We start from the raw sequence: 115,343 nt of genomic DNA, 5'->3' as shown, positions 1-115,343 counted from the left end.
GGCTTGCAGCTGTGCGCCGCGCAGCAGATAGGGAGCTAACTTCACCGGTGTCTCGGCGATAAATCGCAAGAGCCGTGCTTGTTTTTCGCGTAGCAGCTGGTGTTCGGGTTCATTATTGCATAGATTCCTTTAAGCACTGCTTTGCAGCGAGCAGATGATTTTTCTTATCTGCTAGCTGCTGCTGGTACGGTTTGCCAGGTTCTACTTTACCCACTCGAAAAACCTGACTGGATAGTCATCTCCAATTTTCGGTTGGTTACTATCATTTTTTTGGTCCTTGGGCTCGACCTCATGCGTCGCTGAGTGGTCTTCTTGTAGCAACTCCACCCTAATTTCAGAACCCTTAAGAAGGTGTTGTTCACCAGCATCTAGTGTTTGGTCAATTAATGATAATAAAAGTTCATCATCTGCTTCTACATCGTTTGCCTGTGCTGGTATTTCTTCTGGTGGTTCAACCGCTACAATCGCCTTATTAACGTTTTGTTTTTGCTGTGGTAACTCTATTTCCAGTGCCTGCTGTAGAAGATTCTGTTGTTTTCTTAGCCCCTCTGTGTGTTCGAGCATTATATCTATAGCATTTTTGCCCGGTACCGCAGAAAAAACGCCTGCGTCAAAATTGCCTTAATAATGGCATTATAGGCTTTAATCTCTTGAGCTTGATATACCGGCTGAAAAAGAGTCTCGTAAAGAATTCTTGGCTGAGCTGCTACAGATTTTTTCGCAAAAATCGGCAGCAAAGAGCATCGAAGAAAGACTCAAATTTGAATTTAAAATAGCAAAGCAAGTAGGGGATAAAATAGCCAGTACGAATATGGCCACACTTAAAGATTCTGATGCTATTGGCTTAATCACGATAATTAGTAGCTTACTAAAATATTATTGCATGCTGATGCCAAGACCCAGTGGTTGCCGAGAATGCCGCTTAGGAAATTCATGGCATACTCTGTGGTCGGGGACATCATTGCATACAGTTTATCTTGAACGGGTAGAAGCAACTCTAGCTAAGATTGATGAAATTCGTGGTTTAATTGAAAATAATGTGGCGATGGATGAGAGTGAAGAAGAGGCCCCCATTACTCTAATTTTAAATGAATGAAACTATCAGAAAGAAATCATCCTTTGGCTGTTAGGCTATCCCTTGTAATAAGGGGCGGGTAAATTGGTATGCTGGGCTTTGAGAGTGCCTGGTTGCTTGCAACCAGGCATTTTGAGTAGTTTTATCTAGGCGTTGTCTTTGGGGTCTTCATCTTTAGCCTTTTTCGCCTTAGGGGCTGTCTTTTTCTTAGGCTTCTTTTTGACTGCCGTTTCTTTTTTCGCTGTGTTTGTTTCTGGGGTTTCTTTTACACTCGCTTCTTGCGCAGTTGCTGCTCGTTGTTCTACTGTTTTGCGCGCGGAAGATAAGTCGATTACCTTAGCCGTTGCCAAATGTTCCTCTGCAGCAATATCAGCAGAATTAGCTGGAGGAGGGGGATCATCCATTACCTCTTCAATGACACTTTTTTGTTTGAATTTAACCTTAGATTCTGTGCCATCAATCAAACGAAGAATATTGTCTTTATGTTTGATCAAAATTAATACGGCCATAAAAAATATGGGAGGAAATATATTGATGCGACCAATAATCAGTATCGAATAGAACGGTGCCAAACCGATGGAAACAATTGAAGCCAGTGAGGAAAAGCGGGAGAATCTCACCACCAATAACCAGGTTGCTGTCACCATTATGCCCACAATAAATTGGAAGCCTAAAAGAGCCCCTATGGCAGTAGCCACACCTTTTCCGCCTTTAAAGCCGAAGAAAAAGGGGTACATGTGGCCAAGCACTGCAGCCAAGGCAACATAACTGATCAGGGTGGAATCTGCACCCAGTATTTTGGCGATTACAACAGGAACAGTACCTTTAAGTAGGTCCGTAACCAGAACGATGGTAGCGTATTTTTTTCCAGCGAGCCGCAATACATTAGTTGCGCCTGGGTTTTGAGAACCCTCAGAACGTGGATCAGGTAAAGCAAATGCTTTACATACTATCACTGCAGAACAAATTGACCCCATTAAATAGGCAAGTATGATCAAAAAAGCAGCTAAAATCACGGATTTACTCCTTTATTTAAACTATTAACATCAGTTTCGGGGATAAGAATTACCTAAAACATTTAATAAATCAATGCCTGTTTCGCTAAAAAATCCCCTGATTTCGAACTTTCAGAGTTTTCAGGCGTAAGAGAACTGACTCCTTATATTTTAGGCGATCCTGAGCTAAAATTCGTGCATTACTGTGCTTCCGGTAAAAAAAGTGCTTGCAAATTATTGGTGTATCTTCTACCAAACTCGGTAACTTGCCAATGTTTATCAGTTAAATGGACTAGTTTTTTTCCGGCCGCAACCTGTAATGGTCCCAACAATTCAGTGAGTGCTAATCCGGTGCGTTCCGTAAATAGCTCGAAAGGAATTGCTTGTTCCAGGCGCGTTGTATTCAGCATGAATTCAAAAATCAGCTCATCCCCCTCTACTTGTTGCCTATCCGCAAGAAAAGGTTTTTCCGGGTTTAGATAATCTTTAGGTTGACGATGTTTCCGTGTGCGTAAAACGCGAGCATCCGCAGTTATTTTTCCATGAGCTCCTGCGCCAATACCTAAATAGTCGCCGAATAACCAATAATTCAAATTATGGCGTGATTGCTTATTGGTTTTAGAGAACGCGGAAATCTCATAACGGGTAAATCCTGATTCTTTTAACAAGGCTAAACCTTGTTCCTCTAAGATGCAGGCCTCATCCTCAGAGGGAAGAGGGGGATTTTCTTTGTAAAAAACGGTATTCGGTTCTATGGTTAATTGGTACCAGGAAAAATGTTCGGGCTGATAGGATAAGGCGGTACGTAAATCTTCTATTCCCTGCGCGATGCTTTGTTGCGGTAATCCGTGCATAATGTCTAGGTTTAAATTATCAAAACCAGCATTGCGTGCAGCAGCAATAGCGCGATGTGCTTGTTGCTCATCATGAATTCGTCCCAGAACTTTTAAGTGCTCGGGATTAAAACTTTGAATGCCTAGAGACAGGCGGTTAATTCCGCTGTGTCGATAATCAGTAAAGCGCTGTTGTTCAACCGTTCCTGGATTTGCTTCCAAGGTGATTTCAATATCTGGAGCAAAAGGCAGTATTTTTTTTAATTCAGAAAATAAAATGTGATAGGCTTCAGCCGATAACAGGCTGGGAGTGCCTCCGCCGATAAAAATCGAACTGATTTCACGAGACTGAAACTCCATTAAATCAGTTTTTAAGTCGGAAAGAAGGGCCTGAATGTAACTTTGTTCTGGCAATACTTCCGGACTTTTATGGGAGTTAAAATCACAATAAGGGCATTTGCGAATACACCAAGGAATATGAATATACAACGATAAAGGAATCATTACGCTTTTAGACTGGCTTGTTTGGAAATGCAATAGTATCATGACATACGTTTTGTCACAAAAATGAATAAGAAAAAAGGGGATAACATGGCAAAGAGACGAGTTAGAGTAGCCGTTACAGGCGCTGCAGGGCAAATTGGATATGCATTACTATTCCGTATCGCTTCCGGACAAATGTTTGGTGCAGATACTGAGGTGGAATTAAACCTACTAGAGCTTGAGCCAGCACTGCAAGCATTAAATGGGGTTGCCATGGAGTTGGATGATTGCGCCTTCCCACTATTGAAGCGCATCGTTTGTACTTCTGATTTGAATAAGGCCATGGACGGAGTTAACTGGGCTTTATTAGTAGGTTCAGTACCACGCAAGCAAGGTATGGAGCGTTCAGACCTATTACAAATCAACGGCGGAATATTCACCAAACAAGGCATGGCGATTAATGATAATGCCAGTGATGACGTGCGGGTGTTTGTAGTGGGTAACCCATGCAACACTAACTGTTTAATTGCGATGCACCATGCACGTGATATTCCTAACGATCGTTTCTTTGCGATGACTACTTTAGATGAATTAAGAGCGCGTACGCAATTAGCACAAAAAGCGGGTGTTGATATTACTGCCGTAAGTCAAATGACTATTTGGGGTAACCATTCTGCAACTCAATATCCAGATTTTTATAACGCAAAAATCAATGGTAAGTCTGCTGCAGATGTAATTAATGATGAGGCTTGGTTGAAAGATACTTTTGTTTCTACAGTGCAACAACGTGGAGCGGCAATCATTAAAGCACGTGGTCTTTCTTCAGCGGCATCTGCTGCAAATGCAGTGATTACAGGGGTAAATCATCTTGTTTTCGATACTCCCGCTGGCGAGACGTTCTCTATGTGCCGTCATTCAGAAGGTGAGTATGGCGTTGATAAAGGGTTAATTTTCTCTGTTCCTTGCCGTCGCGAAAATGGTGAGTTAAAAGTTGTTGAAGGTTTAACAATGAATGACTACGGTCGTGAAATGTTTGATAAGACTTTAGATGAATTGAGACAGGAACGTGATACTGTTAAATCTTTAGAATTATTAGATTAATTCAACACTAAAATGATAGTTTAAACTCTCCTTCTTCTAATAAAGAGGGAGAGTTATCCGACACCGGATGACGATTTTGCCCCCCTTTCTTCGCCAATTCAGCGCTTTGATATCTTTGTATTAATTCAGAACTATCCAAAATAAATTTTGCTTCTGCATTACGTAATATGGTTGATATTGAACGACCATTAGACAACGTATCATTTAGTTTTTCTACCAGTTGTGCGGCTTTCGTAATCGGGTCGGGATTATTTTGTACAAAGTGAGGAATATGCTTAATTATTGCTTCTGCTAATTGTCGATCAGTTAAATAGAGGACCATGCGTGTCCGTACAATTTGCACAAAATTATGCTCTGAATCCATAATCAAGTCAGTTAAAAAATCCGGTTCTTTTTTCAGTTGAGCACTTAATCTTTGGCTAAAGCCAAAATGATCTCGGTATTCCAGTAACATGGTAATAATTGAGTTTGGGTTATCGTGTTTAATGGCAGTTCCTGATTTTTGAGTGAGCCAGGTTAGTAAGTCTGCCTCTTGGGATCGATGATTTAAGGCGCTGAATTGGAACTTGAGGGAAGCGTTAGAGTGAGACAGGTAATTATCCCATTTCATTGGCGGCAAATTAAGGGTCTTCGCCAAGCAATCAACTTGTGCTTTAATTACACCAAAGTCCAGATGCCATTTTTCCAGATGAGGAATAACCGCCTTCAGAAACTTTAATAACTCAATAAATTTTCTTTGGGGAATAGGATGGTAGTTATCCAAAGATTGCTTTAGTTGCTGAATCTCGGAGTACATAAAACGCTCATTTCTCATAGGTGCTCTATGAAACACTGGCTGCAAGGCATCTTTTAGTGCGGCAAAAGGATCTTTCATAAATCTATCCCCAAACAACCCCTATTTAATATTATAGTTTATTAAAACGCAAATGTACATAAATTGAGCTATATGTAGGCTTTTTGATTCCACTTGGCTCTATAGCCTTCGCCATCTATATGTGTTCTTATAGTTATCTGGATTTATAAAAAAACAAAAATCTGCTTTGGGTGGGACGCACGCAAAAGATTTTCTGTGAAAAAGAGCCTGACCCGGTTTATACTTTTGATTTTGCAGTCTTAATAGTGAGAGCGCTCATGGATTTGAGAATTGACAATACCCCATTCAAAGCCCTATTCCAGCCTTTAGACTTAGGCTTTACCCAATTAAAAAACCGTTTATTAATGGGCTCAATGCATACGGGCCTTGAAGAAGACAAGAGAAGTTTGAATCGCTTGGCGCAATTTTACCGTGAACGTGCGCTGGGGGGGGTTGGTTTAATTACCACAGGTGGTTTTGCTCCGGATAGAGCGGGGCGTTTAGCCCCTTTCTCTGCGAAATTGACTAATAGCAAAGAACAGCAGTTGCATGAGTTGGTAACGCAGACTGTTCATGATGCCGGCGGCAAAATTCTGCTGCAGGCCTTGCATGCAGGACGATATGGGTTTCATCCGTTTATCGTTGCTCCTAGCTCTATTAAGTCACCGATTAGTCCTTTTAAGCCTTGGGGGATGAGTAAATACCGCATAAAAAAAACCATCAGGCATTTTGCACGCTGTGCACGTCTGGCCCAATTAGCTGGTTATGATGGAATTGAAATCATGGGAAGTGAGGGCTATTTAATCAATCAATTCATTGTGACCCATACCAATCAGCGTACGGATGAGTGGGGTGGCAGTTATGAAAATCGCATGCGTTTTCCGGTGGAGGTGGTGCGCAGTGTGCGTGAGGCGGTTGGTGAGAAATTTATTATTGTTTACCGTTTATCCATGCTGGATTTAATCGCTGATGGCAGTAGCTGGGAAGAGGTGGTGCAATTGGCTAAAGCCGTTGAACAAGCCGGAGCGACCATCATTAACACCGGCATCGGCTGGCACGAAGCGCGTATTCCAACCATCGCCACGATGGTTCCTGAAGCCGCCTTTACTCCGATAACCAAACATTTAAAGCCTGAAATCAGTATTCCGGTGATTACCTCGAACCGTATTAATACACCTGAACTTGCCAATGAGCTGATTGAGTCGGGTGTTGCCGATATGGTTTCTATGGCAAGACCCTTTTTAGCCGATGCGCAATTTGCTGAAAAAGCGAAATTAGGTGAAAGTCGAGCGATTAATGTCTGCATTGCCTGTAATCAAGCCTGCTTGGATCGTATTTTTGTTAATAAAACCGCATCTTGCTTGGTCAATCCACGAGCATGTAATGAAAGCGAGTTAATTTATGAAGAAACTTCCGAACCTAAGTCGATTGCAGTGGTAGGATCTGGGCCTGCGGGTTTAGCCTTTGCAGCCGTAGCTGCTGAACGTGGCCATAAAGTCACCGTTTTTGAGAAAGCCGAGCAAATTGGTGGGCAGTTTAACTTAGCGAAAAGAATACCTGGTAAAGAAGAGTTTCAGCATACTTTGGATTATTTTAAGTATCAGCTCGAAAAATATGAAGTAAACGTACTTTTGCAAACCGAGGCTACGGTTGAGCAATTGAACGAGTATGATGAAATTGTGTTAGCAAGTGGCATTAAACCCCGCACTCCAGATATTCCCGGAATTGATCACCCCAAAGTTGTCAGCTACATCGAGGTAATTACCGGCCAAAAAGCGGTAGGGGAACGAGTAGCAATTATTGGGGCTGGTGGCATTGGTTTTGATGTAGCTGAATTTTTAACGCACGAACCTCATACGTCTGCAGCCGAATTTTATGATGAGTGGGGGATTGATGTAACTGGGCAACATCGTGGAGGCATTAAGCCTGCGCAAGTAGCCCCAAGCCCCCGAGAAGTTTATTTATTGCAGCGTAAAAAAGAAAAATTGGGCAAGCGTTTGGGTAAAACTACAGGTTGGGTTCATCGATTGAGCTTGAAACATAAGCAGGTAAAAATGCTTTCCGGTGTGACTTATGAACGTATTGATGATGACGGTTTACATGTGTTAATCAATGAAACGCCACAGCTTTTAGCCGTTGATAACGTGGTTCTTTGTGCCGGACAAGTGGAGTTTGCTGCACTGCAGGCACCCCTCAAAGAAGCTGGAAAAATAGTGCATTTAATTGGCGGTGCTTATAAAGCTTTAGAACTTGATGCGCGTCATGCTATTGATCAAGCTTGTCGTTTAGCCGCATTAATATAAACGGCTGTGTTAGACGTACCCTGGTGGCTTATAACCAGGGTACATATTTACTAATGGATAGTAAAACCAGAGATAGTACCGCTATTCAAATTAGCTACATAAACAAATGAGCCATTAGGAGTCACGATGACTGCTGTAGGCCCGTTTCCTGTTGCATAGGAGCCATTAGGTAGAGTACTTAATGCGCCTGTTGTCGAATTCACACTATCTGCATTGACGGTGTTCTGATTAAAATTCGTAACGTAAGCAAATTTATCATCAGGCGTTAAGGCAATACTTGAAGCACCTGTATCCGGGATGCCTGGGGTTACATCAGTTAAGGCTCCGGTGGTCGGATTAACAGAGTAGATCCAAATCGCAGTATCATAGGCGGTAGTTTTGAATCCAGACCCATTATTGGCCGCCACATAAACAAAGGTGCCCGTGGAGTTGATAATAATCTTTCCGGGATACAATCCTGTGAGGAAGGGGCTACCTGGCATCTCGGTTGGTTCCCCTGTAGTTTGGTTAATTGTATAGCCATAAATACGACCAAACAAATAATCAATTACATAGAGAAATTGGCCATTCGGTGATACGACGAGGCCTGTGGGCTGACTGCTCGCTCCAACAGAATAAGGACTTGCGGAAAGTTGTTCCAGTGTTCCGCTAGTAGGGCTCACTGTATACGCTGAAAGGTTAGCGCCATTTAGGTTGGCTACATAGGCAAATTGCCCATTGGGCGAGAAGCCAATAAAGACAGGGCTGACTCCGGCTTCATAGTTATCTACAGGACTTAAGACACCCGTAGATTGGTTGATAGTGAATTGAGCAACGGAGTTATTATTACTATCGGTAAAGTAAACGTATTGACCATTAGAACTTACCGCAACACCCCCATAGCTATTCCCTGGATTGTAAGGGCTTCCTGCAACAGGTGTTAAGACACCGGTAGTCGGCGCAATGGTATAACCACTACCACCCTCGCTAATGTTTGCAACATACAGAAATTGGCTATTGGGTGTTGCTGCAAGGTTGCTTGCGAAGTTGCCGCTTACAAACGGGCTTCCTGGAATAGGCACTAAAGCTCCGGTTTGAGGTGTGGAGCATTGCAGGGCATTAATATTAAAAAATGCGGCATTAGTATTGCTTCCCTGAACTACTACATTGGGAATATAAAACGCATTAGCATTAGTTGACGTGAATGAGATAGCGCAACTGGCTTTAGGTTTCAGTATGGATGGGCATCGGTTATTTTGCAGCACGTAACTTAAATAATTGGCATCAGTGGACGAGGCAGATATATTTCGTGCATTCACTATGGAGTTATTGGTAACAGTAATGAAACCTGGAGGGGTGACGCAACCTGTTGTACCAATATTTATGGTGCAGTTTTGAACAAAGTTGGAGCATACAACGGCGCTACGATCATTAACGGTTAGTGTTAACTCGGCAATCCCATTAGACGTATTTTTTTTTGAAGCATCTGATAGAGGAGGGGTTCCTGAAGCAGTTTGTTGTGCGAATAATAATATTAGTCCTAATAACCCTTTATGTATCATGATAAAAATCCCTAATTTTATTTGTTGACACTTTGGACTGTAACAAACGAATATGTAAAAGACAAAATATTAGTGCGAACTTCATGTTTTATATTAATAATCTATATTTAGACGAAGTCGTAATACCGGCAGGGTTGGTTTTTGTTAATCAATATTATAAGCGATGATTTAGTGGCTATTTCGGTTAACCACATAGACAAATACACCATTAGGCGTTACGATAATCGCATCTGCCCGTCATCCTGTTGCATAGGGACCATTAGGCGGATGGTTAAATGCGCCTGTTGTGGGATCAACATTATAAAGCTGTGAACTTTCAAACCAAAAAAATCGATAGGCAAATTATCCATTAGGGTGAATCCAATAACTACAGGGCCGAATTAGGCGTTAGAATTCCTGTGGCTTGGTGGCACTTCGGCAGAAACCTGTTGCCAAATAAATAACAATAATCTTATTAACCCTTTGTTAAACATAATAAAAGCCCATTATTTCATGTTGTTTGGGTGATGAAGGACTGTCACAAAGGAATAAAGTAAAGATAAAATATAATCATAAAGTGCATGAATATTAATGATTATTTCAATTTTTTATTAGTGGAATTTGAATTAAATGTAACAAATATCGTGCATCACACTGTTTATTTTGTTATTATACTGAGCAAATTTTATATAGCTTGGCCTTTTTAGGCTATGCATTACACGATTAGGAAGTTTATGATTCAAGATATACCAAACTTTGCCTCCTTTAATTTTTCAGATGCTATAAATAAGGCACTGGAGGATATGAAGTTTACTACACCATCACCCATTCAAGCTCAAACTATTCCACTTTTGTTGGAAGGAAAAGATATTATTGCCCTGGCGCAAACCGGGACAGGTAAGACAGCGGCTTTCGCATTACCAATTTTACAAAGCTTATCTCCAAGCACTCAAGGTACCCAAGCGTTAATTTTAGCGCCTACTCGCGAATTAGCGATTCAGGTTGCTGAACAATTCGAATTATTAAGTGCCAGACAACGTGGGGTGACTGTTGCTACCCTATGTGGTGGACAAGAGTATGGCCGTCAGTTAAAACAATTGCGTTCAGGTGCACAAGTGGTTGTTGGTACGCCAGGTCGTATTTTAGATCATATTGATAAAGGCACCTTGGTTTTAAATAACTTACGTACCTTCATCCTTGATGAAGCGGACGAAATGTTACGTATGGGATTCATTGAAGATATTGAAACCATTATGGCAAAACTCCCAGAGCAAAAACAAATTGGGTTGTTTTCTGCAACAATGCCACACCGCATTCGCCAAATTGCCAATACTTATTTGCAAAACTCTGTATCCGTTGAAATTCGTTCAGAAACTGCAACGGTAAAAAGCATCGAACAACGTTTCTTGTTTGCTGCGGGTTATCAAAAACCAGATGCATTATCCCGTATCCTGGCGGTTGAGGAATATCAAGGGGTAATTATCTTCGTGCGTACAAAAAGCAGCACTGAAGAAGTTGCCGAATTACTGCAGCAGCAAGGTTTACGCGCTATGGCTATTCATGGTGATATTACTCAAGCCTTACGTGAGCGTATTATTTCTCAGTTCCGTCAAGGTGCAATCGATATTTTAGTAGCTACTGACGTTGCTGCACGTGGTTTAGATGTTGAGCGTGTTACTCACGTAATTAACTACGATTTGCCGCATGATAACGAGACTTACGTTCACCGTATTGGTCGAACTGGCCGAGCAGGACGTTCTGGTGTTGCTATTTTGTTTGTTACACCAAAAGAATCACGTTTAATCAACAGTGTGGAACGACATACACGCCAGCGCATTACGAAAGTAACGGTGCCAAATGATCATATGATTCAAGTTGCACGACAACAGCGTTTTATGGCAAATATCACTGCGCGTTTAGAGAGTGAACATTTGCATGCATACAAAAAGATTGTTGAAGAGTACGTTAAAGAACACGATGTCTCTGCTGTTGATGTTGCCGCTACTTTAGCCTTGTTAATTCATAAAGATCAGTCATGGCATCAAAAAGAACAAACACCACCTAAAGCTGCTCGTCCTGAAAGAGAAGGGCGTGGAGAACGAGGATCTCGATTTGACCGTGAGCGTTCATCTTCACGTTCCGATGATCGACGCTCCAATGACCGCAAAGGTTTTGGTGATGCAGGTGGTCGCAAGAAGTTTAATGAGGAAGGCGGCGCTGAGCAGGATTTATTCCGCATTGACGTGGGTAAAGTCCACGGTGTAAAACCTGGCAATATTGTCGGTGCAATTGCGAATGAAGCAGGCTTACAAAGTCGTCATATTACAGGTCTTAAAATTCATGATGATCACTCTACTGTTCGCTTACCAAAAGGTATGTCTAAAGAAGTAGTGAGTGATTTAACCAAAGCATGGGTTTGTGGCCGTCAGTTAAAATTAACTTTAATTAGTAGTGGCGCCTAATTAGCTATAGAATGACTCTTCTCCTGTAACTAGGAGAAGAGTTTTTTCTATTTTGCTGCAAAATAAAGTGTTGCAGCCGCTGCCAGTGATGCAGTGAGAATAAAACCTGCCGTAGTAGTTTCAGGAGTAAAAAATTTATAGGGATGGGCTGTTGGTTTCTCTGTAACTGGATTACTGTCTTCCGTGCCAATCTTATCAAACTTTATTTGCGCAATCTGATTTTTAATCGAGCTAATTCTTTGCTTCGGGATACCATTAGATGTTATGAAGCTGAAATAGTCTTTTTCAAATAGAGCGATTGCCGCATCAATTTGTTGAGGATTTATGGTGGTATCTTGGCTAAAGGAACAGATAGTGAGGAATAGGCTTTCCGAATAGGCCGCACTCACTTGCAGTAATTCCTGCGCCTCCCAATGTTGCGCATCAGCGATTTTAGAGTTGAGTTGATAACGAGGATTATGTGGATCGTTTTGAGTAAATGCATGAATTGCATCAGTTAATTTAGTTTCACAAGAAAGAATCTTCTGGAGCAGATTGAGGGTTTTTTCGATGAACTCTTGTTCAAATAGGGTCATTTAAGATCTCCTTACCGTAAAAGAATTACTATAGGAATCTTTAGAAATTAGGGCAAGAAGAGAAGCATAGGGTATTTCCTTATGGATGAAGATGTGTTCTTATGTTGGGCTCAGAGGTATTGGGGATTGATAATGCAAATTAAATAAACAAAAAGATTATTTAATGATATAATTATCGATAAATTTTGTTTTTAAAAACAATCAATTATAATTAAGGGTATACATGAGACTGTTAGCAACTTTAGCTGCTTTTTTATTTTCTGGAATTGTTCTAGCAACACCTCTCCATAATATAGTTGTCTTTGGTGATAGCTTGTCGGATAACGGCAATCTCTATGAATTCATGAATCATCAATTGCCTCCATCTCCTCCTTATTTTAAGGGTCGTTTTTCTAATGGGCCTGTATGGATAGAACATTTAGCTGCTGCTTATTTTCCTAAGGATCCTGGAGCGCATTTATTAGATTATGCTTATGGTGGTGCAGGTGTTTCTTCAGATGAAGATGATGATGATGTATTGTTTACATTAAGAAGAGAAGTCAAAGATTATCTCGCAGCACATCAAAATAAGGCAAGTGTCGATAGTCTTTATGTGGTGTGGATTGGTTCCAATAATTATTTAGCATTGCCTACCGAGGTTGAGAAAACTTTACGTGATGTTAATGATGGAATTACCGAGAGCTTACAACGCCTGGCGGATCGTGGCGCAAAACATATTTTAGTTGTTAACATTCCTGACTTAGGAAGCACTCCGGCGGCTATTGAGTTTGAAGCGATTGATACTATGTCTTATTTCTCGCAAGAACATAACTCCTTATTAAATAACACCCTAGCGAATTTAAAACAGAAGTATCCAGATGTTGAATGGCTGTTTTTCGATATGAACCAATCCTTTAATGATGTTGTTGCTAATCCTCAAGTGTATGGATTTAATAATATTAATGGATCGTGTATTGATTTAATGAACGATAATTTCGCTAAAAAGTCAGTACTCAATCTGGTTCGAGCAGTGAAGCCGCAACAGATAAAAAGGGATGCGTGTGATGGTTATTTATTTTTTGACTTAGTACATCCAACGGCAGTGGCTCATGAATTGTTAGCTGATAAAGCTAAAAAAGCACTGGATGAAGCGGGTGTTACATTTAAAGAAGAATAGAACAAAAATGTAGCCACTATTAGTTGCTGCCTAATACCGGATCGCCCTTGAACTAGGCCCCGATCCCGTATTACGCTATGCTAATACGGGCTACACATTTTTTCAGGGACGATATGGATTACATTTTAAGAATAGTTTTAACATTTTTCCTCATTATATCCACTGCTCAAGCAGAGCCGTTGGAAGTAAAGCTTAATGGCAAGAGCATTAAGTTGCCTTATTGGTCCGCCTTAAAAGATCCGCATGGTGCCATTGTGGTTATTCATGGTGGTGAACAAGCACAGTGGTCCGATTTTTTAGAGTTCGCGGCAAAACATTTATCAGATTATGGCTGGTCAACGGTATTGTTGAACTGTGAGCAAGGCAACACCGAACCTTGGGTCAAAGCACTTCCAGAAGCAATCAATACCTTGCGTCAGCAAAAAAATAATCGCATTGTGGTGATTCATTACGGAGATCAAGTCGGGCAAACCCTCGCGGCTTTTGATAAACAGGGGGGAATTGAAGGTTTGGTTTTACTTTCTGCATATGATTTAACAAAAGCTGAGGCTAAAAAAGACGAGAAAAAAATTGAGATAAAAGTTCCGTTATTCGATATTGCTGGTCAGTTTGACTATGCGGAAGTCCTTGACCAAATGAAGGAACGTCAACGAGAGTTTGCACAAAATAAATATACCTCTATGCAAATACCTGGTGCCAATCATGACTATGAATACAATCAGCCTATGGTGGTATCATTTATCAGCGGTTGGATGCAAAAACTAAATGAAAATAAGCCTAAGCCACCACCAGTACTAGTCTCTTATGTCGCCTCCATATCAGCTCTCATTCCTAAAGAAGAGGTGGCTTTGCAGGAAGAATCTGAAGATTGGGCGGGTTACAATAATGATCCTCCTGCGCCCACACAAGAGATCATTATAGAGAAAAGTTACTAGGTGTAGCCTGATTGCTTACAATGACGAAACTTCCATACCCTGTAACCATCTTTCAAGGCAGGCCGTAGGAGGATATGCGGCCTAAGTCACCATCCCTTACTTTCACAAATCAACTCATAAGCCTTCACAATTTTCTGCGTCTTTTCATTTGCAACTTTAATCATCTCTTGAGGCAAGCCTTGAGCAATTAGTTTATCAGGGTGATTACGGCTTAATAAACGACGATAGGCCCGCTTAACCTCTTGTTTGCTGGCGCTAGGCGATACTTCCATCAAGGCATAAGCAGAGTCCAAATTTGATTTTGAAGGTTTATAGTTGTATCTGCTGTATGAGGAATAAGAGTCAGATGAAGACTGCTGGTTTTCTTGTTGCTTATGATTAGAGCCAAAATCTTCATAAAAGCGGTATTGCTGATGAAAAGGCATAAAACCCAAATGAGAGAAAATAATATCCAAGGTCTGGATTTTTCGAGTAGTCATACCATCAATTTGTGCGGCCTGATATTGAATGTCTATAAAGACTTTCAATAAATCACGATTATCATTGCAGGCTTGGCGTAGTCTTACCAGTACACTAATGAGATCAAAGTTAGGTCCTTTGCCCTCATTAAATAAACGCATGGCGAGTATTTTTTGTTGTTGGCCCAAATGCATTTCATTCATAATTGAACGGGCCATGTCCAGTTCTTCTTCGCTAACCCTGCCATCTGCTTTTGCCAGATAGCCCATAATGGAGAAGGTTGCCTCAAAAAACATGGTTTGCACATTGCCGCGCTTTTCCGTCAAATACAATAAGAGTGGATTAGAAAAATGACTCGCTAGTCCTCGGTCAAAGATATTTCCTACTAAAATACCAAAGATTGCCCCTGTGGGACCTGCGGATAAAAATCCAAAGAAGGCACCGAGGAGTTTTCCCCACCAAGTACTAATTGTAAAAAATTCCTTAAAATTCATTATAGAGAATTACCTTAAAATTAATGTCAGTTCTACTGTATATAAGGGTGCGGCGTTCATCTACAATAGTCTTATCGCTTTATACCACATTTTAAGTATATACTGTCGGCTTTTAGGTTTGGCTTTATATGCGATTTTTTTACTCTTTTTTAATGTATTTACTTACACCATTTATTGTAGCTCGTTTATGGTGGAAAGGGCGTCGCTTACCAGCCTATAGAGAACGTATTGCGGAGCGCTTTTGTTTCGGAGTCAAAGAACACCAACCAGTTGATGTGTGGGTACATGCTGTTTCTTTGGGGGAGGTAATCGCAGCGATTCCTTTGATTGATGCCCTGTTAGAAAGAAATTGGTCTGTATTCGTTACGACCATGACACCGACTGGTTCTGGTCGTGTGCAAAGTCATTATGGCAATCGGGTAGGGCATCAGTATGTGCCTTATGAATTGCCACGAATTCTTAAACGTTTTTTCAAACAAATTAAACCACGAGTTGGTTTGATTATGGAAACGGAGCTATGGCCCAATTTAATTTATGAAGCACGTGCGGCCAATATACCTTTATTACTTGCTAATGCACGTTTATCCGAGGGCTCAACCCAAGGCTATAAAAAGATTAAGTTTATTATAAAACCGCTGCTTAATCGCTTTTCGGCTATTTTGCCGCAGGGTGTAGAGGATGCTCAACGTTTTATTGCTTTAGGAGCACTACCTGAACGGGTGTGTGTTTTGGGGAATATAAAATATGATTTAAAAACGCATAGTACTGACCAACAAAAATTTAATGAGTTAAAGAGTCATTGGGGAGCCGAACGAATAGCGGTTATTGCCGCCAGCACCCATGATAATGAAGAGTCACAGATTATTGCCCAGCTACGACGTTTGCAAGTAGCGATCCCTGGGATAGTGCTCTTGATTGCACCACGACATCCAGAGCGCTTTCAAGAAGTGTATCAACAATGTGTTCATGCAGGATTTAACACTGGCTTACGCTCAAAGCTTGCATCTTTAAGTACGGACAATGAAATTGTGGTACTGGATAGCTTAGGCGAGCTTTTAGGCATGTATCAGATTAGTGATTATGCATTCGTAGGGGGCAGCCTTGTTCCGGTTGGTGGTCATAATGTACTTGAGCCAATCGCAATGAATGTTCCGGTTATTAGCGGTTCTCATGTCCATAATTTTAAGTTAATTTGCCATGAATTAGAAAAGGCAAAGGCAATTGTCTTGGTGCAACAGGCTAATGAAGTGATCGATGTATTGATTAAGTTGCATAGTGATCCTTCTTACCGCCAACAACTGATTAATAATGCCAGCACAGTGTTTGAAAAAAACAAGGGTGCAGTACTGCGTCATATGCAACAAATAGAAAGCTTATTATAAATACCCATGAAGCAGCCCATATGAGCTGCAACTAACATGGGCTCTGTGAATCTTTTAAAAATTCAGCCCCTGCCATTGCGGGGTTCAAGTGCTAACAGCACTTGCAGCGCCTCGTTTTCAGCAGACTCCGCATCGTCTTCAATTGTGTTGTCTGTATTATAGTCAGAGCTCAGCTGAATGGTTAATAACGCATTGGGGGATTCAGGAACATTAAAACCGATTGCTGTCGATTCATCAAAGGGCCAGGATTTTTCGAACTATTGATGTGCAATAAGTTCATGAATGAAATAATATGTGGGATATAGTCCAGATTTTTTAATGGATTCATAAGATATTCTTATTTATGTTTCATCGTTGGTAAGCCTAGACAAAAAGAGAGGGTTATAGGTTTTCTTAATTTAAGTAAATATTAATATAACATGAACTTTTGATGACTTTAGACATATAGCTAGTATGCAAAGAAATCGTAATCAGGGATAAGGAGCACAAAATAATCATACTAGGGTGAACTAATATGAGTTAGCTAAGGATGATGATAATTACAATACTTGGGTGGGGCAGTCCGCGACATGGTTCGCGGACGCTTGGAATGAAACGGGATTAAGAACCCTGATTTTGCCTTTCTTTGATTTCAGACAAGGTTTTGCAGTCGATGCATAGTGTAGCGGTTGGTCTCGCCTCTAAGCGCTTAAGGCCTATTTCTATACCACATGCTTCGCAATAACCGAAATCATCATTTCTTAAACGTTCCAACGCATCTTCAATTTTCTTAATGAGTTTGCGCTCGCGGTCACGAGTACGTAATTCAATGCTGAACTCTTCTTCTTGACTCGCTCTGTCAGATGGATCTGGGAAGTTAGCAGCCTCATCTTTCATATGAGTAACCGTACGATCTACTTCTTCCATTAATGATTGACGCCACGCTAGCAAAATCTTTTCAAGATGGGCTAGCTGCTTTTCATTCATATACTCTTCGCCCTCACTTTCAATGTAAGGAGAAATTCCCATGCTACCTATCGTGTCATTTTTCACGTTGTATAGTCTCTCATTATTTTTATCAATTAATTGTTCGGTCATATTTGCCTCCATTCCACTGTCCACTGGTTTTATTAATAATAGCAAACCAACAGAGACGATTTTTATTTGTTGGGCTCTTTTCAGAAGGCGGTAGGTATACCAAAAAACTGTTGTATCATCAACAACATTTATCGCCAACCGCCACTTACTCTGTCATGACCCTGTAAATCTTTCCAGCACTGTACGTTTTTGTAGCCTAGTTCATTAAGTATAGCTCTAACTTTTAACTTTTGATCATACCCATGTTCCAGTAAAATCAGGCCATTAGGTAAAAGATAATCATAACCTTGCTCAATAATCAAGTGTAGATCCGCTAATCCATCTCGACCACTCGCTAAAGCACTGCGGGGTTCAAAGCGTAAATCACCTTCTTGTAGGTGTGGATCTTGCTCAGCAATATAGGGTGGGTTAGAAATAATGGCATGATATTGTCGCTTGGGAAGGGCGCTGTACCAATTTGAATGATAGAAGCTTATATTGCGCACATGATTAAGTTGTGCATTTTCTTGAGCAACTTGCAAAGCTTCCTGGCTAAAATCACAAGCAACAACATTCCAGTTTGGCCTTTCTTTCGCCATAGCAATGGCGATGGCTCCGCTTCCTGTTCCTAGTTCAAGGATACATGCTTCGCTATCTTGGGGTATTTTTTCTAAAGCTAATTCAACTAATAATTCGGTTTCATGGCGCGGGATCAACGTATGCGCATTAACTTTTAAATGCAGTGACCAAAACTCGCGTTCACCCGTAATGTAGGCAATAGGAATACCTTGAGCGCGCTGCACCAAGAAGCTTTGATACCGTTCATAGTGCTCTGTACTCAGTAATTCTTCCGGATGAGCAAACAAATACGCTCTGTTTTTACCTAAGACATAACAGAGTAAAATCTCAGCCTCTAACTCTGGGTTATTACCCAAAGCTGTGCGTATGCTAATCATTGCGTCCCAACTCAGCGAGGAGCTCTGCATGATATTCACGTTGTAATGCATCAATAACTAAAGATAAATTTCCTTCCATTACATCGCCCAGTTGATAAATGGTCAGATTAATACGGTGATCCGTCAGGCGGCCTTGAGGGTAATTGTAGGTGCGAATGCGCTCGGAGCGATCGCCAGTACCAACAAGTGATTTGCGTGTTTGTGCCTGTTCTTGTCGTTGTTTGCTTTGCTCGGCATCTAATAGGCGTGTTTTTAACAAAGACATCGCTTTAGCTCGGTTCTTATGTTGTGAGCGCTCATCCTGACATTCAACAACAACACCTGTAGGAATATGGGTAATACGGATGGCGGAATCAGTTTTGTTAACGTGCTGACCTCCAGCTCCTGATGAGCGGTAGGTATCAATGCGTAAATCATCGGCATTGATTTGGATTTCATCAATTTCGTCCACTTCCGGCATAACCGCTACCGTACATGCAGATGTATGCACACGACCTTGGGACTCCGTTTCCGGAACTCGTTGTACACGGTGGGCTCCTGATTCGAATTTAAGTTGAGAGTAAACGGCTGTACCGCTGATGCGGGCAATAATTTCTTTGTAGCCCCCATGTTCTCCATGACTGGCACTGATTAGTTCCAGTTGCCAACCGCGATTTTCAGCATAGCGGCTGTACATACGATAGAGATCACCGGCAAAGATTGCGGCTTCATCACCCCCTGTCCCCGCCCGTACTTCAAGGTAAATATTACGCTCATCATCAGGGTCTTTAGGAATCAAATGCCATTGCAGTTGCTCATCCAATTCTTCAATTTGCCTTTTGGCATCATCAAGTTCTTCTTCAGCCATCGCCGCAAGCTCTTGATCTCCTCCATCCAGCATTTCCTGTAAAGAGGCCCAATTATCTTGGGCCGCAATATAGGTTTCGTAGCAATTGGCTACAGGCTCTAACTGGGCATATTCTTTGGATAAGGCTTTAAACTGATTCTGATCTGCAATCACGGAGGCTTCAGATAATAATCGTTCCACTTCTTGGAAGCGTTCCAGCATTTGTTGCAGTTTTAACTCAAGAGATTTCTTCATAAGATGATTGATAAGTTGTTGTATTAAAGAGGTATTGCGCTAGAACAAACAAATCTTCACGCCCGTCACGAGCTATTTGTTTTAAGCCGGTAGTAGGGGTATGCGTTAATTTATTAACTAGGCGCTCGCTAAATTCATTTAAAACGGTCTGGTGGCACTGTCCTGCAGAAAGTTTTTTTAAGGCACGCTGTAATTCTTTTTGAGCCAGGTGTTGCATGTGCAAACGATAATCACAAATCACTTTTTTGGCTTTAAGAGAGCGTTGCTTGCGTAAGTAATTATTTAATTCTTCTTCGATTAACTGCTCTGCATGCAAGGCTGCTTGGCGTCGCTCTTCCATGCCTTGTTCGATTTTATTTTTTAAGTCGTCAACATTATACAAATATACCTGCTCGAGCTCAGTAATATTGGCTTCAATATTACGGGGTACGGCCAAGTCTAAAAAGAACGTGGGGGAGGATGCTTTTTGTTGCAAGGCATGTGCAACCAAATCTTTGTTAATAAATGGAATAGGGCAAGCCGTTGCGGTGATAACTACATCAACTTCAGGCAAATGTTGCGCCAGGTTACTGATGGGAATCGTTTTGCCCCCAAAGGTCTGGGCCAGTTTCTCAGCATTTTCCTGAGTACGGTTGGCAATTAGAAAATGATGTACGCCTTGTTGATGTAAATATTTAGCAACGAGGGCTGCAGTGTCTCCAGAGCCAATGAGTAAAATACGTAATGATTTGTATTCGGCGAAAAATTGGCCGATTTGCTGCACCGCTGCATAGGCTACAGAAACCGGATTAATGCCGACACCACTTAAGGTTCTAATTCGTTTTGAAGCATTAAAAATATATTCAAAAATAGAGCGCAATTGCGATTTTATCGCACCCAGTTGATTGGCATGTTGATAGGCTTGTTTCATTTGCCCAAAAATTTGCGGCTCACCGATCATCATGGAATCTAAGCCAATGGCTACTCGCAACGCATGTTTAATGCCCTGTTTGCCTTTATGAATATACAAATAAGGAGTTAATTCTTCAGGAGTGAGCTGATGCTCGCGGGCTAACCACTCAGTAAGTACGTGGGGATCTTGGGTCTCGCAGTAAATTTCAGTACGATTACAGGTCGATAAGATCGTTGCCTCACTTACTTCAGGAAGCCTGATTAAGCTGTTCAGTAATGAATCTTGGGTAGCCGGAGATAGCGCAACTTTTTCACGCACGTTTATTGGAGCAGTTTTATGATTGAGTCCGCAAGCAACAAACACCATAGAAATATGAATTAGTCTATATTTAAAGTAATCGGGGGATTGTAAACGATTAGTCACTAAATTTGTAGGGTTTAACAACAATTCTGCTGTAAAGGCTGCAATTAATTGTGTTTCATTCGAGCAACCGGTTGCGATAAAAAGGATATTAGAAAATGCTTTGTAAAATTAAAGTACAAAATTATTTGGCCGCTAACATACAGTAGAATGCTTTTGCACTAAAGGTGCTAACTGATGGGGAGATTGGTCATGGATATAATCCTTCAAGGTGAACATAGCGGCGATGAGGCAGCACAAAGTTTAGAGCGCGTTTTGCAACTCTTTAAAGAGCGCTATCATATTGCTGGCTTTCGCGAAATTCATCTAACGGTAACATTAATCGATGAGCAGGGTGATGATGTGGAGTTGGTGGATAGTGAATCCAATCAGGCTTACCGTGTTTTTGAGGTGTTTCGTCAAGGATATGAATTGGGTAAGAAAGGAACGCCCATGTTGCAATTAGTGGTTGATAATACAAATAAAGACTTAGGCGAAGGCCAGCATTAGAAACGAAGCGCCCATCATGGAGAACCTTCTGTTCGTAATGGCGGGCGCTTGTGGCTGTTTTGAATCTGAGAAGATACTTAGGTCCTCTGAAATTAATCTGGAATAGGAGTTAATTATGTTTTTGGCGATTATTGCCATAATCCTTACCTTACTTTTAGTCATAGGTATTCATGAGGCGGGGCACGCCTTAGTTGCTCGTTATTTTCAGGTTAAAATTAAAAAAATTTCCATTGGCTTTGGTAAACCCTTATTGCGTTGGCAAAGTGGTAGCGGATGTGAATGGGTTTGGGCCATGTTTCCTTTAGGTGGTTATGTGCAATTAGAAAACACGCGCATTAGCCCTGTGGAGCCCTCCGAATATTCAGGTTGTTTTGATAAAAAACCAGTTTGGCAACGAGTTCTTATTTTATTGGCCGGAGCCGTAGCGAATCTAATTACCGCATGGATTGCGCTGGTCTTGGTTTATAGCATTGGCCTTACTTATACTTTGCCACAAGTTAAAACCGTACAACCGAATAGCATAGCTGCTCAAGCAGGAGTTGCGGTTGGCGATCAATTTGTCTCGATTGCCAATAAGCCAACACCTACATGGAATGATGTTGGCATGCACATGGTTATCCTGTGGGGACAAACAGATATCCCTATGGTTTTAAGACATGGCAATGAATTAAAAAATGTAACCATCAATTTAAGTCAGGTAAGTTTTCGTGGCCCTAAGTTGAATTTGTTAAGTCAGTTGGGTATAGAGGCTAATCTTTCTGCACCTCGCGATACCTTGCGTGCTCCTTCTTTGGGGGCGGCAATGCAGCAAGCAAATGCAGTAATAGCAAGTATGTTGTATTTTTTCTTAATGATTTTCAAACAGCTCTTTACCGGCGTCATTCCCTTCTCAATGCTGCTTGGACCTTTGAGTGTTTTTGCTGCGTCAGTTGCGTCATTAACGCAAGGAATAGTGGTCTTTATGTACTTCATTGCTACGTTAAGCTTAGCCGTTGCCTTAGTTAATCTCTTTCCTATTCCTGGTTTGGATGGTGGCTCTATTGTTTATGCCCTGCTGGAGAAAATTCGCGGCAAGTCAATCTCGGTGGCCATGGAGTTGCTAGTGCATCGCTTGGTATTTATTGTGTTTTGCGTAATGCTGGTGCATTTGTTGATGAATGATTTACAAAGAATTTAACCTCAGGAACCGTAGCCCGTATTTGCATCGCATAATACGGGTGCAACGCTGTGTTTCCGGCACGAAGTTTAGACGACCTCTATCCATAAGTTTTTTGGCAAATAATTCAGCCTCCTCTGCGACGCGAAGATTACTGTTGATTTCCATTAGCCACCGTCCGCGCACAACACCATAAATCCACCCGTTCCACTCCGGCCTTTTTAAGCGTTAACGCCAGTTCATTAGCAGTGGAGCCCGTCGTAAGTAAGTCATCAATTAAAGCAACATGCTGAAAGGGCAGCTTCTTGCTAATAAACGCATTGCGTAAGTTCTTCTGCCTTTGCTCTTTATCTAGACTAGCCTGCGGTGCCGTATTAAGCACTTTCTGACAACTGGCAAAATCGTAGGGAAGCCCCAATTTTTTCGCTAGGTCACGTGCCAAAATTGCTGCATGATTGAATCCTCGCTGTCTTATTTTCCGTGCATGCATTGGGACGGGAATGAGGCATTGGGGCAGATTATCGGCAGGTATGCCGTTCAATATTAAATGACTTAAAAAGGAATGAAGATAAAGCCCATTATGGTATTTAAATTGGTGAAGTAAGCCACGTAAAGGTTCTTCAAATTTATAGCGAACGTACGCATGGGCAAATTGCGGGGGGTTTTTAATACAGCCACCACATATTAATGAGCCGCCATCAGCTAAAGGACTTGCACAATGCTGGCATGCCAGGTCTAATTGGGACATGAACTCAATACAAGGTTCACAGACAGCATGATTACTTTTATGAAATTGACTGCAAAGTGTGCATATAGAGGGCAAACGCAAACTCTGTGTTACAATAAATAGTTTCTGGCGCACGCGTGTTGGATTCCATTTTATATTGAATAATTTTCCTGGTTCTCATAATGACCCGTACACATGAAATTAGCAAGGCATTTAACCAACATGCCGCAGAGTATGAGCATGCTGCGAAAGTCCAGCATGAAATTGGTACTCGTTTATTAGAGCGACTCCACTATTTAAAAATCGCTCCCCAGCGCATTCTTGATTTGGGCTGTGGCACGGGTGTTTTTTCACGCGAATTAGCACAAATGTATCCTAAAGCGCAGATCGTGGGTTTGGATTTGGCGCACGCCATGTTAGTACAAGCACAGAAAAAACACAGCTGGAGACGTAAATGGCCGTTAGTAAGTGCTGATATGAAGCAGCTCCCTTTTGCGACTGGAGCTTTTGATTTAGTTTTTGCAAATCAGGTAATTCATTGGGGTGAGTCTTTAGAGTTTGTTTTTCGCGAGTTGAATCGGGTAATGAAGCCCAATGCTTGTCTTATGTTCACCACTTTAGGCCCGGATACCTTTAAAGAATTAAAATATGCTTGGTCTGGAGCGAATGACTATGCGCATGTGAATGAATTTCCTGACATGCATGATGTAGGTGATTGCCTCATGGCCGAGTATTTCTTGGAGCCGGTAATGGATATGGAGTTGCTGGCTGTTCATTATGAGTCTCTGTCTAAACTGGTGCGTTCTTTAAAAGCCCAAGGTGTAAAAAATGTAAATTCAGGGCGCAATCAAGGTTTAACCGGCCGAGATTCGTGGAAAAAATTCGAACAAAACTATAGTTCCTTGCAAACAGAAAGCGGGCGGTACCCCTTAACATATGAGGTGGTATATGGGCATGCATGGAAGGGAGAAAAGCGAAAGACGGAACAGGGAATTGAGACCTTAATTCCTATTTCACAAATCATAAGAGCTAAGCGCTGATAATTGCTCCGCTCGAAGAGCTCCTCTCCTTGAAAAAAAACATGCAACTTAATGAATGCTATGATATTTTCAAGGATATTCTTTGGTGAAGGGAGTCACAATGTCTACGCAAAAATTACACGCTGGTGAACGCAAAATCATCTTCCTTGCTTCTTTAGGCGGCGCTCTGGAGTTCTATGATTTCATCATTTATGTTATTTTTGCCCAGACCATTAGCCAGATTTTTTTTCCTGAAACGGACAAGCTGGCTTCGTTAATGAAAGTATATGCAATTTTTGCGATTGGTTATTTAATTCGTCCTTTAGGAGGAATAGCCTTTAGTCATTTTGGTGACAAATACGGTCGCAAGAAAACGTTTATTTATTCTGTGGCATTGATGGCTGTACCTACGGTGATTATTGGACTTCTGCCTACTTACCAGCATGTGGGAGTGTGGGCAAGTATCTTACTCGTGCTGATGCGTATTTTGCAGGGCCTTTCCATCGGTGGTGAAATACCCGGAGCTATTACTTTTACCTGTGAACATGTAAATCCACGCTCTCGAGGTTTGGCCTGTGGAATCATCTTTTGTTTTCTCAATTTAGGTATTTTTTTAGGTGCAGCAATTAGTTTGCTGTTAACTAATTTGTTAACAAAAGGACAACTATTATCTTTTGGGTGGCGTATACCCTTTATTATTGGTGGTTTGCTTGGAGTATTTAGTTTTTACATTCGTAAGCAAATGACTGAAAGCCCTTTATTTATGGTATTTAAAGAGCGGCAGGAGCGAGAGCGCATCCCCTTTATGGAGGCTGTTACGCATTACTGGCGACAAATAATACAAGGAGTGGGTATCACCTGCCTTGGTTCTGTTGTTATCAATTTATTATTTTTATACATGCCCACCTATCTTTCCACAATTCTTGCCTACCCTAAAGAAGAGGCAATCCTGTTTAATACGATAAGCTTATTTTTCTATTCATGCTTGCTGGTTTTCTTTTGCTGGCTTGCGGATCGCGTTGGACGAAAAGCGGTATTATTGACTGGGGCAATCGGTTTTATTTTATTTGGTTATATTTTGTTTGCCATTTTATCGATGCAAACAACTCAGGCATTGGTTGGTGCCTTGGCTATCTTAGCTATTTTAAGTAGTTCGATTATGGTATATCCCAGCTTGTTGGTAGAGCTTTTTCCAACCTCCATTCGTTATACGGGGATTGCGATTTCCTATAACATTGCCTTTGCTTTCTTTGGAGGCTTAACTCCCTTGATTGTAACTTATTTAGTGGGGGTTTCTTCCAATGTACTGGCCCCAAGCTTTTACCTCATAGGCAGTGCCATATTGTGTACGATCGCTGCCATCACCATTAAACAGCTCTATGCTGATGGAGCAGAGCGTAATGCGCCCAACTTATGTCTTACCACTGATTCGAATAATCACTAGGTAATGATTGCAGATTTTGTTCTATGGTGTTGACCGTTCCAGGATCATTTTTACGTAGGGTTCCTCTCATTAATGGATCTTTGGAATTAACATAATAGATGTTTTTATAAGGGGAAGAGTAGGCTGTGGTGGGGTTTGCGTCAGTGTAACTCGTTGTATCAGCTACTACATAAGTTTTTTTACCAGAGTCGATTACAAAACCATTTGAATCGGTGGTGGCGCAGTTGGTGAGTAACAGCATGATTCCCAAACCGGCACAAGTGAGTTTCGTCTTTCTCATACAATGCTCCTAAAAGACATGCTCATGATTGTATAATTATAGTACAGGTGCTTTGTTCCGGTTGGTGCCCCGCACTCTTTATGCTATAACTTAAAAAATTCAGGATGAGCTACCTAAGGAGTATAAATGAGCGATCTCATTACTAAAGCTCAATTATCGGATTCAAAAGATTGCCCCGAGTTTTCCGCCAAACCAGTCCATCAAATGATTAAAACACGCCAGGCTTTATTAGGAGAAAAATTAGTAATCAGTCGTGCTTTACCTACGCGTGAACGCCGGATGATTGGGGCTTGGTGCTTTCTTGATCATTTCGGGCCTTTATTCTTGCAGCAAGGGCATGAGTTTGATGTCGCGCCGCACCCGCATATTGGTTTACAAACCTTTACTTGGATAATGGATGGAGAAATACTGCATCAGGATAGTTTGGGTTCCAAACAGCTGATCAAAGCAGGGCAAGTGAATTTGATGACGGCAGGGCGAGGCATTGCACATTCCGAAGAGTCGATTCATTCAGGAGGAGCCTTGCAGGGAGTCCAGTTATGGATTGCATTGCCTGATTCAGTAAGGCATATGGAGCCTGATTTTAAGCATTATTCCGAGGTGCCTGTAATCGAACATGCAGGCTTAGTGATTGACCTGATGGTTGGTGAGTTATTGGGGGTTAAAGCTCCGGTTTCTGTCTATTCGCCGCTGATTGGATTGGATATTAATACCACCACCAAGTCCGTACACACGCAACTGCCCCTAAACCCCAGTTTTGAATATGGGATTTTGCCGCTAGAGGGGGAGATTAATATTGAAGGAACCTTAATTGATCCCACTAAACTACTTTATCTTGGTTGTGGGCGTTCTGAACTAGAGCTTAATATCCCTCAAAAGACCCGTTTTTTATTGATTGGTGGAGAACCTTTTAACGAAGAAATCCTCATTTGGTGGAATTTTGTTGCGCGTAGCAAACAAGAAATCATTGAGGCTACCAATAACTGGAATAATCATACTTATTTTGCCGAAGTGCAGGGGTATGTAGGGAAGCGGACTTCCGCACCGATAATGCCTTAATTTTGTTTACTCAGCTTGACGTCATCCCTAACGTCTTGAGGGATGACCTTCGTCAGCAATAGCCATTTTTTCCAAATTACTACGAGCTTGCAACATGCAAGTTAAAGAAATTAAATCAGCCGCTTTATCCCCAAACAATTGAAGCTCATCAAAGGCTATTTGGTAATGCTTATTTATTTCACCCTCTAATTCCTTTTGATTATATAACGAGGCAAATGTAATTTTATCATTAGCCAGATCAGAAGAGCGTCCTTTACCTAAAAGATCTGTGGGGCCATAGCGATCCAGATAATCATCTTGTAATTGGAATACAAGTCCAATGTGACGCGCATAGGATCTTAATGCTGCTTTACTTTGCTCGCTCGTAGCATCATGCGCAGCTAACACCATTTCAATACAGGCAGAAATAAGCCGGCCAGTTTTCAGATGATGTATTTCACAAAGGAGTTCTTCACTAATCGATGATTTGCCCAATTCGGATAGATCCAGGCTTTGTCCACTAACCATTCCTGAAACCCCACTGGCTCGCACTAATTCTTGAGTGATGGCTATCACTTGAGCCGGAGCGAGGAGTGGGGATAAATGAGAAAGCAGCACTTCAATTGCCAGCGCTTGCATGCCATCGCCCACTAAAATGGCAGTAGCCTCATCAAAAGCTTTATGACAGCTAGGCTTTCCACGACGAAAATCATCGTTATCCATTGCGGGTAAATCATCATGAATTAAAGAATAACAATGAGTTAATTCTACTGCGGCGGCAATGACATCCAGAACCTTGAGATCTAGATTAATTAAGCTACCCGTTAAATAGACCAGAATGGGTCTGATTCTTTTTCCACCTGGAAAAAGAGAATAGGTCATTGCAGTATAAATTTGCTCCGCAGGTATCGATACTTCTTGGGTAATCTGTGAAAGAAATTGTTCTTGGCGCTCGAGATAGGTTTTAATCACTTAATTCGTCATCCGAAAAGGGTTCTGCAGAGGATTGTGCAGTAGTTAGTATTTCAATTTTTTGCTCAGCTTGCTGTAATACATCCTGACAGCGTCTGGCTAAGCTGATTCCCTTTTCAAATTGTTTTAGCGAGTCCTCAAGAGTTAATTCCCCTTTTTCCAGCTGTCTAACAATTTCCTCTAATTCCCCTATAGACTGCTCAAAGTGGATGTCTTTGCTCATAGACTTTGCCCTGTTTGTGCAAAAAGTTGTAATTATACATTGAGATGTTTTCCGGATTCAATCATTAAATTAAAACTCAAGCCAGCTTGGGGCAGAGCGTCAATCTACTGGGAATTTTTAAAGAGTTCGGCTATGATGCCAGCACATTAATCAAGGTCCTCAACTATGAAAACCAAAACCCAATTTGTATGCAATCAATGCGCCGCAGTCTTTAAGCAATGGGCAGGGCAATGCACGCAATGTGGGGCATGGAATTCAGTCTCTGAAGAGGGCATTGTCCCTGTCAGTCGCAATCCAAGAGGGGGCTCCTGGGTTAATCAGCGTTCGGTCATTACTGCTGTAGAAGACGTGGTAATGGATAAAGAAGTTCGTATGGATTGTGGTTTATCCGAATTAAATCGTGTCTTAGGTGGTGGCCTTGTTTATGGCTCGGTGGTGCTTATTGGCGGTGATCCTGGAATTGGAAAATCGACTTTATTGCTGCAAACTTTAGCAAATCTTTCCATACAAGAAACCGTATTATATGTTACCGGTGAAGAATCTTTGCAACAGGTTGCCATGCGTGCCAAGCGTTTAAGCCTTCCTTTAGCAGGTTTAAGGCTTTTAGCGGAAACCCAGGTGGAATCAATTATTGCTCACGCGCAAAAAGAAAATCCCAAGATTATTGTGATTGATTCCATCCAGACTATTTTTACCGAAAATATTAGCTCAGCTCCCGGAGGAGTCAGTCAGGTACGGGAATCTGCCGCGCAATTAGTTCGTTTTGCCAAAATGACTCAAACAGCAGTCTTTCTAGTGGGTCATGTTACCAAAGAGGGAGCTTTAGCTGGTCCACGAGTTTTAGAGCACATGGTTGATAGTGTCTTATATTTTGAAGGGCAAAGTGACAGTCGTTTTCGCGTCATCCGTGCTATTAAAAATCGTTTTGGAGCAGTCAACGAGTTAGGCGTATTTGCTATGACTGATAAGGGCTTGAAAGAAGTTGCTAACCCCTCAGCCATTTTTTTATCGCGCCAGCCTGAGCCCACACCAGGTAGTGCGGTGATGGTCACGTGGGAAGGATCACGTCCCATGCTTGTTGAAGTACAAGCTTTGGTCGATGAAGCGCATGGCCAACAATCCAAGCGGGTCACTGTGGGTCTTGAGCATAACCGCTTGGCTATTTTGCTGGCGGTTTTACATCGTCATGGCGGCATTGCAACCTATGACCAAGACATTTTTATCAATGTGGTAGGGGGGGTTAAAGTTACGGAAACAGGCTCTGATTTAGCGCTTCTTGCCGCAGTAGTTTCCAGTTTGCGCAATCGAGTTTTTGATAGCGAAACCATTATTTTTGGCGAGGTCGGTTTAGCGGGTGAAATTAGACCGGTACAAAGTGGTCAAGAGCGACTCAAAGAAGCGGCTAAACATGGTTTTAAGCGTGCCATTGTTCCTTTTGCTAATGCTCCGAAACAACAGAATGACTCCATGGTGATTGAACCAGTCAAATATTTACATGAAGTTTTAGAAAAAATGTGATTATACAATAGAAGTAGTTGAGATATTACTTATTAACCCTTAGTATTGCCGCCGCTGCAATAAGTGGTTCCGTACATTATGTAGGGAATTGCGTATTGCTTATAACTTGTTATATTTATTTTTGATTTGACGAATAATTAGGAAGGGTAGTTGTTTTTTTTTAACCCTGTGTTAATATTGAACAAACCCTGCTGTCGGGAATGGTTTTTAATGGGCGCTGCTTTTTATAACATTAAAGATATTATTTTAGGTCTTCCTTCGCATTCTGGGCATGAGGCGTATCTGGGTGCCCAACATAAACTGGATAACCAGAAAATTGTTTATAAAAAAAACAAGTATGGCATTGCTTCTTTTTCGCGCTTAGAAGTAAGTTTTAGTCAGCTGGCTAAGTTATTTTTATCTCCCGATTTGACTCCTGCACAACGACTTGTTGTCGATGATGAGAACCAAGTGGTTGGGGTCGCAGTTCAACATCTTTGTTATGCCGTTGAGAATAAAGAAGGTCTAGAACATGCATTCTATACTTTAAATAATCCACGTTCTAATTGTAAAACTACGAAACATCGGATTTCTGATCTGGCAAAGATTCCCATTTATTTCTTAGACAAATTACCCCAGGGTTTTTATGCTCAATTGCTTAAAGCAGAAAAAGCTGGGCAGTTAACTATTAACTATGAATCTTTGGCAAGTATTCTGGCAACCTCTTATACCATGGAGGAAGATGATTTGCACAAAGGGAATTTTGGTTTTTATTTAGTAGAAAAAGCAGGTAAGCCTCAGGTTGAGTTTTTTAAAATCGACCATGATTTGATGTTTGTTGATAGTATCATGGGCTTTCACACACGCCGACCATTTCATTTATTTCATGGGCCCGCTGCCTTTGATATTTTTGCAGAAGACTTAATCTCATTTCCAAATCTAAAACGTTCCGCTAATTCTTATTGGCCAACCAAATTTGGTTATGTGGCTAATCCTTTTGATAATAAGGAATATCATAATTATGCCGAAATAGCGGCCTTTTCACGCTTGGCAACGAATCCTGCATTTATTCGCGCAAAATGGAAAACCTTTTTTAAACACTGTTCTATCCCAAGAACCTTAATTGAAACGACCCTAAAAGAGTGCGCTAATATTCAAGATTCGGCAGATCGCGCCCATATTGCATTAATAACCCAGGCTATGGTTACTCGACTGGCACATTTACGAGCGGTATTATTTTCAATTAAAGAGTTTCGTGAGTTTGTTGTTAGTATGACTGATGAAGAAAATGAAGAGCTGCTACGAGAAATTATTCCCATCAACGATGCCTTAGAACCTCAAGTCAAACAAACTATAGCGCGGTTTCATACCCTATGTGCTGAAAATGGGTTTGCAGAGGGAGACACCCCATTGCATACGGCGATTAAATTAGGTGAGTATCGTTACGACGAGTCCATACGTATGTTTGGCCAATTTATTAATGTAAAAAATCAAGAGGGTAAAACACCACTGGATGTGGCTGTGGACCAAATTAACGCATTTGCCCCGGATGCCGAGCATAATGTGGGTGTTGATATGAGATTTGTGATGAAGCACTTGCTCGAAAATGGGGCACAAAAGACGGAGGCATTTAAGCTCGCCAGATTAGAGAGCGAAGTGCAAAACTATAATTTTGTAAATCCGTTTAAAGGAAACATTATAGCAACATCTTCTTATGTGGATCTGCAACAGACTTTAAGAGATATTGGAGAGGCGCATCAGTTCTGCCTGAAATATAAGAAGAACCTGGCCATTGACTGCATTCGGCAGTGGATTGAGGTAAGAAAGTCTCATCCTAATTTCCTCCCGGAATTAAAGCAGTTAAAACGAGATGTTAATGGCCAGTCGTCTGAGGCGGAAGCAGCGCCGTTAAAATATCTGCGTCAACTACGCAGTAAGTTGTGGATTGTTCGTCAGTTAAGAGGTTTATATGGCTTGACCTCAACACAGATGGAAATTAATCAAATTATTAATCAGGCGAAGTATGAACTTAATCCGCAAGGAATGAGTTTCTTTTCATTTTTCAGCGAGAGTCAAAGGGAAGTCGCGCCACGACGTGACGCAACTATTTTGCCGACTTCAATGAGTCTGCATCTCCCCTAAGCGGAATGGATAGGTATGACGACAGCGCGCATAGCCTTCACCAATTTTTCTTGGGTCATTGTAAAAGGCATAATGAGTGGCATTGTATTCACAACAGGGGATGGCGCTGATAAAGCAACCTCGTTTGGCATTCCAGACATAACCTCGAGGGGTAAGTTCCAATGTCCTGCCATCGTAGCAAATATAACGTGGCTGTGAAGGGGTATTTCCTACAATGCATCCTTGTGCGTGAAGAACGTTTGCCATAACTAATAAACCCAACAGAATAATTCGCATTAAATGACCCTAAACTTGCTATAATGAATATAAACTTAATTTATCTTATACCAAGTATTCAATAAAAATGAGGCTTTTCTAGAGATTTAAGGTTAAATTAATAATTTAAGTTTAAAATGAATACATACTGGTTTGCGGAGTGTAACTATGGTTAAGAATTTTGATTTACTTGAAGTATTGCATAGCTTGGACTGGAAGAACCTCAGTGATACTGACAGAGATAAATTCATCAAAGCCTGTGACGACTTATTAGCCGTAGATTTTAACAATCCTGCTGAGTTCAGAAAGGTAGCAACTGCACATGCAGAAATCTTAGGGCTTTTGGATGAAGAGGCGGCCAAGAAATGGGCAACCCCATTGTTTTTTAATCCTAATAAATATGATCCTCAAGAATACTACAATTCGACAGCTTTCTTAGATGAAAATGATTACGTTTCATTTCGCAAAATTCAGCAGGAAGCGGCTGCACAACGTGTTAAATTGGGTTTAAGTGCAGTGGGTGATCAAAGTATTTTGTTAGGGGTAATGCAAAACAATCACGAGGCTTTAAGAGAATATATTGCACAGCATATTGCCCCGACTATTGTTCAGACGCGTGGTTGGGATCCAAAAGCGCCCTCAGATGATAATGTTTTAACGGATGAGATTTTAAAAGATATTCAACAAGATGCAATGGCGAGTTGGGTTTTAATAGCTATAGAGGGTGCAGAACTTGATGCGTTAGAGGGATTAATTAATAAAGACAAAGACGATTTTACTGCCGAAATACAACAGTTACCCGGCTTTCCTAAAGAGCATGCTGATTTAATTGATAATACGCGGATCTGGGCTTTAGTAGAGGCACGAGTTCTTGCCCGTCAGAAAGAGCTATTGGTCCAATCCGCATTTACTGAGTATGCCCAATTTATTGAGCACCTAAGTGAGTCAGATGTTTTGAGCAAAGGGGGACTTTTGTCCGCGGATGATGTTAATTTTCGCGCAAATTTACCTGATGCCGGAGCGCCCCATAGCGCTCATAAAACGGATCTAAGCGATGAGAATGTTAAAACGCTTAGAGAAATGTTAGGCGAACGTTATTTGAAATTCGATGTAGCTCGTCGCGCTCAGCGTGACGAACGAATGGGGCAGCTATTTTTGGCAGACTCCCCAGAGGTTTTTGCCGCTGAATTAAAAAAACTGTACCCTGCACATGCTTATATTGACGCCGTGGTCACTCCGAAATTTATGGCTGAATGCAAAGCGCAAATGAAGCCGAAAATGGTTGACAATATCGCTAATGAAGCCGTTCTTAAGGAGCCAGAGTATACTTTGCTGCGTGAGGTAGTTTCTCAGTCTGATGCCTCCGCTAAAAAGGCAATTAAAACGATTAAAACTTCTGATGCTTATTTGGCAGCACATTTCCCTGACGTGGATTTGACTGACGAAGAGGAGAAGAATAAATTAATAAAGCACGTATCGGATACGGTAGATGCTCTGTTTACTGCGGACAATAAAGAAGCACTGGATAAAATACGGCAAGTGGCACGTACGAGAGCATTTGAACGAGTGGTTTCTGTTGTTACTGGGGTACCGATAGGGTCACAGAAGGCCTTGGTTGACGCGTTCTCCAACATGAGTGTGGATGCGCAAGAGCAATTGTTACCTAAGGATGGCAACGATGCAGAAAAAATCAATCAGATACGATACATAGCGTATGCACGCGATCCTGGGGTGCTTAAACATTATATGCCTGGGGCAAACGAAGATGATTTGGATGCGGTATTAGCCTCTTCGGAACAACTTGATGTAGCGAAAAAAATCCAAAATCCAGGTATATATAAAGCCTTAGTTGGACGCTTTCCTGTTGATTTAACATCAGAACAAGTTGATCAAATTAATCAGACTCTGGCTGGTAAAGATTGGACTAGTGAGGCCAGTTATAAACCAATGGTTGATGAGATAAAGGTAATCTGTGGGATTGGCCCTGAGAAGGAGGCTGCATTTTATGGCGCTTTTGGACTTTCAGCAGATGGAACAGCTAAAAAAACTCCTGGAATTGTGGCAGAAATTTATGAGCATAATAAAAAATATCAAGAACTCTTTAATGAATACCAAAACCCTAGCAGCACGCTTAATAAAAATTTCTTAGGGGCGATGCTTGCGTTACCGCTTGCCCGGGGGACCATTCCTAATGGACTAGTTCAATTTAAGGGTTTACAAGATCGAGCACTAGATTCTGCTAATCGAGAGTTCTTTATTGATGTTTGTGTTAGTCTTGGGGGGCAATTAACTCAGAGCTCTCGCCAGGAATTCAAAAAATCTCTGGAGCTAGCAATGACACCGGCTGTCTTTAATGAAATGCAGGCGGAGCTCTTACAGCAAGCGTGTACAGAATTTAATGCCACCGATGCAGGCAAAGCAGTAGATAATGTACAAAGGAAGATTCTTAATCCTATCCAACAATTTCAAGAAAAAATTGATAAGCATCTTACTAGCGCAAATTTTGTTTTTGATGTCAAAGAAATACATATAGATAATCTTCTTATTAGAGAGCAAGAGAAATCTGCTAAACCTGGACAAAGTATCAGTGAGAAATATAAGGCTTTGGTAAAAGATTGTGATGCCAATATGAATGAATTAAGGCATGAGCATGCTCGTTTGCAAGGTTTGATTAATGCCTTACCTAAGAATGCTGATGAAATCCATGTAGAGAAAACTAAACAAGAAGTCTGGCCTAAGATTGAGACACTGAAGGGTGGGCTGCAGGCGCAACTCGATAAAATTGATCAGCAATTGGAGCAGTATGCGCAAATAAAAGACCGTATTAATGGCCCTGATGGGATCCTTAATATGATTCATAGAGTAAATCAGAAGCCATATTGGTGTTATAATCGCTCAGAGATCACCAGCGGAGTCAAAACGCGAGAAGAATTAAAGACGTTTGCTATTCAAGAGACGAGCAAACCCGAGGAGGATATCGTTGTCATTGATCAATCGGGCCCAGCTGCGATCGCTAAATTTACGCTTGAAGATCCGCTAGCAAGCTCGCAAGTTCGTTATTTTGATATTGTCAGAAAAGATGAACATACCAGCGATAAGAGTAAGACGGTTACTATTGAAAGCCGTTTTACTTATGATACGAGCAAAAGTGTTCCCACAACCAGCACGGATCGAGGCATACATAAAGCGAACGCTGGACGTATTCAAGTTGATAAGTTCCCGACCTACCAAGCCGGAAGCGAAACAGATCCTGTATTACTTGAAAAGGCGAAAGTAGATTATGCGATGATTGTGGCTACGCAGATGCTTGCTACTATGGACCGACCTCCAAGTAAGGACAATCCTTTGCGTTTACGGGGCAAGAATGCCGAGCAATTACAGTATATATGGACTGCCTTGGTTGTTCTTGGGGAGAAAACACCCCATATGAAATTTAGCCCTGAAGCAATTAGAGTGGTGAATGATCATGTTTTTAATCCGAAAGCTCAATTAGGTTGGGGCTGGAGTAATTTTGCGAAAGATTCTCTTCATGAAAAAGTGTTTAAAAAACATGAAGAAGTCGTTAACTCGGCAATTGAAGCATCAAAAGAACAGGCTAGTGAACGATTAAATAAAAAAGGAACGCCTAAGTCTGAAGAGCAAATGAAAGAAACAAGCCAGCTTTATAGAAATACGGTAAATACTAATAGGGATGAGAGAGTAAACGCTCATGGACTCTCCGCAGAGACAGAAGCAGAGCAAAAGCCAAGGCCTAGCTCCCATACTTAATTTACCTCATTCAATTTCCCGCGAAATGTCCGCGGGATTTTTATTGGCCCGGTGTAACATGCTGTAAATGGGAATTCTTGTGCGAGTTGCTATTTCTACTATTCTAGCTAAAATGGATTTATTTTGGCCTAAATAATAAAGGGGATGTCATTGGATTCTAATCAATTAGCTATTGGGGTATTTGATTCAGGGATGGGCGGCTTGACTGTTTTACGTGTATTAAAAGAAAGCTTACCCCAAGAATCATTTATTTATTTAGGTGATACCGCCCGTCTTCCTTATGGTACAAAAAGCCCGGATACCGTCAAGCAATATGCGATGCAAATGGCGAAGTTACTTGTAGAACGACGCATTAAAGCCTTAGTTATCGCCTGTAATACCGCAACAACTGCAGCATTACCTTATTTGCAATCCATGTTACCGGATATGCCGGTACTGGGGGTGGTTACGCCCGGAGCCCAAGCCGTTGTAGCGGCAACCAAAAACCATCGAGTTGCTGTTTTAGCTACGGAAACAACGATTGCCTCTAAAGCCTATCAAAAGCTTATTATGCAAGAATTGCCTGAAGCCGTAATTAGTACGCGAGCATGCAGTGTGTTAGTTGCTTTGGCAGAAGAGGGGATGATTGATAACCAGGTAGCGCGAGAAGCTCTAAAGCATTATTTGGATGGATTTAAAGATGAAGACACCGTATTACTAGGCTGTACACATTTCCCCGTATTTAAGTCTTTGTTAACCGATTTATTGCCTAAAACGGTTACTATCGTGGATTCGGCTCATGCCACAGCACATTCATTATGCACCTTACTTGAGCAGAAAAAACTACTCAATGATGCCTCCGCGGTTGCCACCGTTAATTATTTAGTAACGGATTCAATTAAACGCTTCCAGTCAGTTGGGGAAATCTTTTTAGGTGAGGCGCTTAATGCCGCAGATATTGAATTAATTGATGTGCGTTAGAAACGAAATAGCCGTATTACGCTGCGCTAATACTGCTGCAGCGGGGAATACGGCAACCCGCGCTCCTTTTTAAGATACGATGCAACATCCAGAACTCACTGTAGTCTTAGACAGCTGGTGATATGAGGAATAAACCAAGAGCGCATTTTGCAATAAACCATTAGCATCTTCCCATAAGGTCGTCTCATTATTCTTAATGGCCACCACATTACGCAGTAACTGAATACAGCTGGTGTGTTGTTTGTTAATTAGTTCCTGCGCGAAGAAAGAGCCTTTAGATGAGGTGGGTGATATCTCGGCACTATCCAAACCCACAACATAGTTAATTAATGCAGGCAATTCTGGTTTATTGAGCAGATAAAGCAGACTGGGCATATTCTGATGCGACAGTAACGTTTCTTCATTAACCAGCTCAAAAAGCAGCAGCAATAAGTCTGCATTAGCCTCAGTCTGTTCAATGGCGCTTAGTTTACTGAGCACCGTTTGTCGTAAAGAAAAAAGAGTTTCTGCTGATTTAGCGTACATAATTCAACCCCAGGATCAAATCAAGTTGAAGTTATTCTTCCCTGGGAGGCCGACTCATTAAACTATGAACCGCCTCTTTAACACTCACGTTTCCTTGTAACAGTGCGTTGATATGCTCACAAATGGGCATTTCAATTCGGTTTTGTTGGGCTAGAAAACACACTTGTGCAGCGTTACTTTTTCCTTCCACAACTTGACCAATTTGTTTTTCTGCTTCATTTATACTGGTATTTTTGCCCAAAAGCAAGCCAAAACGGCGATTACGAGACTGGTCATCGGTGCAGGTTAATACCAGGTCGCCAACACCTGCTAAGCCTAAGAATGTATCAGCATTGGCACCTAGGCTTAAGCCTAGGCGACTCATTTCCGCTAAACCACGAGTAATAATCGCAGCCTTAGCATTAGCCCCATAACCTAAACCATCACTGATCCCACAGCCAATAGCCAAGACGTTTTTAACCGCACCACAGATTTGTAAGCCAATTAAGTCGTCGCTGAGATAAACGCGAATATTATTATGATGAAGTAATTCACGGATATTTTTTTGATACGATAAGTTATTCCCCGCAAGAGTCAGGGCTGTTGGTAAAAAGCGAGCTACTTCTTTGGCAAATGAAGGGCCACTAATCATGGCAACCGGTAGATCCGGGCCAAAACGTTGCTCGACCAACTGACTAAGCAATAAATGACTTTTGGGGTCAATTCCCTTGGTTATCCAGGCTAGGCCTTGGGCTAAGGTCGGTTTATTTATCTTGGAAATTATCTCGGCAAAAGCATGAGATGGAACCGCAACAATGACATGATCTGCTTCGCGCATGCATTGATTTAAATCTTCCACAGGAGTTAACGTCGGAGGAAAGCTAATATCAGGCAAATAACGAGAATTCGATTTTTCTTTAGCCATAAGGGCTACGTGCGCAGGGTTATGCGCCCATAGCAAAACACGATGCCCTATCTGGGATAAATGAATTGCAACAGCGGTGCCCCATGAACCGGCACCTAATAGGGCAATAGTTTTTTTATCCATATGTCTTAGTGAGTAGTAGTTTCTTCTTGAGTTTGGGTGCTTTGTTGCTTTTCTGCAAGTTGTTGCATGTATAACGCATCAAAGTTAATTGGCGCTAATACCAACTGTGGGAAGCTGCCACGAATAACTTGTGATGTAATTGCTTCACGAGCATAAGGGAATAGAATGCTGGGGCAGAAACTATTAAGCAAATGATCTAATTGTTCAGTAGGAGCGCCTTGGATAGTGAAAATACCCGCTTGTTTCACTTCAACCAGGAATGCAACTTCTTTTTGATTGTTTACTGTAGCAGTTACGGTCAAAACCACCTCGAAAACACCTGCTTCTAACTGAGTTGAAGAAGTATTAACATCCAGATTTAACTCAGGTTCCCATTGTTGTTGAAATACGGCAGGAGTGTTTGGCGTTTCAAAGGATAAATCTTTAACATAAACGCGTTGGATCATGAATTGAGTTTCAAGGTTTTGTTGTTCTTGGTTTGCTTGTTCAGCCATGATGTTTCTATCCTCTTAGTAATTGATCTAATTTTCCCTGAGATTCCAGGGCATGCAAATCATCGCAGCCACCAACATGATGACCATTAATGAATATCTGAGGTACTGTATGCCTGTTACTTTTTTGCATCATTTCTTCGCGAAGTTCGGGTTGTAAATCTACACGAATTTCGGTAAATGCAGCCTTTTTCCTGTTTAGAAGGTCCTTAGCTCTGACGCAGTACGGACAATAACCTGTGGTATAGATAATAACCTCGGCCATAATTACTTCCCTTTTACGATGGGCAAGTCAGCATTTAGCCAAGCATTCATTCCACCGTTGAGTACAGCAGGTTTATAACCTTGGGCGCTTATTTTAGTTGCGAAACCTGGAGAGTGTAAGCCACGCTCACAAACTAAAATAATGGGCTGGTTTTTGTACTTATCCATTTTTTGTTGTTCAAAATCGTCATTTTTAGCATTAATGGCATCAATGATATGTCCTTTCTTAAAGGCTTCTTTATCGCGTAAGTCAATTACTACGGCATTCTCGTTATTTATCAGATCAACTGCCGCTTGTGGTGATAGTTGTTTCGCTTTTTTCTTTTGCGTGATTAATTCATTAAGAAAGGTTAAAAATAACACGACGATGAAAAGTAGCCACAGTTGCCAGTGATTTGTAATAAATTGACCGAATTGTTCCATGTTGTACTCATGATTTTTAATAATGAAGCGAATTATCCTCAGAATACGGTATTAACGCAAGTAAAGGAGTTTGTTTCGCGAATTTATAGCCGATTAATGGGGATGCATAGAAAAAATTCAAGGGTTTAGAGACGATTTCTTTTCAATAACACATAAACAGCTCCAGTCCCACCATCTTTGGAAAGGGCACTATGAAAGGCCAGCACATCATCTAATTGCGGCAGCCAGCGGTTAACCAAATTTTTGATAACCGGTGGAGCTCCCAGGTGCCCCCCTTTACCATGAATAATTAACAGACAACGTTTACCATTTTCTGCTTGGCTGTGAATAAATCGGCACAATAAGTCGCGTGCATTATCCGCTTTTAATCCATGTAAGTCTAAACGACCTTCCCAAGGAATTTTGCCGTTTTTTAATTCTTTAAATCGTTGATTAGGTAAAGTGGATTGCGCATAGGATAAGGTAGTTTGCGATAAAACGGTCTCTTGAATGATATCGGATAAATAATATTCACTTCGTTCTTCAATAACTGGCTCTACTCTTTTCTTCCGTGGAATAGGGGGCTTGGGGAGGGATTCAGTCTTTACCCGTTTACTTTGTTCATTTAATGGTTTGACGCTACGCATGTGTTCGCGAAACAAAGCTTTGTCTTCATCAGACAGAAAGTCATCAACCATTTTTATCAATATTTAAGAGTTATGCCTGAAGTATACTTAAGATCCTTCAAAATGCCAGATTTACGAGGTACAATCTGTATCTTTTCTGTATAACAGCCACACCCTGGTAACATGGAGTAGGAATGAGCAACTATATTCTTAAAGAAACGGAAGAATTATCTACAGTTTTAGATTTTTTACGTTTTAGTTTGTCTTGTGCGATTGATGCACAATTATATTATGGTCATGGCACGGACAATGCCTGGGACGACATGCGCTCTTTAATCTTAAGAAGCTTGTCTCTTCCTTATGATCTTGATCCGATGCTTTTAAATGGTCGTCTGACGACTAGTGAAAAGAAATTCTTATGCGGACAATTAGAGAAGCGGATTAATCAACGTGTTCCAGTTCCTTATTTAATTAAAGAAGCTTATTTCTGCGATTTGCCATTTTATGTAGATGAGCGTGTGTTGATTCCTCGCTCACCTATAGCTGAATTGATTAATCAGCAATTTGCTCCCTGGATTGAAGCGGATAAAGTCGACCGCATATTGGATTTATGTACGGGAAGTGGTTGTATTGCTATTGCTTGCTGCTATGCATTCCCAGAAGCTCAGGTCGATGCAGTAGATATTTCTAGTGAAGCACTTGCGGTTGCGGCTATTAATTGTGAAGAGCTTGGTGTTGATGAGCAACTTACTCTAATTGAGTCTGATTGTTTCGTCAAAGTCCCTAAGGTTCGCTATGATTTAATTGTGAGTAATCCTCCCTATGTTGGTAAGGAAGAAATGCAGACCTTACCCGATGAGTTCCGACATGAGCCGGTATTGGCTTTAGAAACCGGTAATAATGGTTTAGCTATTGTGGATGATATCTTAAGAAATGCTCATGAATACCTCAGTGATCATGGAGTTTTAGTTGTGGAAGTAGGTAATAGTGAAGAAGCGCTAAACGATGCTTATCCGCATGTTCCATTTACCTGGCTGGATATGAGCCAGGGAGGACAAGGCGTGTTCTTGTTAACGAAACAGCAATTGGACGAATACTTTAATGTCAGGTAATACCTTTGGAACCTTATTTACCGTCACTACCTTTGGTGAAAGCCATGGACCAGCTATTGGGTGTATTGTCGATGGTTGTCCTCCAGGTTTAGACTTGTGTGAGGAGGATATCCAGCCTTTTTTAGATAAGCGTAAACCTGGCCAGTCCAAATACACCACGCAACGAAGAGAAGACGATAAGGTCCAAATTCTTTCTGGTATTTTTGCCGGAAAAACTACAGGAACACCAATTGCTTTGTTGATCCCGAATATGGATCAACGCTCACGTGACTATGACGAAATAAAAAATTTATTTCGTCCTGGTCATGCGGATTTTACTTATCACCATAAATACGGCCATCGTGATTATCGCGGTGGTGGGCGTTCTTCCGCGCGTGAAACAGCGGCCCGAGTGGCTGCTGGGGCGATCGCTCGCTTGTATTTGCAGCGTCATTTGCAAGTAGAAATTATGGGTTATCTGGAACAGATGGGTGATTTAGTCTTGCATTTTGACAATGAGCAGGAAATTAATAACAATCCATTTTTTTGTCCAAATAATCAACAGGTTGAAGAGCTTGCAGCGTATGTTGATAGTTTACGTCGACAAGGGGATTCAGTGGGCGCCCGTGTTAAGGTGGTTGCCACCAATGTGCCTGTAGGTTTAGGTGATCCCGTTTTTGATAAACTGGATGCCACTTTAGCTTTTGCAATGATGTCGATTAATGCGGTTAAGGGCGTGGAAATAGGGGCAGGTTTTGCCGCTGTTACTCAGCTAGGTTCGGTTCATCGTGATCAAATGTCGCAAGACGGTTTTTTAAGTAATCATGCCGGTGGAATTTTAGGTGGGATTTCTACTGGGCAAAATATCGAAGTCAGTATGGCTTTAAAACCCACTTCGAGTATAACAACGCCAGGCAAAACGCTAAATGTTTTTGGCGAAGAGGTGACTGTAGTGACTAAAGGTCGCCATGATCCCTGCGTGGGAATAAGGGCCGTGCCTATAGCTGAGGCGATGATGGCAATAGTACTGATGGACCATTATCTACGGCAAAAGGCAATACAATAAAAAGAGGGCATAATGAGCATAGAATTAAATATAGCTATAGTAGGGGTGACCGGGGCTGTTGGGGAAGCCATTCTCACTGTTTTAGAAGAGCGCCAGCTTCCAATTAAGAATCTTTATCCTTTAGCCAGCTCTCGTTCAGTGGGTAAGACCATTGCGTTTAATAATCGACAATTTGAGGTGATGGATTTAGCGGAATTTGATTTTAGCAAGGCAGATATTGCTTTGTTTTCTGCGGGGGGCGCGGTATCTAAAGAGTATGCTCCTAAAGCTGCAGCAGCAGGTTGTATTGTTATTGATAACAGCTCTTGTTTTCGTTATGACGATGATATTCCTTTAGTGGTTCCGGAGGTTAATCCGCATCGTATTGCAGACTATAGAAATAGAAACATTATTGCCAATCCTAATTGCTCTACGATTCAAATGGTAGTTGCCCTAAAACCGCTTTATGATGCGGCCGGAATTTCACGAATCAACGTGGCGACTTATCAGTCTGTTTCTGGTACAGGGAAAAAGGCAATTAGCGAGTTGATTTCACAAGTAGCGGATTTGCTTAACGGAAGACCTGCGAAAATTGATGTCTATCCTCAGCAGATTGCTTTTAATGCGATTCCTCACATTGATCAATTTGAAGAGAATGGCTATACCCGTGAAGAAATGAAGATGGTTTGGGAAACACGTAAAATTATGGAAGACGCAGACATTTTAGTGAACCCAACTGCTGTGCGTGTGCCTGTAATCTATGGACATTCAGAAGCAATTCACGTGGAATTAAAACGCCCCATGTCAGCCGCTGAGGCGCGTACCATTCTTGCTAAAGCCCCTGGGGTTAAAGTAGTCGATAATATCGCTAAACCCAGCTACCCCACAGTGATAAAAAATGCGATAGGCAATGATGATGTTTTCGTTGGTCGTATCCGTGAAGATCTTTCCCATCCTAATGGATTAAATTTGTGGGTAGTTGCTGATAATATCCGCAAGGGCGCTGCCTCAAATGCGGTACAAATCGCGGAAATTTTGCAGAGAGAATATTTGTAGTATTTGGTAATTCTTCACTCCGCTATCTTAGGTAGCGGAGAAACTCCGAGTAAGGAGGATAGGAATTAAATTAGCAGGACACCCTTGAAAAATCCTCCCACGCCCACATTAAATTAATAGTGACATTTTGTCCAACACCAGATACATTTAACAGAATGTACTGCAATTAGCCATAAAGTTTTTTTAGGTATATACTCAGTAATTATGAGCACTAAAGTAACGATTCCAGACACCAATTTGCCAACAGCCAGCAGGGCTGATAGTAGCTATTTTGCTGCCGAAACCAAAGAGATGGAACGCAGACGCCGTCTTATGGAGCAAGATGGGGAGCGCAGAATAGCTCGTGTGAATGCGCGGGAACATAACACCTCTGATAATATTGGGAATACTCCTGAAGAGGCTCCTGATAATGGCATGCTGCAACACCCTTACCTTGATAATCAGCGTTTTGACGGTATTGATCCGAACGTTAATCCTGAGCCTCCTTTAAATTCCGCTGCCCGCCGTGAATACGATAATAAACAACGTGAGCAACAATTAGAACAGCAATTACGTTTAGGTAATATGCCCAAACATAGTAACGCCCCTAAACCTAGAGGGCCTTACTAATGACCATTGCCAATGACATCATCAGTCATCGCATGCCTGATTTTGAGGCTTATCTCCGTGCAGGTGAATCCTTAGATGATATTGATGAATATGGTTTTACCCCGCTTATTGAATGCGCAATCACCCGCCAACCTAAAATTGCAACACAATTGCTGGCACGTAAGGTTGATGTGAACGCGACAGATGTCACCGGGCATACACCGTTGCACTGGGCTATTGATAATAATGACATGGATATGGTGCGTTTATTATTAGAACATGGCGCAGATGCTAATGCCTACACACGCAGTGGACTTTCCATATTGGTTTATCCCGTACTTCGCGGCCAAGATCCATTAAAACACTTATTATATCAATACGGTGCACGACTTGATTTTGCTTTAGATTTTATTAACGGCAAGCTTTTGGGACATCGTTTTGAACTGCAAGGTGATGTCGATATTGTTAATGCTCAAGGCGAATTTATTGAGTTAGATTATGAAGGCTTTATGCTGGAGTTTACGGTTGCTGTACTCAAAGATTCTTTAAGACGTTTTACCAGTAGCTATTCTACACGCCATTTACGTGAATATTTCCCCTTGTTGCACGTCATTATCGATGCCTTTAATGATGCTGCGGAATTATTACAATTCCAACACATACCCATGCTCCAAGATCAGCATTTTGCCCGTATGCAGCAAATATTACAGGCACCGATGTTAATTCTTCCTGCGGCAAGCCGTGGACATGCAATGGGCTTTATCCGTTTTGGACAATGGTGGGCAAAAATAGACCGCGGTGAAAATAGCACCAAAGAAGGCACGGTTAATATCTACCAAATAACCCGCCCCGAAGCCATAAACCTAAGTTTCTTACAAAACTTTATGTATAAGAAGCAAAGCCGACGTTATTTCCACCAGCAAATTAATCAGCACTTAGGCTTAATTCCCGTAGCGCGCATGCCTATTAGCCCCCAAATTGCTGGGAACTGTTCTTGGGCTAATATACAGGCAATCATTCCGGTTGCTTATGCTATCCAGGGAATCATCACCCAAAACGCTTTTAATCCAGCACCGGCGATGAAACTCTTTGATGAATGGGTGGAGTGGGATAAGGATCGTGCTTTGGATGAATGCATACAACGTTTTTATTTAGCTAGCCCTCAACGCAAGGCAAGTATTGCGGCAATGTTAGGTGGAGTTTTATTTCAGGCCTGTGAATTCAGCCAAATTAAGCACTTAGAGCGAGCAGAGAAAATACTAAGTATTTTAATGTTGGATGAATATTACTATATTTTAAAAAGTTATCTGACCGAATATTGCATCAATCGCTTCACGAAAAAAGGCAATAATTTACTCAAGATTCTTGATGATTGTGGGATTAATCCCAACATTGGTGTCAATCCAATCGCAGCTGGTTAGTTGCAATCACTCAACGCTTAAAATAATCTATACTTAAAAAGTACGTTATGACGCTGTATAAACAAGGGGTGGGAAGTAGTTCACGTCTGTTGCGAAATTAATAAGGAGATTCTTATGTTACATTGGGCTGTCATATTTTTGCTGATTGCAATTGTTGCTGGTTTATTTGGTTTCAGAGGTGTTGCTTCTACGGCAACCAGCATTGCTAAGGTCTTATTCTTTTTATTTATTGTAATATTCATCATTATGCTGATTATGAGCTTATTTGGAGGACCTACTCCAGCGGTGGTGCCTTAGTACTTATTACAGCAAACTGCCCGTATATCTTTTTCGATAATACGGGCTATGCAAAAAAAGTAAATTAAATTGAATCCAAGCTATTAATGATTGGTAATGGAGACAATTCAAGATGACAATGATGTCATATCAATAACAAAACGATAACGCACATCACTTTTAACTACACGTTCATAGGCTTCATTTACTTTCTGCATGGGAATTAGTTCAATATCAGAAACGATATTATGTTTTCCACAAAAATCGAGCATTTCCTGGGTTTCTTTTATCCCACCAATCATCGATCCAGCCAAAGTTAAACGTTTACCAACAAGCGCAAAGGCATGTATTGGAATTTCATCTGAGGGTACTCCAACCACGACCATTGCTCCATCACGTTTAAGCAGACTCAGGTATTGAGTCCAATCTAATTTAGCAGAAACTGTGCAAATGATAAGATCAAAATGGTTATTTAATTGAGTAAATGTTTCGGGATTAGAAGTTGCATAGAAGTGGTCCGCTCCCAGGCGTTTCGCATCCGCTTCTTTGCTCATTGAATGGCTCAACACCGATACATCAGCTCCCATAGCATGAGCAAGTTTTACGCCCATATGGCCCAAACCCCCTAAGCCTAAGATAGCCACTCGTTTGCCTGGGCCGGTATTCCAATGTCTAAGCGGTGAATATAAGGTAATACCAGCGCAGAGCAGGGGCGCGGCAGCATCCATAGGCAAATTTTCGGGGACCCGTAACACATAATTTTCATCCACAACGATTTTGGTCGAGTAGCCACCTTGCGTCGCTTCACTACCATCACGCGTTCTGCTGTTATAGGTTAAGGTCGCTCCCTCATCACAATATTGCTCTAAATCTTCTTTGCAATTAATACATTTACGGCATGAATCAACAAAACAACCCACGCCAACCTGATCTCCTTCTTTAAACTTGGTTACTCCTGAACCAACCTTGCTCACTGTCCCAATAATTTCATGTCCTGGGACCATTGGAAATTCAGAACCACCCCATTCATCGCGGACTTGGTGAATATCTGAGTGGCAAATTCCACAATAATGAATGTCGATTAAGACATCATTTTTTCCTACTTCACGACGGTTGAACTCATAAGGGGTTAACGGAGATTTGGTATCATGGGCAGCATATCCTTTAACAGGTATCATTTTTTTAGTCCTTTAAAATGTGTGAGTGGATCTAAAGATAGGGTGCTTTGAGCTTAGCGTCAAGCCTTGGGATAGTGGATGGGTAGAGTTTATAATCGCGAGTCTGTAAAAATAATGCGGGGGGGTATAAAAGAAAAAATTGGTGTTGCAGGGAGCTAATGGTGCTACTTAAGCTGTAATGGGTTTATAAAAAGCCAGATTACCGCGGTTGACCGCGGTATCCAGATTTACTTAGAAACTACTTAAGTCAGGACCTTTCGTTGTAAACAACCAGGCCACAAAAGACTACTTTTCTATTTGTTCTTTAGGAGTAGCTTCTCTTTTTTTATTTCCATCACGTGGCGCAGCAGAACGAGAACCTTGGTTATTATTTGATCTTCGGCGTTGTTGCTGACCTGCATTCGCATTGCTTGCATTCGTATTACCTGCATTCGTATTGCCTGTATTCGCATTGCCTGCATTGGCAGCTGCATTACCAGTACGTTGCTGTTGGTTGCCACCGGAACGACGTCTACGGTTTTGTTGAGGCTTACGCTCACCACCAGGACCACGGGACGTTGATTTCCCTTGATTTTGGTTGCGATTCTGTGGTTTTTTCGTATGGCTAGGCGCCGGAGTTGTTGTCGTTTCAGTATGTCCACCAAATAAACTTGACCATAAACGCTTAATAAAGCCATTATGTAGGTTCTTCGAAGTAGGGTGGCCTGCGAATGGTTTTACTGCAGGTTCATCACGAACAGCCGCTTCTTGCTCATTGCTTGAAACCTGCAATTCAGGTTGCTGAATTAAGCTATAACTTGGTTTTTTAGTTTTACCTACATTATCTTCTTTCAGACGAGTAATCGTATACTGGGGTGAATGCAGGTAAGGATTAGCGATAATCATTACGGAAACACTATGTCTTTTTTCAATTTCACGAATGAAGATACGCTTCTCATTCATGATGAAAGTAGCCATTTCGGGAGGAAGCTGCACTTGTATTTCAGCGGTCTTCTCCTTTAGGGCTTCTTCTTCAATAAGACGGGTAATCGAAAGCCCATGTGATTGAATATTACGTACTGTACCGCGGCCTTCACAGCGTGGACAAACCTCTTGAGCAGTCTCACCTAAAGATAATCTTAGGCGTTGACGTGACATTTCTAGTAAACCAAAGCGAGAAATACGACCAACCTGAATGCGTGCTCTATCGGCTTGCAATGCTTCTTTTAAGCGATTTTCAACATCACGTTGGTTCTTGCTGGAGCTCATATCGATGAAATCGATAACCACTAAACCACCTAAGTCACGTAGACGTAATTGACGTGCAATTTCATCCGCAGCTTCGAGGTTCGTGTTAAATGCAGTGGCTTCAATATCAGAACCGCCAGTGGCTTTCGCTGAGTTCACGTCAATTGAAACTAGAGCTTCAGTTCTGTCGATAACTAATGCACCACCAGAAGGTAGCATTACTTGGCGTTGGTATGCTGTTTCTATTTGGCTTTCAATTTGATAAAAATTAAACAGTGGAATACTGCTATTGTATAATTTCAAATTAGGCAAAAATTCCGGCTTTACGCGCTCAATATACTGTTTTGCTTTGATGTAAGAAATCTGATCATCAATGATAATTTCACTAATTGATTTACGCAGATTATCGCGAATAGAGCGAATGATTACATCACCTTCCTGATGAATCAGGCAGGGCGATAATTCAGTATTGTAGGCCTGTTTGATAGATTGCCATTGATTACACAACATATCTAAGTCGTCTTGTAATTCTTCTTGGCTTTTACCCACGCCTGCAGTACGGATAATAAGTCCCATATCTTCAGGAAGCGTCAAGGCATTCAAGGTTTCACGTAACTCATCACGCTCATCCCCTTCAATACGACGGGAAATACCGCCGGAACGAGGATTATTCGGCATTAATACCAAATAACATCCTGCTAGGGTAATAAACGTAGTTAAGGCCGCGCCTTTGTTTCCGCGCTCTTCTTTGTCTACCTGTATTAATAATTCCTGACCTTCGCGAATTAACGAAGTAATTGGTGGTTTATCATCACCAAAATCATCAGGATTTCGGCTTAAATATTCCGGTGCAATTTCTTTAAGAGGCAAGAAACCTTGACGTTTTGAGCCGTATTCAACAAAAACTGCGTCAAGACTTGGCTCGCGACGGGTAACGGTTGCCTTATAAATATTACCCTTTTTCTTTACTTCTCCTGGACATTCAATGTCCAGGTCAAACAAACGATTGTCTTTAATAAGTGCAACACGAACTTCCTCAGTTTGCGTGGCATTAATTAACATTTTTTCCATCTGTAACCCCATGTTTAGGGCGCTTTCATTTAAGTTGCGATAGTGTAAGGCTCTACATATCTTAGAGGTTCATCTTTTGAACAATAAGAGTTCTGATCTTTAAGCGAATCCGCAGCCGTGTGGACAGACTTTACGCATGTTCCCTGAATCATCGGAGGTGCATACTGGGTAATATACTGACTACGAATCAAACACGTATAAAGAAGACGTGTAAAGGTCTTTATATAATTCGTAGCCGGTATAAAGCATGTCTGGCATGCGTAGGTTTCTGTCAAGTATATGATCAATTTGTCTCTGGCAATTGGTTCGCTTCCTTATATCTTTAAGCTTAAATGGAAGCGCGATTTTTCTGTAACTAGTTGCCTTATACCCTATTATCCTTGTGCTGCACTGTGTTTGCAGACTCAAAATTGGGACTGATGATAAATTCACGTTCTTCGCCAAATGGCTTTAATAGTGAATTATAAGCAGATACCCTGGTAGTGCGGTAAATAGTTACGCTTTTTTTATATTTATGCGTTATAATTCGGTTGCCTGGAATCATTTCCAAGCTACAGGCGATCATATCAAAAAAAACACGCCCAGAAAACAGGTTTATTGACAATGAATGAAGTAAGTTATAGAGAAATAAGTAATGAAGAAGAAGGACAACGTCTAGATAATTACTTAATCCGTATTTTAAAGGGCGTACCGAAAAGCCACATCTACCGAATTATTCGCGGTGGCGAGGTTCGCGTTAATAAGAAAAGAGCCCAGGTCAGCTCACGTTTGCATGCGGGGGATATGGTTCGTATTCCACCAATTCGTATTTCAGAATCCAAAGAGGTATTTGTTGGCGATGCCATGGCAAAGCGCCTTAAAGACTGCGTTATTTATGAAGATGCTTGTTTTTTAGTAATTAATAAGCCTTCAGGTATTGCGGTACACGGTGGGAGTGGTTTAAGTCTTGGTGTTATTGAAGCATTAAGAAAAACCAGATCTGATTTAGCTTATCTGGAATTAATTCACCGCTTGGATAGAGATACCTCAGGCTGTCTGTTGCTGGCGAAAAAGAGAAGTACTCTAAGAGCAATGCATGCTTTGCTGGAAGCTCGTGAAGTACAAAAGACCTATTGGGCATTATTAACTCATCGCTGGGAAGGAAAAAAGCAATTAACGGTGCGCGCCGCTCTGGAAAAAAATACTTTGAAATCAGGCGAGCGAGTCGTTTCGGTAAGCGATGAGGGTAAAGCATCCGAAACCGGATTTAAATTACTTGAGAATTACCAACAGGCATGTTGGGTTGAAGCAAGCCCTAAAACGGGCCGTACTCACCAAATTCGAGTTCATAGCGCACATTTAGGACATGTTATTGTTGGTGATGAAAAATATGGATCTATTGCAGGAGAAGTAGAAGGCATAGATAATCGACATCATCGTCTTTATTTGCATGCACGTTCTATTCAATTTGAATTGAATGGAACTAAGCATTTTTTTCAAGCTGATGCAGATGAAGTCTTTTCTAACACACTAAAACAATTGCGTGCGAGGAGTGTAATGAGCAATGAGCAATCTTTATGATGTGGTAGTGTTTGATTGGGAAGGCACTATTGCAGACACTTTAGGCGCAGTATTTCATACTGTTGCGGTCGAAGCGGATTTACTTGGTTTTGGAGCTTTTGAGCCTGAAGAGGCAAGAAAACATGTGGACCTAGGTTTAGAACGCGCATTAATCAAAGCATACCCGCATTTGTCTGCTTTACAACATGAGCAGTTAATTTATGCGGTACACCGCTCAATGCATACTCGTTCTCAGGAAGTTTTTTTAATTCCTGGAGTCCGTGAATTTATTCATCAATTACATGATGCTCATATAAAGATGGCTGTTGCCACGAATAAGGGACATCAGTCGTTAACACGTGCATTACAAACTACAGGCCTTGATGAATTTATTCAGGTTACCCGTTCCGCAGGTCAGGTGCCCGCAAAACCACACCCACAGATGCTCGAGGAAATTATTGATGAGCTCGGTGGGAGTATAGCGACTACATTAATGATAGGTGATGCTGTTACTGATGTAGAAATGGCAAAAAGCATCCAGGTTCATGCTATAGGCGTCGATTTTTATCATCAGCAAGAAAGCGCATTAAGAGCCGCAGGTGCTTTGGCTGTATTTGATGACTATAAATTACTTGCTGACTATATACATTTATAAGATATAAGGGACTATTTAGATTATTGTCTATAAATTAAGGATGATTGCAGATGCATAGTCCGTATTCGCGAGGCGTAATAGGGGGAGGAGGTTTGTTTATTATCCCCGATTATATGGCGCGTCATTCAGGCGTTAGTGAATAAAGTTCTAATTTATTGCAACACAAAGAGCACCATATTTTTTCGTTAATAATTATCCTTAAGACATCCGTGGGTGTTTACTAGGATTATGTATGCAAAGGGAGTATCGAGCATTGAGTACATTAACCAGTTTACCTAATTTATTAACCTTGCTTCGTATCGTATTGATTCCGGTGTTAATTGTTATTTTTTATTTGCCTGTTAAATGGGCTGGGGCCGTCTCTGCAGGTATTTTTGCTGCAGCGAGTTTTACAGATTGGCTTGATGGTTATTTAGCACGTAAGTTACATATGATGTCACCACTCGGGGCTTTTTTAGATCCAGTAGCGGATAAACTTTTGGTTTCAACCAGTTTATTGCTTTTAGTCGGGGTTAAAGATCTTAATTACATTACTATTCCTGCAATAATCATTGTGGGTAGAGAAATTGTGATTTCAGCATTAAGAGAATGGATGGCGGAAATTGGTAAACGAGCCAGTGTTGCGGTGGGTTATGTTGGAAAGGTGAAAACATTTTTACAAATGGCCGCATTGTTTTTGTTATTAGCGTTTAATCCAGTCAATTCCTGGTGGGGAATATTTGGTTTTATTTTGCTATATGTGGCCGCCATTTTAACCATTTGGTCTATGGTTATTTACTTATCCATTGCATGGCCAGAATTATCGAAAAAAAGTTAAATTTATTGTTGACAGAGTCCGTTAATCCTGTAGAATGCACACCCATGGAGACGCGGGAATAGCTCAGTTGGTAGAGCACAACCTTGCCAAGGTTGGGGTCGCGAGTTCGAGTCTCGTTTCCCGCTCCAAATTAAGCGACGACAAAGTCGCTTTTTTTTTAGAGCAGCATAGAAGTGATACATGCGTTGCATGATCAGTTGGCTGTGTGGCAGAGTGGTTATGCAGCGGCCTGCAAAGCCGTGGACGCCGGTTCGATTCCGGCCTCAGCCTCCAAAACAAGAAGAAAAGCCCAGGTGGCGAAACAGGTAGACGCAAGGGACTTAAAATCCCTCGGTGGTAACACCATGCCGGTTCGATTCCGGCCCTGGGCACCAAATCTTCTTTCTAAAATATCTTATTTAAGAAGTAAACCTCAATAATATGCCTGGTTTTTAATTGGGTATGTTCCATTTATCAATTCATGCGCAATAAAACGGTGAGCTACCCAACTATAGCCGTATTACGCCATGCAAATACGAGCTCGCTTGATCGAAGCTGATTTGTAAAATTCCTCTTGCTTTTATAGAGTTAAATGATTAACTTTCATCTTTTTTGAAACGCAGTGAGAGTAAACATGGCTAAGAAAAATAAAGTTGAAACTCAAGCAGGGGAGATGGATTTCATGTCGCTTTTTGAAGAAGAGGGTTATAGCGACGATATGATGGTTGATGTAATGAGAGATACAATTAGTGCATGCAATACTCAAATGCAAATTGCGGTTGAACTGACAAAGCTTATTGTTGATGGCAGCGTTACTGAAAATAGAGAAGAGCTGGTTTTTTCTGTGTTTAAAAAAGCAGTTGGTGTAGTTGGGGACAGCTTTCCATTAAAAAATATTATGTCCTAGTTTAAGTAAGGACCTATTCGTCGTTCTTTTTATCGAGACCCTGTGCCTTTCCATGAAGGCCCTCTCAATATTTGATTAAGGCTCGAGTTATCGGGGCTGCAAGCATCGAGAGGTAGAGAACAGACTACAGCAGAGCAGAAATTAAAGCATAGCTAACGAAATGGAGTTAGTGAGATCCTCTGGTGTAATATTTTTTGAAAATTACTATGCTTATCCTCGCAAGAACCCATAAAACCTTTGGATAACACAGGGTGCAATTATATATGTTTGAATTAGCTCCTTTGGAGCCGAGCAGCTTTACTCAGTATTTCCTTAAGTTTCGTATCAAGTACTATTTTAATGAAACAAAGGAGCTTCTTGCGCGTCACAAATTATTATGTGTTTTTATCATTTGTTTATTAGCACCTGGAGTGGAGCATATTCCCGCCCTCGGTACTCCATTTTATGCGCTTATTGATCCATCTAATACTTTAAAAGAGAAACTGATTTATTTAGTTTCATTACTCCTGTTTTTGCTGGCGATGACCAAGACCCAATTAACCTTTATAAAAGGTGGGGAATTCAGAGAATATTTGCATACTTTAAACATCCCTATACGTGCTTCGAAGAAAATAGATTTTATTATTCTGTTAGTGTCATTAAATATTGTTTGGTTGGCAGTTTTCTTTGGGGCGACAAACATTATTCACTGCTCCAAAGAGCCATCGATTGTTATTTCTCAATACTGTCTTTATGCTTCTCTGGTCTTGGCTATAATTACTTTATTATGGAATTGCTTATATCGAAAAATAGCGAATGGCATTTTATTGTTTTTGGTATTGATATTGGTGGTCTGCAGTTCCATGCAGGGGAGTGTGCTGATAAATTGTAGTGTTAGTTGCTTTGTCATATTGCTATGCGGGCTCATTATCTGGATGGTGCAACCCTTTGTAATCCAAAGAAATTACACCTTTAAAATAATCCCGATTCACTTAGTATCTGACTCTAAGTGTAAGCGTATTTTTCTTCTGCAGTTGGCCATTTTAAGAGAAAACAAAAGAGCACTTTTCATGCGTTTAACTCTTTGCCTCGCAGTGTCAGGGATAATTTTGCACGTATTGTTCTCTCAGGAAATGCTAGATAATCGTGAAGCAATTGTATTTGTTTTAATGGGTTTGCAAACGTATCTCTTATCCACACTATTTATTCTTTTTGAAAAAGCTAAATTAGATTATGCTTTATTTCATAAGATTTTTCCCTATCAGCGACAAAGTAGCTTTATAAAAGAAGTAAGTATAACGTCCGCTCTATTTTTTTTAGTTTTACTCCCAGTCTTTTGGTGCAGCATCTTTGGTTTTAATCTTTTCGTTATGTGGGTGATGGGTTCCATTGGGTTGATGTTAAATCGACTTTTTTACGCTCAATCCTTACGTTTTTGCTTATTTACTTCGTTGCTAAGTACTCTTGTTAGCGGCGTAGTTCAATACCGGATTTTAGGAGCATATGTTGGCGTGTAGCATTGAGTTGAATAAGGTACATAAATCTTATGCCAACAAGGCATTATTTACTGGCTTATCGTACACTTTTCAGCAGCAGGTATATCATCTTTGCGGAGGCAATGGTGTTGGGAAATCTACCTTATTACGTTTAATCGTGGGGTTGGAGTCTCCTGACTCAGGCACTATTGTGCTGAATAATCAGTATTCGGTAAGGGATAATAGCGTGAATGCAAAAAGAATATTTTATGTTCCCGATGATTTAGCGATTTATCCTTTTCTAACCGGGCATGAGTTTTTATCTTGGCTAGCAAAGCTAAGGACAAAAAATACAGCGGAAGTTAAGCAGCTCCTTGAGCGATTCGAGTTGGAGGTGCATGCGCAGACTAAGATCGCTGATATGTCATTTGGGACAAAAAAGAAATTTCTGCTCAGTTCAGCGCTAATAGGAGAGCCTGATTTTATTATCTTAGACGAACCCTTAAATGGTTTGGATAAAAACTCACAGCAAGTATTATTAGCATTACTGGCAGAAAAGGCCACCCATTGCGGCATTTTATTAACGACACATCATGATGCCCATCTTGAGCGATTAAATCCAATAAAGGTTGAAGTCTTAGCAGGGCAGTTAGCATCAGCACAAATTTATAATCACATATAGGGGAAGTGTGGCTCAAGGCTTTCTAGCGTGAAACACTAGGAGTCTGTACATCCCTTAATAATAAGACTGGAGAAAATTCCTTGAGTGTCGCACGATATAACCCAAATGTTTTATCCGTTTTCTTCTGCTCAATAAACACGAATTCATCCGAATTAATCCAATAAGGGCTCCAGGCCAGCATACCCTTAGGGCTTATCCGAGTCACCTTTGCTGAGTGTAAGCCGAAGGTCCATAGTGCAGAGGGAGGGCCTGCCCAACTTTTGACGGGAGACTCTTCGTCCATATCGACATCCATAATCAGCATGTTTCCCTTGGGCGACACATTAAGCCGAGAAGCACTGCTCATTGTTCCATTCGGAATAAGTTCATCAATCCGCCATTTTTTAATTAGCTTGCCGTCTAAATCCAACCAATAAATTGAATACAAGTCATGGCTAAAAAAAGAAGTCCCATTATTTGCCCAAGCAGGCATGTATTCATTTTCGCTATGTTTAATCGTACGATAGCCACTGTCATCGGCATTGATTAGCCCTAAATGCCATTCATTGTTAATGAAGGTACTGAATAGCAGCTTTTTACTGTCAGGAGACCAGACTGGATTAAAGTTATTTTGGGAGGGGATATTTTTTAACCGGGTTATTTTCCCTGATTCCACTGTGAATATAACGAGATAACGATTGGTTGAGTGGTTGTTATCCACTACATTGAAGGCAATGTATTTTCCATCAGGAGATACTGCTGGAACATAACCTTTTGCAACTTTTTTTGCATGGCTACCATCAATGTTTGCTGTCCAAATAGAACCTGTACGTTCAAAGGCAAGGATTGGTTTTGCCTGAGCAAAGCCACAACCGATTAACGTTAGAAGGAAAAAATAGGTTTTCATTAGAGACTTCCAATTTATTCAGTAGCAAACAAAATTAAGGCAACAATAGCAAAGCCCATGCCTAATACCTGCTTTAAAGTTAAACTTTGTTTTAAGAATACCATACACAGTATGAGGGTGATCATGGGGTACATGGAGGTGACTAAAACCACCGGCATGGTTGGTCCATTGCGTAAGGCTAAAATGAAAAAGATACAGGCAATGCCACTTGCTAAGCCATTAAGCAATCCATAGAGCCCACCTCTAGCATGCAAATCAGGTTTAAATCCAAGGAGTGTCAAGGCAATAATCCCGGAAATGAGTACTCCAAGGCTAGAATAAAAAGTAATTGAAAGTGGGCTAATAAAAGTGGATGCTCTTGTTCCCCAATATCCCCAGGCTCCATAGAGGAATAGGGCAATTAACGATGGAAAATACCATGAGCTAAAATTCATTCACTTTACCTTATTGGATTGAGTGCTTTCAGTTTGTGCAGAATACCTGTTAGTTTGTTAAATTCATACTGTTTAATAGAAAAATATACGTTAGGGAGGCAACTAAAGATATCCACAAATTCTGTGGATAAGTGTGTGAGTTAGCTGATAATGAAATAATTAATTTGCGATGGGCTGTTAACTATATCGCTGAGCAGCGTTTTTCTCTACAATAAGTTTTTAACCAAAACTCAAGTAATTATGTTTAAACCACTAGCCCTATTTATGGGGTTGCGTTATACGCGTTCCCGGAAGAAAAATCATTTTGTCTCATTTATTTCTTTAAGCTCTATGCTGGGTATCGGCATTGGGGTGATGGTGCTGGTTACGGTTTTGTCTGTCATGAATGGTTTTGATGAGCAAATTCACAATCGTTTTTTTGGTATGGCACCAGAAATTACTGTAACAGGCCCTAATGAGCGTTTAAGTAATTGGCCTGCAGTTGAGGAAAAAATTCGCACGATTCCTGAAATTAAAGCAGTTGCACCCTATGTCGGTGGTCAAGGCTTGTTAGTGCATGATGGTCAGGTTTTACCGATTGTATTAACGGGCATAGTTCCTTCAGTAGAAGAGAAAATTACTCATTTAAAGGATAAGCTGCTGGGTGGTAGTGTGGCTAACTTAAACCATTTTGGCATTATCTTAGGTAAAAACATAGCGGATACCATGGGGGCAATGATTGGAGATAAAGTGACCGTAATGATCCCTCAAGCTACGGTAAATCCAACAGGCATGATTCCTCGTTTTAAACGATTTACCGTGGTCGGTGTTTTTTCCGCAGGTTCAGGGTTTAATTTTGATACGCGTTTAGCCTTCATCAATATGGAAGATGCGCAAAAACTTTTTCAAATGGGTGATGCTGTTACTGGCCTTAAAATGAAGATTAACAACGTGTATCAAGCTCCTGAGCTTTCCATGCGTTTATCCCATTTATTAGGTGATGAGTATCAGGCAGGTAATTGGACGGAACAGTATGGTGCCTTTTTCGAAGCAGTAAAAATGGAAAAAACCATGATGTTTATGATCTTATTGCTAATAATAGCGGTGGCTGCATTTAATTTAGTCTCTTCCTTAGTGATGGTAGTCAATGACAAGCAAGCAGAAATAGCGATTTTAAGAACCATAGGCGCAACCCCTTCAACCATCTTGTGGACATTTATCGTGCAAGGGATGATGGTAGGGATTGTGGGAACTGCCTTAGGCTTAATGGCGGGACTACTCTTGGCTGATAATGCCACTACTATTGTGAATCATCTCCAAAACTTGCTCCATGTTAAAGTCTTGTCATCCAGCATTTATTTTGTGGATTACCTGCCTTCTAAAATTCTGTTTAGCGACATTTGGAAAGTATGTGTTATGGCATTATTAATGAGCTTCTTGGCAACTATTTATCCTGCCTGGCGCGCTTCAAAAACGGTAATCGCGGAGGCTTTGCATTATGAATGATATTATTTTAAGTAGTAAACACCTTTATAAATCCTATACTGATGGCGCCTCAAAAGTAGAGGTACTCCGAGGAATTGATATCTCGATTGCTCGCGGGGAACGGGTGGCTATTATTGGTCCCTCAGGTTCAGGAAAAAGTACGCTCTTGCATTTATTAGGTGGCTTGGATAAGCCGACTAGTGGAGAGGTAGTAGTTAACGATGTCAATTGGCAAAAGCTAAGTGAGAAACAACGATGCAAGGTGCGTAATCAAGGTTTAGGGTTTATCTATCAGTTTCATCATTTACTCCCCGAATTTACTGCGCTTGAAAATGTATGTATGCCATTATTATTGGCGAGTAGCTCTATCCATGAGGCTCAAGAAAAAGCAAGCCAGATTCTTGATGCGGTAGGTCTTGATGCCAGAAAAGAGCATAAGCCCTCCCAACTTTCGGGTGGTGAACGTCAACGCGTGGCTATTGCGCGCGCTTTGGTTCATCAACCTTATTGTGTATTAGCGGATGAGCCTACTGGAAATTTGGATCAGGCTACAGCGACCAAAGTTTTCGATTTGATGTTGGATTTAAATAGAAAAATGAATACCGCGCTGGTTATTGTGACGCACGATCAACAATTAGCGCAACGCATGGATAGAGTGCTAGTTTTGGGAGAGGGAACTTTATCAAGTTAACATATTTTTAATCGATAGGGAGTAATCAATATGGATCTTAAAGATGAAAAAGCACAAAGCGAGAAGTTAGGCACGCTTAAATTGAATGGAGAAAAGCGGAAACGTTTTGCGTCAGAGGGAGTTGACCGTGCACAGTATGATTTGCGGGATTTTGGTACGGTAATACCTACTCCTGCTAAATCCTCAACACATGGTTTTTTATCGCATAAAAGCGTACTTCCAGCCCCAGTTAACTCACCAGATCCAGAACCTAAGGTAATGAATCCTTCTTGAGGCTGAAGCCCGTATTACGACTTCTAATATGGGCTATATGCTAGGTTTTAGTACTCGGCATGTCCCGGGGTACGCGGGAATGGAATGACATCACGAACGTTTGCTAAGCCAGTTACATAACTCACTAGGCGCTCAAAACCTAAGCCAAACCCAGCATGAGGAACGCTGCCATAACGGCGTAGATCTCGGTACCACTGATAACTTTCTTTATTGAGGTTGCACTCTTCAAGACGACGGTCAAAAATATCCAGACGGTCTTCACGTTGACTTCCACCAATAATTTCCCCAATTCCAGGAGCGAGCACGTCCATTGCGGCAACTGTTTTGCCATCATCGTTAAGACGCATGTAGAAGCTTTTTATTTCCTGCGGGTAGTTGGTCAGAATTACTGGTTTTTTACAATGAACTTCGGCTAAATACCGCTCATGCTCTGATTGTAAATCCAGGCCCCAGCTGACGGGGAATTCAAATTTTTGTCCGGATTGCTCTAGAACTTTAATCGCATCGGTATACGTCATTACTTCGAAATCAGAGTTAACGATGTGTTCAAGACGTTCTATGCATCCAGGCGATACGAATTGATTGAAAAATTCCATATCATCAAGACGCTCATCCAATACTGCTTTGCATAAATAGCGCAGCATATTTTGGCTTAAATCACAAATATCATGCAGCGTTGCAAACGCTACTTCCGGCTCAATCATCCAAAACTCAGCTAGGTGACGGCTGGTATTGGAATTTTCAGCACGGAACGTTGGTCCAAAGGTATATACTTTCGACATGGCCAAGCAATAGGCTTCGAGGTTTAATTGTCCAGATACGGTTAAGAAGGATTCCTTACCAAAGAAATCTTTGCTGAAATCAATCTGGCCTTGAGCGTTTTTAGGAGTATTGACTAAGTCTAAAGTTGATACACGGAACATTTCCCCAGCCCCTTCGCAATCGCTTGAGGTAATAATGGGTGTATGAATCCAAAAGTAACCTTGCTCATGGAAAAAGCGATGCACTGCTTGAGACAAGCAATGACGAATACGGGTTACCGCACTAATGGTATTGGTGCGAGGACGTAAGTGAGCTACTTCACGTAAAAATTCCAGAGTATGGCGTTTGGCTTGAATAGGATAAGTATCTGGGTTTTCGACCCAGCCAACAACAGTAATATGTTCGGCTTGAATTTCAAAGGATTGGCCTTTACCTTGAGAGGCAACCAATTTTCCGCGGGCGATGATGGAGCAACCCGCATTAAGTTTAGTAACTTCATCCTGATAATTTGACAGCGCATCAGTAGCTACAACTTGAATCGGCGCAAAACAAGAACCATCATGTACGCTAATGAAGGATAAACCTGCTTTAGAATCACGACGGGTTTTAACCCAACCTCTTACAGTAACTTGCTCATCTACGTTGACTGCACCATCTAAACATTCTTTGATGGTAAAAACTTCTGCCATTTTTTATTCCTGTAATTGAATATAATATGCGATGATACACTAAATGAAATCGGTGAGGGAATATTATGAAGCAAAGAGTTTTATTTGCCTTATTATTTTGTTGCTCGACCCTGGTGCAGGCGGAAGATACTGTATTGAAACTATACAGACCTTATGGTGAAGCCACCGGTCAAGTAATGCCAATCGTAAAACAAACTTTAGCAGGGCACTGTCTATCTCAGTCACGTATTATTGTGCGTGAGGATGCTTGGCGTTGTGAAGCAGGGGGTAGAAGTTTTGATCCTTGTTTTGTAAAGGCTGGAACCAATCGTAAAGAGGCTTTATGCCCCCAATCACCTTGGGTGGGAGATAGTGTACAAATTAATGTAACAGTCCCTTTAAACAATGCGCAAAATGAGACCCTTGATATGTCTCGGACTTATCCTTGGGGAATTGAATTGTCTAACGGCGAACGCTGTTTAGCGATTTATTCAAGCGAGGTTTATGAGGAAATGCCGATTCGTTATCGCTGTGCTAATGAGAATCTATTATTGGGTTATTTACAGCGTTGTAAAACCACTTGGAGCATGTTGGAAAAAACACCTCAGGGTGTGGTCACCTCGGAGTTAAAGAAGGCTTGGTTTTAAACTGAACGTAGCCGGTATTACGCTGCGCTAATATGGCTACAGTTCTACGCTTCTTGCGGAGTGGCATCCTGAAACGCTTTTAAGGTTAAACAATGCACATCAATTTCACGGATTAATGGGTAATCGTCTAAGGCAAAATTAAAACGCTTTGCATTAAAAACTTGGGGGATAAGGCAAAGATCCGCCATTGAAGGACTATCCCCCACACAAAATGGCTGGGTACGGTCGAGGGTTTGTAGCTTAGCTTCAAGTGCATCAAATCCCTTTTTTAACCAATGGTGATACCACTGGGTAACTTGAGTTTCATTAGCATGAAACTCCATTTTTAATTGCTTCAACACGCGCAAATTATTTAATGGATGCATATCACAAACGATCATTAAAGCCAGCGAGCGCACGGTTGCTTTGCCAAAGGGATCTTGAGGCAGTAATGCTGGGGTAGGCTGAATGTCATTCAAATACTCAATGATGGCCAGGGATTGATTAATTGGCTCGCCCTCAACCTCTAAACAAGGCACCAGTCCCTGCGGATTGATCTTACGGTATTCCGGACTATGTTGTTCTCCACCATTATTAACTAAATGAACGCCAATCTTTTCATAATTGATGCCTTTAAGATTCATCGCAATACGTACACGATAACTGGCAGTAGAACGAAAATAATCGTAAAGTTTCATCATGATTTCGGCTTATCCCTGTTTCACAGTTTGTTCGATGGCACCAAAAAGACTCACCCCCTGTTTATTCAGCATTTCGATGCGAATCGTATCTCCAAAATGCATAAATGGAGTTTGGGCTTTGCCTCCTTCGATGAGTTCCAACATTCTTTTTTCCGCAATACAGGAAGAGCCTTTACTGCGATCCAGATTCGATACCGTTCCGGAACCAACAATGGTTCCGGCGCCTAAAGCTCTGGTTTTTGCCGCATGTTGCACTAATTCAGTAAATGAAAAAGTCATGTCGACACCGGCATCAGGTTGGCCAAATAGTTGGCCATTTAAGTGACTGATGAGGGGAAGATGTACTCGTTCCCCATCCCAGGAATGTGCGAGTTCATCAGGCGTAATGGCCACTGGTGAAAAGCTGCTTGACGGTTTGGATTGGAAAAAGCCAAAGCCCTTAGCAAGCTCCTCAGGGATTAAATTACGCAAGGAAACATCGTTAACTAACATCAGTAATTTAATATGTTTGCCCGCATCTTCAGCTTCAATACCCATAGGCACATCATCGGTAATCACCGCGACTTCGGCCTCAAAATCGATGCCATAAGCTTCGTCAGCGGCTAAGATGGGATCTCGAGGTCCAAGGAACGTATCTGAGCCACCTTGGTACATCAGGGGGTTCGTCCAGAAATCTTCGGGCATTTCTGCGCCGCGAGCTTTGCGTACTAATTCAACATGATTCACATAGGCGCTACCATCAGCCCACTGATACGCACGGGGTAGAGGAGAGGTGCATTGCTGGGGATCGAAGGTGAAGGCATTATCCAGATGCTGTTCGTTTAATTCCTGGTATGTTTTTTGCAGTTCAGGCTCAACTTGCTGCCAATGATCCAGGGCATATTGCATCGTCGCTGCAATATGCGGAACACGTATGGCCTGGGTTAAGGTGTGATTGACCACACATAATTCTCCATCTCGTGAAGAGGCTGATTTTAACGTTGCTAGTTTCATAAAGCTCCCTAGTGAACTTCTTTTAAAGTACCACGTTTGATTTGGTCACGCTCAATTGCTTCAAATAATGCCTGGAAGTTCCCTTCACCAAATCCTTGATTGCCTTTACGTTGAATAATTTCAAAAAACACTGGGCCAAAAATATTTTCAGTGAAAATTTGCAGTAATAATCCATGTTGGGGATCTGCTTCACCATCAATCAATATTTTTTCCTGATGCAGTTGTTTTACTGGTTCTTGATGCCAGGGAAGGCGGTCTTGCAACATTTCATAATAGGTATTTGGAACATCCAGGAATTGAACTCCTTGTTCTCTTAGACTATGTACCGTGTGATAAATGTCATCCGTGGTTAAAGCCATGTGTTGTATGCCTTCACCATGATACTCATGGAGAAACTCTTCAATTTGTGATACATCATCTTTGGATTCATTTAGAGGAATCTTGATTTTCCCACAGGGGCTGCCTAAGGCGCGACTAAGCAGACCGGTCATTTTACCTTTGATATTAAAATAACGGATTTCCTGGAAATTAAAAATCTGCTCATAGAAACCAGCCCATTTATCCATGTTACCGCGGAAGACGTTATGAGTCAGGTGATCAATCAGTAAAAGACCATTGCCTACGGGTGCTGTTGATCTATTCGCCCAGTGTTGGGCAAAAGGTTGATGCTCATCATCAACAAAATAAATAACACTGCCGCCAATTGCTTGAATTGCGGGTAAACCATGATGAGCATGCTCGCAATCTTCAAAAGCAGTGGCTCCGTGCTTTAGGGCGTGTGCAAAAGCAGCTTTAGCATCACGTACTTTAAAGCCCATGGCACAGGCTCCAGGGCCATGAGTTGCTGCGTGAGCTGCGGCTTGGCTCTCGGTTGTTGCATTGACTATGAATTGAATCTGCCCTTGTTGAAATAAGGCAATGTCTTGGTCTTTATGGGTTGCGGTAATTTGAAAGCCCATATCGAGAAATTGTTGATGTAGGCGTTTTTTGTCGGGGCCTGAGAACTCTAAAAAAGCAAAGCCATCCAATCCACACGGGTTCTCATTTGTTTGCATTCGTTATACTCCTTTATAAATTTCCTTATTTGGCTTAGGCTTAAGTTAACCAACTTAAGCCTATACTAAGTGCACTAAAAACAATCCATCGGCTATGGGTAGCATGCTGGTAAACACACGTTGGTCATTCTTAATCAAATCATTAAGTTTTTTAATTTCTCGGGTCTGACCGTTGGTGTCTTGCTCATCGATTACTTTACCATCCCAAAGCACATTATCAATAGCAATGATGCCTTGAGGCTGAATCAGTTTTAATGCCAACTCATAGTATTGAACGTAGTTGGTTTTATCTGCGTCGATAAAGATAAAATCAAATTTTTGCTCCCAACCTTCGTCAATGAGTGCGTGCAGTGAGTCTAGAGCGGGTCCTAGACGTAGTTCAATCTTTTGGTCTTGTTTCGCTTCTTCCCAAAAAAGATGGGCTTTTTTAGTCCACTGCGCACTAATGTCACAAGTAATTAAGCGACCATCCTCTGGCAGGGCTAGAGCCATGGCCAAGGCACTATAACCTGTGAATGTACCTAGTTCCAATACATTTTTAGCGCTCAGGGTGCGTAAAAGAAACTGCATGAATTGCGCTTGTTCTGGCGCAACTTGCATGTTTGCCAGTTCCATTAAGGAAGTGTCCTTGCGCAAGCGTTCCAAGGTGGGATGCTCGCGCAATGATTTATCCAAAATGTAGTCATAAAGCTCTGGAGTCAGGCTTAAATGTTTCATTATGCTAACTTCTCTTGAGCCATGGCATCGGCAATTTCATTAGTGGGTACATTTTCTTTTGCTGAACGAGCAAAGATTTCCGTTAAATGTTCACGAATGTTATCGATTTGTTCATTGATTTGGTTCTCTGGAGTATGCAGATACTTAGATGCTGCGAAAATTAATCCACCTGCATTAATTACGTAATCTACTGCCAAGAGAATCCCTTTTTCATGTAAGACTTTACCATGATAGGTATGAGCCAGCTGGTTGTTTGCTGCACCAGCAACAATAGTCGTTTGCAACTGAGGAATAGTAAGATCATTGAGTATTGCACCTAAAGCACAGGGAGCAAATACATCACAAGGAATCTTGTGGATTTCTTCAGTAGTTACAGGCTTCGCGCCAAATTCATTAATGGCTTTTTCTACTGCAGCAGGAGAAATATCAGCAACCGTTAGAGTTGCTCCTAACTCATGTAAGTGTTGGGCCAGTAGATAACCGACATGACCTAAACCTTGGATGGCAACATGAACACCCTTAAGATTATCTTTACCTAATTTATACGCAACAGCTGCTTGGATACCACGTAAAATTCCACGTGCAGTTGAAGGAGATGGATCACCATCATATTTAGATAAACTTGCAACATGCTCGGTGTGCTCACCAATAATGTCCATATCACTTAAGAGGGTACCACTATCAAGTGCAGTGATGTAACGGCCATTTAATTCATTAACAAATTGACCAAACTTATGCATGTAGCCAGTGCGGTCAAAAGAGCCACGTGGTTTGATAATTACTGACTTACCACCACCTAAAGGCAGATTCACTGAAGCTGCTTTATAGCTCATCCCACGAGCAAGACGCATTGCATCTTTAAGGGCTGCGGCTGTGCTGGGATATTCAATAAAACGGCAGCCACCTAAAGCGGGACCTAATTTTGTATTATGTATGGCAATGATCGCTTTCATGCCTGTCTCAGGGTCTACTTTAAAATGTAAATCACCAAACCCATGTGCTAGAGCATATTCTAAGAAATCATCATCAGCGCGTGCTGAATTATCAGTGCTTATATTTTCAACAGACATCATTACCTATACTCCTGTTACGAATATTTTTTTTGCAAAGTTATAGTCCTATTTAAAAATTAAATCAATGATAATTTGGTTTCTGATGAGTTGCTGGTATAAACTAATTTGACGTTAATACACATTTACTTATTTGGAGAAGGGTATGCGACAGGCAGTTGCTAAGGTACTTGCTTTGATGGCAATTACACCATTTGTTTTCGCGGCAGATGCAGTATTTCCACCTCAGATGGTTCTCGATAAGGTACTTTTTCAAGTTTCAGCAAAACAATGGGTCACGACTCAATCAGCATTATTGGGCGTTAACATTAATGTTACTTTGTCGAATGCAGATTTGGTAAAAGCTCGTTCTGATATTATGGAGCGCTTAAATAAGATTGCTGAAGGTGATTGGCATTTAACGGCTTTTGAGCGCTCGCAGGATAGTTCCGGTTTGGAAAAACTCTACGTTCAAGCTCAGGCACGGGTAAATCAAACGGCATTAACCGCGATTTACCAAAATGCTAAATCAGTCAGTGTTCCGGGTGCTAAATATGAGATTGGCAATGTGGAATTTAAACCAAGCTTGGAAGAAGTTCAGGCGGTTTTGGTTAAAGTGCGCGAGCAATTATATCAACAAGTAAACGATGAGCTAGGGCGACTGAACAAGGTATATCCCACACAAAACTACAGCGTAAGCAATTTAGTTTTTGTATCTGGTGAACGTGCTCCGGCGCAGCCGTTAAGAGCTTATAAGGAAAATACCATGATGGCTGTGGGGACTGCGGCAGCACCTATGCCCGAGGTCTCCGTAAGTAATGAACTTACTTTGACTGCGGTAGTGGAGGCGGCTTCTAATCGTAAGCCTTAGTTAGGTTGAGTTAAAAACCTACATATTAAGCCAACATTTGTTATCATTATGGCAATTTTTATCATTCCGACTCGGTTGGGATTTAGAATGGCCTTAATTTGGGTACAAATCCCTCCTGAATTACCGCAGTCAAGCAGGGGTAATTTGGCTATCGATAGAAATTGCAAGGGCGGCGACCATGCTTATGGTTTTGACCACCTGGAGATGTGATTCCAGGTAATAGGCTACTGCCTGACTATTTAAAGAAAGAGGAGTACATTTCTTGGTTGTTGAACAAGTTATTGGCCATCGTGGCGCATCGGCATATGCCCCTGAAAACACCATCGCTGCATTTAATAAAGCATTGGAAATGGGCTGTCGCTTCATTGAATTTGACGTCATGTGCAGTGAAGATGGTGAGCCGTTTATATTCCATGACGATAAATTAAAAAGAACTTCGAATGGTCGAGGTGAAATCGGGAAAGTTAACGCCGATTATTTACGCTCTTTAGATGTGGGTTCCTGGTTTTCTCGAAAATACAAAGGCGAGACAATCCCTCATTTCCAAGATGTTTTGGCGTGGTTGGTGAGTTCAGATGTTCAGGCGAATATAGAAATTAAGCCTTATCCAGGAACTGATGAGCAAACCGCCATCACGGTATTGACTCACATTAATCGCTACTGGCCGGAAGGCAAGGCTCTGCCCTTAGTTTCGAGCTTTTCCTGGGATGCTTTAGTGATGTGTCGTAATTTAGCACCCGAAATGCCTTTAGGATTGCTTTTTCACGAATGGGATGAGCAATGGCTACAAAAAGCGAAACAATTAGAGTGTTTTTCCATTCATTTTAACCGAAAGATATTAACTGCCGAGCGTGTGAAAGCTGTTAAAGACCAAGGATATGTCGTATGTGCTTATACGGTAAACCGTAAACGTCAGGCGCAAAAACTATTCAAGTGGGGCGTCGATGCTATTTTCAGTGATTATCCAGATCTCTTAGTATGAGTAAATTGATTGCATGTTTCTTGGCATTCTTTGCGGCCTTATCCGTGCAAGCCAAACCTGTTGAGCTGGTGCTCTGGCATGGTATGGCGGGGCATTTGGGTGATGAGGTTAAATTACTTGCCAATGATTTTAATAAGAGTCAAACTCAGTATGTTATTAAGCCCGTTTATAAAGGGAATTATGTCGAAACATTAACCAGTTTTGCGGCTGCATTTCGCGCACATCAACCACCAGCAATCGTACAAATCTTTGAAGTGGGTACTGCAATCATGCATTCTACTCAGGGAGCGATTAAACCTGTTGATGCCTTAATGCGAGAACAAGGAATCAGCTTGCCTAAAGAAGATTTTATTTCTTCAATTCGTGAGTTTTACAGTAAAAATGGACAGTTACAGGCTTTGCCCTTTAATCTTTCCGTACCGACCATGTACTATAATGCGGATGCCTTGGCTAAAGTGGGGTATAACAGCAGTAATTTTCCCTCGACTTGGGATGATATGGAAGTATTAAGCCAGAAGCTTAAAAGAGTTGGTTATGATTGTACTTATACTACGGCTTATCCTGGTTGGGTACTTTTTGAGTCATTTTTAGCGATTCATGGGCTACCACTCACTAAAGGGAAACCACAGAAGGCTGTTTTTGATACCCCCCAATTAGTCAGTCATTTTAAACGCTTGCAGCGCTGGCATTCTCAACGTTATTTTCGTTATGCGGGACGAGTCGATGACGCGACCATTTTATTTACCAGTAATGTTTGTCCTCTCTTTAGCCAATCTTCTGGGGCTTATAATAGCCTTGCTACCTTAGTGCCATTTCATCTAGGGGTTGCGACCATGCCCTTGGATACGCAAATCAGTAAGATACGACATGCAAATGTTGCCGGTGGCGCTGCTTTATGGGCTGTAGCCGGACAAGATAAGGCCAATTATAAGGGGATAGCCCAATTCTTTGCATTCATTGCCCAGCCGAAAAACCAACAGCGTTGGCATGAACACACGGGTTATTTGCCCTTAGGTTTGCAAGGTCAGTATGCAGGCATTGTGAAGGCCAGCAATCACCCTAATTTAGTATTGGCGCAAGCGGATTTAAACAGTGGCACGCACGAAAAACCATTAAAATATCTGGGCCCGCAAAATCAAATTCGCAGCATTAATGATGAGGTCTTGGAGGCTATGTTTGCAGGTTTAATCAGTCCTGAGGCAGCAGTACATCAAGCATCCCTACGAGCTAATCATGTATTGTTACGTTTTGCTCGCAATATCCAGGTGCATGATGATTCGAATATCTAAAATAGTATGTGTTACTGCCGTTGCTTTTTATTGTTTTTTAGTTGTTTTAGGAAATATGTCCGATTCTTCTATCAATTATGCCAATGTTGTAAAAGCGTTAAGTATGTACGATATCATTCCTGGTTCTTCTATTGGTGACCGTGCGATTACTAACCCTGTTTTACAAAGGCTTGCCTTTTTCATTATTATTTTTTTCGAGTTGTTGAGTGGGATTCTTTGTGCCTATGGAGCTTGGGTATTATTCAGAGCGCGTAAGGACTCATCAACAGGTTTTAATCGAGCTAAAAAATGGGCGACAGTAGGGCTAACCTGTGGCTTTTTCACCTGGCAGGTGCTGTTTATGTCCATAGGGGGCGAGTGGTTTGGTTTATGGATGTCCCCCGCTTTAAGTGGCGCGATTAGTAGCGCCTTTCATATTTTCATGATGATTCTTGGGGTGTTAGTTTATTTGAGTATCAAGGATGAATAATTAAGTTTTTTTGGGGCTAATAGTGCTACCTAAAAATACTCCCGAATAATCGTGGCTCACCCACGCTTATTCGAGTCTCTAAAAGTCAAATGATACTCAAGGTCGGGGCATTAGTTATACATATCATGAAAAGGAAGGTTGCGGTGATTCGTAATCTCCATCAGGTCTCTCAGCAGGCTGTTCTTTCTTATAAAAAAAATTTGATGAACGAGTCAATGGTGTCGATTGTTGAATCGAGTGCTGATTATCTAATGCAGGTGGTACTATAACTATGGGTAAAGAATGGGGTGGTTGAAAAAAGCAATCTTCATAGTCTGAGGAACTAGCAATACTCTGTGGTTCATTAGTCAATAGCTTGAGAGCCATCACATCTTTTTGCACGGCGGGCGATAAGTGCTTCCATACATGCATTAGCTGGATATTGGCTTGCTCCATATTAAATTGCAGCACTTCTTCATCAAGATAACTATAGCGAAAACCATCAAATGGGATTTTTAATGACTCCAGGGTGAGTTTCATCCGTTCCAAATGTTTATTTTTATCGTCAATCATCGCGACACGGCGGGGCGTACATGCCAACTGGCTGAATAACTCTTTTAATTGTGTACCTTTATCCTTGCCATCACAAAAGATGATCCCGCCTCGGCAAGAAGCATTATCAGGGATGATACTATTTTGAGCGAAATCAATTCCCGCATCGGCAAGTTGTCTTATCGTTTGCTGACTAATGGAGTAGCCCCGAGCGGTTAATCCAATTACAGGTATCCTAATATCTTGCAATGCTTTAATAAGGAGAATTATATTTGATTCTACGACGACAGTACGCACGAAATCTTGCACCGCATTATAAACCGAGAGTAAGGCGATCGGTGTAATGTTGGGGGAAATATTATGTTGCAGACAATGCGTAACTAATCCCTCAAACCATGCATCACCTCCTAAGGTCAGGCGCGGTTTCATGACGGTATTATCCAAATCTAAAACCAACCAGCTATCAAAATGAATCGCTTTTAAAACATCCCGAAAATGCTTTATTTCTTTAATCGTATGACGCATTTGTTTTCTCCAGATAAAAAAGCGCCAGGGTAAAAACCATGGCGCATAGATAAAGATGAGATTACTTGAAAAGGGAAGAGTGGCTGGTTTTTGCGGGTGTGTGATCCACCTCCATTGATGTTGATTGGAAGAATACATGTCGACGCGGAGCCATTGGAGCACGTCGAGATGGCTTCACCTCTTCGATTGAGCTTTCCTCTTCATCGGATTCGAGTTCCTCCTCTTGAGTAATGCTCTCCGTATCTTCATTACTGGCTGCACTTTGACTTGATTGCTCTGAAGACTCACTGAGCTCTTCGGAGCTCGCATCAAACTCTTCACTGGCAATCTCTTCTTCATCGAGATTCGGAGCATCTTTATAACGCTCGCTCATTGCTTGAATTTTTTGTATGTAACTGCGCATACCAGGGGTCATATCTCTACTAAACAAATTATCCTCATCAGACTCTTCTGATTCATCAGATGGTTCGATAAGCACGCGTCGACTTGGGGTACGGAGGTCTGTTGACTTCTTCCCTGATTTTCCAAGTAAGCCATGCGCGAAAAATTTTTGTGGTACCGGAGAGTGGAGCGAATTATCACTTTGTTGTTGTTCTTCTTCACTTGATGCCCTTAATTCCTGAGATGTAACTAAATCTACTGAGCGATCCTGGGAAATATGATGACGTTTTAATAGTCGTGCATGCTCTTGTGCGGACATATTCGGAATAACAATTTTCGATTTTGAACCGAGGCCAATGACGTGTTGTTCTCCCTGATGGTGTTCCATAGCGCGAAGAACATCCTGAATGTTGTTAATTGGTTTGCCATTAATTTCTTTTACAATTGCCTGAATATGTTTTTCATAGCCTTGGGTTTCATTACATTTCAGGATGGTATTGATAACGATTATTTGTTCATGGGTACTTTTTTTCGGGGCATCGGGTAAAGAGCAATTTTCTTCAACTAAATACATGTCCTCAAAAGCAAACCCATCTCCATTCATGTAATTAGGTGTTAAGGGAACAAAGCAAATGCCTGAGTTAATATAGTATGTTGGCATTTTGTCATGTTCTTCCACTGATACTTTTTCGGTATCACCCAAAATGGTATCTAAAACAACCTCAACATCTAACTCTTCCGTGCGGTTATTGGCTGGATTTTTGCGTAATACCCTCAGGGTTATCTTATCACCAATAAATTTTGATTGGGTTACATGACAAAAATCAATACAATTGCCGATGCCAGGGATATCTACGGTGCCTTCATTAGAAATGGGTAAGCCATCAATGGCCAGCAAAATATCATCTCTTTTTAATTTGCCATGGGCATCCGATAAAATATCAATGTTGGTGATACGCACCCCGGTTCTTTTCGCCATTTTGTAGTAGGCGCGTTCGTTTGCATTTTCAAGCTCTTCAGTAATCATTGGTATGGTGGGGAAGCCACGATACTCTTTTTTACTTAATATTTCATCGAGGAAATGTTTTATGATTGGCACGGGGATAATATAACTTAGCCCTTGATGCCCTCCATAGCCTTGAAATGCAACACCGACGACCTTTCCATCAGAAAAAACGGGTCCGCCACTGTTTCCAGGGTTCACTGCGGCATCAATTTGTGCCTGCAATAAACGTTGGCCACTCATTGAATAATTGTCGACTTGAATGCGGGACACAATGCCTTTGGAAATGGACAGTTCGGTACCACCCATGGGATAACCAATAACGGTGATTTTTTGTTGTAATTTGACCATTTCTCCAAATTCAACAGGGACTATAGATGCTAGAAATTCGGGATCAGCGACTGATAGCCCGGAAGACGACCGACTAGTTGTGCTTCATATTTCTTATGGCTATTACCTAAACGTAATTGCATATAAGTCGCATTCTCGGCAACATGGGCATTAGTTAAAATGTATTTTTTCCCAGAGCGTTCAACAACAAAGCCTGAACCTGAGCATGAAGCTGATTTGGGACCTAACCAGGGGTTGTCGTAATCAGGAACAAAAAATTCAGTAAAAATTTGGGTTACTGATTTGTCATGCTTGTGATTAGTGGGGTATTTGGGTTTTTTGCTGCTTGGGCTAGCGGCTGCTTCTTCCTCGGTGACTTCATCCCCGTGCTTTCTTTTTTTCTGACTGCCTTTGCTTAAGAGGGAGATTGTTTGTTCTGAGCCTTCAGCACGTGCTTTAGGGCGTTTTGTCTGAGGGGTAAAACTAAGCAAATCATCCTCTGTATCCGAGCTATGCACGCGTTTGCGAACGGCTGTAGTTGCTTTGGGCTCGGTTGGTGCGGAGCTGCTGGATTCATCCATGCGTGTCTTGGTGAGAATTGACGCAGAGGAACTTACTTGCTCCTCTTTTTGTGGACGATTTCTGGTCGACATTTTTGAGGTTTGTTTTACCACTTGCTCACTGGTTGGTGCGCGATGGTGCAGGATACTATGGGTTATTCCGGTACCTTGAGCTAGATCAGATGCCTTGGGAAACATTGGATAAGACAGGAAAGGATCTATCGATTGAGCCAACTCTACAAAGCGTTCTTTTATTTGAATTTTAACTTTGAAATCAATGTGTTTAATCAATTCCGAATCCAACAGCATGTCAAACTGGGGTTTGATACTTAAAAGTGATTCAGGGGCGTGGAGGGCAAACCATTTAATAATTCGCTCCAAAATCATCATTTGCGTATTAGCCCATTTAGGTCCTGCGCCTAAATTATCTTTAGTTTGTGGATCCACGCTCATGGGGACTAATGACCAGCCTTTAGCATGTAACCATTCCGGACGATAGCTGTTTTTGTGAAAGGCATCTTTTAGATCCGCAGAAAAAGCGCGCTTTAAGCGTTCTTTCATTTCGGGATGGAGCTCAGCAACCATGTTGTTAAAGAAGTTTTCATAAGCATCACGTGCAGATTCACCCATAACGGTATTTTGATCAGGGTTTCTGGTTTTATATTGATCACGTCGTGGCACGGAGGCATGCTCAACCATTAATGCATCGCCACCTTTAGTGACAGGCTTAATTTCTTTGAGTTCTTTTTCTAAATCCTTCCTCACGGTTGCAGAAAGATCGGTGCGAAATAGAGGGGTTTGTCTTGTTGAGCCCCAAAATGGTGGTTTTCCTTCTTGTGGTCCAGGGGAAAAACAAGCGATTTGAATGGAGCTTTCATTCTCTTGCTCACCAACGGTACCAGAAATAATGCGTTTAGCATACATAGAAGTGCCTTCGGGCGTATGTGCACGATAACGATGCATCCCATGGAATGGTTCTATTGCTTCGATATCCTCTAATGGGCGGACTATGGGGGTTTTCTCTTTGTTGGTAGAGGGAAGTTCGTACTGCAGTGCAATTGTTTGAGCACCTTGTTCTAAGATGACGGCGTGTCCTACTTTTTTACTATTGGGTGTATAACGGGCATGTTCATTATCATTCAGAAAAACAAAATCCTCCGCGGTGAAATCAGTGGATGGGTTGTCGGATGGGGGAGGGGTCGCGTTATTATGTGGCTCTTTTCTCTTTTCTCTTTTCTCTTTTCTCTTTTCTCTTTTCTCTTTTGTTTTTTCTTGGTGGCTTCTTCTTGAGAACTGATCGCGGGCTGAGATACCGTACCTAATTTATCTTTTGGCATAATTAAACTCCTTGTATTAAAAATGCGTATATCATGTTACGACTAACCGTCCTACTGACGGCGGATTATTGTTAACAGAAACAATTTAGGGTGTAAAGAGTTTTGTGATTGGATTATTTTAAAGTTAATGGAATCAAATGGTTAGATTAGATGCCCATTGGTTTATCAATGGGCTTGGGAAAGGAGCATCTTGCGCCATATTGTGATGCCAGTGCCGAAGCATTGTTTCACTTGATCGATAAGCTGTAGTACTTAGTTGTTCAGTGAAGAGATGGTGTTGTTGGTTTTTGCCTCAGTAACTTTATCTCCTAGTACGTGTTGTCTGAATAGTAGAGTGGGTGTATTAAGAGCAGTTCTTACTAATTGGCTTGTTCTATTACTATTCTCATCTAGAGTGGAAAAATCACGCAAATCAGTTTGAGGTTGGGCCGTTGTTTGCCATATTTCTTGCATGAGCTGGTCATAAGTTTTAGTTGATGCCCAATTTTCTGCTTCTAAATTACCTGCGACGAGGTATTTAATTGCTTCAAAGTGAGTCTCATTGCCTCCATGTGTTTGTAGGAGTTGTATCATTTCTTTTACGTCCAAGGCGTCTTGATAGGTGGTAATTGCTGCAATTTTTGCTATGCAATATAACTCTAAGGCTATAGCGACTTGGCTAGCCGTATCTGTTTCCATAAGGTATTTCTGACTGCAAGGGAGTGGGCGGTATTGTGCAAAAAAATCAAAAAATGTGCGTATTTTACTTTCATCATCTTTTAAATCATAAAGCTGCTGAATAATTTGATTCGCATCTTGAGGCAGCAAGGGTTCATCGGGAATGGTGTAATCGGAAAAAGAACGCATGCGCGCATCAAAAATGGTTTGGCATAAGGGATTTGCAAGGACTTTGGTTAACATGCTGAACATTGATAAATGCTCTTCATTATAAACAAAACTACTCATATCAAATAAATTAATTGCGCGATCTAAGCCCTCTGCAGCAACGTATTGAGAGATAAAGTTAGGAATAAGCTCAATATTTACCCCTACTTTTAGCATTCGCGTAATAAGTCCAATAAATTCAACAGAATTGCTGGCATGGTCTAAGATGCAATTGAGGGAGCGTTCATTTAATAATTCGAACTCCTCTAGTTCCTGTAGAAGATCAGATAGGATTTTTTGAACAGAGGAAGCTAATTCAGTAAAAAGGTTAGGGTGGTTCTTAAAACTTTGTGGGAATTTTTTTTGCCAGTTTCTTAGCATGATCAATATCCATATGGTGAAAAAATAATCATCAAGATTAACCTCTCTCTATAAATAGTCAAGAGCGGATAAAATAAAAACATTCAGGTACTCATGTTGAGCTGCCCCTCACGCTGTACTTAGGGTCATAGTGAAGGGCAATTGGAGGCTATGTCATAAAGGCTCTAGGAAACGAGCAAGGTTTGGTTTTTGATTCAGTCGGTATTGATAGACCACATAAAAAGCCATCACATTTTTCAGGTAGTTCCGTGTCTCTTGCCAAGGTAAGGTTTCAATCCATACATCAATTTCTTTAGGCGGATGGTTTTTTAACCAATAAACCACTTGTTTGGGACCCGCGTTATAAGCGGCAGCCATCAAAATAGGGTGATTATCAAATCGTTTGGCCAATTGTTTTAAATAGGCTACCCCAATGTTGATGTTTTTCTCCGATAAAAACAATTGATCCTTATTCTGATAAGAGATTCTATCCGCTTTAGAAACCACTCCTGCAGTATAGGGCATAACCTGCATTAACCCCCGTGCTCCGACGGTGGAGGTGGCATCTTCTCTAAATCCACTTTCCTGACGGATAATGGCGTAAATAAATTCAGGAGACACAGCATACTTTTTAGAGTATTGCTTAATGGCTGTTTTATAAGCGAGTGGGAATCGTAAAATAAGCTGGTTATTCAACCGATCTGTATTGCTTAAATAAACTGATTTTCCATGCCATTGCAAATTGGTATCAATCCAATAAACCAGCGCGCTGGCTTCATCTTTTGGAAGCTCACTAATAAAATCATTTAATAGACGAGATGCAGGCAGAGTGTTTTTGTTCTGATACAGACTTTTTACCTGGTCTAGAACGCTTTGATAGGGTTTTAATACGTCTAAGTCTTGGATAGGTGCTTCATTAACAAAGTTTGGTGTTTGTTTAAGACGTAAGCTAGCAAGGAAGCCATAATACTGTCGGCTCTTAGCCAAAGGCTCATAAACTGTGCGCGCTTCAGCAGTTTTACCCTGTTCTTCCAATGAGCGTCCTAACCAATATTGCCAGCAGGGTGCTTCTTTATTTTTAGAGTTAGCAATTAAGGTGCTGACTTCTTTCCAGTCATTACGCTTTAAGGCATAACGTATTTCCCAGTCGAGCAAAGTATCGTTGTAATGTTGAGGGGTGACTTTCGCAAACCACGCAGACGTATCCTCACTATTACGCATCGCTTTATATAAAGCAACATGGGCGAGAAATTCTTGTTGCTGGGCTTGGTTTAGCATTTTAGAGGTTTTGCTTTGTTGCCATAATTGCAACGCTTTATCCATATTGATGGAAACCATGCGCTTTAAACCATAAAGATAAAACTCGCCGTTTAAACCACCTGGATGGAGTTTGCTAATCGCGCTGGGACTCTGTACTACCGTATTCAAAGCCTGAATGTCTGCTGGATGTGGGGTTTTGTATTGTTTTAAGAGATAACGGGCTAGCTGGATATTGCGGCGGTCCAAGGCAAGTGCAATTCGCTGGCTAATTAGATTTTGATTAAAATTCTCATCGCGCATTAAGAGATCAAATAAATTATTACAGGCAGGGGGTTGGGACTCCCCGCTAAGCCATACAGGAATAGAATCTTTTAAGGCTTCTTGATGAGCTCCTAAATTGTATTTTGCAATTTGCTCATAACAGACCAGATTTAAATCATTTGATGGCTGATAATATTGATTATAGGTCGTCCAATCTTTGGTTCTGGCTAATTCATAAAGCCAGCGTTCGCGTAATTTATTGGAAAGGGGAGAGCGTTCTTTAACAAACTCAAGAAAGATAGGTGTTGGGGTAATCGGTAGTTTCTGGCTTAAAGCAATATAGGTATTAAAGCGCTCCATGTATTCTGACCCAGTGAGGGCCTGGCTTGTTTGGGCGCTGATAAGCCCGCATAAAATGATGAGTATTTTTTTCATAAATTATCTTTCGTTGGCATTAAATAGTTGTTAATTGTTCACGCATGGCCGAGAGCGTTTTTTGGTAGTCATCGCTGTTAAATACAGCTGAGCCTGCAACAAATTGATTGGCCCCTGCGCGCGCTAAGTCGGCAATGTTTTGGATGCTAACACCGCCATCAACACAGAGATCGAGTTTTGGGTAAGATTGGCGGATTTGTTTTATTTTATTAATAATTTCTGGAATTAATTTTTGCCCACCAAATCCAGGATTTACCGTCATAACCAACACAAAATCTAACTTATGAGCACACCAGGTAAGTACATCAATCGAGGTGGCTGGATTAAGAACAAGGCCTGCTTCACATTCTAAATCGTGGATTAGTTGCAGGCTGCGATCCAAATGGATGGTGGCATCAGGATGGATACTGATTCGTTTGGCTCCCGCTTTAGCAAAGGCCTCGATTAGGGTATCTACAGGTTCAACCATTAGGTGAACATCAATAGGCAAATTGGGGAAACGTTTGATCAATGCGCTACAGAATGCGGGACCAAAGGTGAGATTGGGAACATAATGATTGTCCATGACATCAAAATGAATAAAGTCGGCTCCTGCTTGCATCACCGCATCTACTTCTTCGCCAAGTCGAGTTAAATCAGCGGAAAGCATTGAGGGTAGTATTTGATAAGTCATGTTATGCTTTTTAAAATAGTACAATGGTATATATCATATGCTGTTCTAGGAAAACATTCTATACAGATATTGAGTATAACTAGGTAAAGTCCACGTTTGTCTGCACTCATTAACGTGTTTTTACGCATCGTTTAATCGCTCAAAAATTACTCTCAATATTGAGTATTTGTTCAAAATATGGGATAATGCTTGGGCATTTCTGCTCGTGTAATTTGAATATTACTGAGACCTAATCATGCTTTTTAGGAAGAATAATATGAGTCAAAATTGGCCTACCAGAGACAGAGATTTAGATACGGCACGTGTAATTATGGAAGAATATGCTAGTGAGCGCGATAGCGATTCATTAGGGCTCTTTGAAATTGTGGTTGATACCGAGGAAAAGCGTATGAATTTTTGCTTATCCGGCTGGGTCGTTAACCTAGCAAAGCATTTTTATCTGTTATATGGGGAGAGTCAGGGGGATTTCGTGACTCGGCAGGTGATTACACGCTGCATTACCCAGGGCAATACCTTACATTAAGCCCAGTGCGGTTCGGGTGCAAACAACCAACGATATTTCCTTAAGCTTCCTGTAAATAATACTGCGAATTACCGTGGCATTACCACGGTAATTCGTTAAACACCCTAATTCACGATATTAATATCATCATCACTCTTTTTCTTTTGGCGTTTCGTCCACAGCCAAAATACCAGAGCCATCGCTATAATTAAAATAGTAATTAGGGATACGATAAGGATTAATACGCGTTTTGCATGCTGTTTTCTTTTTCTTTCTTCCTCTAAGAGTTTTTTCGCGTCTGCTTTTGCCACGGGTGGTTTATAGTCCGGTGAGCAGGCTTTTCCATTCAATAATGATTTAAATAAAACTTTGCGACCGCCCACCATCTGGGCGCTAATTTGCACGATGACGTTTTCTTCTGAGAAGTCACGTCGTTCACATAAATAATATAAATCTGCGACCCAGCCTTCTTTGGTGAGTTTGAATGAGGTTCTTGCAGGCTTATCTTTGTAGAACATTTTGATCTTGACACTGTCTGGACTGACCTCATCAGGATGCTGCAGCTGAATCATCAATGAATCATGCTTCGGATTAAGCATTTGCTCGAAAGGGGAGGGCTTAATAACCGCTTGATATTCATTTTTTTTGGTGATGTAAGTTCCTTCGGCTTTGACAATTGCTTTGTAAGTTCCCTCTGGGATATTGAGGATAAATGCGTTTGAAAACACACCATTTTGGTCATAGGGAATGACATAAGAGAAATGATGTTCATTATTAATGAATTGAAAATTCATTTTCAGGTCTTTTGCAGCCATATCGGATTTAATTGGCTCATTATCCTCCTCTAAATAACCATTTAAGGTGAGCAATTCGCCAATAAAATAAGTTCCATTGCTAAAATTGGTGCCTAAATTAGCATCGGTCAGTATGAATACTTGTTGTAATTGCTCTTCTGGACCCGATAAAGTCCATATTCCTGAAGCAGGTGATTTCATTTGCACGACTTCATAATTTGCTGTAGCTAAGATGCCATTATTTTCTTTAGCGAGCGAATAGTTACTTCCATTGGGTGCTGTTAGATATAGGTCTTTAACATGCGCCGTTTTTTTGAAAATTAACGTAAATTGACGCACTTTATTAGGAATTAGAATCGAGCGTTTGGATGCTGTATCTTGAGTACTAAGGCTAATTTCCTGGGAAGCTGCGGACTCTGCAGTGCCAGGAATGCTGAGTAATAAATAAAAACAAAAAGCAATGTAAATTAAATACCAATATTTTTTCATGAGAAGTCCTTTTCTCAACTGCGCTATTTCTAAAAGAATTACAGTTAAGATACTGAAAAATACCAATAATTGTAGCCTAATTATTCGAACAAATACATTAGAAGCTGCATTAAGGTTTTACTGGCTCAGAACAAAAAATAACTAGCATAAAAAAAGAGCTTGATGTATAAATCCTGTTTTGGGGGCTCATAGGCTGGCCGCAGTGACAAATGGCTAATCGCTGGTAGTTAATTATGAATTTCAAATCGAGAACAGAGGCTTATTCGTACGCGATTGTATTACTCGCACAGTTAAGCAAACGACACACAACCAGTACTTCTGATCTCGCAAATACTACGCTTAATTTGTTCAATATCTGTATTCGCAATTTAAAAGTGGCCCTGGAAAATCATGAGCAGAATCTAAAAATTGCCGTAGAACCTATAAATGAACTAATGGGTCAAGAAGACATTTTTCCGGATGAACGCGTTTTACTCAAGAACTTAATCTTGAGTATTTTAAACGGTACATACCAGCAAACGAGTAAAGAAAAATTTGATAATCCATTAGCAAGGCGCTGGGAGTCTGAATTAGCGATAATTTTGCTGCACAGGCCAACCGCCGCAATGATGGAAGTAGTACAAGAGGTTTCTACGCAAATTCTTTGTTGTATCGAGCAATTAAGTCTAATTAAAGAGACGTTTGATTGGTCTTTTTACCTTGATATCTTTAGTCGTAGTTATCATGTTATCTCTTTTGGTGCTGAAGAAAATCCCACGCTGGAAAGCATAAAAAAAATATTGGTAGAGAATAAGCCTGAGCAATTAGCGGAAATAATGCATATTCATTTTAAGTTTGCTCAAGGCATCATCCGAAAATTTCCCATAACTGGTATAGAAAGAAAACCTGTAGGTAAAATGGCAGAAATTGTTGCCCATATTTGGCCGGGGCCGATGGAAAAATTTTTTTCAGAGGGATTAAGTGACCCTGTGACGGGAGCGTTCAATAGAAGTCATATCCCTGACAGACTGATGTATGGATCTCCTCTATACAAAGTACTTGATAATCGCGGCAAGATGCCGAATGCTTTTGATGAGGAAGGTACGCAGCAATTAGGTTTGCTGTGTTGGGGACAAGAGGAACATGAAGTTGGTCTGCCTACTCATCATTCGAGCTGGGTTGCAGATTGCAAGGCACAAGCAGCGAATCTTAAGTCCCAATATGTTCTGGATCTTATTGAGAACGATGCAGTTTATGTTTCCGGACCTTCCGGCATGACCAGTGTGCTTTTAGGACAAATGGAAATTTTGGCTAATTTTCCAATGGTGAGTTTAAAAAAGAACTATTTAACTGCCGTCATGACGTATATTGTCGCTGCGGGTTTTCATAGTATTCATGAAGTGATAGCTCCCGCACACTATGCCTTAGATCTAGTCCCTGGTTATGAAGTGCATGTTCCACATCAGGGTAAACTAGCTCCTGCACCGAACTATAATCAATTTTTTTCCCAGCAAGAATTGATTGATCCTGATTTTGCCGCACGGCGTGATACCGCATGGGAGAATTATCTTTATTATTTTAGTCAGCATTATGTACCTCGCTATGTGGCTAAGCGTCTAGAGATTGATGATTCTTTGTCCGAATCCTGTCAGGCACTAATTGATCCGGTATTATTAACTAAAGTGACATCGGAAATGTACCGATACATCAATGCTCGAGGCAGTAGTCAGGGCAATTTAAACTTTATCAGTTGTGTGTTTCGCAATAACAGTTTAACTAGAGAGAAACTGTCTTTAGCAATTGAATTTAATCGCCAGGTCGCATTGGTGAAGACCGCGAATGAGCTTGATGCCTTGGTGGCTAATATCGTCAATGAGAATTTAGCTATAGAAGAGAAAATGGGTAAAACCTATGGAATTTTAACCCAAAGTGGTTTGCATCGTAGTTTAAGTACTATTAAAACAATAATTAAAGAACATGCTTCTCTTGATGAAGTGAAGCATGGTTTTTTTTAAAGTAGGAGCTATTTATGTCTCAAAAATTGGGGAGCTTTTTTAAGAAGGGGCCTATGGCTGGAAAGCAGCGGTTATTTACCATGTTGGAAGATAGTAATAGTAAAATAATCACTGCTGATTTTGATACGTTCCCAATGAACGACGAGGATGTGGTTCGGTTAGAGAAAGTAATCAGAGAAAATAGCCGATTAAAATCAATCTCATTAGTCGATTGTAATTTAAGTTCTGATCATCTGGAACTCTTAGCACTGGCGGTGTTAAGTAATAAGACATTGCAAAAATTTCAGGTGGAATTATTTTATGATTGCAGTGAAAAACTGCATAATCTCATGACCGCAGTCGACGCGCATCTTTTGACTAATACGGATATAGTGCCACAGCTGGATAATTCCATAAATGAACATGCATTGGGCGCTATTTATGTGTGAACTATAATCTAACCGGGTTGCTTGTAACCAGGTTTTCTTTAAAAGACGAAATCAACGTCTAGATTGTCACTAAAATTCTAACAAATATTTATCATAATTTTGTTTATATTCAGGAGAGCCCTGATATTGCAACAAGGCTTGATTTAACGCAGTCAATAATGCTCCTTGCCCAGGATTAACCGCAATACCAAGCCCATAACCATACATATAGGGTGGACCAGCTAATTTGAAGGTATCCGAGGAATTCGCGGCCCAATAATTCGCAGTTGGGTTATCGAGTAGGATAATGTCTACCTCACCTCTATTTAAACCCGTCAGTTGGTCTGACACGGTAATATAGTATTTAATTTTCGGATTTTTAACGCCCATGGTATTTAATTCTTGTTCGAATATGGTTCCTGTTTCCAAACCGATTCGTTTGCCATTGAGGAGTTCTAAAGTAAAAGGCTCTGTTTTTACTTTGGGGGTGGTGACAAAGCGCGAATAACTGAGCAGATAAGGTAAGCTGAAATTGACCACTTTGGCGCGCTCAGGAGTAATGGTAATAGAGCTCATCGCCATATCAATTTGTTTGCTGGCTACGGCCTCTAAAAGTGCATCAAAGCGCATGATGTGATAGTGGCAGGTACGTCCCATTATTCGGCACAAGGCATTCATTGTGTCGATGTCAAAACCATAGATTTCGTTTTTTGAGCCGCGCATCACAAAGGGTGGGTTAAAGTTTTCAGTTCCAATATTTAAGACAGGCAAATCTTCTGCAAATAATGCTGAAGAAAAACTAAGGCCTGCAAGTAAAAGGCTACGAAAGAAATTCATTTTAATCCACTGAATAATTATTGATTTTTATAGATTATAACGAGATATTAGTTTTGGGAATGAAAAATTTCATTATTAACGTGAATTAAGGTTAAGAATCCAATTTATGCCAATAGATAGCTCCGAGTTACGCGAATCCAAATCATGGTTTATTGAAAAGCATTTTGCGGATTTATCACATCCGCTAAGTGAGGCGGTAAAAGAACTGGTTTTGGTGAGTGATTATGCATGCAAGCAAGTGCCACTACTAAAACAGCTTTTAGCCGCTGATAATTGCGCTGCACCTTTAATGCGGGAGGAATATTTTCAAACCATACACAATATATCGCTAAGCTTGCCGCAAGCCAACTTTGCCCGAGATTTACGCCAGTTCCGCCATACTCATTTATTACGCTCATTACTGCTGGAACTGGCCGGACTTAGTAGTACCGAACAGGTTATACGTTCCTGGTCGGATTGTGCTGATGCGCTCATTTTACATGGATTGGATTATTGTCAGCAGACCCTTAGTTCACGTTATGGGATTCCTCGAGATAAGGAAGGAAACCAAGTTACTTTATTAACCTTGGGAATGGGAAAGCTGGGCGGACGTGAATTAAATTATTCTTCAGATATCGATCTTATTTTCGCATACACAGCAACCGGTGAAACCGATGGCGATGAGTCTATTGAAAATCAGCAATACTTTAATAAAGTGGCACAACAATTTAGCTTATTACTGCAAAATATAACTGCAGATGGCTTTGTCTTTCGGGTAGACCTACGATTACGCCCTAACGGAGACAGTGGGACTTTAGTTCCAAGCCTGGCGGCAATGGAAACTTATTATCAAGAGCAAGGCCGTGATTGGGAACGTTATGCCATGGTGAAGGCGCGTGTAATTTCTTCATCACTTGATGAGGTGCATCCTTGGTTTGCGCGCTTGATAACGCCCTTTGTTTATCGGCGTTACGTTGACTTTAGTGTGATCGAATCATTGCGCAGTATGAAGGCAATGATAGAGCGAGAAGTTCATCTCAATCCTCGTTTGGATGATATTAAGCGGGGGCAAGGGGGAATTAGAGAAGTAGAATTTATTATTCAAAACTTTCAGTTAATTCGTGGTGGTCGCTTACCGCAATTGCAGACACAAAGCACCCTAGAGGCACTTGCGGTGTTAAAGCAAGAGGGTTTATTAAATCACAGTGACGCATTAAAGCTGGCTTATTTATTTTTGCGCCGACTTGAAAATATTTTGCAAAGTCAAAATGATCAGCAGACTCACTCCTTACCCGAAGATCCGGTAAAACAAGCGCAAGTAACTTTAGCGATGGGGTTTGCATCTTGGGATGAGCTCCTCGAGAAGCTGCATCAATATCAACGTATCATTAGCTATGCCTTTCATGCCGTAATGGGTAAGGTTGATTATTACGAAGATGAAAAAAGGTTATTGGCGAATCAATTGTCCAGTCTTTGGCAAGGGCATGTTGAAACAGGGATGGCGATTAATTTATTAATCAGTTTGGGTTTTGACAATGCGGAACATTGTTATCATATGATTCATGCATTCCGCCATGGTCCTCGCTGCCGCCGCCTCCCTCAGGGCGCTCGTATGCGTTTGGACCGTTTTATGGTTCTCCTTTTAACCGAATTAACCCAAGTAGAACATACCGACAAGGTGTTATTGCAAGTTTTACATTTATTAGAAAATATTGTTGGGCGCAGCGCATATCTGGCTTTGTTAACAGAAAACCCGCATGTGTTAACTGAGCTCCTCTTTTGGTTTGCCCATAGCCCCTTTATTACTTCCTTGCTTGTAAGCCAGCCATTTCTCTTAGAGGTTTTGTTAGACCAAGGCCAAGAATGGCGCCCATTATCTCGTGCGCAATTACAGGAATTGCTCTGTGAAAAATTGAAACATTATCCAGACATGGAAGTGAAAGAGGAATTATTGCGCCAATTTAAGTTAACCAATTGGCTCATGGCTGCACGCGCAGAACTCTATGGCTTTTGTAGTTCACTCCGTATTGCCCGTTTTTTAACGGATGTGGCGCAGGTAATCGTGAATGAAGTTTTGAGCTTAGCCAGTGAACAATTAAGCCTGCGTTATCCGGAAATGAAACAAATGCACTCCCATTTTGCCATCATTGCGTATGGCAAAATGGGAAGCCGGGAAATGAGTTATACCTCAGACTTGGATTTAGTATTTTTGCACACGGTTATGCCCGAAGATGAAGCCTTAGTCACCCGCCTAACGCAGAAAATCTTGCACATGCTGACCACACGTTTGCAATCGGGAGTTTTGTATCCAGTTGATACTCGGCTGCGTCCTTCAGGTTCTGCGGGCTTACTGGTGAGTCATATGGATTCTTTTATTGAGTATCAAAAAAAACAAGCCTGGACTTGGGAGCATCAGGCTTTATTAAAGGCACGCATCTTAACTGGCAATAGCGCGATCAAACATGCCTTTTTACAATTGAAAAGGGAAGTCTTATCGGTGCCACGCAATAAGGATATGTTGCAGAGCGAGGTCATTGCTATGAGGGCTAGAATAGAACAGCATCAGAAGTCTTTGCCTTTAAAACATATTCCCGGAGGCTTATTGGATTTGGAGTTTTTAGTGCAGTTTTTAGTGCTTTATTCCGCTTCACCTGAACTGACCCGTTCGACCCAAACTTTAGGGCAGTTAAAGCGCTTGTATGCGGCGAATATTTTAAATAAAGAACAGTTCATCCTCCTGGAAAAAGCATATCGCTATTACCATCATGTCTTACATTTACAATTGCTACGCTCGGGAACCGACATTGATGAGGATATTCCTAAGCAGGTTGCGGGGATTTATCAGCACTATTTGTCTCATTAGGCATCAGCTGCTTTTTCCGAATTCGCCTGGTTTGGCAGCGGGCTCTATCGATTACGACAAGCATAGTCGCAGACGAATACCGTTTGACAAAGTCATCAGTAGTAACTATCTTTGGATTGAGTTTTCAATATAAAGGATTAAAAATGAACGCACTCTATACTGCAACAGCTAAAACGCATGGCGGACGCAATGGACATGTAGAAACAACAGATGGTCTTTTAAAATTAGATTTGGCAATGCCGACAGAGCTAGGCGGAAAAGGCAACGGAAATAACCCAGAACAATTATTTGCTGCAGGCTATGCTGCTTGTTTTGAAAGCGCTATTCGCTATGTGGCACAAACGCAAAAGATTCCCTTAAGTGATGCTTCTATGCAAGCAATCGTTTCCTTATACCCAACACCAGAAAAAGGCTTTAAACTGGGTGTGGAATTACAAGCCACCATCGTGGGCTTAAATCAAAAGGATGCCGAAGAGCTCGTTGAAAAAGCACATCATGTCTGTCCTTACTCCAATGCAGTACGTGGTAATATCGACGTAACGCTCAAAGTGCATGCAGAGTAAAATATATCGCATCTTGAGGGATGTTGGGGCTGAAAGCCCCGCATCCGGATATGCCCCAACTTTTGAGGTAGTTAACTTACATCCCTGACTTGTGTTAGACGCTCAATCATCGCATTAAAAGCCTCCGCTTTACTGCGATAAATATCATCATAAGACACATGAAAGGTATTAAACTCATCTTCACATTCAACCTGATCTTCTAAAAGCTCAGTAATTACTTGCTTAGATAACAAATAGAAATCATTGTCGACTTCAAAACTGATAATCCATACCTCTTCGCCTATTTTTAAGTCTGTCATCATTACCTACTTTTTTAATTGAATTCTGCGAATAAATCATAATCATCGCTGTCAGTAATACGGACCTCAGTAAATGAACCCAATTTTACTCCTGGAGTAGGCGGTAAAATAACTAATCCATCAATTTCTGGGGCATCACTTTTGCTACGCGCAATGATGTGTTCCGGGGTAATTTCATCAATCAACACGGTTTGAATGCTACCGATTTTTTGTGCTAATTTTTTACGGCTAATTTCCGCTTGTAATTGCATAAAGCGATGATAGCGCTCTTCTTTAATTTCTTCAGGTACTTGATCGGCTAAATCATTCGCTTTTGCACCTTCAACCGGTGAATATTTGAAACAGCCAACGCGATCTAATTGTGCTTCTTCTAAGAAGTTAAGCAGCTCGATAAACTCTTCTTCTGTTTCCCCAGGGAAACCAACAATAAAGGTAGAGCGTAACGTAATATCCGGGCATATTTCTCGCCATGCCGCGATGCGCATTAAAGTATTTTCGCTGCTTGCAGGGCGTTTCATGGCTTTTAATACCCGTGAGCTTGCATGCTGTAGCGGAATATCAAGGTAAGGCAGAATTAAGCCATCACGCATTAACGGGATAATTTCATCTACATGAGGATAAGGATAAACATAGTGCAGGCGTACCCAAATACCTAATTCACCGAGTTCCTTACATAAATCATAGAAACGAGTATTTATCGTTTTTCCCTGCCAGCTTACCTCTTCATAACGGGTATCCACGCCATAAGCACTAGTATCCTGAGAAATTACTAAAATTTCATTCACTCCAGCTTCTTTTAGTTTTTTCGCTTCCGATAATACTTGAATCAAAGGATAGCTTTGCAATTTGCCCCGCATGGTAGGGATAATGCAAAACGTACATTTTTGGTTACAGCCCTCAGATATTTTTAAATAAGCAAAATGACGGGGGGTAAGTTTAATTCCTTGCGGAGGAACTAATTGCATGAAGGGATCTGCTGGTGGCGGCAAGTGCTCATGAACTGCATTGACTACTTCTTCATAAGCATGAGCACCACTAATATGTAATACATCGGGGCATGCTTCTTTAATAATATCTGCTTTCGCACCCAGACAACCCGTTACAATAACCCGGCCATTTTCTGCCATGGCTTCTTTAATAGTATCCAGCGACTCTTTAACGGCACTATCAATAAATCCACAGGTATTAATAACCACCACACCGGCATCGTCATAGCTGGATACCAGCTCATAACCTTGTGCTCGTAATTGAGTAATGATTCGTTCTGAATCTACTAATGCTTTAGGACAACCTAAGCTAACAAAACCGACTTTATGATTCATAAAACTCTAACTGTAAAAAAAATGAACGAATTATACCTGTTCTCCATAGAAATGTCGACTATTAAAGAAATTTTACTTTAATCTTGCTTTCGCATTTAGGCATTTGTAAGAAATAAGTAAAGAAAAAAAGATTACGTTCACCAAATGGTAAAAAATTGCGTATCATTAAGTAAGAAATTTTCGCTTTGGAGAAATTATGGGTAATCGCAAACAAGATTTAGCGCGTTTGATTGAACTAAGAAAAATTACAGATGCATTGACTGAGGAGCAGGAGCAAGAACTTAAACGCTTGAAGTTCAGACGCATCCAGGATTCTGAATTACCTGTTTCAGAGCTAGAATCTAAATTAAGAGAGCTTGATGCTGCGGTGATCTCTGTACGCGGTGAAAACATCGAAGAACTGATTGCTGACTTCAATGAGGCATATGCTGGTAATGAACATTATGTAAAACCTAAGGTCGAGGAAGATAATTCGGTTTGTTTTACCTTTAGTTCCAAAGAGGAATGCGCTAATTTTTTCCTGGAGCAAGCTGAAAAAGATAGTGAGCCCTTTGTCCTGTTTGATCCAGCTACTAAAATGGTCACGGCCTATTCAAAGGGGGATGGAAAATTATATCATGCGGGTGATGACAAAGAAGTGAAACCAGGAGATAAATTGACTCCCTCTGATAAAAAGAATGAAGATTTTGAAATTCCCGGCTTACCACCAAGACCGGATACGCCTTAGATTTTAACTCGCGTCTCCTTTCCTTCCTTTTCAGCCACTCTGAAGAGCACAGTTCGGGTGGCCTTACTTGCCGTCTATTCTAAAAAGTAAAAATTTTTTCTTAATTCATCTTCTTAATATTTTATTAATCAAAGTGTATTAAAATAGGTGAATTTATTTTGTAAGGAATGGATATGCCCGCTCATAGACTTGATGCACCAGTAGTATTATTTAATCATAATGAATATGGTCAACGACTATTATTTAAAAATGGTATTGCTAATCCCCGCGATATTATTGGAAAAAATGGGGTTACATTTCATAATAGTTTTTCTTCATTGTTTTATAAAACAATTAAATTTCAAGCCCCAGTAGTTAGCGAGTCAGGAGAATACGAGCTACGAGAGTTTCGTATTAATCGCAATAGCTTGATTAAATATCTCGGGGAAGAGGAGCATAGAAATCTGCAAGACGCTCAGCTGGTTGCAAAGCTTAAACAACAATTATGGACTGATGGCAGTGGTGAGCAAAGACAACAGCAAATACAAGCAGGAACAGAGGGGCTTCGTCATGCAGGAAGACATAATCAGCGCTTAGTTGATAGCTGGTCCAATCGCGTTAGCGACTTTTTCAAAGGTTCTTTCCTGAGCTGGCTTTACCAAAAAACAATTGTTGGTGTGAAGTTAATTAACATACGTTTTCTTTTTGTGGGTAAAGAGGCTGGTATTTTGGAGGCAGGAGAGGTACTTGCTAAAAAACGCTTCCATGAGGCATATAAGGAAGTCCCTGCCTATAAAAATCACCTTATCCGCTTTAATGGAGTCCCTACTTCGCAAACAGAGTTTCGCCAAATTCCTGAAACTACCAAAGATAATTATATTAAGTATCAACAACATGATTCAGATACTCATTTGCAAGGAAAATATCCGTCGGCTTATAAAACAGATACCTCTACCGGTACTACGGGAAAACCTACGGAGTGGGTTCGTGGTGAGCAGGAGTTGGAAACAGTTAAAAAGTCGTTACAGTTAGCAGCTAGAATTCAGTTTGGGAAACGCCGTTTATCTTATATTAACGCCTTTGCACTTGGCCCATGGGCTACAGGTTTAACCACTTATGAGTTAATGCGTGATACGGGAAGTGTTTTTGCCACAGGTCCTGACAAAGATAAGATTCTTGATAAGTTAGTAAGCAATGCTCGTTATGAGCGCCATCAGCTGGAGCTCGCTGTTGACGCCTTTATGCTTAAACACCCTAATTTAACAGCGGATGACCAACAGCTCATCATTACTTTAATTGAAACCACCTTAAAAGCAATGCTGAAAAAGCGGACCTCAACGCTTACTGCTGAATTTGATTTGGCTGTATCTCAACTTGATGGGGAGGCACAGCGCTTAATTCGACAATATAAGTCAGAAATTAAGACAATGGCTGACACATTAAATAAAGAAAAGAATCAGGTGATTATTGCGGGTTATCCTCCATTCCTTAAAGATCTTACTGCTTATGCACAAGAAAAAGGGCATAATTTTGATGAGTTTTCCGTAATCGGTGTTGTAGGCGGGCAAGCTATTTCTGAAGCCATGCGCGATCAATTAATCAATCATGGTTTTAATCAAATTTACTCTTCTTATGGCGCTTCCGATTTAGATATTAATTTAGGTGTAGAAACGGAATACGAAATATCGGTACGTAAGGCAATTGAAACCAATCCAGGACTTGCTCATGAATTATATGGTGAAAACAAAGGCTTGCCGATGGTCTTTCATTATGATCCCATGAACTATCATGTCGAATGTGATGATGAAGATAACTTATTATTTACCTGTACCCGCAATGACCGTTCTTCTCCACGAATTCGCTATAATTTAGGTGATAAAGGTCGGGTGTATGCATCAAGCGATGTTCAGGCTCTTTTAGCTAAATACGGAATGTTTCAGCAACCGAAAACTAATCTCCCATTAATGTTCGTATGGGGCCGAGATTCAACTGTTGTATTTAATGGCGCGAATTTAGCGTTTACTGAATTAGAGCGTGCAGTGACAACGGATGAACATTTAGAACAAATCGTTTTAAAGAAAGCTTTTTATACTTATCAAGATGAAAAAGGGGCAGATCAATTAGAAATCTGGCTTGAATTAAATGATGAGGAAGAATTGCCAAATGAGATGCAACACGAGGAATATGCTCATTCTTTGCTAAATAAGCTGGTAAATCTTAACCAGGATTTTCGTTATCAGGTAGAACAGTTAGACGAAGGTACGCCATTACCCTTAGTACGTTTCTTTAAGCGTCACCAAAGCCCTATTAGTGAGGCCGGTGGTCATCGCAAGCAAGTTCTAATTTTCCAAAAAGGTGTTAATTTACCAGAAGATTATCAGTTCCCAGTTGCTGAATGCTGTGGGTACGCTCTGTTAAAATCCGACAATGTATTGCAAGCACAAGTTAGTAATTTAGGGCTCGTGCAATAATTAAACGGATATAGGGCTTACGAATCATAGTTTGCTGAAGCGTTTCATTACCGCGGCTGGAGCCGCGGTAATTTGTGCATACTATTGGGGTAAAGCAAATAGATGCAAGTAATCAGGCTACAACTACTCTAAAAGTATTTTATTATTCTTGTCCTTGAACTACCTGTTTGAGCTTCGTTAAAAATTCATCCGCAGAGACCTCACCAACCACCAGTAGCTCATCATGTTGCATGCCTTTGGCATCAAAAAATACAAAAGTTGGCGGAGCAACTACATTAAAATAATTCAATAGGGCTTTATCATTAGCACTATTCTTGGTGACATCTACTTTTAGCACTACAAATTGTTTCAGTGCCGTTTGTACTTGGGGATCTTTAAACGTTGTAGCCTCCATAACCTTACAGGCAGTACACCAATCCGCGTAAAAATCCAACATTACAGGTTTACCACGAGCGGCGATAATCTTTTGCTTGATTTGAGTTAAGGAAAGCTCTTCATGAGCTATCACTTTAGAGGGGATTGTGCTGGCCGCTTGTGAAACATTTAACGGTTGCAGGGGATTGGTTGCTCCCATGCTCGCCCCAATTAAAATAAGGATACCATAAACCAATAAAATAATACCCACACTTTGACTAAACTTTTCTTGATTATTGGAGGAGTGTGCTAAAGCCCCACAATAAATACCTGAAAAAATAAGTAAACTTGCCCACAGTGCCATACTTGCTACTGCTGGAGCAATACGTGAGATTAACAAAATGGCAACTGCGATGAAGAGAACACCAAAGAACGCTTTGATGGTATTCATCCAGCTTCCTGTTTCGGGTAACCATTTTCCAGCAGAAGTGCCGATTAAAAGAAGGGGTGTTCCCATCCCTAGTCCTAAAACCAGGAGGGTGAGGCAGCCTAAAAGAACATTTTTGCTTTGGGCTATATAGGTTAATACACCGATTAAGGGGGCGGTGACACAAGGAGACAGAATTAGGGTGGACAAACAGCCCATGATCGCGGCACCTAAATAATGCCCACCAAGTTGGCTACGGCTGGTGCTGCCAATTTTGGCCTGCCAGGAATTGGGTAATTTAAATTCATAAAATCCAAACATAGATAAGGCTAGTAGCACAAAAATGATGCTCAAGAAACCAATAGACCATGGTGATTGCATACTAATTTGCAGGTTCGAGCCTAACAGAGCAACAACGGCACCGACAACGGCATAAGTAACGGACATGCTCAGTACATAGCTTAATGAGAGAAAAAAGGCTTTACGGGTCGTAATTTCTTTGCCGTGGCCAATAATGATCCCTGATAAAACAGGTACCATCGGTAAAATACAGGGGGTAAATGATAACAGTAATCCTAAGCCATAGAAGGTGAGTAAGATCATCCCCCAGTTCTGACTTTCAAAGATTTTACTCAGTTCACCTTTGGGCTGAACAGGGGGAGCTGCCGGTGTATTTTCTGTCTCGACCAGCCTTACTTCGCTTAGTTCCTGTTTATCGTTAATAACCAGCAGAATTTTTTGCTCTTCTGGGGGATAACAAAAGCCATCATCAGAGCATCCTTGATAATTTAATTTCAGGGATGTTTTTCCAGGATTATTACCTAAAATAGCAATTGGGATGGAAACTTTATCTCGATAAACAGTGTATTTTTGCCCGTGTTTATCGGTTCTTTCCTGCGTGGGTGGAAGACGTAGAGGGCCTAGTTGCATAATGTTATTTTGCTCTGGCTCTAATTTAATACTATTGGAGTACAAGAAATGCTGTGGTTTGATCTTGAAATCAATGGTAAAGGTGTTGAGATCAACGAGCTTTACATTGACCTTAAATACTTGGACTGGAGTAAGAGGGGCCGTATATCCAATAATGGTAGTAAAACAGCAGATAAAAAAGAGCAACCATTTTTTCATTTGAGACCTTGATAACAGCAGAGCAATTTACTTCATTGTAGTTCGAATAAAGATAAAAGGTAACTCTTAAATGTTATTTCTAGATACTCAGTACCCATATAGTTCTCTTTTTTATCAGAACATCGAGGTGCTCAGCATCTCAACGAAGGTCAGGCTCTAAATCTGTATTTACTACTAAAGGCTGTAATTTGATCTCCGCCAGTTTCAAATCATCTCCATGAATTAAACTAAGGTCATAATTCATCACTAATTCAGCGATATAGAATACGCTTAACAAATGAACGAAAATGATTAACAAAATAAAACATCACCACGAGCCCTATAAATGTTTTAAGAAGATAACCTAAAAAGTAGACTTTCATAGTAGACGTAAGAGCCCTATTTTAGGCCTAGATAAATTCGGCACGATCAATGTGCTCGAACGTAAACATTACACCAATAGGTAAATATTTTCTCAAATATACAGTGGGGGACGAACGACTACGCTATCTATAAGTGGAAGTCTTCAAGCCACTGCTAAGCCAATTCACTACTCTGAATTAACCCTACACCGAGCTGTTTTAACTCAATCCGAATACGCTTAAATGCATCCTCATTCAAAGGATGAGTTGCATCCTCAATTAAGTAGCTTGCAAATCCTTCCTGCTGCGCATCCTTGATACTATAATAGACACAGATATCTGCACATAAACCACAAAAATAAAGTTTAGAGGCACCTTTCGCACGCAGATAAGCTGTTAAACCGGTACTTTTTTTATGATCATTTTCATAAAAACCACTGTAGCTATCTATCTCTGGATCCATACCTTTACGAAAAATAGCCGCAATGCGGCTGGTTTCCAATTGCGGGAAAAACTCAGCTCCCTCACTTCCCTGCACACAATGATCAGGCCAAAGAGTCTGTTCAAGCCCATGAAGTTGAATTTTTTCAAAAGGCTTTTTCCCTGGATGACGGGAAGCAAAACTTTTATGGTTTTGTGGATGCCAATCTTGAGTAGCCACAATTAAATCAAAATGATCCATTACTTGATTAATTACAGGAACAATCACATCGCCCTCGGGTACTGCTAGTGCCCCACCAGGCATGAAATCATTTTGAACGTCGAGAATGATTAATGTTTTCATTTATCCGATTGCTCATATTTTTGAATCAGTTCATCGCGTTTGGCATTCAACGCATCACTTAGGTTTATTTGATATGTTTTAGGATGTTCTATGCACTGGTACTCATCAGCTAATTGCGACAGGCGATGGTGTGAGTATTCCCTGATTTGCGTCAAGGACTTTGCCGGCATTAATGTTTTACCCTGAGCCATCGCTTTATGTAGTAGAGGTTCTTTGTGGTAACTCTGCAGAGGAGAATATAAACCATCCAAGGGTTCCTCCTGCGCCAAGGCGATCACATCAGCACCTAAAAAGAGATCATTATCAGTCATTACTCGATAAACTTGCTTTTTATAGGGAATGGTTATTTTCGCAGCATTTTCTGAAAGTTTAATGCGGGGTCGTTTATTTACTTCAACTAATTTATACACGCCATCTAAAGCCGCATCCGGCATACCAACAATTAAATTGGAGCCTATGCCAAACCCATTAATGGGTGCTTTTTGTGCACGCAACGCTTTGATACTGTGCTCGTTTAACTGGTCTGAGGCCACAATTTTAACGTAGGACATTCCTGCTTCATCCAGCATATAACGCGCTTTATGGGCTAAATAATTCAAATCGCCGCTGTCTAGGCGGATGGCCTGCAAACGCTGGCCTCGTTGCTCCATTTCTTTACCTACCAAAATAGCATTGGGAACACCACTTTCTAAAGTATTATAGGTATCAACCAGAAGTGTGGAATGCTCGGGCCAAACCTCAACGAACGCACGAAATGCTGCCAGTTCACTCTCGTAGCTTTGAATAAAGGAATGAGCTATAGTGCCTGATACCGGAATTTGATAATCACGGCCGGCACGCACATTGCTGGTCGCATCAAAACCACCAATAATCGCTGCTCGACTGGCATAATAACCACCGGGGCCTTGGGCACGACGTAAACCAAAATCAATCAAGCTACAGTCACCTGCAACGTGTCTTATGCGGCTGGCTTTCGTCGCAATAAGCGTTTGAAAATTTAATATATTTAACAGAAGGGTTTCGATTAGTTGGGCCTCAATAATATTTGCCTCAACGCGAACAATCGGTGCACTGGGAAAAACTAAGTCACCCTCAGTAACCGCATAGATAGTTCCTGTAAATTGAAAGTTTTTCAGGTAATGCAAAAATTCGGGATGGGCGCCATTTTCTTCTAAAAACTCAATGTCCGCGGCATCAAAACGAAGGTTTTCTAAGATGCTTAAGAGATCTGCTAAGCCTGCAAAAACGGCATAGCCAGAACCAAAAGGCAGCTTACGAAAAAAATAATCAAAAATAGCGTGTTGCTTGTGCTGTCCTTGCAAAAAATAAACTTGAGCCATAGTCAATTGGTAGAGGTCGGTATAACTTCCCGTAAAATCAAACATTTAACTTATACACCTTGTGACTAAAAATTCTTTTGCTCTGGATTATAAAAGAGACTTTGCCGGAAATAATAGCGAAAAATGCTAATTCATAAAAAACATTTTAAATTTTTTTCATTTTGCCCCTTGAAAGTCTGTTCCTTGTCCCCATATGTCTAGTCAGCGTCATTACTGTTTAATTAAATTCAGGAGATATATGTTATGAAAATTCGTCCTTTACACGATCGCGTAGTAGTTCGTCGTATGGAAGAAGAGCGTACTACCGCGGGTGGTATTGTTATTCCAGATAGCGCTACTGAGAAACCAATGCGTGGCGAAATTATTGCTATCGGCGCTGGAAAAGCCTTAGACAACGGTGATGTACGTGCATTAGCTGTTAAAGTTGGTGACATCGTATTATTCGGAAAATATTCTGGTACTGAAATTAAATTGGACGGTATCGAGTATGTAGTGATGCGCGAAGACGACATCATGGGTGTAATCGAGAAGTAATTGAATTGATTCATTAGGAGATAAAAGAATGGCTAAAGAATTACGTTTTGGAGACGACGCGCGTTTACAAATGCTTGCTGGTGTTAATGCATTAGCGGATGCAGTCCAAGTGACAATGGGTCCACGTGGTCGTAACGTTGTATTAGAAAAATCTTATGGTGCACCTACTGTAACTAAAGACGGTGTATCTGTTGCTAAAGAAATTGAATTTGAACATCGCTTCATGAACATGGGCGCACAAATGGTTAAAGAAGTTGCTTCTAAAACTTCTGATACTGCTGGTGATGGTACTACTACTGCTACTGTATTAGCTCGCTCAATTCTTGTTGAAGGTAACAAAGCAGTTGCTGCAGGCATGAACCCAATGGATCTGAAACGCGGTATTGATAAAGCGGTTCTAGCAGTTACTAAGCAATTACAATCTATGTCTAAGCCATGCAAAGACAACAAAGCAATCGCTCAAGTTGGTACTATTTCTGCTAACTCTGACGAAGCAATTGGTGCGATTATTGCTAGTGCTATGGAAAAAGTTGGTAAAGAAGGTGTTATTACTGTTGAAGACGGTAATGGATTAGAGAATGAATTATCAGTTGTTGAAGGTATGCAATTTGATCGTGGATACATTTCTCCATACTTCATTAACAACCAACAAAACATGAGTTGCGAATTAGAGCACCCATTCATTCTGTTAGTTGACAAGAAAATCTCTAGCATCCGTGATATGTTATCGGTGTTGGAAGGCGTTGCAAAATCTGGCCGTCCATTATTGATTATTGCTGAAGATGTTGAAGGTGAAGCTTTAGCTACTCTAGTTGTTAACAACATGCGTGGTATTGTTAAAGTATGTGCTGTTAAGGCTCCTGGTTTTGGTGACCGCCGCAAAGCAATGTTACAAGACATCGCAATTTTAACTCATGGCCAAGTTATTACTGAAGAAATTGGCAAGAGCTTAGAAGCTGCTACTTTAGAAGACTTAGGAACAGCTAAGCGCGTCGTAGTAACTAAAGAAAACTGCACGATTATTGATGGTGAAGGTAAACCTACTGAAATTAAAGCACGTATCACACAAATTCGCGCGCAAATCGAAGAAACTTCTTCTGATTACGATCGTGAAAAATTACAAGAGCGTGTTGCTAAATTATCTGGCGGTGTTGCAGTAATTAAAGTTGGTGCTGCTACTGAAGTTGAAATGAAAGAGAAGAAAGCTCGTGTTGAAGATGCTTTACACGCTACTCGTGCTGCTGTTGAAGAAGGTATTGTAGCGGGTGGTGGGGTTGCTTTAATCCGTGCTCAAAAAGCTTTAGATGCACTGAAAGGCGATAACGACGACCAAACTATGGGTATCAACATTCTACGTCGTGCAATCGAGTCTCCACTACGTCAAATCGTTACTAATGCTGGTTACGAAGCTTCTGTTGTTGTAAACAAAGTATCTGAAAATAAAGAGAACTATGGTTTCAACGCAGCTACTGGCGAGTACGGTGATATGGTTGACATGGGTATCCTGGATCCAACTAAAGTAACTCGTATGGCACTACAAAATGCTGCTTCTGTAGCTAGCTTGATGTTAACTACTGAGTGCATGGTTGCTGATCTGCCTAAGAAAGAAGAAGCCGGCGATATGGGCGGCATGGGTGGTATGGGCGGAATGGGAGGCATGGGCGGCATGATGTAAGCTGTCTACCCAAGACCCGAAAAAAACCCGCCTGATGGCGGGTTTTTTTTATCCTCACAATAATCAGCGTCAGTAAAGGGGGAGGGGATCGGTAATTATTTTTGTAAATTAAATCTCAAAATGGAGATAGTCCTGTATCAGCTTGGGGTGATGTAATAACCGACGCAATGGATTCTTCATAATAGGCTAACAAACTAATCGCAGCTCCCAACATGGTTGCTGTAATACCACCTACACTGCCAGCTAAAAGAAACGACGCACCAATCCCAACACCAATGAGAAATCCAAGTCCCATTATCTTCTCTAAAGAAGAGGCTGGCGTATTATACTCGAGAGCAACTTTTATCACGCCAACACCTAAGCCCACACTGCTGCCCAGCAATGCCCCCAAAATGATGGCAATAGGAGCTGCCAGGCCACCCATGGGGCCTGTGCCTATTATCCCTCCAGAACAGACTTGCCATGTAGGAATGGCAGCACCGATCCCGGCTCCCATAAAAGAATAAAACCCAACTCGTGCTACCGAATTAAACATAAGCCTCTTCCTAAATGAATTATTCCGTGGGGCTCCAATAGAAAATCGAAGCAAACATTATACATATCTCAGCCTATCTCAAATTTATTAAATACAGAAGGGAAGGAATTAGAGTTATCCAAGAAATGTGGATCCATCAGGAGAGGTGCGCTCTGGATTCCGCGAACCAGTCGCGGAACGTAGAGTAAGGGAGATAAGTAAAACATATTAATATAGTGTTATTGCCTCCATCTGCTATGAACAGCCAGCATGGACTATTTATTTTTAGTTAACTCTTCAGCGGCCCCATGCTTCATCACGATAATGCTGATACGACGGTTCACGGCATTTAATGGGTCTTTCTTATTAAGCGGAACGGTTGATGAAAAGCCGGTAACAGACATCACTTTATTTTCATCCATACCCGATTTAACCAGCGCGCGACGTGCGGCATTCGCTCTTTGTGTTGATAGTTCCCAGTTCGTATATTCCAGCTCATCAGGATTGTGATAGGGGTGTGAATCCGTATATCCTTGAATGGTTACCTTGTTAGGAACACCATTGAGTAGTTTGGAAATTTTCAAGAAAACCGCCTCAAACGCAGGGTTTAATTTTTCCGAACCCACATCAAACATAGGATGTTTTTGGTCATCGATTAGTTGAATACGTAAACCATCATGTACGATTTCCATTAGCATACGATCTTTTAATCCACTAAGGGCGGGATCAGTTTGAATGCTTTGGTTAATTTGTGATTTTAACTCTTCAAGTTTTTGTGTTTCATTTTGTGAGGATTGAATAATCTGGGTACTTTGTTGCTCTTTTGCCAGTTTCGCTGCAGCTTTGTCGGTAGTAGAAACTGAACCATTGGTGTCCTCAACTTTGGGGCCGCCACCTTTAATGCGAACTTGTTGGTTGCCCACGTTTTCCCCACCAAAAAAAGAGACGCGTAAGGGCTGTTTGAAGTATTCAGAAATACCGTCTTTTTGAGCCTTATTTAATGAGGCAATAAGCCACATCAATAAGAAGAATGCCATCATTGCCGTTACAAAATCCGCATAGGCAATTTTCCATGAACCCCCATGATGGCCATGCGCATGTTTTTTTACTTTCTTAATAATAATCGGAGTAGTTTTTTTATTCTTATTATTATTGTTGTTACTGTTATTTGCTTCACTCATAATTTTTCTCTAGCTTGCTGTACTGGCTGCGGCGGAGTCAGTTTGTTTTACATTCTTAATTTCATCGCTTAATTGTGAGAAGGATGGTCTTTGGGCTGAGAACAGAACTTTACGACCAAACTCAACAGCAATGAGTGGTGGGTTGTTATGCAAACTTGCTAAAATCGTCGCTTTAATCGATTGCAACATCAGCTGAGTTTGGTTGGCTCTTTGTTCCATCGCCGTAGCGATAGGGCCAATGAATCCATAACCTAACAAGATACCTAAGAAAGTCCCTACCAACGCATGGGCAATAAGCACGCCTAATTCAGATGGGGGTAAGTTAATGGACTCCATCGTATGTACCACCCCAAGAACTGCCGCTACGATACCAAACGCAGGCATGGCATCCGCTATTTTAGTAATGGTGTTTGCTGGGATTAACTCTTCGGCATGATGTGATTCAATCTCCATATCCATCAGGGCTTCTAATTGGAACGGCTGCAAGTTTGATGTAATAATTAAGCGGAAATAATCACAAATAAACTCAATGATGTGATGCTCGTTCATTAATGCAGGATAATTGGTGAAAATAGGGCTGCTTTCTGGCTCTTCAATGTCTGATTCAACCGACATCATTCCTTGCTGACGGGCTTTATTCAAGAGGTTATACAATAATCCTAATAGGCTAATATAGGTTGCCTTAGAGGTTTTTTCACTGCGAAATACTTTAGGAATCGCCTTACATAGGGCCTTGAGAACGCTCATACTATTACCTACAATAAGCGCACCTAAAGCAGCTCCTCCAATGATCAGTAATTCTATAGGTTGAAATACGGCAGCCAAATGACCGCCGCCTAAAGCAAATCCACCAAAAACACAAACTAAGACCACAACATAACCTAATAAAATTAACATTTTTATTCTATCTCCACATCACAGCCTTAACTTAAGTTTGGCTTTATCATTTTTATTTTTGCTTATTGCCCGAGGTAGTCATGCACCACTCGTCCATAGGGTAGGGTTAAATCAGTTAATAGATGAACCGCTTTTACAATTCGGCGTACTGGAAGACTTGCTACCGGGGCTAGAGCATGATGTGCTAATTCTAATTGTGCCGGTCCTTGCCATGCCCCTTTTACTACCACATCAGCCAACATAATTTCGACCAGCTCACAAATTTGTGTGCTGCCATTGACATGCGGAATGATTTTTAATAAGTAAATCGGGGTATTGAGCGCATCAGCTACTTTTTTTAGATCCAGTGCTTCATATTTATATCCCATGGTGGCCGTTGCAACACGGCAGGGGCCGTAATTAAGCGTCCCTAGGAAGGTATCACTTACGACTTCCAACTTGGGTTGAGCAAGTTTTTTGGGATATCCCCAGATTTCACGTCCAGCGGCGATTGGTGCTAAATCATCCAAATACATGGCGTGGGTATAGCTACCCATTTTTCCTTTATAACGCACCGGAATTACTTGCCCTGATTCAGTATAATCACCAAATCCAGTTGAGTCTGGCATGCGAATAAACTCAAATTGCACCAAAGGTTCTACTACCTCTAAAGGCTCAGGAACTATTTCACGGAGTAAATCCATATCGGTTTCATAGGTTACCGTCAAAAACTCCCTATTAATAAAGCGATATGGGCCGCGTGGATAGGCGGAGCTGGTCAGTGGCATGGCAAAAGCTTTTTCTTTAACATCTGATTCTTTCATTTTCGGCCTCACTTAAATAGGTGTATGGAGATACAGCTATATATACCTGGGTTATTCCATGAACCATCCATGACTAACAACCAGGGATTGGCCGGTCAAGGCATTCGTATCAAATGCAGCAAAGAATAATGCCGTTTGTGCCACGTCATCTATAGTAGTGAACTTACCATCCACAGTATCTTTTAACATGACTTTTTTAATGACGTCGTCTTCACTAATTCCTAATTCTTTAGCTTGTTCAGGAATTTGCTTTTCAACTAAAGGAGTGCGCACAAAACCGGGGCAAATGACATTGGCTCTTACATTATGAGCAGCCCCTTCTTTAGCAACCACTTTACATAGGCCCAGTAAGCCATGTTTTGCGGTAACGTAGGGCGCTTTAAGTACCGAGGCTTCTTTGGAGTGCACCGAACCCATGTAAATGATGCTACCGCCGTTGCCTGCAGCATACATATGTCGAAGTGCAGCACGGGTCGTTAAAAAGGCACCATCTAAGTGAATAGATAATAATTTTTTCCAATCGGAGTAGGGGAGTTCATCAATCGAATTAATAATTTGAATTCCGGCATTACTTACCAGAACGTCAACGCTGCCAAAGTGTTCCACTACGGCATCAACCCCTTTATTTACTTCATCTTCATCGGTGACATTCATGGCAACAGCCATTGCTTGTCCACCTTGGGATTTAATTTCTTCTGCAGCAAGGTTTGCTTGATCTAGATTAAGATCAGCAATAGCAACTTTTGCTCCTTCTTTTGCGTAAACTAACGCAATTTCCTTGCCTATACCACTGGCAGCACCTGTGATTATTGCAACCTTATTTTTTAAGCGCATGATTACAATCCTTGTAGTTTTTTCCGGTTAATCTCAAAAATTATTGAGAACAATCAAAAAATTAATCTTTTTAGAGTATAGCAACGTAAATTTGATATTGCTGTATTTCCCTATATTTTTTTTCAGGGACGAGGTAAACCTGGACTGAGAATCCAGGTTTTTAATAGTGGTAATTTAATGACTAATAATAATAACCATGACGATAATAATGGCGGTTATAGTAAGCGCGTCTGTCTTGATCCCGGCCAATAGCATTACCTACCAAGGCACCAGCACCGGCACCAATAACTGTCCCTACAGCGCTACCACCAGTTACAGCGTAACCTAAACCTGCACCTGCAGCCCCTCCGACACCTGTACCTACTTCAGTATTGGTACAACCTCCCAACATCAAGCTACCTAGGCTAATTACACATAATGATGAGACGATTTTATTCATAGTAGACTCCCTTTTTTTATTGAGGTATTTTCCTAAGCGATGTTTCACTTTGGAAGAAACAACCAATACTCTTCATTATCAATATTAGTACAAAAATATAATTATGTGATAAATAATTGCCCATAATTGATTGGTAATTAGCAGTTTTCGCGTTGGGATTTTACTCTGACCTAGGTTTTCCAGTAGTATTGGAAAATTAAAATAATAAGAAGAAGAGGACGCTATGTTCAGAGGAAGTATAGTGGCTTTAGTTACGCCAATGCAGGATGATCAAGTCGATATCCCTAGATTGCGCGAATTAGTAGAGTTTCATATTGAAATGGGAACTCATGGTATTGTTGCTGCAGGCTCTACGGGTGAGGCAGGAACTTTATCGCATGAGGAAAAACTCTTAGTTGTCAAAACAGTTATCGATCAGGCTAAAGAACGCATACCGGTCATTGCGGGCACAGCGATGAATGCAACGCGTGATTGCATCAAATTGACGCAAGAAGCGATGGAGTGTGGTGCACATGCCGCTTTAATCATGACTCCTTCATACATCAAACCAACGCAAGAAGGTTTGTATCAGCATTATTCTGCGATTGCTCAATCGGTCGCTATGCCGATTATTCTTTATAATGTCCCTGGGCGTACTGCTTGCGATTTATTACCCGAAACCGTCGCACGTCTTGCTAAGATTTCCAATATCATTGGTATTAAAGAAGCAACGGGCCAAATGACCCGTTTACAGCAAATTTTGCGACTTTCTGAAGGTCGCATTGATGTTTATAGTGGGGATGATCCTACTGCTGCTTCGTGGATGTTAGCTGGAGCTAAAGGTAATATTTCAGTAACCGCTAACGTGGCGGCTAAGTTAATGGCAAAAATGTGTGACAGTGCCTTAGATGGTGATCATGCGGCCTGTTTACGCATGCATGATCAGCTCATGCCACTGAATGAATTAATGTTTATTGAAACAAATCCTATTCCTGTAAAATGGGCTTTATATAAAATGGGGTTGATTGCTAATGAAATTAGATTGCCTCTAATTCCATTGTCTGCAGAACACCATACGGCTTTAGAACAGGTAATGAAGCGTTTAGAATTGATTTAATTGGGGAATGTTGTGAAAAAGTTGAGTTTTATTGTTTGTAGTTTATTGGTACTTACTGCCTGTTCCGGACGTTATTCAAGTAATGGAGAAAATCTATACTTAAAAAGTAGGAATGGTGTGAATTTAGTAGTACCACCCCCATTAACAAAAGAAAATATTAGTGATTTTTATAATTTACCTCCACAAAATCAGGATGCAAAAATTAGTATTGCGCCGCCGAGGTAATAAGGGGTTATCATGACATCTGAGTCGGATGAGTTACTCATAATACAAGAATTATCCAAGCGTATTGTTGATACGCAACGTAAGATCCGAATTCTTGATAGTATTAAATGGGATGAAGGGATAAAAAAGGAGTTTTTTAAACATAAAGGACAGCGACTCCCTACAGTGGATAAGGACTATTATGAAAAGAAACCACTGCCTTTTAATGTTCATGATAAACAGGAGGAGTTTCGTTTAATTTTACGAGACGCTCAAAATCAGTTAGGACAATACTCAACTGTGACGCGGTTGATTCGTCGTCAATGTGAAGAGTACAGCAGGGCATCTCAAATGCTTGCTGCACGAGGTACCCCTGCTTTTAGTGAGCTTGCCATGGAGCTTTATGGCAGCCCTAATGACGTGTTTTACGCCGGTGGGCCACGTATGTCACAGATGGGCACATTGCTGTTTGATGTGCTCTCTGATTTAAGCATACAATTGCAATCAGATGCTGATGTTAAGCACTACACGCCACAACAAGCTCAGGAAATTTTGCAAGCTCGACTAGGTGCATTTTTTGATAAGCATCCGGGACGGGTGACGGTGATGGTCAGTGATGACATGGTTGCTGATGCTTCTGCGGGTGCGGACAGTATTAAGCTAAGTCAGCAAGCGATGTTTAGCGAGCGTGATTTACGTTATTTAGAGGTGCATGAAGGCTGGGTACATGTTGGTACTACCTTGAATGGCTCCATGCAGCCTAATTGCTTTTTCCTTTCTAAGGGTTCTCCTTCCAGTAGTGTGATTCAGGAAGGGCTTGCGGTAATTACGGAAATTGTCACTTTTTCTTCCTATCCGGGACGGATGTTAAAAATCACGAATCGCGTTATTGCGTTGGATAAAGTGACCCAGGGGGCGAATTTCGTTGATATCTACCGTTATTTTATTGAGTGTGGGTTAACTCCTGATGACAGTTACAACCAAACGGTACGAATTTTCCGTGGTAGCACACCAACCGGCGGACCTTTTACTAAAGATTTATCTTATGCCAAAGGGTTTATTCTCATTTATAACTACATTCGTTTTGCAATCAGTCAGAAGCATGTGGAGTCTATTCCATTGCTTTTTACCGGCAAATTAGTTTTAGATGATCTGCCTTTATTGCGTGAATTACAAGAGCGCGATATTTTAACCAGTCCTGTTTATTTACCCTCTCCATTTAGAGATTTAGCTGCATTAAGTGCATGGATGAGTTTTTCTTTGTATTTGAATCAGTTCGACTTAAATGAAATACAAAGAAATTTCCGCTTTTTGTTAACCTAGTATTTAAAAACCGTAGCCTGGTTGCAAGCAACCAGCTACACTGAATAAGAAAAACACAAAGAATCCCGCCTTATTAAAGGCAGTCGTAATACGGCATCTGTGCCTTCATCGAGCTTCGATCTCATATAACGCTACGCTAAACGGCTACGGTGTATATTTATTAAGGCTGATAACGGTTTTGCCTCTCTAGCACCACATCAAGAGCGTTGTTCTCTGCCTTAGCAAAAAATCGATGATGAGCTGTCGCGGCATTACTAACCACTCCTGACTGTACCGTTGTATTAGTCGCTAAATGAGGATGCTCTTCTACTAACTCTTTACTGTGCTTCATAATGAAGCTATCTTGCGAGCGTTCAATTTCTACCAAAAAAGACTTAGCTTTTTGCTGATCTTCAGGTCTATTAGACTCCGCTAAAAACTTACAAGCCGCAAGCATCGCATTAGTACATCCACGCTCTGCTGATTTGAGAATCATATTTCTATGCTGGGATGACTTCTCAGGAAAAACATGAGCTAAATGATACAGAGCCAAAGGATTCTTTTTAGCTAACTCTTGCATGGATGGCAAGTACTTAACTACCTTTTGCTTCAAGTAAGGATCTTCAGGTGATTGCTGTAGTTGGTTTACCAATGCAGCAAAATCACCACTCGAAACGTATTTATTTGCCATAATCGTATACCTATTCACCACTAATATAGAGCTAGAATAGGGGATTCAAATTAAGGCAACGTTAAGTTAAAACCTCTTTACACTTTTTTTACGAATTAGGCCGGTGTTGCATTCCCTTTGTTAAATACTGAACTATAAAAAGCCCAGCCTAAATGAAAGAGCATATGCGATATAATGGAGCATACTAATCCATACTGCCAAAATACATAACCAAATATAATCGACTGCGACGCGCTAATCAGGGTATAGGAATAGATAAATTTTCGACTTGAACTACATCCCGCAGCTAAATAGGCAGGGATTTGTCCTGCGGCGAAAATTAAGCCACTCACTATAATCGACATCCAGATAATTAAATTAGTGGTGTGTTGCATAAAGATAATAGCGAAAAAAGTCGCTAAATTCATGAGCCCCCAACGGGCGATAATCTCCTCAACTACACCACCATAAAGAACACAGCCATCCACCCCTAGCGCTACTCGCAAATTATGCATTATTTGCAGGCTCTTCTCATCAATAAGGCGTTTGGCTAATACATGATAAAGGACTAAAAAAACGAACAGGCTTAACAGCGCATAACCAAGGGCAGGCAAAAGTAAAGGAAAGAGAATACTTATTCCAGCTTTGCCATGTAACAGGTCATCCAGGGGTGTTGCCCATAAACCGGTACTTTGCGAAAGAACCGCCCCGGCAAGACACAGAATAAAAACTAGAACCAATGTTTGCACAATGGCAAAACGGCCAATACGCTTTTTTAATTCCTCGGAATTTTCAGGGAGCAAAAAATAAATCAGGCGCTTAATGGCAATAAGTACGCCTGGGATTGAAAGACAGAACAAAACCGTAACTAAGGGCCAATTGATTATCATTTTTTATCCTTAAAAATGTATCTATATCTATTGTTTTAGCAAAACAGTATAAAAGAATCCATCCATATCCTGTTCTCCGGGTAATATTTGTTGTCCATGACCTGTTCCATGTCCCCAGTGCCAGTCCCCTAGAATTACTTCGCAATCAGACGTTTTAGAAACAAAATCAGCAACTTGCTTTTCATTTTCAACGGCCATTATGGAACAGGTAGCATAAACCAGCAAGCCACCTTTGGTAAGCAGAGGCCATAATGCATGCAACATACCGTGTTGGGTTTTACTCACCGCAGTAATTTCTTCGGGAGTGCGTAACAGTTTGATGTCTGAATGACGACGTATTACTCCAGTCGCAGAGCAGGGAGCATCTAATAATATGCGATCGAACAATTGACCATCCCACCAAGCAGTTGGTGTTGACGCATCACCTTGCAGTAAGGTTGCATTCAGTTTAAGGCGATTTAAATTTTCTTTTACTCGCTCTAATCGTTTCGCATCAACATCTAAAGCAACACAAGCCGCTAAATCGGGCTGCATCTCAAGAATATGACAGGTTTTGCCTCCAGGTGCACAACAGGCGTCCAGCACCCGTAACCCAGGCTCTAAAGATAATAATGATGCAGCTAATTGCGCCGCTCCATCTTGTACGGAAATACTGCCCTCGGCAAAGCCAGGAAGCTGGCGTACATCACAAGGCTCATTAAGTGTAATGCCTTCTGAAGCAACAGCGTGCGCTTGAGCCCCAATGCCAGCCTTTTCCAAGCTTTGCAGGTATGCTTCGCGCGAGTTTTTTTGCACATTAACGCGTAAGGTCATCGGTGGATGCTGGTCATTTGCTTGAGCAATTGCTTGCCAATATTCCGGCCAGTCTGTTTTAAGACGTTTTAACAGCCATTCGGGTTGCCCATAAATAAATAAGGGATCCTTTTGCAGTTTTTCTAATAACTCATGTTGTTGGCGACAGAAATTACGTAACACCGCATTAACCAAACCTTTAGCCCAGGGCTTCTTTATTTTTTCTAATAGGGCCACGGTCTCTTTAACTACGGCGTAGTCAGGTTGGTTCATGTAATGCAGTTGATACAGACCAATTAATAAGGCAATCCAAATCTCAATTTCTTTCGGTTTCTTCGCAACTAAGCAATTGGTTATGGCTTGCAAGCGATAATAATGGCGGCAGAAACCAAAACAGATTTCTTTGGTCATGGGAGAGACTTCTGCAGCAGAGGGCATAAGTTGTGATAAAGAAGACTTATCAACCAATAGCGTAGTTAAAATTTTTAAAGCATGCAGCCGTTCGTTTTTATTCATGAATAATGATTCACAGACGTAGATGAATTAATAGCTCCTCTGAGCTTAAGACTCAGAGGAGAAGACTAAACCGACGTGTAACGGTGATTTAGAAGAATTTAAGCAATCCGCAACGCTAATCACTTTACCGCTGGGGAGTTGTATTTTTTCAACAAGCAAACCTTGATTAGCGGTGGCAACCAGCATACCTTTTTTATCGAGGTGAACCACGGTACCTGGAGCATGGACTAAATCCACATCAACAACTTGGGCTTGATGAATGCGTAATACTTCTTCATTTAAAAAGGTATACGCAACAGGCCAGGGATTAAAAGCACGGATTTGGCAATTAATTTCTTTTGCACTGCGTTGCCAATTAATCAATGCATCTTCTTTATTAATTTTTCCGGCATAGGTCGCTAAAGAACCATCTTGTACTTCCGGTTTCGCTGTATTATTGGCTAGCTCTTCAATGGTTTTCAGTAAAGGCTGTGCAGAAATCGCCGCTAATTTATCATGCAAGTTTGTTGCGGTATCGGTATTTGTGATGGTACAACTCACTTTACGCAGCATGTCTCCGGTATCCATTCCTACATCCATTTGCATAATGGTTACTCCAGACTCAGAGTCACCATGTAAAATAGCATGTTGAATTGGAGACGCTCCACGCCAGTGGGGGAGTAATGATGCATGCACGTTAACACACCCTAAACGTGGAATTTCCAATACCGCTTTAGGCAGAATTAAACCATAGGCAATAACAATCAACAAATCAGGTTTTAATGCAGCTAATTCGGCAATGGCTTCCGGACTTTTAAAATTAAGCGGTTGATAAACAGGTATATTGTGCGCTAAAGCCCATTCTTTCACCGCAGATGCTTGCAATTTACGCCCACGGCCCGCCGGGCGGTCCGGTTGGGTGTAAATTGCTTGGATCTCATGTGTTGATTGAGCTAATGCGTCAAGACAAGGTAAACCAAAAGCTGGGGTCCCAGCGAATACAATCTTTAAACTCATGATTTACGTGCATTGTGGCGTTTGAATTTATCTAGTTTTTTCCGTGCCATCGCTTTTTTGAGCGGGGACAAAAGATCGATAAATAATTTACCATTCATATGATCAATTTCATGCTGCAAACATTCTGCAAGCAAACCATCTGCTTGGATTTCAAAAGGCTTGCCGTGGCGGTCTAGCGCCCTCACCGTAACTTTTTCCGCACGAATCACGGTATCATAAGCGCCTGGAACAGACAGACACCCTTCATCGAATTTCTTTTCGCCTTCAGAAGCAATAATTTCTGGATTGATAATAACGATTTGATTCTTTTTATCGCCTTCCACATCGATTACAGACAGGCGCAGACCAATACCAATTTGTACGGCAGCCAGTCCTACTCCACGTGCATCATACATTGTGTCAAACATGTCTTCGATGAGCGTTTGCAATGTGTCATCAAAGGTGACGACAGGTTTTGAGGCCTCTCTCAAACATGGATCGGGCAAATAACGGATTTTGTGAATAGCCATTGTTAATCTGGTTCTCTGTGTAAAATTTGTGATATTATCCTTGATCTAGCGTAATGCTGCAAGATCCAACAATGCACAAAGGACTGACCTTAATGAATAACTTATCCTATTTTCTTGCGTTAAACCGTATGGAGAAAGTAGGTCCGCGTACCGTAGCTAAATTGTATAAACGGTGGCCAGACTTACACCAAATGTTCCAACTCTCTGCTGTAGAACTTGAAAAAGCTGATTTACCACCATTATTAGCTCAAAAAATTGCCAGTTTTGATATGGAACAGATCAAAGCTGATTTGCTTTGGCTTAATGCAGCGGAAGATCGTTACTTATTAACTTGGGAGTCTCCAGAATATCCCGCTTTGTTAAAAGAAATCTCTGATCCACCCATCGTTTTATATGCTCAGGGACAATTATCTGCCTTTTTACAACCGCAATTGGCCATTATTGGTAGCCGTAATCCATCGATAACTGGGATTGATAATTCTTATGCTTTTGCCAAAGCAATTGCTGCGCAAGGTGTTACCATTATAAGTGGCTTGGCTTTAGGAATTGATGCCCAGGCTCATTCCGGATGTTTGGATGCCGGAGGACAAACAATTGCGGTCATGGGGACTGGAATTGACTGTATTTATCCCCGTCGTCATGTCAAACTTGCAGAGCAAATTATGCAAAAGGGCTTGATTTTAAGTGAATTTCCATTAAAAAGTCCTCCAACCTCTGGACATTTTCCGCGCAGAAATCGTATAATAAGTGGCTTGTCATTGTGCACATTGGTTGTCGAGGCTGCAATTCGTAGTGGATCTTTGATTACTGCACGCATGGCGTTAGAGCAAAATAGGGATGTTTTGGCAATACCTGGATCCATACATAATCCGTTGGCTCGTGGTTGTCATTATTTGCTGCAACAGGGCGCAAAATTGGTTACTTCAGTTACTGATGTGTTTGATGAACTCAGAATAGAGCCACAACACATTATAGAGAAACCTATTTTTCCTCTTGCCAGTGAGAATGAAAACCTAGTAAAGTTCATTGGCTTCGAAATGACTACTGTCGATCAGATCATTTTGCGTAGTGGGTACACCGTTGAGCAAGTGATGTCCGAACTTGCAGAACTAGAATTAAAAGGGGCTGTTAGTGCAGTACCCGGAGGCTATATGAGGTGTGAGTATGAAAGATAACTTATTTGAAATGTTGCTGAATCTATTTGAAACCAGTTTATCGCAGCTGCAAAAAAACCAAAAGTCCGCAGATGCTGAAGCAGCAGAGCAAATGAATGAAGAGGACATTGCTGATGAGCAAGTAGTTCATGTTCGACCCCAGCAACAAACGTCAACTCGAGTATTTACTTATGATGAACAAATGAAGTTGACTAAAGCAAGTTATCAATTTCTGATGCGTATGAAATTATGGGGTGTGATTAACGCAGAATCATTTGAAACGATTATCAACCAATTACAGTTTTCTGATTCACGCATAGTGACTTTGGAAGAAACTAAATGGACGATTAAAAATGTATTATCTGCAAATTTAAATGAAGAAGAATTAACCTTCCTTGATTTAGTACTTTATCAAACAGAAGAAGAATTAACATTGCATTAGTTCTGATCATCAGCTATAACACCACAAATACCGTTGCCCGGTTCGTATACTGGGCATATATCCAAAATATTCCAAAATATGATGCTTGATTTTTTACAGACGCAAAAAGTAAATTGGTAGAAATAGCTTTTTTGAATATCTTGAATATATTATTACTATTTGAATAATCTATCGAAAAGGGAAAGGTTACTTTACTATGAGTAAACACTTGGTGATCGTGGAGTCACCCGCTAAAGCTAAAACAATTCAAAAGTATTTGGGCAATGACTACGAAGTTCTTGCCTCCTATGGCCATGTCCGTGATTTACCCGCCCGTAAAGGTTCTGTGAACCCTGACCAGCAATTTTCCATGACTTATGTCCCACTGGAAAAGAATGCTCGGCATATTGAAACTATTGCTAAGACCTTAAAAAAATCAGACTCCTTATTACTCGCAACCGACCCTGATCGCGAAGGCGAAGCCATTTCCTGGCATATTTTCGAGTTGATGAAAGAAAAGAACTTAATTAAGGACAAACAAGTCCATCGTATTTTCTTCAATGAAATTACCAAGGCGGCTGTTGAAGAGGCAATCAACAATCCACGTGCTATTTCTATGGATTTGGTGAATGCACAGCAAGCACGTCGTGCTTTAGATTATTTAGTGGGTTTCAACTTGTCGCCTCTTTTATGGAAAAAAGTGCGTAGAGGATTGTCCGCTGGACGGGTGCAAAGTCCCGCACTGCGACTTATTGTTGAACGAGAAGAAGAAATTGAACGTTTTGTTTCTCAAGAATACTGGAAGATCTTGGCGGAGTGTCTGCATGAAAAACTTCCTTTCGAAGCGCGTTTAACCCATTATAAAAATGAAAAGCTGCAACAATTTACGGTAGTTAACCAAGAGAATGCACACCAGATTCGTGAGGATTTGATCAAGCAAGCTCAGGGTTCTTTAACTGTAACTCAAATTGAGAAGAAGCAACGTAAACGCAAACCTTCTCCTCCATTTATCACCTCAACCTTACAACAGGAAGCTGCACGTAAATTAGGATTTACTGCACGTAAATCGATGATGGTTGCACAGCAATTGTATGAGGGTATTGATATTGGTACCGGTACCGTGGGTTTGATCTCATATATGCGTACTGACTCAGTAAACTTAGCTGTTGAAGCGGTGGATGAAATACGTCACTACATCGGTGAACGTTACGGTGCTGATAATTGTCCAGCAACTCCGCGACTTTATAAAACCAAATCGAAAAATGCCCAAGAGGCACATGAAGCAATTCGTCCTACGTCAATCAAACGCAGCCCAGAAATGGTGCAGTCGGCTTTGACCGCAGATCAATTTAAACTCTACAGTTTAATTTGGAAGCGTACTATTGCTTGTCAAATGGCTGATGCCTTAATGGATACCGTTGCGGTTGATTTAAGTTGTGGCGAAGGCAATGTATTCAGAGCCAATGGTTCTACCGTTACCTTCCCGGGCTTCCTGGCGGTGTATGAAGAGGGGCGTGATGATTCCAAAGATGATGAAAATGATGGTTCTTTATTACCTGTACTTGCTGTGGGCGAAAAAGTAAACATTAAAGACATCCAGGCAAATCAACATTTCACCGAGCCGCCACCAAGATATTCTGAAGCAACTATAGTAAAAGCACTTGAAGAGTATGATATTGGCCGTCCTTCTACGTATGCTTCGATTATTCATACCTTACAACAACGAGAATATGTAATTGTTGATAAAAAGAGATTCTTCCCAACGGATGTTGGTCGTATTGTGAATCGTTTTTTAACGGGGTACTTTACTCGTTATGTAGATTACACATTTACTGCGCATTTAGAAGATACCTTAGATGCCATTGCTCGGGGTGAGAAAGAGTGGATTCCGGTACTAGAAGAGTTCTGGCAGCCGTTCTTGAAACAAATTCAAACTACGGATGAACAAGTACAACGCAAAGACGTAACTACGGAAGTACTTGAAGATAAATGCCCTAAATGCTCCAAGCCGTTATCAATAAGACTTGGAAAGCGCGGACGTTTTATTGGTTGTACAGGTTATCCTGAATGTGATTATACACAAGATCTTGCTGGACAAGAAAATGAAAAGAATGAGCCAGAAGTAGTTGATGGTCGCGTATGTCCAGTATGTTCGAGTGCCTTACACATTAAAGCGGGCAAATATGGTCGTTTTATAGGCTGCAGTAACTACCCCCAATGCAAGCACATGGAACCTTTAGAAAAACCCGCGGACACTGGGGTTGAATGTCCTAAATGCCATGAAGCAAAAATATTGCAACGTAAATCAAGAAAAGGAAAAATTTTCTATTCTTGTGGTAATTACCCTAAATGCGACTATGCATTATGGAATGAACCCATTGCACAACCTTGCCCGAAGTGTTCATGGCCTATATTAACCGTGAAAGAAAGTAAACGATTCGGCCGCCAAATCCTATGTCCACAAGAGGGATGCGGTTATTCAAGTAAGGAAGAGTAAAATCGAGGGGAGGGAACCCTTAAGCAATTTAGCTTCTCAATTACCGTGGTTTGACCACGGTATCCATAAAATGCTCAATTAAAGGATGACTCAAAAGAAATAGATGCATGTCTTTTTACCACGGAGTCAAAGAAGCAAAATTTGAGAAAATCCTGCATAGTTGGTGCGGGGTAATTTGATTCTTCGCCTTAATAGTAAGCGCCAGTAGCTCCACGCCCCACAAACTAAATCAACTATCTTAATAGTTTCTTAAGCATTTTAAGCTAATATTTTCGTCAATGTGAGATAAATAAAGGAAACCTATGCCAGTGATTGTTCCCGTAAGAGAAGACGAAGCGATTCAATACACACCTGGTCAGGCAAAATACTACAAGCTAAAACCCCATTATGATTCGCAACTTATTGAGGCTACGGAACCAACTTACCAAGAAATAAGCTTCGAACCTGAAGAGCCAGTTATCTTACGTGCAGAAACAATACATCATTGCCATACAGTTATAATTAAAGATCACACCTATAATAATTACTTCATGTTGCATGTTTCACCACAATCATTACGAAAGCCCTACGATGCAAAAAAGACATCACTAACTATTGATTTGGGATATTTTGGCATATTTGGCAGTGAAGACACCTTATTCACTAGCTTAAGAAAACCAGCTTATATTGATCTTGACCCTAGTTATTACAAAGACAACAAGCTTGGTACCCACGAAGATTCTCAATTAGATGTAATTATTGTAGTGAATAGCCAACATTGGAGTGAGCATCTCGTTCATACAGATATTCTAAAAGTGTTAAAAGAAAGAATTAAGGGCACAGTTAATAATACTAATATTATAGTCAATCAAGCATTAGAACATGCTTACTATTATAATGTTGAATTTAATCCCCGAACGGAAGAGCTAAGCGTATGCTCAAGAAACGGTTGGTACAGTGAGCCATATGGGAATGCATTTACCAACAATCAGCATTCCTTGATTACTCAACAATTACCAAAAGTAAGGCAGTTGGAGCTTAGAGCATCGGTATTGGCCTTCTTATCTAAAGTAAACACTACTTATGATTTTCTATTTAATATGCTTGCTAGCGACATTACCATCGATCAATTAGTTATAGACCCACCCACGAAAATGGTTTTATTTCGTAAACGGAATAACGAGATGCTTAGTGCTTTAATTAGTGAACTCGAAACATTGCTACAACAAGCAACTACGCCAGTATTAGATTTGGAGAGTCCACTATTATATAAAGTCTACCAATGCTTGGGTTTATTATATGCAACCTTAGAAAGCCATGAGCGTACCGCATTCTATTTTGCATTGGTAAGTGATTACGCAGGGAATATGCATCGAGCGGAATACGATGACGATAAAGCTACCTATAGTATTTTTTGCGGAGCAGCTTTTGAAGCGATGGGCAATCTTCAACAAGCATATACCTATTATAAATACACATACTACGAAAAGTCTTTCGATGAACCCTATAGTATTGATGAGATTGACGCCAAAATAAGATTAGCACGTGTCGCTGCACAAATAAGTGGCAAAGAATCGGAAGCTTTGGAGTATGCTGTGATTGCAAAGCGAGCTCTTCGTACATTAAACGATGAAGTACGCAAAGAGGAATCACCCGAGCAAGAAGAACTTCTCGGTATGTTGGATAAAAGATTCACTACATGCCAAATACTTATTGATACTTTAGAAAGTTATTTGCAGGGACATTATGGAAATCATCCTCTATTGCAAATGGAATATGAGGAGCGTTTTACGCCAATAGCGAAGCTGTAACCCCTGTTTTTGGCCAGTGTTTTTCCTTATTGAAATGAAAAAATACAGAGAATCATTAATTTTAGCTTTTTTTGAGAAAAGTGTTTGACAATATTCGCAAAGTGCGTAGAATGGTCGGTCCAAGCTGCGGATGTTCATTAAAAACTTAGAAGACAAACTGTGTGGGCACTTTGAAATAACTTGAGTGCTTGTGACTAGATAGAAGAAGTAAAGATACGTTAGTGAGAACTGACGACAGGAATTGAACTGAAGAGTTT

At 41.1% G+C, this 115,343-nt stretch carries 109 protein-coding genes and 3 tRNA genes; 55 read left to right on the top strand and 57 right to left on the bottom strand.

The genetic code is table 11. From position 1 onward, the window contains the following. Positions 1–201: 201 nt before the first annotated feature. The gene (locus tag ACD661_RS14925) at positions 202–564 is read right to left on the bottom strand and encodes a hypothetical protein (protein ID WP_400188665.1); all 363 of its coding nucleotides are present in this window, start codon (positions 562–564) and stop codon (positions 202–204) included. Positions 565–694: 130 nt separating this feature from the next. On the opposite strand from ACD661_RS14925, the gene ACD661_RS14920 reads away from it, so the two are divergent. Next, positions 695–1,096 carry a hypothetical protein gene (locus ACD661_RS14920; protein WP_400188664.1) on the top strand — a complete coding sequence of 134 codons (402 nt, stop codon included), beginning with the start codon at positions 695–697 and terminating at the stop codon, positions 1,094–1,096. Between the two features lie 125 nt (positions 1,097–1,221). Here the strand turns inward: ACD661_RS14920 and plsY are convergent, their stop codons facing one another. Together plsY and hemW are read right to left on the bottom strand one after the other, a co-directional pair. Next, complete coding sequence (gene plsY, locus ACD661_RS14915; RefSeq protein ID WP_400188663.1) at positions 1,222–2,091, bottom strand: glycerol-3-phosphate 1-O-acyltransferase PlsY; 870 nt, start codon at positions 2,089–2,091, stop codon at positions 1,222–1,224. Positions 2,092–2,270: 179 nt separating this feature from the next. Continuing rightward, the gene (hemW, locus tag ACD661_RS14910; RefSeq protein WP_400188676.1) at positions 2,271–3,407 is read right to left on the bottom strand and encodes a radical SAM family heme chaperone HemW; all 1,137 of its coding nucleotides are present in this window, start codon (positions 3,405–3,407) and stop codon (positions 2,271–2,273) included. Between the two features lie 87 nt (positions 3,408–3,494). On the opposite strand from hemW, the gene ACD661_RS14905 reads away from it, so the two are divergent. Continuing rightward, positions 3,495–4,487 (top strand): malate dehydrogenase, encoded by a 993-nt coding sequence (locus tag ACD661_RS14905; protein ID WP_400188662.1) that lies wholly within the window; start codon positions 3,495–3,497, stop codon positions 4,485–4,487. 7 nt (positions 4,488–4,494) lie between these two features. On the opposite strand, the gene ACD661_RS14900 is transcribed toward ACD661_RS14905, so the two are convergent. After that, positions 4,495–5,361 (bottom strand): hypothetical protein, encoded by an 867-nt coding sequence (locus ACD661_RS14900; RefSeq protein ID WP_400188661.1) that lies wholly within the window; start codon positions 5,359–5,361, stop codon positions 4,495–4,497. A gap of 257 nt (positions 5,362–5,618) precedes the next feature. On the opposite strand from ACD661_RS14900, the gene ACD661_RS14895 reads away from it, so the two are divergent. Beyond that, entirely contained in the window at positions 5,619–7,643 is a 2,025-nt protein-coding gene (locus tag ACD661_RS14895) for an NADPH-dependent 2,4-dienoyl-CoA reductase (protein ID WP_400188660.1), read from the top strand. 50 nt (positions 7,644–7,693) lie between these two features. Here ACD661_RS14895 and ACD661_RS14890 read toward each other — a convergent pair whose 3' ends face one another. Continuing rightward, positions 7,694–9,184, bottom strand: a complete 1,491-nt coding sequence (locus ACD661_RS14890) for a lactonase family protein (RefSeq protein WP_400188659.1) — start codon at positions 9,182–9,184, stop codon at positions 7,694–7,696. A gap of 713 nt (positions 9,185–9,897) precedes the next feature. Here ACD661_RS14890 and ACD661_RS14885 point away from each other — a divergent pair. Then, positions 9,898–11,625 (top strand): DEAD/DEAH box helicase, encoded by a 1,728-nt coding sequence (locus ACD661_RS14885; RefSeq protein ID WP_400188658.1) that lies wholly within the window; start codon positions 9,898–9,900, stop codon positions 11,623–11,625. A 47-nt stretch (positions 11,626–11,672) separates the two neighbouring features. On the opposite strand, the gene ACD661_RS14880 is transcribed toward ACD661_RS14885, so the two are convergent. Beyond that, entirely contained in the window at positions 11,673–12,200 is a 528-nt protein-coding gene (locus ACD661_RS14880; protein WP_400188657.1) for a hypothetical protein, read from the bottom strand. A 223-nt stretch (positions 12,201–12,423) separates the two neighbouring features. Here ACD661_RS14880 and plaA point away from each other — a divergent pair, with 223 nt between their 5' ends. After that, the gene (plaA, locus tag ACD661_RS14875; protein ID WP_400188656.1) at positions 12,424–13,356 is read left to right on the top strand and encodes a GDSL family lysophospholipase PlaA; all 933 of its coding nucleotides are present in this window, start codon (positions 12,424–12,426) and stop codon (positions 13,354–13,356) included. A gap of 113 nt (positions 13,357–13,469) precedes the next feature. Continuing rightward, entirely contained in the window at positions 13,470–14,291 is an 822-nt protein-coding gene (locus tag ACD661_RS14870; protein WP_400188655.1) for an alpha/beta hydrolase, read from the top strand. A gap of 86 nt (positions 14,292–14,377) precedes the next feature. On the opposite strand, the gene djlA is transcribed toward ACD661_RS14870, so the two are convergent. Then, positions 14,378–15,244 carry a co-chaperone DjlA gene (djlA, locus tag ACD661_RS14865; protein ID WP_400188654.1) on the bottom strand — a complete coding sequence of 289 codons (867 nt, stop codon included), beginning with the start codon at positions 15,242–15,244 and terminating at the stop codon, positions 14,378–14,380. A 128-nt stretch (positions 15,245–15,372) separates the two neighbouring features. On the opposite strand from djlA, the gene waaA reads away from it, so the two are divergent. Further along, complete coding sequence (waaA, locus tag ACD661_RS14860; RefSeq protein WP_400188653.1) at positions 15,373–16,626, top strand: lipid IV(A) 3-deoxy-D-manno-octulosonic acid transferase; 1,254 nt, start codon at positions 15,373–15,375, stop codon at positions 16,624–16,626. Between the two features lie 600 nt (positions 16,627–17,226). Here waaA and dksA read toward each other — a convergent pair. From dksA to hemA, 4 genes are all read right to left on the bottom strand, one after another. Next, a complete protein-coding gene (dksA, locus tag ACD661_RS14855; protein WP_058533559.1) occupies positions 17,227–17,703 on the bottom strand; it encodes an RNA polymerase-binding protein DksA in 477 nt (158 codons plus the stop codon). 128 nt (positions 17,704–17,831) lie between these two features. Then, a complete protein-coding gene (gene prmC, locus ACD661_RS14850; RefSeq protein ID WP_400188652.1) occupies positions 17,832–18,638 on the bottom strand; it encodes a peptide chain release factor N(5)-glutamine methyltransferase in 807 nt (268 codons plus the stop codon). After that, positions 18,631–19,719: a peptide chain release factor 1 gene (prfA, locus tag ACD661_RS14845; RefSeq protein WP_400188651.1), complete on the bottom strand. Its 1,089-nt coding sequence runs from the start codon at positions 19,717–19,719 to the stop codon at positions 18,631–18,633. Before prfA ends, prmC begins: the two co-directional genes overlap by 8 nt. Further along, a complete protein-coding gene (hemA, locus tag ACD661_RS14840; protein WP_400188675.1) occupies positions 19,703–20,977 on the bottom strand; it encodes a glutamyl-tRNA reductase in 1,275 nt (424 codons plus the stop codon). Before hemA ends, prfA begins: the two co-directional genes overlap by 17 nt. Before the next feature lie 246 nt (positions 20,978–21,223). Here hemA and ACD661_RS14835 point away from each other — a divergent pair, with 246 nt between their 5' ends. Continuing rightward, positions 21,224–21,520 (top strand): hypothetical protein, encoded by a 297-nt coding sequence (locus ACD661_RS14835; protein WP_400188650.1) that lies wholly within the window; start codon positions 21,224–21,226, stop codon positions 21,518–21,520. A 115-nt stretch (positions 21,521–21,635) separates the two neighbouring features. Further along, positions 21,636–22,697 carry a M50 family metallopeptidase gene (locus ACD661_RS14830; RefSeq protein ID WP_400188649.1) on the top strand — a complete coding sequence of 354 codons (1,062 nt, stop codon included), beginning with the start codon at positions 21,636–21,638 and terminating at the stop codon, positions 22,695–22,697. A 130-nt stretch (positions 22,698–22,827) separates the two neighbouring features. Here ACD661_RS14830 and ACD661_RS14825 read toward each other — a convergent pair whose 3' ends face one another. Next, positions 22,828–23,424, bottom strand: a complete 597-nt coding sequence (locus ACD661_RS14825; RefSeq protein ID WP_400188648.1) for a ComF family protein — start codon at positions 23,422–23,424, stop codon at positions 22,828–22,830. Positions 23,425–23,585: 161 nt separating this feature from the next. Between ACD661_RS14825 and bioC the strand changes: the two genes are divergently transcribed. Together bioC and ACD661_RS14815 are read left to right on the top strand one after the other, a co-directional pair. Beyond that, entirely contained in the window at positions 23,586–24,443 is an 858-nt protein-coding gene (gene bioC, locus ACD661_RS14820) for a malonyl-ACP O-methyltransferase BioC (protein ID WP_400188647.1), read from the top strand. A gap of 100 nt (positions 24,444–24,543) precedes the next feature. Continuing rightward, positions 24,544–25,866: an MFS transporter gene (locus ACD661_RS14815; RefSeq protein WP_400188646.1), complete on the top strand. Its 1,323-nt coding sequence runs from the start codon at positions 24,544–24,546 to the stop codon at positions 25,864–25,866. Here ACD661_RS14815 and ACD661_RS14810 read toward each other — a convergent pair. After that, complete coding sequence (locus tag ACD661_RS14810) at positions 25,841–26,146, bottom strand: hypothetical protein (RefSeq protein ID WP_400188645.1); 306 nt, start codon at positions 26,144–26,146, stop codon at positions 25,841–25,843. The genes ACD661_RS14815 and ACD661_RS14810 overlap by 26 nt on opposite strands. A gap of 126 nt (positions 26,147–26,272) precedes the next feature. Here ACD661_RS14810 and ACD661_RS14805 point away from each other — a divergent pair, with 126 nt between their 5' ends. After that, complete coding sequence (locus ACD661_RS14805; RefSeq protein WP_400188644.1) at positions 26,273–27,205, top strand: pirin family protein; 933 nt, start codon at positions 26,273–26,275, stop codon at positions 27,203–27,205. Positions 27,206–27,232: 27 nt separating this feature from the next. On the opposite strand, the gene ACD661_RS14800 is transcribed toward ACD661_RS14805, so the two are convergent. Beyond that, positions 27,233–28,156 carry a polyprenyl synthetase family protein gene (locus tag ACD661_RS14800; protein ID WP_400188643.1) on the bottom strand — a complete coding sequence of 308 codons (924 nt, stop codon included), beginning with the start codon at positions 28,154–28,156 and terminating at the stop codon, positions 27,233–27,235. Then, entirely contained in the window at positions 28,149–28,379 is a 231-nt protein-coding gene (locus ACD661_RS14795; protein WP_400188642.1) for an exodeoxyribonuclease VII small subunit, read from the bottom strand. Before ACD661_RS14795 ends, ACD661_RS14800 begins: the two co-directional genes overlap by 8 nt. A gap of 165 nt (positions 28,380–28,544) precedes the next feature. On the opposite strand from ACD661_RS14795, the gene radA reads away from it, so the two are divergent. Both radA and ankK read left to right on the top strand, forming a co-directional pair. Then, the gene (radA, locus tag ACD661_RS14790; protein WP_400188641.1) at positions 28,545–29,897 is read left to right on the top strand and encodes a DNA repair protein RadA; all 1,353 of its coding nucleotides are present in this window, start codon (positions 28,545–28,547) and stop codon (positions 29,895–29,897) included. A 210-nt stretch (positions 29,898–30,107) separates the two neighbouring features. Continuing rightward, a complete protein-coding gene (gene ankK, locus ACD661_RS14785) occupies positions 30,108–32,018 on the top strand; it encodes a Dot/Icm T4SS effector AnkK/LegA5 (RefSeq protein WP_400188640.1) in 1,911 nt (636 codons plus the stop codon). Here the strand turns inward: ankK and ACD661_RS14780 are convergent. Continuing rightward, on the bottom strand, positions 31,995–32,294 hold the full coding sequence (locus tag ACD661_RS14780; RefSeq protein WP_400188639.1) for a hypothetical protein: 300 nt from the start codon (positions 32,292–32,294) through the stop codon (positions 31,995–31,997). The two genes, ankK and ACD661_RS14780, sit on opposite strands and share 24 nt — an antisense overlap. A gap of 147 nt (positions 32,295–32,441) precedes the next feature. Here ACD661_RS14780 and ACD661_RS14775 point away from each other — a divergent pair, with 147 nt between their 5' ends. Both ACD661_RS14775 and murI read left to right on the top strand, forming a co-directional pair. Beyond that, entirely contained in the window at positions 32,442–36,041 is a 3,600-nt protein-coding gene (locus ACD661_RS14775; RefSeq protein ID WP_400188638.1) for a hypothetical protein, read from the top strand. Positions 36,042–36,191: 150 nt separating this feature from the next. Continuing rightward, the gene (gene murI, locus ACD661_RS14770) at positions 36,192–37,001 is read left to right on the top strand and encodes a glutamate racemase (protein WP_400188637.1); all 810 of its coding nucleotides are present in this window, start codon (positions 36,192–36,194) and stop codon (positions 36,999–37,001) included. Between the two features lie 69 nt (positions 37,002–37,070). Here the strand turns inward: murI and ACD661_RS14765 are convergent, their stop codons facing one another. The 6 genes from ACD661_RS14765 to ACD661_RS14740 all read right to left on the bottom strand — a co-directional run bounded on the left by ACD661_RS14765 (position 37,071) and on the right by ACD661_RS14740 (position 40,408). Further along, complete coding sequence (locus tag ACD661_RS14765) at positions 37,071–37,526, bottom strand: hypothetical protein (RefSeq protein ID WP_400188636.1); 456 nt, start codon at positions 37,524–37,526, stop codon at positions 37,071–37,073. A gap of 31 nt (positions 37,527–37,557) precedes the next feature. Further along, positions 37,558–38,553, bottom strand: a complete 996-nt coding sequence (locus ACD661_RS14760; RefSeq protein ID WP_400188635.1) for an NAD(P)H-dependent glycerol-3-phosphate dehydrogenase — start codon at positions 38,551–38,553, stop codon at positions 37,558–37,560. Between the two features lie 5 nt (positions 38,554–38,558). Then, on the bottom strand, positions 38,559–39,047 hold the full coding sequence (gene secB, locus ACD661_RS14755; RefSeq protein WP_400188634.1) for a protein-export chaperone SecB: 489 nt from the start codon (positions 39,045–39,047) through the stop codon (positions 38,559–38,561). Positions 39,048–39,054: 7 nt separating this feature from the next. After that, positions 39,055–39,309 carry a glutaredoxin 3 gene (gene grxC / locus ACD661_RS14750; RefSeq protein ID WP_400188633.1) on the bottom strand — a complete coding sequence of 85 codons (255 nt, stop codon included), beginning with the start codon at positions 39,307–39,309 and terminating at the stop codon, positions 39,055–39,057. A 2-nt stretch (positions 39,310–39,311) separates the two neighbouring features. Then, the gene (locus tag ACD661_RS14745) at positions 39,312–39,731 is read right to left on the bottom strand and encodes a rhodanese-like domain-containing protein (protein WP_400188632.1); all 420 of its coding nucleotides are present in this window, start codon (positions 39,729–39,731) and stop codon (positions 39,312–39,314) included. Positions 39,732–39,856: 125 nt separating this feature from the next. After that, entirely contained in the window at positions 39,857–40,408 is a 552-nt protein-coding gene (locus ACD661_RS14740) for a Smr/MutS family protein (protein ID WP_400188631.1), read from the bottom strand. A 122-nt stretch (positions 40,409–40,530) separates the two neighbouring features. Between ACD661_RS14740 and prmB the strand changes: the two genes are divergently transcribed. From prmB to ACD661_RS14710, 6 genes are all read left to right on the top strand, one after another. Next, positions 40,531–41,448, top strand: coding sequence for a 50S ribosomal protein L3 N(5)-glutamine methyltransferase (gene prmB, locus ACD661_RS14735; RefSeq protein WP_400188630.1), 918 nt, complete (start codon positions 40,531–40,533; stop codon positions 41,446–41,448). Continuing rightward, positions 41,438–42,493, top strand: a complete 1,056-nt coding sequence (aroC, locus tag ACD661_RS14730) for a chorismate synthase (RefSeq protein WP_400188629.1) — start codon at positions 41,438–41,440, stop codon at positions 42,491–42,493. The genes prmB and aroC overlap by 11 nt, the downstream gene beginning before the upstream one ends. A 12-nt stretch (positions 42,494–42,505) precedes the next feature. Next, the gene (locus tag ACD661_RS14725; protein ID WP_400188628.1) at positions 42,506–43,528 is read left to right on the top strand and encodes an aspartate-semialdehyde dehydrogenase; all 1,023 of its coding nucleotides are present in this window, start codon (positions 42,506–42,508) and stop codon (positions 43,526–43,528) included. A 204-nt stretch (positions 43,529–43,732) separates the two neighbouring features. Then, complete coding sequence (locus tag ACD661_RS14720) at positions 43,733–44,137, top strand: hypothetical protein (RefSeq protein ID WP_400188627.1); 405 nt, start codon at positions 43,733–43,735, stop codon at positions 44,135–44,137. Further along, complete coding sequence (ankH, locus tag ACD661_RS14715; protein WP_400188626.1) at positions 44,137–45,537, top strand: Dot/Icm T4SS effector AnkH/LegA3; 1,401 nt, start codon at positions 44,137–44,139, stop codon at positions 45,535–45,537. The genes ACD661_RS14720 and ankH overlap by 1 nt, the downstream gene beginning before the upstream one ends. A 114-nt stretch (positions 45,538–45,651) precedes the next feature. Next, entirely contained in the window at positions 45,652–45,834 is a 183-nt protein-coding gene (locus ACD661_RS14710) for a DUF1328 domain-containing protein (protein ID WP_400188625.1), read from the top strand. A gap of 107 nt (positions 45,835–45,941) precedes the next feature. Here ACD661_RS14710 and ACD661_RS14705 read toward each other — a convergent pair whose 3' ends face one another. After that, complete coding sequence (locus tag ACD661_RS14705) at positions 45,942–46,991, bottom strand: NAD(P)-dependent alcohol dehydrogenase (protein WP_400188624.1); 1,050 nt, start codon at positions 46,989–46,991, stop codon at positions 45,942–45,944. Between the two features lie 285 nt (positions 46,992–47,276). Beyond that, positions 47,277–49,289 (bottom strand): Rne/Rng family ribonuclease, encoded by a 2,013-nt coding sequence (locus tag ACD661_RS14700; RefSeq protein ID WP_400188623.1) that lies wholly within the window; start codon positions 49,287–49,289, stop codon positions 47,277–47,279. Positions 49,290–49,892: 603 nt separating this feature from the next. On the opposite strand from ACD661_RS14700, the gene ACD661_RS14695 reads away from it, so the two are divergent. From ACD661_RS14695 to ACD661_RS14655, 9 genes are all read left to right on the top strand, one after another. Further along, a complete protein-coding gene (locus ACD661_RS14695; RefSeq protein ID WP_400188622.1) occupies positions 49,893–50,849 on the top strand; it encodes an RluA family pseudouridine synthase in 957 nt (318 codons plus the stop codon). Next, positions 50,833–51,483: an HAD family hydrolase gene (locus tag ACD661_RS14690; RefSeq protein WP_400188621.1), complete on the top strand. Its 651-nt coding sequence runs from the start codon at positions 50,833–50,835 to the stop codon at positions 51,481–51,483. The genes ACD661_RS14695 and ACD661_RS14690 overlap by 17 nt, the downstream gene beginning before the upstream one ends. Before the next feature lie 253 nt (positions 51,484–51,736). Continuing rightward, a complete protein-coding gene (gene pgsA / locus ACD661_RS14685; RefSeq protein ID WP_400188674.1) occupies positions 51,737–52,300 on the top strand; it encodes a CDP-diacylglycerol--glycerol-3-phosphate 3-phosphatidyltransferase in 564 nt (187 codons plus the stop codon). Positions 52,301–52,352: 52 nt separating this feature from the next. Further along, positions 52,353–52,428 (top strand) — tRNA-Gly (locus ACD661_RS14680). 71 nt (positions 52,429–52,499) lie between these two features. Next, positions 52,500–52,573, top strand: a tRNA-Cys gene (locus tag ACD661_RS14675). A gap of 14 nt (positions 52,574–52,587) precedes the next feature. Then, a tRNA-Leu gene (locus tag ACD661_RS14670) sits at positions 52,588–52,674 on the top strand. Between the two features lie 239 nt (positions 52,675–52,913). Beyond that, positions 52,914–53,186 carry a hypothetical protein gene (locus ACD661_RS14665; RefSeq protein ID WP_400188620.1) on the top strand — a complete coding sequence of 91 codons (273 nt, stop codon included), beginning with the start codon at positions 52,914–52,916 and terminating at the stop codon, positions 53,184–53,186. Positions 53,187–53,449: 263 nt separating this feature from the next. Next, entirely contained in the window at positions 53,450–54,682 is a 1,233-nt protein-coding gene (locus ACD661_RS14660; RefSeq protein WP_400188619.1) for a DUF6136 family protein, read from the top strand. Beyond that, positions 54,669–55,322 (top strand): ABC transporter ATP-binding protein, encoded by a 654-nt coding sequence (locus ACD661_RS14655; protein ID WP_400188618.1) that lies wholly within the window; start codon positions 54,669–54,671, stop codon positions 55,320–55,322. Before ACD661_RS14660 ends, ACD661_RS14655 begins: the two co-directional genes overlap by 14 nt. Before the next feature lie 22 nt (positions 55,323–55,344). Here the strand turns inward: ACD661_RS14655 and ACD661_RS14650 are convergent, their stop codons facing one another. Both ACD661_RS14650 and ACD661_RS14645 read right to left on the bottom strand, forming a co-directional pair. Further along, positions 55,345–56,208 carry a TolB family protein gene (locus ACD661_RS14650; protein WP_400188617.1) on the bottom strand — a complete coding sequence of 288 codons (864 nt, stop codon included), beginning with the start codon at positions 56,206–56,208 and terminating at the stop codon, positions 55,345–55,347. Between the two features lie 14 nt (positions 56,209–56,222). Beyond that, on the bottom strand, positions 56,223–56,642 hold the full coding sequence (locus ACD661_RS14645; protein ID WP_400188616.1) for an EamA family transporter: 420 nt from the start codon (positions 56,640–56,642) through the stop codon (positions 56,223–56,225). Between the two features lie 240 nt (positions 56,643–56,882). Here ACD661_RS14645 and ACD661_RS14640 point away from each other — a divergent pair, with 240 nt between their 5' ends. Genes ACD661_RS14640 through ACD661_RS14630 form a run of 3 tightly spaced genes read left to right on the top strand, consistent with a single transcriptional unit; the run spans position 56,883 to position 59,070 of the window. Then, the gene (locus ACD661_RS14640) at positions 56,883–58,127 is read left to right on the top strand and encodes a lipoprotein-releasing ABC transporter permease subunit (RefSeq protein ID WP_400188615.1); all 1,245 of its coding nucleotides are present in this window, start codon (positions 56,883–56,885) and stop codon (positions 58,125–58,127) included. Next, complete coding sequence (gene lolD / locus ACD661_RS14635; RefSeq protein ID WP_400188614.1) at positions 58,120–58,797, top strand: lipoprotein-releasing ABC transporter ATP-binding protein LolD; 678 nt, start codon at positions 58,120–58,122, stop codon at positions 58,795–58,797. The genes ACD661_RS14640 and lolD overlap by 8 nt, the downstream gene beginning before the upstream one ends. A gap of 30 nt (positions 58,798–58,827) precedes the next feature. Beyond that, positions 58,828–59,070, top strand: coding sequence for a hypothetical protein (locus ACD661_RS14630; RefSeq protein WP_400188613.1), 243 nt, complete (start codon positions 58,828–58,830; stop codon positions 59,068–59,070). 47 nt (positions 59,071–59,117) lie between these two features. Here ACD661_RS14630 and asnS read toward each other — a convergent pair whose 3' ends face one another. Continuing rightward, positions 59,118–60,521 carry an asparagine--tRNA ligase gene (gene asnS, locus ACD661_RS14625; RefSeq protein WP_400188612.1) on the bottom strand — a complete coding sequence of 468 codons (1,404 nt, stop codon included), beginning with the start codon at positions 60,519–60,521 and terminating at the stop codon, positions 59,118–59,120. Between the two features lie 65 nt (positions 60,522–60,586). Between asnS and ACD661_RS14620 the strand changes: the two genes are divergently transcribed. Then, positions 60,587–61,147 (top strand): hypothetical protein, encoded by a 561-nt coding sequence (locus ACD661_RS14620; RefSeq protein ID WP_400188611.1) that lies wholly within the window; start codon positions 60,587–60,589, stop codon positions 61,145–61,147. Positions 61,148–61,191: 44 nt separating this feature from the next. On the opposite strand, the gene maiA is transcribed toward ACD661_RS14620, so the two are convergent. Genes maiA through ACD661_RS14595 form a run of 5 tightly spaced genes read right to left on the bottom strand, consistent with a single transcriptional unit; the run spans position 61,192 to position 65,665 of the window. Then, entirely contained in the window at positions 61,192–61,824 is a 633-nt protein-coding gene (gene maiA / locus ACD661_RS14615) for a maleylacetoacetate isomerase (protein ID WP_400188673.1), read from the bottom strand. A 12-nt stretch (positions 61,825–61,836) separates the two neighbouring features. After that, positions 61,837–62,820, bottom strand: coding sequence for a fumarylacetoacetate hydrolase family protein (locus ACD661_RS14610; RefSeq protein WP_400188610.1), 984 nt, complete (start codon positions 62,818–62,820; stop codon positions 61,837–61,839). A gap of 8 nt (positions 62,821–62,828) precedes the next feature. After that, complete coding sequence (hppD, locus tag ACD661_RS14605) at positions 62,829–63,875, bottom strand: 4-hydroxyphenylpyruvate dioxygenase (RefSeq protein ID WP_400188609.1); 1,047 nt, start codon at positions 63,873–63,875, stop codon at positions 62,829–62,831. Positions 63,876–63,935: 60 nt separating this feature from the next. Continuing rightward, complete coding sequence (locus ACD661_RS14600) at positions 63,936–64,592, bottom strand: O-methyltransferase (protein ID WP_400188608.1); 657 nt, start codon at positions 64,590–64,592, stop codon at positions 63,936–63,938. Continuing rightward, on the bottom strand, positions 64,592–65,665 hold the full coding sequence (locus ACD661_RS14595) for a Leu/Phe/Val dehydrogenase (RefSeq protein ID WP_400188607.1): 1,074 nt from the start codon (positions 65,663–65,665) through the stop codon (positions 64,592–64,594). Before ACD661_RS14595 ends, ACD661_RS14600 begins: the two co-directional genes overlap by 1 nt. A gap of 142 nt (positions 65,666–65,807) precedes the next feature. On the opposite strand from ACD661_RS14595, the gene ACD661_RS14590 reads away from it, so the two are divergent. From ACD661_RS14590 to ACD661_RS14575, 4 genes are all read left to right on the top strand, one after another. Next, the gene (locus tag ACD661_RS14590) at positions 65,808–66,512 is read left to right on the top strand and encodes a hypothetical protein (protein ID WP_400188606.1); all 705 of its coding nucleotides are present in this window, start codon (positions 65,808–65,810) and stop codon (positions 66,510–66,512) included. Between the two features lie 262 nt (positions 66,513–66,774). After that, a complete protein-coding gene (ugpQ, locus tag ACD661_RS14585) occupies positions 66,775–67,494 on the top strand; it encodes a glycerophosphodiester phosphodiesterase (protein ID WP_400188605.1) in 720 nt (239 codons plus the stop codon). Then, entirely contained in the window at positions 67,491–68,783 is a 1,293-nt protein-coding gene (locus tag ACD661_RS14580; protein ID WP_400188604.1) for an extracellular solute-binding protein, read from the top strand. Before ugpQ ends, ACD661_RS14580 begins: the two co-directional genes overlap by 4 nt. After that, the gene (locus ACD661_RS14575; protein ID WP_400188603.1) at positions 68,764–69,252 is read left to right on the top strand and encodes a DUF2165 family protein; all 489 of its coding nucleotides are present in this window, start codon (positions 68,764–68,766) and stop codon (positions 69,250–69,252) included. Before ACD661_RS14580 ends, ACD661_RS14575 begins: the two co-directional genes overlap by 20 nt. A 123-nt stretch (positions 69,253–69,375) precedes the next feature. Here the strand turns inward: ACD661_RS14575 and ACD661_RS14570 are convergent, their stop codons facing one another. The 7 genes from ACD661_RS14570 to rpe all read right to left on the bottom strand — a co-directional run bounded on the left by ACD661_RS14570 (position 69,376) and on the right by rpe (position 77,772). Beyond that, positions 69,376–70,308, bottom strand: coding sequence for a DUF2608 domain-containing protein (locus ACD661_RS14570; RefSeq protein WP_400188602.1), 933 nt, complete (start codon positions 70,306–70,308; stop codon positions 69,376–69,378). Positions 70,309–70,369: 61 nt separating this feature from the next. Further along, entirely contained in the window at positions 70,370–72,043 is a 1,674-nt protein-coding gene (locus ACD661_RS14565) for a S1C family serine protease (RefSeq protein ID WP_400188601.1), read from the bottom strand. 29 nt (positions 72,044–72,072) lie between these two features. Further along, complete coding sequence (locus ACD661_RS14560; RefSeq protein ID WP_400188600.1) at positions 72,073–73,506, bottom strand: hypothetical protein; 1,434 nt, start codon at positions 73,504–73,506, stop codon at positions 72,073–72,075. A 215-nt stretch (positions 73,507–73,721) separates the two neighbouring features. Beyond that, entirely contained in the window at positions 73,722–73,919 is a 198-nt protein-coding gene (locus ACD661_RS14555; protein ID WP_400188599.1) for a hypothetical protein, read from the bottom strand. Between the two features lie 252 nt (positions 73,920–74,171). After that, positions 74,172–75,164 (bottom strand): hypothetical protein, encoded by a 993-nt coding sequence (locus tag ACD661_RS14550; protein WP_400188598.1) that lies wholly within the window; start codon positions 75,162–75,164, stop codon positions 74,172–74,174. 153 nt (positions 75,165–75,317) lie between these two features. Continuing rightward, positions 75,318–77,099: a transglycosylase SLT domain-containing protein gene (locus tag ACD661_RS14545; RefSeq protein WP_400188597.1), complete on the bottom strand. Its 1,782-nt coding sequence runs from the start codon at positions 77,097–77,099 to the stop codon at positions 75,318–75,320. 19 nt (positions 77,100–77,118) lie between these two features. Further along, on the bottom strand, positions 77,119–77,772 hold the full coding sequence (gene rpe, locus ACD661_RS14540) for a ribulose-phosphate 3-epimerase (RefSeq protein ID WP_400188596.1): 654 nt from the start codon (positions 77,770–77,772) through the stop codon (positions 77,119–77,121). Positions 77,773–78,028: 256 nt separating this feature from the next. Here rpe and ACD661_RS14535 point away from each other — a divergent pair, with 256 nt between their 5' ends. Continuing rightward, a complete protein-coding gene (locus ACD661_RS14535; RefSeq protein WP_400188595.1) occupies positions 78,029–78,295 on the top strand; it encodes a hypothetical protein in 267 nt (88 codons plus the stop codon). Positions 78,296–78,399: 104 nt separating this feature from the next. Here ACD661_RS14535 and ACD661_RS14530 read toward each other — a convergent pair whose 3' ends face one another. Beyond that, positions 78,400–79,557, bottom strand: coding sequence for a hypothetical protein (locus ACD661_RS14530; RefSeq protein WP_400188594.1), 1,158 nt, complete (start codon positions 79,555–79,557; stop codon positions 78,400–78,402). A gap of 233 nt (positions 79,558–79,790) precedes the next feature. Here ACD661_RS14530 and ACD661_RS14525 point away from each other — a divergent pair, with 233 nt between their 5' ends. Both ACD661_RS14525 and ACD661_RS14520 read left to right on the top strand, forming a co-directional pair. After that, the gene (locus ACD661_RS14525) at positions 79,791–81,551 is read left to right on the top strand and encodes a hypothetical protein (protein WP_400188593.1); all 1,761 of its coding nucleotides are present in this window, start codon (positions 79,791–79,793) and stop codon (positions 81,549–81,551) included. 14 nt (positions 81,552–81,565) lie between these two features. Further along, on the top strand, positions 81,566–81,979 hold the full coding sequence (locus ACD661_RS14520; RefSeq protein ID WP_400188592.1) for a hypothetical protein: 414 nt from the start codon (positions 81,566–81,568) through the stop codon (positions 81,977–81,979). A gap of 69 nt (positions 81,980–82,048) precedes the next feature. Here the strand turns inward: ACD661_RS14520 and ACD661_RS14515 are convergent, their stop codons facing one another. Then, positions 82,049–82,795 (bottom strand): transporter substrate-binding domain-containing protein, encoded by a 747-nt coding sequence (locus ACD661_RS14515; RefSeq protein WP_400188591.1) that lies wholly within the window; start codon positions 82,793–82,795, stop codon positions 82,049–82,051. 106 nt (positions 82,796–82,901) lie between these two features. Here ACD661_RS14515 and glnE point away from each other — a divergent pair, with 106 nt between their 5' ends. Both glnE and ACD661_RS14505 read left to right on the top strand, forming a co-directional pair. Further along, positions 82,902–85,637 carry a bifunctional [glutamate--ammonia ligase]-adenylyl-L-tyrosine phosphorylase/[glutamate--ammonia-ligase] adenylyltransferase gene (gene glnE / locus ACD661_RS14510; protein WP_400188590.1) on the top strand — a complete coding sequence of 912 codons (2,736 nt, stop codon included), beginning with the start codon at positions 82,902–82,904 and terminating at the stop codon, positions 85,635–85,637. Between the two features lie 143 nt (positions 85,638–85,780). Next, complete coding sequence (locus tag ACD661_RS14505) at positions 85,781–86,200, top strand: organic hydroperoxide resistance protein (protein ID WP_400188589.1); 420 nt, start codon at positions 85,781–85,783, stop codon at positions 86,198–86,200. Between the two features lie 71 nt (positions 86,201–86,271). Here ACD661_RS14505 and ACD661_RS14500 read toward each other — a convergent pair whose 3' ends face one another. Together ACD661_RS14500 and rimO are read right to left on the bottom strand one after the other, a co-directional pair. After that, entirely contained in the window at positions 86,272–86,502 is a 231-nt protein-coding gene (locus ACD661_RS14500; protein ID WP_400188588.1) for a hypothetical protein, read from the bottom strand. Between the two features lie 11 nt (positions 86,503–86,513). After that, a complete protein-coding gene (rimO, locus tag ACD661_RS14495) occupies positions 86,514–87,821 on the bottom strand; it encodes a 30S ribosomal protein S12 methylthiotransferase RimO (RefSeq protein ID WP_400188587.1) in 1,308 nt (435 codons plus the stop codon). Positions 87,822–88,017: 196 nt separating this feature from the next. Here rimO and ACD661_RS14490 point away from each other — a divergent pair, with 196 nt between their 5' ends. Continuing rightward, on the top strand, positions 88,018–88,548 hold the full coding sequence (locus ACD661_RS14490) for a hypothetical protein (RefSeq protein ID WP_400188586.1): 531 nt from the start codon (positions 88,018–88,020) through the stop codon (positions 88,546–88,548). A gap of 173 nt (positions 88,549–88,721) precedes the next feature. Further along, positions 88,722–90,998: a phenylacetate--CoA ligase family protein gene (locus ACD661_RS14485; protein WP_400188585.1), complete on the top strand. Its 2,277-nt coding sequence runs from the start codon at positions 88,722–88,724 to the stop codon at positions 90,996–90,998. Positions 90,999–91,140: 142 nt separating this feature from the next. On the opposite strand, the gene dsbD is transcribed toward ACD661_RS14485, so the two are convergent. From dsbD to ACD661_RS14470, 3 genes are all read right to left on the bottom strand, one after another. Continuing rightward, positions 91,141–92,907 carry a protein-disulfide reductase DsbD gene (dsbD, locus tag ACD661_RS14480; RefSeq protein WP_400188584.1) on the bottom strand — a complete coding sequence of 589 codons (1,767 nt, stop codon included), beginning with the start codon at positions 92,905–92,907 and terminating at the stop codon, positions 91,141–91,143. 516 nt (positions 92,908–93,423) lie between these two features. Further along, the gene (gene pncA, locus ACD661_RS14475; RefSeq protein WP_400188583.1) at positions 93,424–94,032 is read right to left on the bottom strand and encodes a bifunctional nicotinamidase/pyrazinamidase; all 609 of its coding nucleotides are present in this window, start codon (positions 94,030–94,032) and stop codon (positions 93,424–93,426) included. Beyond that, complete coding sequence (locus ACD661_RS14470) at positions 94,029–95,417, bottom strand: nicotinate phosphoribosyltransferase (protein ID WP_400188582.1); 1,389 nt, start codon at positions 95,415–95,417, stop codon at positions 94,029–94,031. The genes pncA and ACD661_RS14470 overlap by 4 nt, the downstream gene beginning before the upstream one ends. A gap of 198 nt (positions 95,418–95,615) precedes the next feature. Between ACD661_RS14470 and groES the strand changes: the two genes are divergently transcribed. Together groES and groL are read left to right on the top strand one after the other, a co-directional pair. Next, positions 95,616–95,906: a co-chaperone GroES gene (gene groES, locus ACD661_RS14465; RefSeq protein ID WP_400188581.1), complete on the top strand. Its 291-nt coding sequence runs from the start codon at positions 95,616–95,618 to the stop codon at positions 95,904–95,906. Between the two features lie 28 nt (positions 95,907–95,934). After that, a complete protein-coding gene (gene groL / locus ACD661_RS14460; RefSeq protein ID WP_400188580.1) occupies positions 95,935–97,581 on the top strand; it encodes a chaperonin GroEL in 1,647 nt (548 codons plus the stop codon). 115 nt (positions 97,582–97,696) lie between these two features. On the opposite strand, the gene ACD661_RS14455 is transcribed toward groL, so the two are convergent. The 6 genes from ACD661_RS14455 to ACD661_RS14430 all read right to left on the bottom strand — a co-directional run bounded on the left by ACD661_RS14455 (position 97,697) and on the right by ACD661_RS14430 (position 102,249). After that, positions 97,697–98,116 carry a hypothetical protein gene (locus ACD661_RS14455; protein ID WP_400188579.1) on the bottom strand — a complete coding sequence of 140 codons (420 nt, stop codon included), beginning with the start codon at positions 98,114–98,116 and terminating at the stop codon, positions 97,697–97,699. A 254-nt stretch (positions 98,117–98,370) separates the two neighbouring features. Then, complete coding sequence (motB, locus tag ACD661_RS14450; protein ID WP_400188578.1) at positions 98,371–99,276, bottom strand: flagellar motor protein MotB; 906 nt, start codon at positions 99,274–99,276, stop codon at positions 98,371–98,373. Positions 99,277–99,285: 9 nt separating this feature from the next. Beyond that, positions 99,286–100,173, bottom strand: a complete 888-nt coding sequence (gene motA, locus ACD661_RS14445; RefSeq protein ID WP_400188577.1) for a flagellar motor stator protein MotA — start codon at positions 100,171–100,173, stop codon at positions 99,286–99,288. Positions 100,174–100,235: 62 nt separating this feature from the next. Continuing rightward, positions 100,236–100,976 carry an acetoacetate decarboxylase gene (locus ACD661_RS14440; protein WP_400188576.1) on the bottom strand — a complete coding sequence of 247 codons (741 nt, stop codon included), beginning with the start codon at positions 100,974–100,976 and terminating at the stop codon, positions 100,236–100,238. A 51-nt stretch (positions 100,977–101,027) separates the two neighbouring features. Next, positions 101,028–101,810, bottom strand: a complete 783-nt coding sequence (locus ACD661_RS14435; RefSeq protein WP_400188575.1) for a 3-hydroxybutyrate dehydrogenase — start codon at positions 101,808–101,810, stop codon at positions 101,028–101,030. Positions 101,811–101,991: 181 nt separating this feature from the next. Continuing rightward, positions 101,992–102,249 carry a glycine zipper domain-containing protein gene (locus ACD661_RS14430; RefSeq protein ID WP_400188574.1) on the bottom strand — a complete coding sequence of 86 codons (258 nt, stop codon included), beginning with the start codon at positions 102,247–102,249 and terminating at the stop codon, positions 101,992–101,994. 223 nt (positions 102,250–102,472) lie between these two features. On the opposite strand from ACD661_RS14430, the gene dapA reads away from it, so the two are divergent. From dapA to ACD661_RS14415, 3 genes are read left to right on the top strand one after another with little or no spacing between them, the layout of a single operon-like run. Then, the gene (gene dapA / locus ACD661_RS14425) at positions 102,473–103,345 is read left to right on the top strand and encodes a 4-hydroxy-tetrahydrodipicolinate synthase (protein ID WP_400188573.1); all 873 of its coding nucleotides are present in this window, start codon (positions 102,473–102,475) and stop codon (positions 103,343–103,345) included. Between the two features lie 12 nt (positions 103,346–103,357). Further along, a complete protein-coding gene (locus ACD661_RS14420; RefSeq protein ID WP_400188572.1) occupies positions 103,358–103,570 on the top strand; it encodes a hypothetical protein in 213 nt (70 codons plus the stop codon). Between the two features lie 9 nt (positions 103,571–103,579). Further along, positions 103,580–104,872, top strand: coding sequence for a flavohemoglobin expression-modulating QEGLA motif protein (locus ACD661_RS14415; RefSeq protein WP_400188672.1), 1,293 nt, complete (start codon positions 103,580–103,582; stop codon positions 104,870–104,872). Between the two features lie 160 nt (positions 104,873–105,032). On the opposite strand, the gene ACD661_RS14410 is transcribed toward ACD661_RS14415, so the two are convergent. The 5 genes from ACD661_RS14410 to def all read right to left on the bottom strand — a co-directional run bounded on the left by ACD661_RS14410 (position 105,033) and on the right by def (position 109,224). Next, positions 105,033–105,542 (bottom strand): hypothetical protein, encoded by a 510-nt coding sequence (locus ACD661_RS14410; RefSeq protein ID WP_400188571.1) that lies wholly within the window; start codon positions 105,540–105,542, stop codon positions 105,033–105,035. A 95-nt stretch (positions 105,543–105,637) separates the two neighbouring features. Beyond that, the gene (locus ACD661_RS14405; protein ID WP_400188570.1) at positions 105,638–106,411 is read right to left on the bottom strand and encodes a CPBP family intramembrane glutamate endopeptidase; all 774 of its coding nucleotides are present in this window, start codon (positions 106,409–106,411) and stop codon (positions 105,638–105,640) included. Positions 106,412–106,438: 27 nt separating this feature from the next. Beyond that, entirely contained in the window at positions 106,439–107,719 is a 1,281-nt protein-coding gene (gene rsmB / locus ACD661_RS14400; protein WP_400188569.1) for a 16S rRNA (cytosine(967)-C(5))-methyltransferase RsmB, read from the bottom strand. 45 nt (positions 107,720–107,764) lie between these two features. Next, entirely contained in the window at positions 107,765–108,715 is a 951-nt protein-coding gene (gene fmt / locus ACD661_RS14395; RefSeq protein ID WP_400188568.1) for a methionyl-tRNA formyltransferase, read from the bottom strand. Beyond that, positions 108,712–109,224, bottom strand: a complete 513-nt coding sequence (gene def / locus ACD661_RS14390; protein WP_400188567.1) for a peptide deformylase — start codon at positions 109,222–109,224, stop codon at positions 108,712–108,714. Before def ends, fmt begins: the two co-directional genes overlap by 4 nt. A gap of 92 nt (positions 109,225–109,316) precedes the next feature. Between def and dprA the strand changes: the two genes are divergently transcribed. From dprA to ACD661_RS14370, 4 genes are all read left to right on the top strand, one after another. Then, positions 109,317–110,399, top strand: coding sequence for a DNA-processing protein DprA (gene dprA, locus ACD661_RS14385; protein ID WP_400188671.1), 1,083 nt, complete (start codon positions 109,317–109,319; stop codon positions 110,397–110,399). After that, positions 110,389–110,820 (top strand): DUF494 family protein, encoded by a 432-nt coding sequence (locus tag ACD661_RS14380; RefSeq protein ID WP_400188566.1) that lies wholly within the window; start codon positions 110,389–110,391, stop codon positions 110,818–110,820. Before dprA ends, ACD661_RS14380 begins: the two co-directional genes overlap by 11 nt. A 196-nt stretch (positions 110,821–111,016) precedes the next feature. Further along, the gene (topA, locus tag ACD661_RS14375) at positions 111,017–113,296 is read left to right on the top strand and encodes a type I DNA topoisomerase (RefSeq protein ID WP_400188565.1); all 2,280 of its coding nucleotides are present in this window, start codon (positions 111,017–111,019) and stop codon (positions 113,294–113,296) included. Positions 113,297–113,598: 302 nt separating this feature from the next. Next, positions 113,599–115,086 (top strand): hypothetical protein, encoded by a 1,488-nt coding sequence (locus ACD661_RS14370; RefSeq protein ID WP_400188564.1) that lies wholly within the window; start codon positions 113,599–113,601, stop codon positions 115,084–115,086. Positions 115,087–115,343: the final 257 nt, after the last annotated feature.

It is taken from the genome of Legionella lytica (assembly GCF_044626755.1).
GTDB lineage: Bacteria > Pseudomonadota > Gammaproteobacteria > Legionellales > Legionellaceae > Legionella > Legionella lytica_A.
The sequence above is the reverse complement of the archived record's forward strand: the minus strand, read 5'-3'. Positions and strand labels throughout refer to the sequence as shown.

Bases quoted from the DNA above. Each gene is read 5' to 3' on its own strand.
- ACD661_RS14925 (WP_400188665.1), bottom strand. From the start codon at position 564: ATGCTCGAACACACAGAGGGGCTAAGAAAACAACAGAATCTTCTACAG.
- hemW (WP_400188676.1), bottom strand. From the start codon at position 3,407: ATGATTCCTTTATCGTTGTATATTCATATTCCTTGGTGTATTCGCAAA.
- ACD661_RS14905 (WP_400188662.1), top strand. From the start codon at position 3,495: ATGGCAAAGAGACGAGTTAGAGTAGCCGTTACAGGCGCTGCAGGGCAA.
- ACD661_RS14900 (WP_400188661.1), bottom strand. From the start codon at position 5,361: ATGAAAGATCCTTTTGCCGCACTAAAAGATGCCTTGCAGCCAGTGTTT.
- ACD661_RS14895 (WP_400188660.1), top strand. From the start codon at position 5,619: ATGGATTTGAGAATTGACAATACCCCATTCAAAGCCCTATTCCAGCCT.
- ACD661_RS14890 (WP_400188659.1), bottom strand. From the start codon at position 9,184: ATGATACATAAAGGGTTATTAGGACTAATATTATTATTCGCACAACAA.
- ACD661_RS14885 (WP_400188658.1), top strand. From the start codon at position 9,898: ATGATTCAAGATATACCAAACTTTGCCTCCTTTAATTTTTCAGATGCT.
- ACD661_RS14880 (WP_400188657.1), bottom strand. From the start codon at position 12,200: ATGACCCTATTTGAACAAGAGTTCATCGAAAAAACCCTCAATCTGCTC.
- plaA (WP_400188656.1), top strand. From the start codon at position 12,424: ATGAGACTGTTAGCAACTTTAGCTGCTTTTTTATTTTCTGGAATTGTT.
- ACD661_RS14870 (WP_400188655.1), top strand. From the start codon at position 13,470: ATGGATTACATTTTAAGAATAGTTTTAACATTTTTCCTCATTATATCC.
- djlA (WP_400188654.1), bottom strand. From the start codon at position 15,244: ATGAATTTTAAGGAATTTTTTACAATTAGTACTTGGTGGGGAAAACTC.
- waaA (WP_400188653.1), top strand. From the start codon at position 15,373: ATGCGATTTTTTTACTCTTTTTTAATGTATTTACTTACACCATTTATT.
- dksA (WP_058533559.1), bottom strand. From the start codon at position 17,703: ATGACCGAACAATTAATTGATAAAAATAATGAGAGACTATACAACGTG.
- prmC (WP_400188652.1), bottom strand. From the start codon at position 18,638: ATGATTAGCATACGCACAGCTTTGGGTAATAACCCAGAGTTAGAGGCT.
- prfA (WP_400188651.1), bottom strand. From the start codon at position 19,719: ATGAAGAAATCTCTTGAGTTAAAACTGCAACAAATGCTGGAACGCTTC.
- hemA (WP_400188675.1), bottom strand. From the start codon at position 20,977: ATGGTGTTTGTTGCTTGCGGACTCAATCATAAAACTGCTCCAATAAAC.
- ACD661_RS14835 (WP_400188650.1), top strand. From the start codon at position 21,224: ATGGATATAATCCTTCAAGGTGAACATAGCGGCGATGAGGCAGCACAA.
- ACD661_RS14830 (WP_400188649.1), top strand. From the start codon at position 21,636: ATGTTTTTGGCGATTATTGCCATAATCCTTACCTTACTTTTAGTCATA.
- ACD661_RS14825 (WP_400188648.1), bottom strand. From the start codon at position 23,424: ATGTCCCAATTAGACCTGGCATGCCAGCATTGTGCAAGTCCTTTAGCT.
- bioC (WP_400188647.1), top strand. From the start codon at position 23,586: ATGACCCGTACACATGAAATTAGCAAGGCATTTAACCAACATGCCGCA.
- ACD661_RS14815 (WP_400188646.1), top strand. From the start codon at position 24,544: ATGTCTACGCAAAAATTACACGCTGGTGAACGCAAAATCATCTTCCTT.
- ACD661_RS14810 (WP_400188645.1), bottom strand. From the start codon at position 26,146: ATGAGAAAGACGAAACTCACTTGTGCCGGTTTGGGAATCATGCTGTTA.
- ACD661_RS14805 (WP_400188644.1), top strand. From the start codon at position 26,273: ATGAGCGATCTCATTACTAAAGCTCAATTATCGGATTCAAAAGATTGC.
- ACD661_RS14795 (WP_400188642.1), bottom strand. From the start codon at position 28,379: ATGAGCAAAGACATCCACTTTGAGCAGTCTATAGGGGAATTAGAGGAA.
- radA (WP_400188641.1), top strand. From the start codon at position 28,545: ATGAAAACCAAAACCCAATTTGTATGCAATCAATGCGCCGCAGTCTTT.
- ankK (WP_400188640.1), top strand. From the start codon at position 30,108: ATGGGCGCTGCTTTTTATAACATTAAAGATATTATTTTAGGTCTTCCT.
- ACD661_RS14780 (WP_400188639.1), bottom strand. From the start codon at position 32,294: ATGCGAATTATTCTGTTGGGTTTATTAGTTATGGCAAACGTTCTTCAC.
- ACD661_RS14775 (WP_400188638.1), top strand. From the start codon at position 32,442: ATGGTTAAGAATTTTGATTTACTTGAAGTATTGCATAGCTTGGACTGG.
- ACD661_RS14765 (WP_400188636.1), bottom strand. From the start codon at position 37,526: ATGTACGCTAAATCAGCAGAAACTCTTTTTTCTTTACGACAAACGGTG.
- ACD661_RS14760 (WP_400188635.1), bottom strand. From the start codon at position 38,553: ATGGATAAAAAAACTATTGCCCTATTAGGTGCCGGTTCATGGGGCACC.
- secB (WP_400188634.1), bottom strand. From the start codon at position 39,047: ATGGCTGAACAAGCAAACCAAGAACAACAAAACCTTGAAACTCAATTC.
- grxC (WP_400188633.1), bottom strand. From the start codon at position 39,309: ATGGCCGAGGTTATTATCTATACCACAGGTTATTGTCCGTACTGCGTC.
- ACD661_RS14745 (WP_400188632.1), bottom strand. From the start codon at position 39,731: ATGGAACAATTCGGTCAATTTATTACAAATCACTGGCAACTGTGGCTA.
- ACD661_RS14740 (WP_400188631.1), bottom strand. From the start codon at position 40,408: ATGGTTGATGACTTTCTGTCTGATGAAGACAAAGCTTTGTTTCGCGAA.
- prmB (WP_400188630.1), top strand. From the start codon at position 40,531: ATGAGCAACTATATTCTTAAAGAAACGGAAGAATTATCTACAGTTTTA.
- aroC (WP_400188629.1), top strand. From the start codon at position 41,438: ATGTCAGGTAATACCTTTGGAACCTTATTTACCGTCACTACCTTTGGT.
- ACD661_RS14725 (WP_400188628.1), top strand. From the start codon at position 42,506: ATGAGCATAGAATTAAATATAGCTATAGTAGGGGTGACCGGGGCTGTT.
- ACD661_RS14720 (WP_400188627.1), top strand. From the start codon at position 43,733: ATGAGCACTAAAGTAACGATTCCAGACACCAATTTGCCAACAGCCAGC.
- ankH (WP_400188626.1), top strand. From the start codon at position 44,137: ATGACCATTGCCAATGACATCATCAGTCATCGCATGCCTGATTTTGAG.
- ACD661_RS14710 (WP_400188625.1), top strand. From the start codon at position 45,652: ATGTTACATTGGGCTGTCATATTTTTGCTGATTGCAATTGTTGCTGGT.
- ACD661_RS14705 (WP_400188624.1), bottom strand. From the start codon at position 46,991: ATGATACCTGTTAAAGGATATGCTGCCCATGATACCAAATCTCCGTTA.
- ACD661_RS14700 (WP_400188623.1), bottom strand. From the start codon at position 49,289: ATGGAAAAAATGTTAATTAATGCCACGCAAACTGAGGAAGTTCGTGTT.
- ACD661_RS14695 (WP_400188622.1), top strand. From the start codon at position 49,893: ATGAATGAAGTAAGTTATAGAGAAATAAGTAATGAAGAAGAAGGACAA.
- ACD661_RS14690 (WP_400188621.1), top strand. From the start codon at position 50,833: ATGAGCAATCTTTATGATGTGGTAGTGTTTGATTGGGAAGGCACTATT.
- ACD661_RS14665 (WP_400188620.1), top strand. From the start codon at position 52,914: ATGGCTAAGAAAAATAAAGTTGAAACTCAAGCAGGGGAGATGGATTTC.
- ACD661_RS14660 (WP_400188619.1), top strand. From the start codon at position 53,450: ATGTTTGAATTAGCTCCTTTGGAGCCGAGCAGCTTTACTCAGTATTTC.
- ACD661_RS14655 (WP_400188618.1), top strand. From the start codon at position 54,669: ATGTTGGCGTGTAGCATTGAGTTGAATAAGGTACATAAATCTTATGCC.
- ACD661_RS14650 (WP_400188617.1), bottom strand. From the start codon at position 56,208: ATGAAAACCTATTTTTTCCTTCTAACGTTAATCGGTTGTGGCTTTGCT.
- ACD661_RS14645 (WP_400188616.1), bottom strand. From the start codon at position 56,642: ATGAATTTTAGCTCATGGTATTTTCCATCGTTAATTGCCCTATTCCTC.
- ACD661_RS14640 (WP_400188615.1), top strand. From the start codon at position 56,883: ATGTTTAAACCACTAGCCCTATTTATGGGGTTGCGTTATACGCGTTCC.
- lolD (WP_400188614.1), top strand. From the start codon at position 58,120: ATGAATGATATTATTTTAAGTAGTAAACACCTTTATAAATCCTATACT.
- ACD661_RS14630 (WP_400188613.1), top strand. From the start codon at position 58,828: ATGGATCTTAAAGATGAAAAAGCACAAAGCGAGAAGTTAGGCACGCTT.
- asnS (WP_400188612.1), bottom strand. From the start codon at position 60,521: ATGGCAGAAGTTTTTACCATCAAAGAATGTTTAGATGGTGCAGTCAAC.
- ACD661_RS14620 (WP_400188611.1), top strand. From the start codon at position 60,587: ATGAAGCAAAGAGTTTTATTTGCCTTATTATTTTGTTGCTCGACCCTG.
- maiA (WP_400188673.1), bottom strand. From the start codon at position 61,824: ATGAAACTTTACGATTATTTTCGTTCTACTGCCAGTTATCGTGTACGT.
- ACD661_RS14610 (WP_400188610.1), bottom strand. From the start codon at position 62,820: ATGAAACTAGCAACGTTAAAATCAGCCTCTTCACGAGATGGAGAATTA.
- hppD (WP_400188609.1), bottom strand. From the start codon at position 63,875: ATGCAAACAAATGAGAACCCGTGTGGATTGGATGGCTTTGCTTTTTTA.
- ACD661_RS14600 (WP_400188608.1), bottom strand. From the start codon at position 64,592: ATGAAACATTTAAGCCTGACTCCAGAGCTTTATGACTACATTTTGGAT.
- ACD661_RS14595 (WP_400188607.1), bottom strand. From the start codon at position 65,665: ATGATGTCTGTTGAAAATATAAGCACTGATAATTCAGCACGCGCTGAT.
- ACD661_RS14590 (WP_400188606.1), top strand. From the start codon at position 65,808: ATGCGACAGGCAGTTGCTAAGGTACTTGCTTTGATGGCAATTACACCA.
- ACD661_RS14580 (WP_400188604.1), top strand. From the start codon at position 67,491: ATGAGTAAATTGATTGCATGTTTCTTGGCATTCTTTGCGGCCTTATCC.
- ACD661_RS14575 (WP_400188603.1), top strand. From the start codon at position 68,764: ATGATGATTCGAATATCTAAAATAGTATGTGTTACTGCCGTTGCTTTT.
- ACD661_RS14570 (WP_400188602.1), bottom strand. From the start codon at position 70,308: ATGCGTCATACGATTAAAGAAATAAAGCATTTTCGGGATGTTTTAAAA.
- ACD661_RS14565 (WP_400188601.1), bottom strand. From the start codon at position 72,043: ATGGTCAAATTACAACAAAAAATCACCGTTATTGGTTATCCCATGGGT.
- ACD661_RS14560 (WP_400188600.1), bottom strand. From the start codon at position 73,506: ATGTATGCTAAACGCATTATTTCTGGTACCGTTGGTGAGCAAGAGAAT.
- ACD661_RS14555 (WP_400188599.1), bottom strand. From the start codon at position 73,919: ATGCCAAAAGATAAATTAGGTACGGTATCTCAGCCCGCGATCAGTTCT.
- ACD661_RS14550 (WP_400188598.1), bottom strand. From the start codon at position 75,164: ATGCTAAGAAACTGGCAAAAAAAATTCCCACAAAGTTTTAAGAACCAC.
- ACD661_RS14545 (WP_400188597.1), bottom strand. From the start codon at position 77,099: ATGAAAAAAATACTCATCATTTTATGCGGGCTTATCAGCGCCCAAACA.
- rpe (WP_400188596.1), bottom strand. From the start codon at position 77,772: ATGACTTATCAAATACTACCCTCAATGCTTTCCGCTGATTTAACTCGA.
- ACD661_RS14535 (WP_400188595.1), top strand. From the start codon at position 78,029: ATGAGTCAAAATTGGCCTACCAGAGACAGAGATTTAGATACGGCACGT.
- ACD661_RS14530 (WP_400188594.1), bottom strand. From the start codon at position 79,557: ATGAAAAAATATTGGTATTTAATTTACATTGCTTTTTGTTTTTATTTA.
- ACD661_RS14525 (WP_400188593.1), top strand. From the start codon at position 79,791: ATGAATTTCAAATCGAGAACAGAGGCTTATTCGTACGCGATTGTATTA.
- ACD661_RS14520 (WP_400188592.1), top strand. From the start codon at position 81,566: ATGTCTCAAAAATTGGGGAGCTTTTTTAAGAAGGGGCCTATGGCTGGA.
- ACD661_RS14515 (WP_400188591.1), bottom strand. From the start codon at position 82,795: ATGAATTTCTTTCGTAGCCTTTTACTTGCAGGCCTTAGTTTTTCTTCA.
- glnE (WP_400188590.1), top strand. From the start codon at position 82,902: ATGCCAATAGATAGCTCCGAGTTACGCGAATCCAAATCATGGTTTATT.
- ACD661_RS14505 (WP_400188589.1), top strand. From the start codon at position 85,781: ATGAACGCACTCTATACTGCAACAGCTAAAACGCATGGCGGACGCAAT.
- ACD661_RS14500 (WP_400188588.1), bottom strand. From the start codon at position 86,502: ATGATGACAGACTTAAAAATAGGCGAAGAGGTATGGATTATCAGTTTT.
- rimO (WP_400188587.1), bottom strand. From the start codon at position 87,821: ATGAATCATAAAGTCGGTTTTGTTAGCTTAGGTTGTCCTAAAGCATTA.
- ACD661_RS14490 (WP_400188586.1), top strand. From the start codon at position 88,018: ATGGGTAATCGCAAACAAGATTTAGCGCGTTTGATTGAACTAAGAAAA.
- ACD661_RS14485 (WP_400188585.1), top strand. From the start codon at position 88,722: ATGCCCGCTCATAGACTTGATGCACCAGTAGTATTATTTAATCATAAT.
- dsbD (WP_400188584.1), bottom strand. From the start codon at position 92,907: ATGAAAAAATGGTTGCTCTTTTTTATCTGCTGTTTTACTACCATTATT.
- pncA (WP_400188583.1), bottom strand. From the start codon at position 94,032: ATGAAAACATTAATCATTCTCGACGTTCAAAATGATTTCATGCCTGGT.
- ACD661_RS14470 (WP_400188582.1), bottom strand. From the start codon at position 95,417: ATGTTTGATTTTACGGGAAGTTATACCGACCTCTACCAATTGACTATG.
- groES (WP_400188581.1), top strand. From the start codon at position 95,616: ATGAAAATTCGTCCTTTACACGATCGCGTAGTAGTTCGTCGTATGGAA.
- groL (WP_400188580.1), top strand. From the start codon at position 95,935: ATGGCTAAAGAATTACGTTTTGGAGACGACGCGCGTTTACAAATGCTT.
- ACD661_RS14455 (WP_400188579.1), bottom strand. From the start codon at position 98,116: ATGTTTAATTCGGTAGCACGAGTTGGGTTTTATTCTTTTATGGGAGCC.
- motB (WP_400188578.1), bottom strand. From the start codon at position 99,276: ATGAGTGAAGCAAATAACAGTAACAACAATAATAATAAGAATAAAAAA.
- motA (WP_400188577.1), bottom strand. From the start codon at position 100,173: ATGTTAATTTTATTAGGTTATGTTGTGGTCTTAGTTTGTGTTTTTGGT.
- ACD661_RS14440 (WP_400188576.1), bottom strand. From the start codon at position 100,976: ATGAAAGAATCAGATGTTAAAGAAAAAGCTTTTGCCATGCCACTGACC.
- ACD661_RS14435 (WP_400188575.1), bottom strand. From the start codon at position 101,810: ATGCGCTTAAAAAATAAGGTTGCAATAATCACAGGTGCTGCCAGTGGT.
- ACD661_RS14430 (WP_400188574.1), bottom strand. From the start codon at position 102,249: ATGAATAAAATCGTCTCATCATTATGTGTAATTAGCCTAGGTAGCTTG.
- dapA (WP_400188573.1), top strand. From the start codon at position 102,473: ATGTTCAGAGGAAGTATAGTGGCTTTAGTTACGCCAATGCAGGATGAT.
- ACD661_RS14410 (WP_400188571.1), bottom strand. From the start codon at position 105,542: ATGGCAAATAAATACGTTTCGAGTGGTGATTTTGCTGCATTGGTAAAC.
- ACD661_RS14405 (WP_400188570.1), bottom strand. From the start codon at position 106,411: ATGATAATCAATTGGCCCTTAGTTACGGTTTTGTTCTGTCTTTCAATC.
- rsmB (WP_400188569.1), bottom strand. From the start codon at position 107,719: ATGAATAAAAACGAACGGCTGCATGCTTTAAAAATTTTAACTACGCTA.
- fmt (WP_400188568.1), bottom strand. From the start codon at position 108,715: ATGAGTTTAAAGATTGTATTCGCTGGGACCCCAGCTTTTGGTTTACCT.
- def (WP_400188567.1), bottom strand. From the start codon at position 109,224: ATGGCTATTCACAAAATCCGTTATTTGCCCGATCCATGTTTGAGAGAG.
- dprA (WP_400188671.1), top strand. From the start codon at position 109,317: ATGAATAACTTATCCTATTTTCTTGCGTTAAACCGTATGGAGAAAGTA.
- ACD661_RS14380 (WP_400188566.1), top strand. From the start codon at position 110,389: ATGAAAGATAACTTATTTGAAATGTTGCTGAATCTATTTGAAACCAGT.
- topA (WP_400188565.1), top strand. From the start codon at position 111,017: ATGAGTAAACACTTGGTGATCGTGGAGTCACCCGCTAAAGCTAAAACA.
- ACD661_RS14370 (WP_400188564.1), top strand. From the start codon at position 113,599: ATGCCAGTGATTGTTCCCGTAAGAGAAGACGAAGCGATTCAATACACA.